This window comes from Merdibacter massiliensis, from assembly GCF_900155395.1.
GTDB classification, from domain to species: Bacteria; Bacillota_I; Bacilli_A; order Erysipelotrichales; family Erysipelotrichaceae; genus Merdibacter; species Merdibacter massiliensis.
In genome coordinates this window covers 1-115,343 of record NZ_LT699709.1, presented here as the reverse complement: position 1 = coordinate 115,343, position 115,343 = coordinate 1, and the positions used below count along the sequence as shown (strand labels likewise).

Below are 115,343 nucleotides of genomic sequence, written 5' to 3'. Positions count from 1 at the left end.
ACGGTGAAAACAAAGATCAAGTAAAATATACAGCTGCTCATCATCAGTTGATTGCCAGTGCATGGGCAACAAAGATTGCACATGAGATCGATCCAGAGAACAAAGTGGGCTGCATGTTAGCTGCCGGTGTCACTTATCCTTATACTTGCCATCCGAAAGATGTTTGGAAAGCAATGCAGGAAGATGATAAAAACTACTTCTTCATTGATGTACAAGTACGCGGAGAATATCCTGGATATGCGAAAAAGAAGTTAGAACGTTTAGGAATCCAGTTAGAAACGACTGAAGAAGAAAAGAAGATCTTGAAAGAAAATACGGTTGATTATGTATCCTTTAGTTACTATGCGTCCCGTTGTGCCAGCGGAACTGAGGAAAATGCAGAAATTACAGACGGAAATGCATTTGCGTCACTCAAGAATCCATATTTGGAAGCTAGCCAATGGGGATGGCAGATCGATCCATTAGGTCTTCGTATTACACTGAATGATTTATATGATCGATATCAAAAACCGTTATTTATTGTTGAAAATGGATTAGGCGCAAAAGATGTGTTGGAAGATGGAAAGATCCATGATGAGTATCGTATTGCATATTTAAGAGAGCATATTCAGGCAATGAAGGCGGCTGTTGAAGAAGATGGTGTTGATCTGATTGGTTATACATCCTGGGGCTGCATTGATTTGATCAGTGCATCAACGGGAGAGATGAGCAAGCGTTATGGATATATCTATGTGGATCGTGATGATGCAGGCAATGGAAGTTTAAAACGAATCAAGAAAGATTCTTTTGACTGGTATCAAAAAGTAATTGCATCGAATGGAGAACAATTATGATCATCCATATAGCAATGTACCAACTCAAGGACAAGACAAAAAAGCAGGACATGATCAAAGCTTTGGAAGCATTAGAAACTTGTCCGTTTATTCAAAATAATATGGTACAGGAAACCTGTTTTCCACAGCTGCCAACTTTGCCGTCTCCATTATTTGGCGATGTGGCGCATATTGCCGCTTTCAAAGATATGGAAGATGCAACAAACTATCCGGAAAGCGAAGCACATCAACAATTGATGAAACAGACAAATGCGTATATTCAACAAGTGATGACCATGGACTTCGTTGACGAAACAAATAAATTGATTTAAAATTTTCAGTAATAATATTACTGGAGATGGAGAATGATGAGAGAAACAAAACTAGGATTTAAAATTTATTATCTATCAAAATTGATACGTAATAATATTGATAGAAACCGTTCAGAAAAAGATTTTACCGGCATGCAGGGACGTGCTTTGCATTTCCTTTTAGGTCAAGAGGATGAATGCGAAGTATTTCAAAAAGATATTGAATTTGAGTTTCAGATCAAACGTTCCACTGCAACAGAATTATTGCAGGCATTGGAAGAGAAAGAATATATCAAAAGAATTCCAACAAGTTATGATGCGCGTTTAAAAAGGATCTATTTGTTGCCGAAAGCGAAAGAACTGGCACCAAAAGTAGAACGACAAGTCAATGTGATTGACGAAATTATAAAAGAAGATATTACTGAAGAAGAATTAAGGACCTTCACAGAAGTTTTGGACAAAATGATTGAAAATATGAAGAAAGTCGAATAAATCGACTTTCTCTTTTACCTAATTAGTTCGTAAAACGAACTAATAAAAGGAGGAAATATGGAAGAAATTGCAGCTTTTTTTAAGAAAACCGGATTATTTTATATTGCGACCATCGAAGATGGAAAACCGCGTGTTCGACCTTTTGGAAATTTAATGATCCTGCAGGGTGCTTTCTTTATCAATACAGGAAGAAAAAAACGTTTCTATGCGCAGATCCAACAAAATCCTTATGTGGAAATCTGCGCCTTTGATAAAGGGACTTGGTATCGTGTAGAAGCAAAGGTAACAGAAGTTGATGATGAGAAGATCAAAGAGCAGATCATGGAGGGAGATCCTTTTGTGAAAAAGAATTATGCGCAGCAAATGGAGAACCTGGTTGCTTTGCGATTAGATGAAGTGAAAGCGTATCGTTGTCAGTTTAACAACGCACAGTGTGTATATGAACAAAAAGACTAAAATTATCATTTGTATTCTTCTCATTTCTTTTGTGCAGATGTCTACCAATGGTATTTCTGCAATCTTGGTCAATATTCAGAATCATTTTCCAACTGTGCCGACTTCGCTGGTTCAGTTGTTGATGACATTTCCTAGTTTGTTCATCATTATATTTACGATGATATCCGCATATTTATTGCGTTATTTCAGCAAAAAGAAATTGATTGAAGCGGGTTTGTTTCTCGTTTGCTGTGCCGGGGTCCTTTCTTATTTCTGTTATAATTCATTGCTTTTATTATTTGTAGGAGCTGGTTTATTGGGAAGTGGAACCGGGTTATGCGCTTCGTTCGCAATATCCTTGATTTCCGATTATTTTGCAGCAAATGAACGTCAAAAGATCATGGGCTGACAAACTGCCGCTTCCAATTTAGGAAGCATGATCATGACGTTTGTCGGCGGATTGCTTGCTTTGATCAGCTGGCAAAGCAATTATATTGTTTATTTTATTGCACTGCCTGGCTTGCTTGCAACGCATTTTTGGCTAGATGATAGAAAGGTCGATCAGCAACAAGGCGGTTCGATCAAAGACTGCGGTTATAGTCTGCACTTATGTCTTTTGATCATCTTGTTCATGGTGTTTTTCTATATTGGACCAACCAGCATTGCGCTTTCATTGGCAGAAAAAGGATTTTCTGATCCAAGTTTAGCGGGAACCGGTTCAACATTATTCCTGTTAGGCGGTACACTGTGTGCAATGTGCTTTGGCAAATTACATCAGTATCTGCAAACGTATTGTATTGCGATCGGTTTTCTTCTGCTGGCAATTGGTTTATTCGGTATGGCAATTGCAACAGCATTGTCTGTTTTTTACCTGTTCTGCTTCATTGCAGGCAGCAGTATCAGTTTGGTCATGCCAAAATGCATGCTGCTGATTTCCTTAAATGAAAAGAAAGAATCGGTATCATTGGCAACAGCCCTTGCCATGTCGGCCAGTAATGTAGGAACATTGATTGCTCCAGGATTTACAGTCATTTGCGGTGCATTGAATCAAACACTTACGACACAGAGATTGTACCTTGCTTGTTTGCTTTGCATTTTGATCTTTGTGATCATGATCGTTTTAAATATAGTAGGAGGACGAAGTGTGAATAAAACTGTAAAAAAAAAGCCGACTTAAAAATAAGTAGTAAAAATATCGAAAAAATTTATAAGTTGATTTGAATAGAAGATATATCAATGCCGGATTGTTTCAAAAAGTTTAATGCTTCTTCAACTGTTAGTGATTGTTTGGTATCGGATCGTGGATTCATGAAGGATTCATAATCCGTTGGTTGAAATACTTCGCCTGTTAGGATCATGTGATAGATACTGACCAACATCATGCGTGCGATCGCAATGATGGCTTTCTTGTGACCACGTCGTTTCTTGATATTGGAATACTTTCTTCCAAAATAAGATGTCTTATCTTTGATGGTCGATAAAGCACATTGGACAAGCAGTGGTTTGAGATATTGTCCAGCTTTGGAGATACGAACTGACTTTTTCTTGCCGGCACTTTCGTTGTTGGCAGGAGAAAGTCCAGCCCAACTGACAAGTTGTTTGTCGGATTCAAACTGAGACATATCGATTCCTATTTCAGAGATGATCAGAATGGCCGATAAGGAACTAATTCCTTTTATTTGTGTGATATGCTGGAAAGATTCGCGTAAAGGATAAGCCCGCTTGACCAATTCTGCTTCACATGAATTGATGAGTTGATCCAAGTACTCCATATGATTCAATGATTTTTCCATCTTGAATCGTTGATCCGCTTCGATGTGATAGCCGTGAAGGGAGTCTAGTATCTTATCTTTGTTCTTACAATTTTTGTGAATGAGTTTTAAGATCTTGTCATCATCAATCACGTTTGGCTTCATGACTTCTTTCATGATATTGGAAGCTGTCTTGCCAAAAGGATCGGAGACAACAGAAGCTAATCCGATATTGGAAACGGTCATACAGTTCTGATAACGATTCCGTTCTGAAGAACGCATGCAGACCAGCTTGTATCGGTAACGGGCGATCTCACGCAGTTCTCGGATTTCTTTTGGAGGGATAAACGAGAATTTGATCAGATCATGTTTGAAGAGATCACAGATCCATTTGGAATCTTTCTTATCAGTTTTTTTGCCTTTGATGGCTTTGACATACTTGGGATGAGTTAAATGGACATTGATCTCACCTTCAAGAATGTTGAAGATAGGGATCCAGTATTTACCGGTAGATTCCATGCAGACATCACAACAGTGATAAGAATTCAGCCAATCCTTTAAACGATATAGGTCCGAGTTTAAAGTGGAAAAAGATTGTTGGAAATATTCTGTGATGTTCGACTGTCTATCGGTGATACCAATAGTAGCGACGACCAGATCTTTGTGAACATCCATGCCACAGCAGTTGAAACGAACGATTTTCATTGCCATATAAAAAAGCTCCTTTCATACAAAAGGAGAGGTGGCATTGACTGTCATCAAAGCGAATCGACAACAGTTGATTGAACAATCATAAGTGTCCAGGCTCAAAGTCCTACTTATTTGTGCTTGATATGATGACGGCAACTTATAAAAATACAGGATATTCAATTGAGTAGAATTCCTACTCACCTCCACGTGCTCTGTAGTGTACCACCTCTCTTATATGGTAACACGAAAAAATGAGACGTGTGAGATTTATTGATGAAATATTTGTGTCCGCGCGACCTTAGGCGCGGGGAAATGGAGGAAAAAATGAAAGATAAAATTGTAGTGATCAGCGGCGGTGCTGGAGGTATTGGCTATACTTGTGCAGAGACATTTAAAAAAAGAGGGGCAAAGGTCATCATCTTGGATCTTGCCAGCGAACGTTTAAAAGAAATTGGAAATACGACAGATTACGCAACATATGCTTGTAATTTGACAAATATTGAAGAAATTCAAGCGACAACAAAAAAAATTATTGCCGATTATGGAAAAGTAGATGCCTTGATTCAAGTTGCTGGTTTGATGCGTAATGAAGACAGCTTCCATATTACACCGGATTCTTGGGATCTGATGTTCAACATCAATGCAAGAGGTACTTTCTTCTTAGCAAAAGCAATGGTAGAAGGATGCATGAAAGAAAACGGCGGGGCAATCGTGAACTTTGCCAGTGCGGCAGCGATCCGCGGTTTCATGGGTTCTATGGCATCTCCGCATTACGGTGCAAGCAAAGCAGCTATCATTTCATTAACGCAGCAGTTAGCTTGTGAATGGGGGAAATATAAAGTACGTGTCAATGCAGTCGTACCTGGCGGTGTGTTGACAGAAGCGATGAAGAAAATGAACTTTGATCAATCTTCATTTGATAATATTCCATTGCGTTCTTTGTCTGAGCCCCAAGACATTGTAAATGCAGTTTATTTCTTGGCAAGCGATGAGGCAAGAATGATCACCGGACAGGCACTGGTAATCGATGGAGGGGCTAACAGCGTCGGTCAATAAAAAAAAAACAATACAGACATCATTCTGTATTGTTTTTTATAGAAATAAATTTTATGCTGTCCATTTTCTTTCAGTAACGATGCGAATCGTCTGTATGATCACCATCAAAGATAGAAAACTAAAGATGGAAATAAAGATACTGTTGGTGATGATCCCGGAAGCGATGACAACGGAGCCGTCGAGTACAAATAAAATCACGCTAAGTTTCAGAAATTGGAAAACATGCTGGATCAATAAAGCAATGACATCGGTTCCACCGGTTGCACAATCATGATTTAAGGCAATACCGATTGCACCGCCAACCAATATACCGCCAATGGCCCCTGCCACGATCAGTTCAACTATCGGATGGATTTGCTGCAAAGGAGCAGTGACGGCGATCGTCGGTATGATCTTCATGAATAAAGGCGATGTTAAAGTAATATAGAGTGTCTTGATTCCGAAACTTTTTCCTAATACGATAGTGGATAAGATCAACAAAGGAATGGAAATACATAAAGACATCGTACTGACTTCAACATGCAAGATAGACGAACAGACGATGGATAAGCCTGTGATGCCTCCAGGTGCTAATCCTGTGGAAGAAAAGAAAAAGTTTACAGCAACAGCAGTCATGATCGCAGCGACCGTGATCCAAAAATAATCTTTTATGATTGTTTTCATACAAAAAACCTTTATAAAAAGAACTCAATGAGTTCTTTTTTATTCAAGATTGAATTTTGCGGCTGCTTCATCAATTGCTTTGCGGCAACGACGAACGCCAGCAGCAGGTCCATCTGGATCTTTGAAGATAGCGGAGGATAATACGATGACATCCGGATTGCATTCAATTAATTTTTCCATATTATCTGCTCGTAAACCGCCATCGATTGCCAGTTCGCATTTTGGATTTTTTTCATCGATCATTTTTCGTGCGCGCTGTACCAGATCGATTGCGCTCTTTCTCCAGCCCCAGTTATCTTTTCCATCTGTTTCATCTACACCATGTGTCACTATGTGCAGACGATCGATATCGTAGATGCTTTCATCTACAAAGCAAAGCGGTGTGTAACATCCAAGAGTCAAGCCGACTTTTAACTTACGCTCACGGCACCAGTTGATGATATATGCTAATTGTGCGCCGATGAAATGTTCAGCAGGAATGATCAGCATGTTTGCTCCAGCTTCATAAATCTGTTGAATAAACATTTCATCCATGCTTACTGTATAAATATGACATTCAATTGGTTTGTCTGTTTCCGGACGAATACCGGCGATGATCTGATGACCGCCCATTAATTTCATATTTTGCAAGTCATGCATATCAGCAGCATCTGAATGTATGTAATCTGCACCCGCATCACTTACTTCTTTGACTAAATCAGCGATTCTTCCATAATTTACGTGAGCCAGACCAGCGGCAATTTTAATATGTTTCATTATCTGTTTCCTCCTTCTTTACGTCTTCATTGTACGCTTTGCGAATCAGCCTGTGCAATAGCCAGCGAAAGAAACACATTACCTAATGATAAGGCAATTTATCAACATTAATAGAAGAATTGCCATAAGATAATGGCAATGAAGTAAAATATTATCATACGCTTACATAAGATAAGTGATATATAATAGGATTGTAAAAGTTAATAAAGGAGGCAGTATCATGTTTGGCTTTAAGAAAAAATCGGCACCTAAAGAACTGGTTGCAGTTGTTGACGGGACATTGATTCCAATCGAAGAAGTAAAAGATCCAGTTTTTTCTCAAAAGATGATGGGAGATGGATATGCGATCGTTTCAACTGGAGATACGATCTGTGCATGTGCAGACGGAGAAGTAACGATGGTATTTCCAAGCGGACATGCCGTTGGCTTGACGCTTGCGGATGGAATGGAAATATTGATCCATATCGGAATCGATACGGTAAATGAGAATGGACAAGGGTTTACCTGCCTTTGTAAAAAAGGACAAAAAGTACATGCCGGCGATGATCTGGTAAAGATCGACCGCGCATATTTGGAAGGAAAAGGTTATGATCTTTCAGTGATCGTTATCTTTACAAAAGCTGATGCCTATAAGTCATTTGAATTGGCGCAGGATAAGACAATGAAAGCAGGCAGCACTATTTCCGCAACTTATACCCATTAAATGAAGGCACTATTGCTGAGATAGTGCCGTTTTCCGTCTTATTGGATCATTTTTCTGATTATAGTACTCTTTCACTGCATCTTTCAGACGAAGAATATCATAGTTGTGTAAGAGCGGGTTGATCAATAAAATAGGAATATCTGTTTTTAAGGAGATCTCAATGGTAGATATGATCAGATCGATATCTGTCATATCACAATGATGGATGGACAGGAAACTTTCCTGATCCACAATGTCGATTTCATTGATCTGATGGATCAGTTTTTGTTTTAAGATTGCAGCTGCAGCTGTTCCTTCATGAGTGACCAGGATGGTGCGCAACGGTTTTTTCAGTCTTTCCAATGAAGCTGCAAGATGCAAGGCAAGATAGCTGATCTCATCGTCACTGACGGTGCAGTGGAAGCGCTCTTCAATACAGTGGATACTGTTTTTTACAACAGCCAGCGTATGTTTATAGAGGTCGTGGATCTCGGGCATCAAGGGATTTTCATTTGGAATGTTATGACGAAAACGAGTGATGGAAGGACAAAGATGTGCATAAATAGACTTCTTTAATTCTTCATCTTTCATGAATGGAACACCCAATTGTTCGCTCCAGGAGGTCAATAACTGGTCACATAATTCCCGAGCCTCTTTTTGATCTTTCTCATTGGTCAATTGTGGACCTTGCATCGATAGAAAATACAGTTGTAAATAATGTGTTTCCACCGTTGGGATCTGTATGCGGTAATGATTCGCCAAGCGGTCTGTAATTTCCTGCGCTTCTTTAAAAAATGGTTCACTGTTTAATTCCTGGATAAATTCATCAGACAAAGTGATGATATGATGCTCTTGTATTCTTAAGTAAGCAGCATAAATTCGCAGCAAGATAATGATGATGGAATGAAAATCCAATGCTTTGATATAAGAGTTGTGTGCGCGCAGGATGCAATGAACAAAATCTTTTATTTCATCATCGGTTGCTTCTAATCCGGCAAAGACCAAAGCACCGGTGCAGTGATAAGAGGCATTCTGTACGATGTCGATGAAAAGTTGGTAACCATTATCTTCCAACATCAGTTTTAATAAAAAATTGCGTATATTCTTCTCTTTTCCTTCGATACTGATCCCGTTGTTGTTTTTGCGGTGCAACTGGATACCGAATAATTCCATGTTTTTAGAAAGAGATAATAAATCCTTATGGATGGTTGCTCGGCTGACATAGAGCTGTTCACTTAATTCATAGATGCGACAGTTGTCATAAGATGCCAGTTGCATGCCGATAAAAGTCTGTCGGGCGGCAGGAGAATGTTCGACCACAGAGGTATTCTTTTTACGAACATTTTCAAGAATGCGGAGTTTTTGACTGTGAGAACCTTCGATACATACGCCAATACCCGTTTTCTTTATTAAGTGCAGCTGATTATCTGTTAACCATTCATCTACTAACAAGAGATCATTACGGATGGTCTTATTGGAGACAGACAGCTGTTCACTTATTTTATCGATCGTAATGTATGACTCTTGTTCCAGCAAGACTTCTACAATTTTTAGTACGCGTTTGTTGATCACACACATCCCCCCTTTATATATGCATTATGCGTTTCAAAAGAAAATCTGTCAAGTTTCGTCAGGATGAAAAAGCCGGGCGGTCCATCAAAATATAGTATATTGGAAAGGAAGTAGATACGATGAATATACAAGAAGAAATCATACAAATGAAAGAAGAGCTTTTATCTGATCTTGCAGCGCTGGTCGCTGTTCCCAGTGTGATGGATGAAACTAGTAAAAGTGAAAATGCTCCTTTTGGGAAAGAAGTACGGAAAGCATTCGATATCTTTTTGTCCATAGCAGAAAGATTAGGATTTACTGTACATGATGATGAAGGGTATGCAGTTGATGCCCAAATCGGTGAAGGAGAGGAGTATGTCGGTGTTTTAGGACATCTTGATGTGGTGGAAGCCAGAGGACAGAGTGGGTGGAAAAGTGATCCGTTCACAATGAAAAGAGAAGGAAACATGTTGTATGGAAGAGGCGTAAATGATGATAAAGGACCTTTATTAGCTGCTTTGTATGCGGCTTATTTAATAAAAAAACAAGGGCTTTCCTTAAAATATCCGATACGGATCATTGCTGGGGGAGCAGAAGAGACCACTTGGGAGTGCATGCAGCATTATTTTAAAAAGAATCAGCAGCCAATCTGCGGCTTTTCTCCAGATGGAAATTTTCCGATCGTCAATGGAGAGAAAGGAATCTTGCAGTTTCGTTTTATTTTTCCTGCAGTTGAAGGGGTCCGTTTTCATTGTTCGCAACGTACCAATTATGTGTGTGACGATCTGCAAGTCATATTACCTGCCTCCTGCGGCAATTATCCAAATGCAAAACAAAAAGAGGAAAGAAAACAAGGTTTCTATTTGCATTATCAAGGCAAGAAAGCATTGTCTAGAAATCCCCAGCGCGGGGAGAATGCTGTTTTTTCTTTCCTAAAAGATATAGATGATAGCAAACAACTGCCAAAAGGACTGGAATCGATGATCTGGATGCTGAAGGAGTGTTTCGAAGATGATTTTTATGGTGAAAAGAGTCATCTGGCATCCGAAGATGCCGCAATGGGAAGAAATTCAGTCTGTGTAATGTCGATCAATGATTGCTTTGAAGGAATCGAAGTCTGTGTCGATGTTCGTTATGTCAAAAGCACGACAAAGGAACAATTGTGGCAGCAGATCACGGCTTTGGCTAAACGATATCATGCGCAGGCAGAGATCATCCGTGAGAAAAGACTGCTGTATGTGGAGGAAGACAGTCCACTGATCCAGGCATTGCAGAAAGCGTATCAAAAAGTCATGCATGAAAAGGCAGAGGTATTTACAAAAGGAGGAGCATCGTATGCCCGCATGTTAGATCATGGAGTGGCTTTTGGAGCTACTTTTGATGGAGAAGATACGCATGTACATATGGAAAATGAGTGCCAGAAGATTGATTCTTTGCTGAAAGCTTTCGAAATCTATTATGAGAGTTTATACGAATTAGCAGTCGAAAAATAAAGAAAAATTTACAAGCTCAATGAAATCGTTAACAATTTGTCAAAAATTACCACAATAATAGAGAAATGATTTAACTTATTATCACATTTTCTTTTGACATTGTCTGATAAACTGAAAGTAGAAAAAAGGAGGAACAAGCAATGAAAAACATTCAGGCAAAACTTCAAACATTTGCCGGGGCAATGATGGTTCCGATCATTCTGCTTGTCTTGGTAGGTTTCTTCGTAGGTATTGGTAGTGCATTTACGAATTATATCCTGCCACAAGGAAATATTCTGTATAATTTGTTCACGATGATCTCAAATTTAGGATTCTTCTTTATGAACAACTTACAGCTGTTCTTTGCAGTGGCGATCGCATTCACATTAGCTAAGAAAGAAAAAGGCTGGGCCGCTTTCGCCGGTATGATCATGTATTTCTGTTTTATGAGAGGAATTGAAGGCTGGGCAGCATTGGAAGGCTGGACAGCTGAAACGACAACAGTGGAGGCATTGATGGCAAATGGCTACACTGAGCAAGCTGCGATGAACTTCAATGCATTGTGGTCAAGCTGCTTAGGCATCTACGCATATAATATGGGTATCTTCTCAGGTATCATTGCCGGATTAGTCACAGCAGCACTGCATAATCGTTTTGTGGATACAAAACTGCCGGCGATGTTCGCGTTCTTTGCAGGTACAAAATTTGTTATTATGATGGTAACGTTGGTTTCCGTTCCGTTGGCAATCGTGGTATACTATGTATGGCCGTACATAGGAGCTGTATTGCAAGGCATTACGGCATTTATCAACACGAGCGGTTTAGTGGGAACATTCGTGTTCGGTACATTAGACAAGATGTTGCTGCCATTTGGTATTCACCACTTGATTGCTTTCCCAATTGAATATACTTCGGTTGGTGGAACGATGACGATTGATGGCGTTGTTTATGAAGGTGTTAAGAATATCATCAATGGACAAGCAGCTAGTGCAGATGCAACTGGTTATATCACAAGAAACTTTACGACTGGACGTGTATTATTCCAGCTGACAGGTCTTCCAGGTGCTGCATTTGCCATGTATCGCTGTGCAAAACCGGAAAATCGCAAGAAAGTTGCTGCATTGTTGATCCCAGCTGTATTCACTTTGGCAATGGTTGGAATTTCAGAACCAATTGAGTATACATTCTTGTTCGTAGCTCCAGCACTTTACTGGTTGGTATATGCTCCTCTTTGTGGTTTGTGCTATGTGGTTGCTGAAATTACACAGATTTCAATCAATGGAAATGCTTTGCTGTTTATGATTCCAAACTTATTCCAGCCGCATAAAGTACATGCAATGAGCTTGATCTATTTATTACCATTGACATTTGTTGTTTATTACTTCGTATTTAAATTCTGCATCATCAAATTTGATCTGAAGACACCTGGCCGTGGTGACGATAATGATGAGATCAAATTGATGAGCAAGAAAGAATACAATGCAATCAAAGATGCAGAAGCAAACGGTACACCAGCAGATTCATTGGAAGTTCGCATCATTGAAGCATTAGGTGGTGCAGATAACATTGAAACTGTCACTTGTTGTGCCAGCCGCTTGCGTGTAACAGTAAAAGATGATGCATTGGTTGCTCCAGACGAAGCATGGAAGAATTTCTTGGAAGCTCTTGGAGTTGTCAGAGGAAAGAATTCAATTCAGGTCATCTATGGTGTACGTGTCGTTAACATTACTACTGCAGTTAAGGATATTCTACACATTGACTAAAGATACAGGCAGAGTGTAGAGCTCTGCCTTTTTATTACAGGAGGATCGATATGAAGAAAAAAGAGATGATTCGGCGAAAGAATAAATTGAAGCAGGTAAAGAATTATCGCTATCTAAAGTATGCACAATATGCTTGTATCTTGATCATCGTATTATTTTTGATTTATGTAGTCGGCATGTCAAGCGCATATAGCCAAACATATGAGGAATTGATCAGCGGAAATCCTGTGGTGATCACGGGCTTTATGATCTGTACCGCAAATCTGTATGCATGGTGGATCTTAAAGCATTTCAATGAAGATATTCAGTCATTTGAGCATATTGAAAGTATTCGTATCAATCTGATCGTATTAGCTGTTTGTCAATTCTTATTATTTAATTTTGTATCTACGATCTTAATGATCATGTCTTTAGTAAAATATTTCCGTTGGAAGCCGTTCTCTTTAAAAGGGTCTCTTCAGGAAATCAAAAAAGATGGGCAACTGTCGGTTTTAATTACTACAGTGGTCGTAATGGTGTTGTTTGTGGCTCTCGTCTTTGCTTTATTCTTTGCGATTCGAGGTTGAGAGAGTAGCTTTGTATAATTGCAGATCTGGCAAGAAAAGTGCCATGACAAAAGAAAACCGAAGGTAATCAGCCTTCGGTTTTTTTAGATTCCACATTGCTGGATCGCACGTGCAACACCTGCACCATCTTGGTTATCTACGACAGCGTCACACATTTCTTGTATAGCGGAAGAAGCATTGCTCATGGCGACTCGCCAGCCAGCACAGGCAAACATCGCTTGATCATTATTGGCATCCCCGCAAGCAATCACTTGATCTTTGCTGAGATGAAGCATTTGGCAGATGGTTTGCAAGGTGCTTCCTTTATCTACACCTTTGGCAGTGATGTCAAAGCTGATCGGACGATAATCCGTCACTGTGACAAGATCGGCATTTTCGATGAGCCGGCGGTATTTCTGCATGACAGCACCGTCTTCATGAAAGGTCAATATTTTTAATATATCATGCGCTTGTTCTATTAACTGCTGAGCAGAAAGATCTGGAAAGGAGCGAACCTGCAGGTCTTTGCGAAAGAATGGATTCAGATCATCGTACAGAAAACGAGGATCATACGGAACATTTGCATAATAATCATGCTTTCCTTTTAGAAATAGAGATACACCGCAGTTCTCTGCCCGCGTAACAAGAAATGCTATCGCTGAAGGATCGATTGGCTGTTCGATGCAGGTACCATTGCATTCATAAATACCCCCATTTGCAGCCACTACTTGTACATCCGGATGGATGCGGTCGGCAATCATCCGCGCAAAGCTATAAGGGCGTCCCGTCACTAAATAGACGAAGACGCCCTTTTTTAGACAGCGCCGGATAGCTTCTATATTGGCAGCAGCGATCGAACCATCCGCCTGCATCAAAGTACCATCGATGTCTGTTGCAAGAAGATGAATGTTATTCATAAGCATCCTGTAAGATGGCTTCTAATTCTTCACGGGTGCCAAAAGGTAAATGATCGAGGATCGGACTTGCTTTGATTTCTGCAAATTGTTCTGGTGTAATACCAAAGTCTTTCAATTTCTTATTCAAAGAGATGCTTTCCATAAAAGATGTAAAAGGCTGGAGCAGATCTTCACTATGGAAGATAGCGTTTGCTATTTCAGTAAATACCGCCTTCTTTTTCTCCAAATTGTGTTGGATAAACGGTGGAAATACAACTGCCAGAGCTTCTCCGTGCGTCATATGTACGATACCGCCGATGATCTCTGATAACGGGTGTGGTGCATCCGCGCCAGAATTTGCTAAAGCACGTCCGGCAAGTGTATCGGCTAAGCTCATTGCTTCACGGTAATGCAGCTCTTTTGGATCTTCCATCACCTTTGGCAAATTTTCTACGACCAGACGCATTGCTTCCAATGCATCCATTTTGCTGTAATGGGATGCACGTGGATTGATATAGGCTTCAAATGCATGGGTAAAAGCATCAAATCCGGTAGCTGCGCTCATTCGCTTTGGTAATGTCAGCATCAGCTCGGGATCTAAGATGCATTCCTTTGAAAAGTTATCTGTATGATAGAATGTAATTTTTTCTTTTCCGCGCGTAATGACAGCGGCCTGTGTGACTTGTGATCCGGTGCCGGAAGTTGTAGGCACACTGATGATCGGCAGGTGCTGTCTGCTGTAAGAGGGATATACCTCAAAAGGGGAACCATAGGCAGAAAAGATATGGTCCCAGTCAATTTGTTCTAGACCATTGCAAAATGCAATCGATTTTGCTGTATCGATGGAACTGCCGCCGCCAACCGCTAAAACAAAATCACACGGGTCTTTTTGCAAACGGGCAAAACCGCGTTCTACCATCTGCGCATCGGGATTTGGCATTACTTCATCAAAATGAATGACTGAAATGCCTGCATTTGTCAAACTTTCTTTGATACGCGTATATAAAGGCTGCAATGGCTCATCCGGGGTGGTGACCATAAAACAGCGATTGCCGTATCGTTTGCAGATTTCTGGTAATTGATCTAAAGAACCTGCTCCAAAATGTATGCGTGTAGGTTGATAATATTGAAACATAAGAGAATCCTCCTTTACTATTATTCATTATAAACATAGAAAGTGGATAAAAAGGTACGGACTGTACGTATTTTCTACCGCAATGTTAAGGAAAAAAATCGATGTTGCCGGACATTTGCAAAAGGATGCTTTTGTTATACTAAAAGAAAGGAGGTTCATTTATGCAATATTTTATTGATAGTGCAAATAAACAAGAAATCCAGGAAGTGCTGCAATATGGCATCAAGGGCATTACAGCCAATACGACAATGTATCGAAAGGAACACATCGGCGTACAAGACTTTGTAAGAGAATGGAGCCAGAAGAAACCTGCTTTTTTAAGCGGAGAAGTGATCGGAACGTATGAAGAGATGCTGGAACAAGCTGAGCAGTTATTAAAGATCTATCCGCAAACTGTCATCAAGATCAATTTTTCAAAAGATGGATTGCGTTTGGCTTCCTATTTGCATGAAAAAGGTGTGCAGACGGCAATGACTTTGTTATTTACAGTAACACAGGGGATCGCTGCCATCCAGGCTGGTTGTGACTATTTATTTTTCTTCATCGGAAGAAATGAAGAACAGGGATGGGATGGCATGGAGGCGATTGCTGCTTTACAGGAGATCATCGATCATAGAAAGTATCATGCAAAAGTAGTAGCTGCTTCAATCAAAAATCTGTATCAATTAGAAAAATTAGCACGTTGTCCTATCGCTTATGCAGCAGTTCCATATGCACTCTATATGCGTTCACTGCAGCATCCGCTGACAGAAAGCGGTGCTTTTACGTTTCAAAAAGATTATCAGGAAAATGAGATGAATCACAAATAATATCTTATTTTACCAAAAGAGAAGGATCTTTTTTCTTAAGCAGGAAATTAGGTTCTTTTTTCTTATGAAGATACCAGAGAAGCAAACTGGTCCCTTTTGCAAAAGAGGTGATTGTTAATGCCCACCATACACCATTGAGGCCAAGAAACATTGACAGGACATAGGCAAGGGGAATACGGGAAGCAGTCAGGGTAATGCTGACGATGGAAGGCGGCAGGGTATGGCCTAGGCCATTGAAAGAACTGGCCGCAACATATTCCAGACACATAAAGGCCTGCGATAATCCCAAGATGCGGAGGTAATCTATCCCAAGGGGCAGCAAGTCTTTTTCACTGATGAAGATCTGAAAGATCATTCCCGGGAAAACCAACAGTAATAAGGAAGTAAATGCACCCCATAGCAGCATTACTTTTAAAGAAACATAAAACCCTTGTTCAATTCGTTTCGGATTATTGGCACCATAGTTTTGAGCAATAAAGGAATTCAAAGCTGCGCCATATCCTTCTGCACTCATCCAGGAGATCGATTCGATCTGAGATCCGACTTTTTGTACTGCAATTGCCCCGTCGCCCCAGGAAGTGATCATGCGGGCAATGACCATGGAAATACAGGAAAATAACATACTTTGCAGTGCAGTCGGTAAACCTAAACGCAGAATATCTTTGATTGCGTCAGATTCCGGCTTTGAAAATAAATGGATGAAAGGAAATAATACGCTGTCTTTTTTAGCTGCGTATAAGAATAGCAATGTAACAATTGCCTGTGCAAGAATAGTGGCGATCGCAGCTCCGGTCACTCCTAGAGCGGGAAGGGGGCCAAATCCGAAGATAAACAATGGATCTAAAACAATATTGAGTACCAAACCGATAGCAGTGGCCGTAAAGGTGGTCCTGCTGTTGCCCATGGCAGTGAAGATACCAGTAAAGATCTGATTGAGAAAAGAAAAAATCACCAGACCACAGGTGATGAGCAGGTAATTATGCGCATCTTGGATCACTTGCGGCGAATGCAGTTGAAAGAAACTGATCATTGCAGAAGAAAAGAACAGACAAAACAAGGAAAAACAACAAGCAAATAAAATGGCAAGGATCATTGCGCCGTGTGCATATTGACTAGCTGTTGCTGTATCATGATCACCTAATGCATGCGCCACTTTAATTTGCGATCCCATTTTGGCCAAAGTAGCTAATCCGTTAGAAAACCACATGAACATGCCGGCAGCTCCTACAGCAGCAACAGCATCTGCGCCAATGCGTCCGATCCAGATCATATCTGTGAGATTATATGCCATTTGAATCAGACTGGCAGCCATGATCGGGATTGCCAATGCTCCTAAGGATGGCAGGATCGGCCCCTCTAACAAATTGATATACTTGCTCATTGCATCTCCCCCTTTATCCGCGATGAAAAAACTGTATCATGTGTTCAGTTTAGAATCAAGAGATACCGGTTATCTTTTCTGATCAGTTGTTTTCTGCATTTTTTTCAATGTATCCTGCAAACTGTAACGAATATGTCCATCTCTGCCTATGGTTGTCTGTGCCTGTAACAAGGAGGAGTAGATAGCTTCTTCACAGGCTTCGATACCGGCACGAAAGACGAGATCGATGTAAGACTCATTTAAGATCGTTCGCTCTTGAAAAGGAGCAGCATCAAAATGCGGTATATCCACACCGGTAGAAAAAGCAATAACGATATCCCCGCTGCCGTTTCCCATCCAGGAACCGGTTTTTGCCAACGCAATCGGCATGCGTTTACAAAGCCTTTTTAATTGTCTGGAAGAGAGAGGAATATCCGTGGCCAAAAGGATGATGATCGATCCTTGTTCGACTGATGAATCCGTAAAAGTGGAAAAATCATAAGATGAGAAGGAAAAATCTTGCTTTCTGCCGAAGTTTGTCAAAACCAATGCACCAATCGTATAGTTTTGTCTGCCAATGGAAACAATACGTGAGGAAGAGCCGATACCGCCTTTCATTTCAAAGCAGCTCATTCCTCTTCCGGCTCCTGCGCTGCCAAGTGCAAAATCTGCAGATGCATTCTGTATGGCATCATAGACATCCTGTTCGCATACAGCACAAGCACGAATATCATTTAAGTAACTATCGTTGCATTCGCCTACAACAACATTGATCGTCCCGGCAGAAAGTCCGATTTCTTTATTTTGTTTCAACATGTATTTTACCAAGGCTTGCTGCACGATTCCTACACTGAGCGTATTGGTCAGTGCAATCGGACTTTCTAATGTACCAAGTTCTTCGATTTGCAGCAAACCTGTTGTTTTGCCATATCCATTGATCACATGCACGGCTGCGGGACATTTGTGCATAAAGATATCCTCCCTGGGTATGAGGATGCTGACACCGGTCTGGATGTTTTCGTGACTGCAGGTCTTATGCCCTACACGGATCCCTGCAATATCACAAATTGTATTCTGTTTTCCTTTTTTCATTTGTATGCTCCATTTCTTTTCTTTCAGCATAGCAGAAAAGTGCATATCTGAAAATAAGCAAAAAAATAGAAGGGTAAAAACAGGCATGCTATAATCTGCATAGAGGTGATACAGTGGATCAGGAACAATATGTACAACAGGCCATTGTGCTTTGCAAACAATTAGAAAAACAGCGTTTATGTTATACAGGGGAAGATCTGTATTATCATGGCATCATAGGAACGATAGAAATCTTATATGATCAGAATTGTTGTTCGCCGACCCAAGATGTTTTATTTGCATTTGAAGGAGAAGAACGCCGTCGGATCATGGATGCCAAAGAGTGCATTCATTTTTTAGGAAACTGCAGACCGGTATAAAACGTTCTTGCATTTTAACAGCTCCTTGCGTATGATTAGAAGAAAGAAAATTTGGAAGGGAGCATGTATATGGCAGAAAAGACAACCGCATTAATTTTAGAAGGCGGAGCTTTAAGAGGCGTTTATACGAGCGGAGTACTGGATGTGATGATGTTGCATCATTTGAAGATCGATCATGTGGTCGGGATCTCTGCAGGCTCTTTAAATGGATTGTACTATGTATCCAATCAAATTGGAAAAGCCGCCGAACTTAATCTGAATTATGTACGCGATTCCCGTTATATGGGAATGTCCCATCTGGCAAAAGAAAAAAGCTTTTTTAACTTTGATTTTGTTTTTCAAGACATCTTTAATGAATTGATCCCGTTTGATTTTGATGCCTTTCAACGCTCAGATATTCAATTCTGGGCAGGCGTCACAAACTGTGCAACAGGAAAGATCGAATTTATCGAAAAGCGGCAGCAGGATGATTTTTTAAATGTATGCCGTGCTAGCAGCAGTATCCCCATCTTATGTTCTCCAGTAGAAATTGATGGTCAATATTATGTAGACGGCGGCGTGGCATGTGCGATTCCTTTGTTTGAAGATCTGCCATTTCATGCAGACCGCTTGGTATTGGTATTGACACGGCATAAAGGCTATCGTAAAAGCAGCGTTCCGGAACCTTTGCAAAAATTTTATCGTCATCATTTTAAAAATGCACCGGGAATGATCGATCGTTTGGTGACTGCACCGCTTCGCTATAACGAAAAATTAGATGAGATCGAGCAGCTAGAAAAGGAAGGAAAAGTATTTGTGATCCAGCCAAAAAAACCGGTCAGTGTTTCACGGATTGAAAAGGATGTAGAAAAACTGACTGCACTTTATCAAGATGGCAGAGAAGATATGGAATTTGCTTATCGCTCTTTGCATTCATTTCTTGCACAGTAGGAAAAACACCTCTATAAACGAATCTGGTTTATAGAGGTGTTTTATAACGTAATGGAATATTTTGGCATCTTTTTTGTTCATTTGGCGAATATAATAAAGAGAGGTGATCCGATGAAAAAGCTTGTTTTCTTACTTTTGCTTTTTCTTTGCGGCTGCATGCCTGTACAGCAGCAGGAACAACAAGCAGAACAAAAAACAGAATTTGTTCCTAAAGAATGGAATTTTCACTATGCACAATTAGATGAAGAAATGAAATCGCTTTATGAAACGATGTATACAGGAATTTGTTCTTTTGAATCAAAAATCGTGCTGTCGGATGCAACAGAAGAACAATTATTAACGACCTTTCGGTGTATATTAGAAGATCATCCAGAGCTGTTCTATGTCAATACACAATATCATTATGAACTATATGCAGATCACTCAGTTGCATTTTATCCTACATATGATTACGATGAAAAAACATATAAGGAACGACTGGCAACAATCGATGAACAATGTACAGATATACTTGATCAAATTTCATCGCAGGCAGATGAAGAGGAGGTTGCTGCCTACATATACCGATATCTCATCGAACATACGGCATATCAGAAAAATGAACATGATCAGCAGATGGACAGCGTCTTCTTACAAGGAGAAAGCGTTTGTGCGGGGTATGCGAAAGCCTATCAGTATTTGATGCAGAAGGCAGGTATTCCTTGTACAACAATCAGCGGAGAATGGATCGACGAAGGTGAAACCAGTCTTGATACCAGCGAAGGACATGCGTGGAATTTGATCTCTTTACAGGATGATTGGTTTTATGTGGATGTGACAAGCGGAGATATCGTTGATTATGGTCCTCACACCTGTTATCAGTTTTTTAAATTATCCACGCAAGAAGCCAGTATGATGTATGCTCCTACCGATCTTGTCCCACAAACCAAAGATCCGACGCAAAGCTATTTTCAAAGCCGTCATCTTTATCTGGAAAGCTACGATGAACAAGTGCTGCAGCTAGCAATCGATGAAATGAAACGACAGGGAGACGGTGTTTTGGAGCTTCGTACAGAAGCATACGGCAGTGAAAGATTAAAAGCGGAATTATTAAAAGATAACCGTATTTTTCAGCTGCTTGCACAAAATGGAATCTATGTCGATACATTGGGCTATGCTGCTATAGAGGCATTGGGATCTTTGGAATTTTATTATGAACCTATATCATAAGAAGGTTTCATTTGTGAATCAAACCTTCTTATGATATCATCTTTAAGAATGGAGGGGAAATGATGAAACAGGTGGAATTATTAGCGCCTGCTGGTGGTATGGATTCTTTGCAAGCTGCCATACAGGCCGGCTGCGATGCGGTGTATCTGGGCGGCGAAATGTTCGGTGCACGTGCGTTTGCCTCAAATTTTGACCGTCAGCAGATACAGGAAGCTATTCGATATGCACATCGTTATGGCGTGAAAGTCTATGTGACGATGAATACATTGATTTATGATGATGAGATGGAAGAAGCTGTACAATATGCCCGGTTTCTTTATACACATGATGTGGATGCATTGCTGATCCAGGATATCGGTCTCTGTGATCGAATACATCAAGAAATGCCGGATCTCGAATTGCATGCTTCTACACAAATGCATATCCACAACGCACAAGGCGTGGAAACAGCAAAAAAACTGGGTATTTCCCGTGTCGTCGTTCCCCGTGAAAGTACGATAGAAGAAATTGCAGCGATGACAAAATACGATGTGGATATTGAAGCCTTTGTACATGGGGCTCTTTGTCTTTGTTATTCGGGACAGTGTTTGATGAGCTCTACGCTTTTGGGTAGATCCGGTAATCGCGGAGAATGTGCACAACCTTGCCGAATGCGCTATTCGCTGTGGGAGAAAGGACAAAATGGAGATCGGCGTATCGAAACAAAAGGAAATTATTTGTTAAGTCCAAAAGATCTGTTTACACTGCAGGAACTGCCAAGTTTGTTAGATAGCGGTATTCGATCATTGAAGATTGAAGGAAGGATGAAAAAACCGGAATATGTGGCTCAGGTCGTCTCTATGTATCGCAAGGCAATCGATGCATGGGCATCCCATCATCATTTCTCGATAAGCAAGCAAGAAACAGATGATTTGCGGCAGTTGTTCAGCCGCGGCTTTACAGATGGATATGCTTTTCATGCACCTGGAACAGCGATGATGAACCCGTTTCGGCCGAATCATCAGGGAATCCTGCTGGGAAAAGTAGTATCGGTCAGTAAACAGCGGATCAAGATCCAGTTAACAGAGAATTTGCATCAAGGCGACGGCATCCGCATCATAGGCAAAGCGGAAGATGAAGGATGCATCGTTAATCGTTTATATCATAATGGAAAACTGGTTGCGGCTGCCCACGCAGGAGAAACTGTTGAGATCGATCATAAGATCGAAGCTTGCAAAGGGGCACAAGTGAGAAAGACGACAAATGCAGAATTGCAAAATCGGATCCGTCAAACATATGCGGATGCGCGTCATGTGAAAGTGACGGTGCAAGTGCAGGTGGAAGCAGGAAAACCGTTATCTTGTCAAATAACAGATGAAGAAGGATTCCATGTAGAAGTACAAAGTGAACAAGCAGTACAGCAAGCCAAAAATGCCCCGATGAAAGAAGAAGCTTTTCAAACAGCATTTGCACAATTAGGAGATACGCCATTTCAGCTGGATACGTTTCAGTGTACGATCAGCGGGCAATGCTTTATGAGCGTTGGACAAATCAAGCAAGTACGCCGAACAGCAGTCGCACAGCTGTTGTCGAAAAGGGAACACCGGCATCCAGAGCGCCGTTTTGCTCACTATGAACGTAGTTGGCATCCTGCAACCGATCCTTTAAAGCTGTTTGCCTGTGTACAGTCGCTGGAACAGTATCAGGCATGTAAAGAAGCGGGCATTGCCAACGTGTTGACAACAAGCAGACAATTGTATAATGCTCTATATGAAAAAGGAGAAACAATTGCTTTTCATGAAGGAAATATCGTAAAAGGAAAGCAGGAAGCCTGTATGGGCGGAGAGAATGGAGCATTGTCCATGGGGCGGCAGATCGTGGATGCAACATTGAACATTACAAATAAAGCTGCAGCTGCCTTTGCCAGTGCACAAGGCGTCCAGACGATCGTTTTATCTTTAGAACATGACATGGAAAGCATTCAACAATTATGTGCTTCTTTTGCAAAAGAAGGAAAATGCCTTCCGGATTTGGCGCTCATGATTTATGGCTATCGTGACTTGATGACTTCTAGGACTTGTTTGATCAATACCTATTGCAAAGATGGCCGCAAACAAGGATGTTCTTTATGCAGGAAACATACCTATTACCTTAAAGATGAAAAGGGAAGGATCTTTCCTTTCCATAACGATGAATGTTGCAATATGCGTATCCTGCATACTTGTCCTGATGATCATATTGAGCAAATGAAACAATATCAGGCACTTGGAATCTCTTCTTTCTATCTTCGCTTTACGATCGAATCGAAAGAAGAGACAAAAAAGATCCTGCAAAGAACGCAGGAACAGATGGATCAATGAAAGAAAAAGACGGATTGTACAATGACAATCCGTTTTCTTTCACGAATTCTTTCCTTTTTGATATCCATTCCCATCTTTCTTTCCGTTTCCATTTCCATTCATGCCGGGAATGCTTGACAATGCATCGGAATCTGAATGAGAAGCAGCGATGATCTGTTCTCTTATTTCACGCATGGTCATATTTTTCACATCGTCTATTTGAATAGATGGATCCACCTCTTTCAGATCCAGATAGGCTTTGTATTTGCCATAGGAGAGACCGGAAGCGTGTGCATCCTGCAACTCTTCTGCATCTCCGCGGTAGCAGTATGTGTGTTGTGAATTGGTACAGGATCGAATCTGTTTGAGAATAGTTTCTGTTTGTGTGTCATTGCTTCCCAGTACTGCAATGCTCATGATTTCATCTTGTTCAAGCAGAGAAGCGATCATTTCATTGTTCATGATCGTATCCACTGCCTGTTCATAATCCATATAAAGAACATCCAGGGATTCTAATAGTTTTTCCCCGTCATCATTGTAGCTTTGAACACCTATCACTTGATTGAAGCGGTTAACGTTTAATTCGATGGAAGGGTTGATATCCATGCTGATGGTAGCGGTCGGTGTAAAAAATAACCATCTTCCACCAAAGAAGAGCAGAAACAAACAAGCGATGGCTGGAATCAGTGCACGTTTAGTAGACGAACCATGTTTGGAATGGTGCTGGATCTGCTGCATCACATATTCTTTGGTCTGTGTTTTGGTTTGTGTATCTGCATGTATTTGATCAAAAGTTCTCTTGATTCTTTTATTCATCATCATCACCTCCAAGCTGTTTTTTTAGCAGTTGCTTGGAACGCGTCAATAAGGTATAGATCGTATTGACATTCTTGTGTAAGATCTTGCTGAGTTCTGGTGCCGTATATCCTTCATAATAATGCAGATAGACTACATCGCGGTATTTTTGCGGAAGGGATAAAACTGCCTCTAAAACACCTTTATCGTCATTTTGCAAGGCTGAAGCTTGTTCCATGACCTCTTCCAAGGAGATCGTACGGTTGCGAAAGAAGCTTTTTAATAGATCTTTACAAGCATTGATCGTAACGCGGATCAGCCAGGCTTTTTCATGCTGTTCATTTTCAAAAGTTCCTTTGTATAAAGCGTACTTTAAAAAGACAGTTTGAAATATGTCATCTGTATCCGCATGATTCTTTAAATGCAGCATACAAATGCGCCAGACCATGTCAGAATAGCGTTCGATTGCCTGATTGATTTCTGCTTCACTTCGCATACCTCTCACCTACATTCTAATTTCTGCCTCTTCGATATTGGTTTCCAGAACCATCTAATGGTCTGGATGCATAATGATCACAAATGCCGTCTTGATCTTCATCTGTATATTGATAACTTTGTCCTCTTCCTACCCCTGGACTGCCTGCTTGCCCACGGGCACTGTTTTGTTGAAAGTGATCACAGATACCGTCCTGATCTTCATCTACGTAATTGTTGCCTGTGCCATAGTTGTCACAGATTCCGTCTTGATCATTGTCTACATATCCGTTGGATGGCTGGTTACAATTGGAAATGGCAGACTGCATGACAGCAGAAGTATCTTGTAAATAATCACAGATACCATCCTGGTTCACATCAACATAATTGTTTCCCCCGCTGGTCTCGGCAGCAAATAATACGGAAGTTCCAATAGAGAGTGTCGTTGCGCCAACGATCATTCCAAAAACAACTTTTTTCATTTTTTTATTCATTGTATTTCCTCCTTTGCGGTTTTCTTTTTTACCCGCCTTCACTTATACTACGAATGAAAGGGAATAAACCATTCAAAAAAAGAAAAAAATAGGAAATTCAACTTCATTATAGCATATGGGACAGATTTCTTTTGGAAAGATAAGAGAAGGGAAGTCATGATTTACAAAACAGGGTTTCAATTATATAATAGGCAATAGAAATGAGGTTCCATTTTCGTTACAGGAACATGAGAAGTGATGACTTCTGTATGCATGCACAGAGGCCATTTTTAAAAATACATGTATATGTCAATTTGCTTCCGCTATAATAAGAAATTAAGAGGTGCCCATTTCTGCATGTTATTAAGATCACAGTCAGGTATAAGATAAATGAAAAATAAAACAGTCACTAAATTTACTTCCCGTATGGTAGTGGGATGCATCGTTTCAATATTGTTAGGAAAATGGCTCGATGAGCAATTTTCAACGACTCCTTGGATCATGTTTGCACTTTTGATCTACTCCATAGGTGGAAGTTTTTATTTATTGATCAAAGAAACGGGGGAAGATCCCGATGGAAGATAAGTTATACCGCTTGATTATTCGTGTTGCAGTTGGTATTTTATTTGTGATGTCGGCCATTGTATTTCTGCTTGGAAAAGATATCCTGTATATTTGTTCCATATGGTTAGGCGGTATCCTGAGCATCTTGGGATTTGTGCTGATTTTGTTTTCGACGGCCCATATCGAACGTTATGGCAATGTAAAAAGAAAAATGCTGAATGCATACATATTTCGTTATTTGATCTATTTTGTCTGCATGTTTTTAGGGGCAAAAGCTGGATTGAATATATTGTTGATGTTGTTAGGCTTTCTTTGTATCAGCCTGAGCATCAAAGGAATCACACTGTTAAATAGAAAGGAGGATTCTTAAGTTTGACCAATGAGATGATTATTCACATTGGCGGGTTATCGATTGAGCTTCACATGAGCATTCTCTTGTGGATGATCATTGGCCTTTTTGTCATGATTTTGCTTTGCTGGGCAGGGACAAAATTCAAAAAGGCAGATCCAACCAAAGCTCCTACAGGGGTCGTTCTTGTATTCGAACAGCTCGTAAATATCTGTATGGGTGTGTTAAAAGCAAATTTGACCAACAAGACGTGGAAATATCTCCCTTTTATGGGAACTGTCATGATCATGATGGTTATCTCCAATTTGTTGGGACTGCTTGGCTTGCAGTCTCCTACGTCCAATCTAACCTTGGATCTGGTTTTGGTCATGATGATGTTCTTGCTGATTCATGGGACAGATATTCGTTTACACGGCGTGATTGGAAAATTGAAAGGTTGGTGTGAACCGATTGCATTTCTGTTTCCGCTGAATGTGATTGGTGATTTGGCTTTCCCGGTATCGTTGACACTGCGTTTATTCGGCAATATGCTGGGCGGCACGATCATCGTTACACTTCTTTACATGCTGGTAAAAGCATTTATGCCCTTTACCGCATTGTTGTATGTAGTGACACCATTTTTACATATGTATTTTGATATCTTTACTGCATTTATGCAAACATATATTTTCTTTACGTTAGCATCGTATTTCCTTGGGGAATTTTGCGATCGGGAAGAAATATAAATGAAAATAGGAGGAATAAAAAATGTTTAATGAAGAATTTGTAGCTGGTATGGCATGTTTAGGTGCTGGTATTGCAATGATCGCTGGTCTTGGTCCTGGTATTGGACAAGGTATTGCAGCAAGCAAAGGTGCAGAAGCAACTGGACGTAATCCAGAAGCAGCAAGCAAGATCCGTTCCATCATGGTATTGGGTATTGCGTTGGCAGAAACAACAGGTATCTATGCCCTGGTAGTTGCTCTTCTGCTGATTTTCTTAAAGGCTTAACAACAAGATTGAGGAGGGTAATGGCCCAATGGATATTATTAATATTGACGACTATCTCAGAATCAATCTATACGATGCTGTATTGGTTTTGATCTCTACCCTCTTGATCGTTTTCATCGTAAAAAAGTTTTTTTGGAAATATGTGCACGAATATCTGGATCAGCGCCAAGCATTCATTCAGTCGCAACTGGATGAATCAAAAGCAAATTTAGAGCAAAGCGAACAGTTGAAAGCGCAATATGAAGAAAAGATGGCAAATGTGAAAGCGGAAGCTTCACAATTGATGGCCAATGCCAAAAGTGCTGCAAGTAAAGAGGCAAATGCGATCGTTTCAAAGGCACAGGAAAGTGCAAATGCGATCAAAGAAAAGGCAGCGCTGGATATTGAAAACGAGAAAGTAAAGGTCAGAGAACAGCTGAAAGAAGAAATCAGTGAAGTAGCATTTCTTGCGGCGAAGAAGATCGTGGAGAAAGAACTGGATGAAACGACGCATAAGAAATATGTGGAAGATTTTATCGAAGAAGCTGGTGAAGAAAAATGGCAGGCTTAGTTGCACAAAATTATGCAGAAGCACTGTTTGAATTGGCAAATGAGTGTGGGAAAGCGGACCATTTTAAGGAAGCTTTATGCGCATTGGATGAGACAGTCAATAACAATGAAGAATTAAAACAGTTCTTAAAACATCCAAAAATAGAGAAAAAAGAAAAAAAGGCAGTCTTGTGCCAGATCATGGGACAAGAAGATCCGTATCTTCTTCATTTTATTTCATTGTTGATCGATAAGAGCCGATTTGCTCATTTTTCTGAAATCGTAAAAGTATTTATCAAAAAATACAATGCATTACATGATATTGAAGTTGCTTACGTACAAAGCGCCAGAGCGTTAAGCGATGAAGAAAAAGATGCATTGCAGAAGATGTTAGAAAAACACACAGGCAAAACGATTGAAATGAAGACCAGCATACATAAAGAGTTGATTGCGGGCGTACGTATCAAGATCAATGATGAGGTGCTGGATAACAGCGCCGCAAAACGGCTGGAAAAAATGAAAGAAAGCGTAATCAATACAACGTTATAGAAATGTGAGGTGGCAAAAGGTGAATTTAAGACCGGAAGAAATCAGCAAGATCATCAAAGAGCAGATCAAACGCTATGATGATACACTCGAAGTCAGTGAAACCGGTACGATCATCACAGTTGGTGATGGAATTGCCTTGATCTATGGACTAGAAAATGCCATGGCCGGAGAGCTGCTGCTTTTCCCTGGCAATGTATATGGAATGGCGTTGAACTTAGAAGAAGAGCACGTTGGTGCTGTTATCATGGGTTCTGACGCCAATATCAAAGAAGGCGATGAAGTAAAACGAACAGGACGCATTGTGGAGGTTCCTGTTGGAGATTGTATGCTTGGACGTGTCGTGAATGCATTAGGACAAGCCATTGATGGAGGCGATCCGATCCAATCAGACAAGTACCGTCCAGTAGAGCGCGTGGCACCTGGTGTCATGACAAGAAAATCGGTACATCAACCGTTGCAGACGGGGCTGAAGTGTATCGATTCGATGATTCCGATCGGCAAAGGACAGCGTGAGCTGATCATTGGCGACCGACAGACAGGAAAGACGGCAATTGCTGTTGACACGATCCTGAATCAAAAAGGAAAAAATGTAAAATGTATTTATGTGGCAATCGGACAGAAAGCAAGTACGGTTGCTCAGATCGTTGAAAAGCTTCGTGCAAATGGCGCATTGGAATACACAACGATCGTTTCTTCTACAGCCAGCGAGGCTGCCCCGTTACAATACATCGCGCCTTATGCAGGTTGTGCGATCGGTGAAGAATGGATGGAAAACGGGGAAGATGTGCTGATCGTATATGATGATCTCAGCAAGCATGCAGTGGCATATCGTACAATGTCTTTATTGCTGCGTCGTCCTCCTGGACGAGAAGCGTATCCAGGCGATGTCTTCTATTTGCATTCCAGATTATTGGAAAGAGCAGCAAAATTAAATGACGAACTGGGTGCAGGTTCGTTGACTGCATTGCCAATCATCGAAACGCAGGCGGGGGATATCGCTGCCTATATTCCGACAAATGTCATTTCCATTACGGATGGACAGATCTTCTTGCAGACTGAATTATTCAACTCTGGTGTCCGTCCTGCCGTAGACAGCGGTCTATCAGTATCCCGTGTTGGCAGCAGTGCACAAGTAAAAGCAATGAAACAGGTGTCAGGAAGTTTGAAACTGGAGCTGGCACAGTATCGCGAATTACAGGCATTTGCACAATTTGGAAGTGATCTGGATCCGGCAACAAAAGCAACTTTAGATCATGGTGAGCGTTTGGTCGAATTATTGAAACAGGCGCAGTATTCACCGTTGACCGTAAGTGAGCAAGTGCTCTCATTGTTTGCAGCAAAATATAAATTCTTGCGTGATATCGAAGTGAAAGATATTGCAGATTATGAAAAGAAGATGCATGCATACATGCATGAACAACATGCGGACATCATCGCCGAATTAGATGAAAAAGAAGCAATTTCTCCAGAATTGGAGGAGAAGATCAAAACTGCGTTGGAAGCATTCAAAGACGTATTCGTTTCTTTGAAGGGTTAGTCTTATGGCTAGTAAGTTAGAGATCAAGAGTCGGATCCGTTCGGTAGATTCGACGATGAAGATCACGCGTGCCATGCAGCTGGTTGCTGCCAGCAAATTAAAAAAGTGCAAATCCCGCATGGAAGAAAATAGAGAATATGCCAAGTATCTGAAAGAAAGCATTGATGATATATTGGCAAATCTTTTTGACAGTACACATCCTTATTTGGTCCATGATGCACAAAAACCGGCATTGACCATTGTATATACCAGCGATATGGGGCTATGCGGCGGTTATAATGCCAATACATTTCGCATTCTGGAAGAGAATGTGAAAAAAGAAGATCCGATCATCATCGTAGGCAGCCGGGGCAATGCTTGGGTAAGACGGCATGGGTATCATGTGATACGATCACTGCAAGGGATCAATGAAGAAGGATATGAAGAAATTGCGGCTATAGCCCAGGAAGCTTTGCAGCTGTATGTGAACAAAGAGATTGGAAGCATTCAGGTGTTATATACGAACTTTGTCAATTCTATGACATTTGAACCACGTTTGGAAAGACTGCTTCCTGTAGATAAAAAAGAAGAGATGACTTCTAACCGGCAGTCCATGATTTTCGAACCCGCAGGGGATGCAATCTTGGATACTTTGATTCCGATGTTTCTAAAGTCGATGTTGTATAGTTATTGGCTGGAAACAAAAGCCAGTGAACAAGGTTCCAGACAAAATGCGATGGAAAATGCAACGGACAATGCACAGGATCTAAAAGAGCAGTTAGAGTTATCGTTTAATCAGGCTCGTCAAGCTGCGATCACACAAGAAATCACAGAGATCGTAGGCGGAGCGAATGCTTTGTAGCAAAGGAGACCAGCTATGAATCTGTCAAGTAAAAAAAGATAAGAATTGTCAAAATTCAATAAAGTATATTTAGGGTATACGAAAGCTCAGTTATATAAGTAGTCTTAAATAACGAATAGCTATAAATGATATATTTATATAAAAAAGTTTGTTTTATGAAAATATTGTTTGAAATTATTGGTATTCAAAGTTTGAATCAGGATGATTAAGTATCCAGAAAATGTAACGACAAAGTTTTGTTGCACAGTGTCCTAAGGCGTTGTAGTGAGACTTTCCTTGAGACTTCTTTAGCGCAAAATAGTTTTTCATAGGTCCAGGTCTTCTGGTCATATTGAAAGCTGTCCATATCAAAGCATATCTTAATAGTTTGTTTCCTCTTTTGGACATTCTAGTCGTATTTGCCTTCCATGTACCGGATTGTCTAACCTTTGGATCTAAACCTGCATAAGCTACTATCTTTTCTGGAGAGCTAAAACGAGTTATACTAATAATGGCAGACATGATATAACCGATTTCTATATCGTTAATCCCAATTAACTGATGTAAAGGAGAATCAAGCACAGTAGGATGTTCTTTGATTTCTTTTTCGATTCTATCAATCTGCCTTTCTTTTAGTTCTAAAGTTTCAATACATTGAATGATATTCAAACCAATGCTTAAAGAGTGAATTCCGATTGAAGTCTTAGCTGCTTCTTTAACAGCTTCAACTTTTGATAGAGAATATTTACCTTTAGAAGCCTTTTTAGCTAGATTCTTTAGTTTATCTATTCTAGCTTCAGATATAGAATTAGCGGTTGGATACTCCTTTAAAATAGCTCGAATAGCAGCTGTGTTGATATCAACAATGGATTCAAGTTCAGGAAATGTTCTATCGAGATATGATTTTAGCTTGATTTTCATTTTTGAAGACTCGATTATTAAGAAATGTCTTTGATTAACCAGCTCTTTCAATTCGCTGCTTAAGAATTCTTGTTCAATCAAAGATTTATATTCAAACGATAAGAACTTTGCGATGGCTCTGGAATCGATATCGTCATTCTTGGCATCACGCAAAGAAATAGATCTAAACTTACTGGTCATATAAGGGTTGATTAAAAAACACTTATATTTCTTGGAAGTTAGAAAATTGAATAAGACCTGATGATAGTGACCGGTTGATTCAAAACCAATCAGTATTTCGCAACGTTTGTTCAATTTAGAAAGAGAAGATAATAATGTTTTAAAACCTTTATCGTTATTATCAAAATGAAGTGAATCAAGAATCATTTCACCAGTAGAAGGATCATAGATACTTGCGACGTGTTCAAATTTAGCAACGTCGATACCACAAAACAGTTTAGACATAAAAAGACCACCTTTCTAGAACCTTGTCATTCTATAGTGGTCTTACTAGTGTAAACTTGCGTGACATGAAGATATCAAAACCTATCCAGCTATAAACAGATGTAATAAGATCCTATAGATTCACTCTCCTTTGAGTAGATAAACCACATAAATATATAAGAGTACTAAGGTTCTATCTACATTATATAAAAGGTTGGAAAGGAAAAGTGATATGAATGCTACGACAAGGTACATTTGTATCATACAAGAGGACATATGAGTATAAATAAAGGTAAAATTGTACAGGTCATTGGACCAGTTGTCGATATCCTGTTTGAAAGCGGGGAGCTTCCAAAGCTGTTGAATGCCATTGAGATCCCGTTAAAAGGAGAAAAACCGCTGATCGTGGAGGTAGCGCAGCATATCGGTGATGAACGCGTGCGTTGTATCGCCATGGATTCGACCGACGGCTTGGTGCGCGGTATGGAAGCCGTTGACCAGGGAGCACCGATTTCCGTACCGGTAGGTGAAGAAGTGCTGGGCCGCATGTTCAATGTGCTTGGCCGTGAGATCGATGAAAAAGAACCGCTGCCATCAACTGTCAAACGGATGCCGATTCATCGAAGTGCTCCATCATTTGCAGAACAGCAGACCAGTGCAGAAATGCTGGAAACAGGAATTAAAGTCATTGACTTGCTTTGCCCTTATGCAAAAGGTGGAAAAATTGGTCTTTTTGGCGGCGCCGGTGTAGGAAAAACGGTATTGATCCAGGAGCTGATCCATAATATTGCGACAGAACATGGCGGACGAAGCGTCGTTACCGGTGTAGGAGAACGTACGCGTGAAGGAAATGATATGTATCATGAGATGAAGGACTCCGGTGTTCTAGATAAAACCGTATTGGTTTACGGGCAGATGAACGAGTCTCCCGGTGCCAGAATGCGTGTTGGTCTAACTGGTTTGACAATGGCGGAATATTTCCGTGATGTCGAACATCAGGATGTATTGTTCTTTGTGGATAACATCTTCCGTTTTACACAGGCAGGCAGTGAAGTAAGTGCTTTGCTGGGCCGTATGCCGAGTGCTGTAGGGTATCAGCCAACGTTAGCAACAGAAATGGGCGCATTGCAAGAACGCATCACTTCGACAAAAGATGGTTCCATCACCTCTGTGCAGGCAATCTATGTACCTGCCGATGACTTGACCGATCCGGCTCCGGCAACTGCGTTTACACACTTGGATGCAAAAACGGTTTTGGATCGTGGAATCGCTTCTTTAGGTATTTATCCGGCAGTAGATCCTTTAGAGTCCAGTTCAAGGATCTTGGATCCGCTTGTAGTAGGAGAGGAACATTATGCCGTTGCCCGTGGAGTGCAGACCTTGCTGCAAAGATATAAAGAATTACAGGATATCATTGCTATCTTGGGTATGGATGAATTAAGTGAAGAAGACAAGATCACGGTCAATCGTGCCCGCCGTGTACGTAACTTCTTGTCACAGCCGTTCAATGTAGCAGAAGTGTTCTCCGGTATACCGGGTAAATATGTATCGAAAGAAGACACGATCCGCAGCTTTAAAGAAATATTGGCCGGAAAATATGATGATCTTCCGGAACAGGCATTCATGTTTGCGGGAACTGTGGAAGAAGTTGTTGAAAAAGCAAAAGAAATGGGTGCATAACGATGATCAATGTAAAAATCATCACACCGAAAGGTTTATATTTCACTGGAGAAGCAGCGCAAGTAAATGCACGCAGCGTGGAAGGTGAATTTGGCTTATTGTCGAATCACATGCCGATGGTAGCGATGCTAGCAATCAGTAAATTAGAACTTGTGAAAGAAAATGAACGCAACCGTTATGCAATAGCTGGCGGTATGCTCTATTTTCAAAACAATGAATTGCGTATCTTGACAGATTCCATTGAAAGTGAGGATGAAATCGATCTGGAACGTGCAAAAAAAGCGAAAGAGCGTGCTGAAAGACGTTTGGCTTCACAAGAAAGTGATATGAATATGAAACGGGCAGAGATTGCGTTGCAGAAAGCAATCAATCGAATTCATATCAAAGAAAATATGCCTATGTAAAAAAGTGGTCTCAAGCAGTATAAATGACTGAAGAGACCACTTTTCTGATTGCTGATTTGACAAAATAAAAAAACCCGAACCACGTTCGAGTTAGAAACTAAATGGTGGAGCGTAGGAGGATCGAACTCCTGACCCCCTGCGTGCAAAGCAGGTGCTCTCCCAGCTGAGCTAACACCCCATCTGTATATAAAAATTCAATGGTGGGCCTGAATGGACTTGAACCAACGACCTCACCCTTATCAGGGGTGCGCTCTAACCACCTGAGCTACAGGCCCGTTTCCATCGAATTGCTCATTTATAATATCACTGTGTTTGTGTTATGTCAATAAAAAAATGCATTTTTTATATTTAATATTTTCTGATGCCAGTAAAATCCAGAATAGGAGGAAATTAGTAAATCTGTAGTAGATAAATTTGGATATTCGACATTATTCGACAAAATATGCAAAATCGTTCTGTTATAGTAGCCGCGGGAGGCGATAGTATGAAAAAAGGGGAAGCATTGATCTACTATGTGTGCTATCAAGGTGATCAAGAAAAGGAGGACTATTGCATAAAACAAATGCCACTAAATGGTGCTTATTTGCAAGAATGGATACAACAGCTGCAAGAAGAAACAAATTGTCAGCGAATCGTGATCCGTAATATCATCTATTTAGAATGATGAAGGAAAAAGCAGAAGATCTCTGCTTTTTTCCTTTGCAAACGAATCTTCAAAATAAGGGAATCGTGGTATAATAAGCACTGGAATCAATCAGGAAAGGACGATGGTTAAGGTGACAAAAGTAAATATCATTTCTGGTTTTTTAGGAGCTGGAAAAACAACGCTGATCAAAAAACTGATCAAAGAAGTATATGATCAGGAACAGGTCGTATTGATCGAAAATGAATTTGGGGAGATTGGAATTGACGGCGGTTTCCTAAAAGATGCGGGCGTGGAAATCACGGAGATGAACAGCGGCTGTATCTGTTGTTCTTTATCTGGAGATTTTACGAAAGCATTGCATAAAGTAATCGAACAGTTTCATCCAGATCGTATCATCATCGAACCAAGCGGAGTCGGTAAATTATCGGATGTAAAACGTGCCGTATTGAATGTGTCCGATGTTTTGCAACTGGGAAGCAGCGCGACAGTTGTGGATGTGTTGAAATGTCAGATGTATCAGAAAAATTTTGGTGAATTCTTTAATAATCAGATCGAATATGCAGATGCATTGTTATTGAGCCGCACACAAAATGCAGATGCTCAACAGATTGAGGAGAGCGTTGCCTTGTTGCGTACATTGAATGCAAATGCGCCTATCGTGACAACGCCTTGGGAAGAACTCAGCGGAGCAGCGATTGCACAGGCATTGGAAAACAGCCAAGATCTTGGCAAGGAATTGATGGAGGAAGAAGATGTTTGTGAAGTATGCGGTCACATACATGACCATAACCATGAACATGACCATGATCATGCGCAGGAAGAAGAATGCTGCTGTCATCATGATCATGAACATCATCATCACCACCATCATGATCACGATGCAGATGAGGTCTTTACCAGCTGGGGTAAAGAAACCGTGCAGAAATATACAAAAGAACAGTTGGAAACTATCGTAAAAGAACTAGCAAAAGATGATCGTTATGGAGTCGTATTGCGTGCAAAAGGAATCGTACAGGGAGAGAATACGTGGTATTACTTTGATGTAACGCCGCAGGAATATGAAATTCGTGAAGGGGAAGCAACCTATGCGGGACGTTATTGTGTCATCGGTTCTAAATTGAAGGAAGATGCATTGCTGACTTTGTTTGAAGGCGAAAAGAAAGCAGATCGTGAAGATGCAGATGCATCCTTTACCGTTGAGGTAGACTGAAATGGCAGAATGTTTGGTATATCTGTTCACTGGGTTTCTGGAAAGTGGAAAGACGACCCTGATCCAGGAAACATTAAAAGATCCCGGATTTAATACGGGAGATGAAAAGACGCTGGTCTTATTGTGTGAAGAGGGGAGCGAACGCTATACCAAAGCATTGGCTGAGCAAGTACACGCAACAATTGTTTCTGTCAATGCATTGGAAAAACTGAATGCACCTTTTTTAGCAAAATGCGAACAGCTGTTTCATCCGGATCGTGTGATGATCGAATTTAACGGAATGTGGAGCGTAGATCAATTCCTGGATGTTGAAATGCCGCTGCGCTGGATACTGGTTCAGATCTTGTCCACTGTGGATGCCTCCACTTTTCAATTGTATTTAAACAATATGCGCAGTATCCTCTATGAACAATTACGTCATAGTGAAACGATCATATTTAATCGTTGTGATGCTTCTACGAGAACTCTGTATTTGCGTAATAATATCAAAGCGATGAACAAACGCGCACAGCTGATCTATGAAAATGCGGATGGAACGATTCGTGCAAAAGCTGAAGAGGAATTGCCTTTTGATGCCAGTGCAGATACGATCATATTGGAAGATTATGACTATGGTATCTGGTATATGGATGCTTTGGAACATCCGCGAAAATATGAGGGAAAAACGATCACTTATAATGCGAAAGTTTATCCTGTAGATGAAAATAAAGCAAATGCTTATGTATTAGGCAGAGAAGCGATGGTATGCTGCAGTGATGATACTTCTTTGATCGGACTGTGGGTATATACAAAACAGTGGAAGCCCAAACCGCTCACCTGGCAAAGGATCACCGGAAAGATCCGTGTAGAGTTTGATGAAGGTTATGGCGGGGACGTATGCGCTTTAGATGAAATCAAAAGAGAAGAATTGAAAGACCATGCAGATGAATATGTCTATTTCACTTGATCATATGCATACGTTGATCATAGGATCCATGACTTTGGATGTTTTGCTGTATATGCAAAAACTGCCTGCGACGATGGCGGATGTCAATGTGGAAGAACAGCATTTTCAAATCGGCGGCTGTGCTTATAACGTATTTCAAAGCATGCGTTATTGCGGACAATCGGCACTTCTGCTTTCTTCAATGGGAACAGGTATCTATTCACAGCAGCTAAAAGAACTGGTCCAAGAAGACCCAAATATCATTTTTGAAGAAAAAGATGCAGAAAATGGCTGCTGTTATTGTTTGATCGAAGAAGGCGGAGAGCGAACATTTTTATCGGTGCATGGTGCAGAATATCACTATCCCTTAAAAAAATTGCAGCAGGTGAGAGAAAAATCATTTGCCTATGTTTATCTATGCGGTATCGATCTTGAACAAGCAGAAAATACAGCAATCTTGTCTTGGCTGGATGGTGTGAGTGCAACTTTATTTTTCGCGCCTGGGCCTCGTGGTATTCTTCTGCAGGCTGCTGTCTGGAATTCGCTTTATGCGCTGCATCCTATCTTGCATATAAATGAAAAGGAAGCGTTTGAGCTCAGCGGTTGTCGGCAAAGGGAAGAAGCTATTCAAAAGATCTTTGCTCTGACTCAGCAATTAGTAATTGTTACACTGGGGGCGGATGGCAGTATGGCATATGATGGCAAACAGCTGGTGTATGTTCCAGCATCTCCATGCAAGGTCGTAGACTGTGTGGGTGCGGGAGATGCCCATGCAGGTGCCTGTCTTGCTATGTTAAATAAAGGAACAAGTATAAAAGAGATGTTGTTTTTTGCCAATTCGATTGCAGCGCTAGCTTTAGGTCGACATGGTTCTCTTCATCAGTAGTAAAAAGATGCGGTGCATCTTTTTTTTGTGATATTCATAGAATGAATGCAGATGCAATACATTGAAAAAACTCACAATTGATATTATAATGATGATAACGCTTACATATTATTGAAAGAAGGGGAATATCATATGGAAATGAATCAAAGCAGTTTGATTATTTTTCTTTTCGTTGTCATTGTGATTTCAATGATCGCGTTGTTGTATGCCTGTATGCTGTACCATCATGTAAAAAAAGAAGATGCAGGAAGTGCAAAGTTGAAAGAGCTGTCTTCCTTTATTTACGAAGGTGCAATGGCTTTTTTAAAACGTGAATATAAGATCATTATCTTTTTTATCGTCGCTGTTGCTATCCTGCTAGGGTCATTAGGAATGATTCCTTCTTTGCATGGGATCGACGGTGTAGGAATCAACGGAGCACTTTGTTTTGTGGTTGGTACAGTTTGCAGCGGTGCAGCAGGGTTTATCGGTATGAAAGCAGCAACAGCTGCCAATGCACGTGTTGCACAGGGAGCCAATACAAGTGGTATGGGGAAAGCACTGCATATTGCATTTAATGGCGGTTCTGTATTGGGACTTTGTGTCGTCGGCTTCGGCTTGCTGGGTCTTGCGTTAATGTTCTTGTTATTTATTGTTGTATTAAAAGATGTGCATGCAGCCATTCCTGTCGTAGCAGGATATAGTTTAGGATGTTCCTTTATTGCTTTGTTTGCCCGTGTCGGCGGCGGCATTTACACAAAAGCAGCTGATGTCGGTGCAGATCTGGTAGGAAAAGTAGAAGCGGGCATTCCCGAAGATGATCCGAGAAATCCCGCCGTTATCGCTGATAATGTAGGAGACAATGTAGGCGATATCGCTGGTATGGGATCGGATCTATGTGAATCTTATGTCGGAGCTTTAGTATCTGCAGTTTCTCTTGGCCTGGTTGTCAGCATTGGCGGAAAAGATGCGAGTCTGCAGGCTGCTATTTTTCCATTTATCATAGCTGCCGTTGGTATCATAGCAGCGATTATCGGACAGTCATTTATCCGCGTCCGTAATTGGAACAATCCGCAGAAGGCATTGAGCATTGCTACTTATGTTGCAACTGCAATCGTATTGATTGGTGCATTTGCAAGTTCTTCGATCATTTTTCATACATTGTCTCCTTTCCTTGCCGTTGTATCCGGTTTGATCGTTGGTGTGCTGATCGGTCAAATCGCTGAATATTATACCAGTGATGCACATCATCACGTAAAGGAGATTGCCCAGCAAAGTCTGACAGGCCATGCGACCAATATCATTTCCGGTTTCAGTATCGGTATGAAGTCGACCATGTTGACTGTGTTGTTATTGGCAGCCGGTATCGTATTCAGCTATCTGTTCTTCGGTATGTACGGTATTGCTTTAGGAGCGGTAGGCATGCTGTCGACGACAGGCATTACTGTATCGGTCGATGCGTACGGCCCCATTGCGGATAATGCAGGCGGAATTGCGGAAATGGCCGATCTAGATGAGCGTGTACGCGGCATCACAGACCGATTGGATTCAGTTGGTAACACAACAGCGGCAGTAGGCAAAGGATTTTGCATCGGCAGTGCTGCATTTACCGCATTGGCCATGATCGTTGCTTATGCACAAGCAGCCGGTCTGGATTCTATTTCATTGTTGGAACCAGGGGTCATCATCGGATTGATGATCGGGGCAATGCTGCCTTATCTATTTACTGCGTTGACCATTCGTTCGGTAGGAACTGCAGCGAATCATATGATAGATGAGGTTCGCCGTCAATTTAAAGCCGATCCGGGAATCATGGAAGGAAAGAGCAAACCGGATTATGCACAGTGTGTGGATATTTCAACACAGGCAGCTCTGCATGAAATGATCATTCCGGGATTGATTGCCGTCTGTTCACCAATCCTGATTGGTTTGTTGTTAGGAACAAAGGGGTTAGGAGGCATGTTGTTAGGGGCTTTGTTGTCTGCCATCATGTTGGCGGTGTTTATGGCGAATGCAGGCGGTGCATGGGATAATGCAAAGAAATATATTGAAAGCGGCAATTGCGGAGGAAAAGGTAGTGAAGCACACAAAGCAGCTGTGACGGGTGATACCGTAGGAGATCCGTTTAAAGATACTGCAGGTCCGGCAATGGATATCTTGATCAAACTGATGTCGGTCATCTCATTGATCCTGGCTCCTGTATTGCTGCAACTAACACCGATCTTAAGTTTTCTGTTCTATTAAAAATGGGTACAGCGTTAACGGCTATACCCATTTCCATAAAGTTCCATACGATCTTGTTGCAATTCTTCCTGCAGTTCTTTACTGTTTTCAATCATTTGTAATAAGGCGTCATAAGCATTTTCCAGATCTGCATAAATACCGTTTTTGTTCAATAAGTAAATATCCCGTTGGTCATCAAATGCCCAGTATTCCCTTCCATCTTCCATTTCCACTATATACACATCATAATCATCAAATTCTTCGTCATAAAGCGAGATGTCAGTAATGGAAAGAGAGGGAAAATATTGCTGTGCCAGTTCTTCTATTCTGGCTTGTACGCGAATCGGTATCATTTGAAAAACTCCTTTCGATAAACAGATAGACAATGGATGGTCCAGATTTGCGATACTGCGCTGTAAATCAACAGAAATCCAATGATACGGATCGCAAAGGAAGCTGCTTCAAATGGATAAAACAATAAAATGCAGGCAGCCAGGATCAGCACAAGCGCAAGCAATAGATTGACGCTCCATTTCGGATAGTCAGACTGTTTCAAAGCAAGGGCATAGCTGCATTCGCGTAATCCATAAAACAAGAAGACGACTCCCATCAAGAAGGGGATCGTTGAAATGATGATGTCATAACGAATGATGACAAAGATGCCTGCCAATAATAAGAGAATGGCAAGAAATAAAGTGATCGAAGAATGCAGTTCCGTAACAAAGTATTGATGCAATAATTGAAATGCATAAAACAGCAAAATGATGCCAAGCGCATAACAAGCAATCATGGATACTTTTTCAGGAAATAACAATAAAACGAATCCTATTAAGAGAAATAAAATTGCATTCAAGATCATATCTCTTTTAATATTTGAAAAGAAAATATGCATGATTCCACCAGCTTTCTGCATTCATTATATCGACACGAGCATCGAAATGCAATGCAGCTGCAGGAGAAGATTTGTTAACATACATAAAAATGAATTTTTGTAATATAATCGTTTGTATCATTGCTTGTTAAATGATCATGGATGCAAAATTCATAAGAATCGGAAAGAATCTGCAACCCCTGATTATGGCAGAATGAAAAAATCTTTTCATAAGTAGTCCCAATATCCTCATATCGTCCATGATGGATGCCAATGACACATTTCCCGCGAGGAAGTAATTGATCATGCTGTGTCTTGGATGGATCATCCACTGGCAAGAAGACCATATCCGCCTGTTCATATTCTTTTTTCTTTAATTTTTGTAAAGGAACCCGGACACCAATCTGAAAATAAATCGTGATGGCATTTTGGAAGGCACGCGTAAAGCATTTTTTAGTTGCAATGCTGATATCAGCAGTTTGATAAGGAGAAAGAACCGGTTCGCAAAGCAAAGGACATTCTTCAATAGTTGTAACATAGATCTGTTCTTTGCACAGCTCTTTTGTTAAATTTTGCAATGTGTTTCTTTTTTGTTGAATTTGTTTACGCAGTGAAGTAAGTTCCTCTATTTTTTTTGTAAGCAGGTTCTGCTGCTGCAAAAGAAGATCACAGCTGTTTTGCAGATTGCGTTCTTTCAATTGCTGCTGGATTTCTTTTAATGACAATCCGCATCTTTTTAAAATCAGGATGGTATCTAATAAATCTAATTGGTTTGCTGCATAATAACGATAGCCGTTCTGCGGATCCACATAGGCGGGTCGAAATAATCCGATCTGATCATAATAAATGAGTGTCTGCTTGGATATATGCTGAAAATGAGCAACCTCGCCAATAGAAAATAATTCTTTCATACATTTCTCCTTGTATCTTCTGAATCTGCTTTTTTTCGTATATAGCATCCACTTAGATAACCAACACTGGACAGGATGCCATATAATAAAGTGAAATTGATTATACCTGCAGAGAAAAATAGAGTGGCAGATAAGAAGAACAGCAGCATGGATATAAGCAGAATGAGCGGAGTGGAATGCCGTGTGCATCCATAAATAAAACAAGTGAGAATAGTTAATAAGGGCATTAAAAATAAAAAGATGACCATTCCTGAATCGCTGTCGGAAACCGAAAACGGCATCAAAAAATCATTGATCAGTAAGATAAAGGAAAATAAGAAAAACTTTTGATATGAAAATGTATGCTTATTATTCATGTTAAGACCCCTTTGGATTGAATAGATAATATCAGTTTAGCATATTTTCAAAGGAATGAGGAATGGGCATGACAGAAAGAGATGATAATTGCAAAATAAAATGCAGTGCGTTATACTGAGGACGAGGTGAATAAGATGAGTATATTATGTATCATGGATAATGGTTTCGAAGAATTGGAAGCTGTTGGAACGATTGCTCTTTTACGTAGAGCAGGAATTACGATCGATGTAGCGGCAGTACATGGACATGAAGCAACAGGTCGTTTCGAATTAACTTTCTCAAATTTAAAATCATTGGATGAAGTGGATGTAGACGCTTATGAAGGGGTTTTCCTACCAGGTGGTCCGCATTATCAAAAAATTGAGCAAAATGATAAAGTAAAAGGTATTTTAAAATCATTTTTTGAAAAAGGAAAACTAACTGCAGCCATTTGTGCAGGACCAACAGTGCTGGGACATCTTGGCATATTGAAAGGGAAGAACTATACATGCTTCACAAGCATGAATGAAGATTTCGGCGGTACATATGTAGACCAATATGTTGTTGTAGATGGAAACTTGATTACTGGCCGTTCTGCTGCAGCAAGCATTGATATGGCATTTGCCATCATTGCTTATGTCAATGGAAAAGATGCTTGTGAACAAGTTAAAAACTCAGTGTACTATTATTAAAAACATCCATTGTAATGCCTGTTTTCAGGTATCACAATGGATATTTTTATATGCTTTCACGACGAATGGTATCAATGATGTTTTGTTTTGCTGTAAGAAGGAAATGATAGAGCAACATTACTGCAGACAACAGAAACAAAGCAAAAGCTGCTATAAATATGACTTCAATTGGCATGTAGAAAGCAAATTGAAATTTCATTCCTAAGATTTGATAGAAAATGTAACAAAGAGGGATGGAAATCAATAAGCCATATAAAATGCTTTTACATGCGTATAACATGGTTTCAAAGAAAAGCATCTTATAAAACTGTCGTTTTTCCATGCCAATCGAAAAGTAAACAGCATTTTCTTGTGAGCGTAATGCAAAACTGTTTACAAGTGTGTTGCATACGTTGGTAATGGCGATGGCGCAAATCAAAAATAGAAAGATATATAACAGGAAGTGAAGCAGCGCTAATAATGAGGCAGTCTTTGATAATTCTGCCGTTGTGTCCTGAATAGAAGCATAATTTATCATATTGTCATGTGAATCAAGATATGTATTTATTTCTTGAATGAGTTGTGTGTGATCATCACAGCTGTAATAAATTTCGACTGTTGGTATTGTTTCCAGTTGCCTCTGTATTTTTGCGAAATAATCTTCATTCACATAGAGTGTAAGAGAAAAATCTTTTCCTGCTGCAGCATCAAGGGGATGACTTTTTTTGATTTTGTTTGCAATAGGAATCGAAATAGAAGAATCTTCCCCAGTTTCCAATGTAATTTCCTGCACATTGTCTTTTAAATAAGAGAATTGTGCATATGTGTGTTGATTGCTGTCAACTTGCATATGAGCGGTATTGACTGCAATGGCGGTATCTGTATCCAGTATTCCTAATGAGCTTCCATTTTGTTTGTAGATACTTTCGAGTGCCTGTTTATCGAGTGAAACGATAGAAACGGAGATACCAGCTTGACCGCTTGCTTTGAGATATGCAAGTAACTGTGGAGTATAATTTGTTGTTTCTGTATAGGAAACATGGATCGTTTGCGTCCGGACAGCTTGTTTTGCATATTGCATGAATAAGAGATCATCTGTATCTTTGATCTGGTCTGGGACTCTTTTATCGTATTGTATTGCGACATCGTAGGGGATCTGGTCATTGACCATTTCCGCACTTTTTGTGAAATAAGAGGATAGTGAAAAGACGGAGACAAACAGAACAAAGGATAATGTTAAAGACGTGAGTACAGACAAATAGCGCGAACAAAACCGCTTTTGATTTTTAATGCCTAAACTTGCACAGATACCAAAGATTTTATAAACCAGTTGGGATGTTTTCACTGAATGCTGTTTGATCTGAATATCTTTGTTTTGATGGATCGCATCGATGATGGAGATCTTGCCTGCATGTCTGGCCGCCATCCATGCACTGATCCATACTGTAAAAAAAGAAATGCAAATACTGGTACATAAAAGGAGCGGATCAACAGCAAATAGAAAAGACAGGTTATCTAGTAATTGTGCAAATGAAACTTCAATATAATGAAGTGCGCCAGCAGTTGCAATCAAGCTGATGAGCGTTGCGACTGCAATGGTGGGTACTGAAAGAAAGAAAGCTTCTAAAAATACACTTAATTCTTTTTGTTTTCTGGTTGCGCCGATGCTTGCCATCATGCCTAAATAACGGCTGCGCTGACTAAGAGAGATGGAAAAAGAGTTGTGTATGACAATAATGGAAGAGAGGGCAACGATCAAACAGACAACAATGGTCAGCATGCGAATCATGAAGACAAGTTGTGTATCACCGGCAACTCCTTCATATAAGAGAAGATATTTGTTGTAGCTTAGTGAAGGGCACTTTATCTTCGCATATAGCTGTTGTGCATGCGTATAGATGCTCTGATTGATCTCTGTGTCTTGTACATAGACATCATAAGCCGCATTCGGGGCCAAATGATCCAAGGCACTGATGATTGCATAACCGGCAGTTGTGTAGTGGGCAGTATACGAATCATCGTAGATGCCGACAATTTGAAAACTTTCTTCCTGCAACGGTTGAAAATATTCTTTTGTTGGATCATAGGAAGTGTTTTGATAAAGGGATTCATCGGACTCATTGCTCAAACGATGACCATAGGTTGCGCTGATCCTGTCATTGATCTGCTGATGAAACTGCTTGTTTTTTGTAAGGGACAAAGGAATCAAGATTTCATTGCTGTTTTTTGGATAGCGACCTTCCGTCAGCTTATATGGAAGAATATCAAATCCCTCTTTATTCACTGCGCTAAGATAGAAATAAGGCTGCCGTGTATTGTACACTGTACCTTGCAAATAACCAATGGACTGCGTAATGGCTGTCGTTTTGCTTCGTGTATCATTTTGGATGGCTGAAATGGAGTTCCCGTTTACTCCCTGATAAAGAACATGCCAATTGCCGCTGGAGCGAATTTCCCGTTCTTTTAAAGTAATGAGGGTGCTGCTGGCCAGTGTAGTGACGCTGACCAGTATAACGGTTGACAAAAAGATGGCCAGTATGCTGGCAATGGTACGCCACCGGTTCATTTTTAAGGAGCGTAAAGTGATTTTGGCAATTAGTTTCATCTGCGGATCACCTCGTCTTTGACGATGCTTCCATCCTGCATGGACAAAATACGGTCTGCTTGTAATGCAATGTTGTGGTCATGTGTGATCAAGATCAATGTCTGATGATATTCTCTGTGAAAATGATGGAACAGCGATAATATTTCTGCACTGTTTTTCGAATCCAGATTTCCGGTCGGTTCATCCGCAAGGATGATGGAAGGTTTGTTAATGAATGCGCGAGCAATGGATACCCGCTGTTGTTGCCCTCCTGAAAGTTGATTTGGCAGATGCTGCAATCGATCTTGCAGACCGAGGGTATCAACCAAAGATCGGAAATAGGAAGAATTACCTTGCCGTCCGTCTAATAATAAAGGGAGCATGATGTTTTCTTTGACATTTAAAATAGGAATAAGGTTATAAAACTGATAAATTAAGCCTATCTGCCGTCTGCGAAATATAGCTAACTGCGATTCTTTCATTTTAGAAAGATCCTGTCCATCAACAATGATTCTTCCTGCACTAGGTACATCCACACCGCCCAGCAAATGAAGCAGTGTGCTTTTGCCTGAACCGCTGGGTCCGACGATTGCGATGAACTCCCCCTGTGTAACGGAAAAGCTGACATCATTTAAAGCAATCACGCGATTCTCTTGTTGTCCGTAATATTTTGATACATGTTCGACTCTTAATGTTTCCATCGTATCCTGCCTCCTGTTTTTTTTCAGTATGTCAGATCAGGATGACAATCAGATGACACAGAAATGACACATCTGTCATCTGACGATTATGCTGAAACGGGGAATAAGATCGTAAAGCAAGTTCCTTCCTTTATCTGGCTAGCAACTTGAATATCCGTTTGCTGAGCATTGAGTATTGCTTTTGCCATCGCCATGCCTATTCCTGCAGAATCGGAGGATGCATTTTTTCCGCGGTAAAAACGTTCGAAAATGTGTGCCTGATCTTCCAGATCCATGCCTTCGCCATCATCTTTGATCGTAAGAGAGGTAAACAGCGGAGATGTTGTCGCACTGATATGGATATGTCCGTTCATGCCTGTATGTTCCGCAGCATTTTTGATTATATTCAAGATGGCTTCTTTGCTCCATTTAGGATCCGTAGTGATGTAACAATCAGGAATTTTGATTGTGATCTGCAAATTTTTTTGCTGAATGATCTGTCTGATCGGTTCTATGGAGGATCGGATCAACTGCTCAAGAGCGATTCGTTCTTTATGAAAGACAATTGCACAGACATCCAATTGGGAAAGCTTTAATAACGAGGATACTAACCATTGAAGCCGCTCGATTTGCTTTTGCAAAAGCGTTCCAAACTGGATCCTTTTTTCGCCAGGAAGCTCGCTGGTAAGCAATTCGCTCATCATTTGCATAGACGTGATCGGTGTTTTTAATTGATGAGAAATATCATTGAGCATTTGAACTAAAAACAGACGATCTTTTGCGGATCGTTCATTTTGTTCGCGATAGGTGCGTATCAATTTATACATATCGTTTTCTAATATGCTGAGGACTCCTTCTTCTTCGCTGGTGATGGGTATTTCTTTATTTCCCGTATATAAGTGCAGCAATTGTCTGCTTAAGCGAACGATCGTATGGTGAATAAAATAGAGCATGCAGCCGAATAACAGATTCCAAAAGAGGGAAAGAAAAAGTGTAAAATAAAGATATTGCGGATATTTCCACATGCAAAAAAGAACAAGAAAGAGAAAAATCGAAGAAACGATCATGCCCCAATAGAATAAATGTTTATGATTCATGAAATCCCTCCATGCGGTAGCCTAATCCGCGTATTGTTTTTAACAGCTGCGGGTCTTTATCGTCTTTTTCAATTTTTTCTCGTAAACGGCGAATGGTGACCGACAGTGTATTATCTTCTACATATTGTCCTTTTTGATCCCATAATGCGTCTAATAATTGCATGCGTGTCATGATTTGATTCGGATGGTGGATAAAGATGAGCAGCAATTGGTATTCCAAAGCGGAAAGATAAATTTCCTGTTGTCCGCGAAATACTTTTCCTTGTTTCTGATTAATGATCAGATCGCCGACCAAAATATCTTCTTGCCGGGATGTCTGGTAACGGCGAAGGATGCTGCGGATACGGCTGAGCAGCTCTTGTAATCGAAAAGGTTTGGTGACATAGTCATCGCCGCCCAGATCCAATCCTTTTACAATGGTCGCTTCTTCGTCTTGAGCGCTTAAAAATAATACAGGCAAGTGCCGTTTTTTTGCTTCTAGGCAAACTTGAAATCCATTTCCGTCAGGAAGGCCGATGTCTATGATCACAAAATGAAAAGAATGCGATTGCAGGAGCTGCAATGCTTCGTTTACATTTTTGGCTATTAGGACATCATATCCTTCTCTTTCCAGAGAATATTGTAAGCCGATCGTGATCGCAGTATCATCTTCCACCAGCAATATGCGCATGAAATCACCTCATTATGTTCAGTATAACATAGTTCGCTTTTTGAAAAGTGATAGAACTGTAAGAAAAAAAGATTGGAAATCCAATCTTTTTAAATGCATTCACTGATAAAACGTCTCTCTTCCATCTCTGGTGCATGTTTCATCATCAATAAAGGAATACGGGCTGCCTTGCCTTTCAGCGGAGCATCTAAACAGGTGGTAACAGTCAGCTGTACATTGTCTTTTTGTAAAAGAGAGAGCATGTCCAGCAAAACTTCTTCATTCTGATAGAAAATTTCCTCTATCTGGATCTGCGCTTCTTCTTTGTGAAAACTTACATATCCACATGCATCGCCATCTTTTTCATATTGCCATGTCTGATTTTGACAGCAGTGCTGATAAGGCAGCCAGAATGTTTCGTAGTATTGCTCGTCACGGATGCGCCAGCCATCCATCGTTTGCATATAAGATTGATAGATCTTTGCACAGGATGGTGCGGCAGCTTGCGTGAAACATCCTTTTGCCTGTCGATCTAAGATGGGGTCGAGAGTCCATTGTTTCCCATAGTGTGTAACGGTATAACCAAACGGTTTATATAGATCCCAGTTATAAGCTTGCAACATGATAGGTTCATCTGGAAATTCTTGATCCAAGTGTTCCATCAATAATCGCAGATAACCACAGGTGCGAAAACCAGGATCGACCGCTACTCCTTCTAAGAAACGAATCTGCTGGGCCTTTCCCTGAATGGACATATTCCATTTGGGAACCATGCACATAGCGATCAAATTTTCTTTGGATGCGATGATATAACAGTCTGCAGGGTCAAAGAGATGGGAGAAGTAAAAGTCGGCAGTTTCTTTTGATTCATCCTGGAAACTGTTGAGCCATAAGGAGTGAACGGCTTCCATATCCTCTGTATGGGGATGACGGATTTCCCACTCTTCAAAACGTGCGCTGTATTTTAATGGAACACGAATGGGGCGCATGTCATGTTTCGCTTTGGCAAGTGCTTCTAGCCCCATGTCATCTTCACGGTTTAACAATGTATATTTGGGATCTGCATGTTCCAGATAAAGCTTTAAGATAGCCACATATAGGCCTCGTATTGATCTGTTTGCTTTTTCAACATGAATGTCCAGCATATAGTCTGTGATCGGAGAAACGATGGAAAAAGCTTCTATTTTACCGTCGATCGTGATGACACCGCCGCTCAATCCCAGCTCTTCGAAATGATCAAATAAGAAACGAATGCCTTGTTCTTCTTCTTCAATGCCAAAGATGGCTTCATGGCTTGTTTGCCAGCGTTTCAGACATTCAAACACTTCGGAAAAATCAGCTCTTGATAAGGCATGATAAGCATAACGGTCGCCATATTCTTTTATGAAAGCATTGAAATGATTACGGCGTTTCTGCATCTTTTTTCCAACCAGTGTTTCCTGTTGTTTCCGGTCATAGATATAGTCTTTTCCATCCCATTCTTTATGAAATAAGATCTTTCCATGGTACTCTTTTTGCAGCCAATTTCGCCAGTCTTTGGATACGCTGGTCATACGCGGCAAAATGTTATGTTCTTTACTGTAAGCCAGCATTGCTTCTATTGCTTCTTTTCGATATTCCAAGGTACAGAAAGGCATATACCAATAAATGTCGCCTGTTTTTTCAATCTTGAAATAAGCCAATGCAAAATGGTCATATATTTGAAAGAAAAAAGGATAAGGGTATTGCCACATCAGCATCGTGACGATATTCGCATTGCAGTCTTCATATCCAGCTGACTGGATCCATGGTTGTAATTCCTGATAATTTTCGATCGATAATTTTTTCATATTGATTTCCTCGCAACCTTATTATAAACACAGGTTGCCAGATTACAAGCGCACTGCTCAATTACTTTGCGAAAAAGGAGCACCTCCGGCAATGAACCCTTTGACAATGAGTGCTAGTTCTTCGACTGGTACTTTCATTCCTTCTTTGAGCCACTGTTCCAATATAGCGATACAGCCGGAGCTGATAAAGGTGTAAAAATAGTCCATGACTTTCGGATCGCAATCCGGATATAAAGAAGCATATGCCCGCATCCCGGCTTCTTTTCCGATAGCAACTAAGCGAAATAGAAAACTTTTATCTCCATAGGGACTGAGGGTGACCAAACATAGTTCCGCATTATTTTGAATCAAAGAAAAAATTTCGGTGATCATATCGACCAAATCGATATTTTTATTTCCTGATAATAACGGGGTCATCTTTTTTTGGAATTCCTCTGTCAGTTCTTCTTCGATCTGTTCCATCAGATCATAGATATCTCGATAATGGGTATAAAAAGTACCTCGATTGATGCCGGCAGCCTGGCATAGTTCACGAACGGTGATGTTTTGAAGCGGCTTCTCTTTTAATAATGTCAGTAAAGCCTGACGTATAAACATTTTTGTTACCCGTACACGGTTGTCAATTTCTTTCATAGGATGCCTCTTTTCTTGTAAATGAACACTTTTTGAGTTTCTGTTGATTTTATGACAAACCACACAGATGTGATGATTGAAAACGGTTTCCACCCTTATTATAATACAAGTAGATAATAATAGACAACGTGTTGATTATTATGACGGCGAGGTGAAAATGATGAGTGCATACATTGAATTTCAGGATGTCAAAAAAGTATATCAGATGGGAGAGGTTTCCATTGAAGCATTGGCTGGCGTGAATTTTACCATTGACCAGGGCGAATTTGTAGTGATCGCCGGAGCGAGCGGCGCAGGCAAAAGTACGATCTTGAATATTTTAGGCGGCATGGACAGTGCTACAAGCGGCACGATCATCGTCGATGGAAATCGTGTCAGTGATTATACACCAAAGCAGTTAACGACGTATCGGCGTTATGATATTGGCTTTGTTTTTCAATTTTATAATTTGGTGCAGAATTTGACCGTAAAGGAAAACGTGGAATTAGCGACACAGATCTGCAAACATCCATTGGATATTGATGAAACGATTGCGGCTGTTGGATTGAGCGATCGTGCACGCAATTTTCCGGCACAGTTGTCTGGAGGGGAGCAGCAGCGTGTTGCCATAGCGCGTGCATTGGCAAAAAATCCTAAACTGCTGCTTTGCGATGAGCCGACAGGAGCATTGGATTATCAAACAGGAAAACAGATCTTAAAATTGCTGCAGGATACTTGCAGAGAGCGGGGAGTCTGTGTGATCGTCATTACGCATAATCTGGCTTTGACAGCAATGGGGGATAAGGTCATCAAAGTGCGTAACGGCCGTATTGAAAGCATTGAGATCAATGCCGATCCTTTGCCGGTAGAAAGGATCGAGTATTGATGAGAAGTGCATTGTTAAAAGATATCTTGCGTGAGATACGCAAGAGTCTAGGACGCTTCTTATCCATCTTATTGATCGTCGCACTGGGGGTTGCTTTCTTTGCCGGCGTTAAAGCAAGTGTCCCAGACATGAAGTACACGGCGGATGCCTATTTTGATGAATATAATATGCAGGATATCCAGCTGATCTCTACGGTCGGCTTTACCGATGAAGATGTAGATGCCATTCGGCAGATAGAAGGAGTCAAAGGTGTGCATGCTACGTATTCGATGGATGCCTTGACAACAAAAGGATCCAAGCAGATTACGTTGAAAGTATTGGCAATGCCGTCTTTAGATCCGGATCGTGACGATCCAAATTATATCAATCAGGTACGTCTGGTGGATGGCAGAATGCCAGAAAACAGCGGAGAATGTTTAGTTGAAAATTCACACCTGATCGAAAGTGATCTGGAAATTGGAGATACCATTACGTTAACCAGCGGTACACAAGATCCTATCAGCGATTCATTGAATCGGGATACGTATACGATCGTGGGAACGATGTATACACCGATCTATCTTTCTTATGAAAAAGGCAGCACGACCATTGGCAGCGGATCGATCGACAGCTTTATCATGATCCTGGATGAAGATTTTGCAATGGATTATTACACGGAAGTGGATGTGGTGATAGACGGTGCAAAAGCGCTGAATTCCTATGAAGATGCCTATTTTGATGTGATTGATCCTGTAAAAAGTTCTTTGGAAAGCTTAGGGCTGGAAAGAGCTGACCTCCGCTTGGAAGAAATACGGGATGCGGCTATGGAAGAGTATGAAAAAGGGTTAGCGGAGTATGAACAGGGAGTAGAAGAATTAAACACACAATTGGAGGCGGCACAGCAAAAACTGGATGATGGAGAAAATGAACTGATCATTTCGCAAGCCACGTTAAATTCTTCACAATTGTATGCACAGCAGGAAGTGACCAGCGGGGAAACACAGATCAACACACTGGAAAATTTGTTAGAAGAAGCAAAGCAGAAACAAATAGAAGTGAAAAGCCAGCTGCAGGCACAAATCGATTCGGTGAATGCACAGTTGGATTCTTTGCAAGATCAGCAAGATGAATATGCTGCATTGCTGGCAGAAAATGATGAGCGTCTGGCGCAGCTGAAAGAGAAGCTGGCTAATGAGAGCGATTTGCAGGAACAAGAAAAGATCCAAACGGAAATTGCTTGGAGGGAGTCTTTAAAGGAAAATACAGAGTTGACTAGTCAATATTTGGAAACGACGGTCACGACCTTGCAAACACAGCTTGCTGATTTGCAGACACAGCTGGATCAAAGCGACAGTTATATCATACAGTTGGAAAATATGCTTGCACAGCAAAGAGAACAGCTAGTGCAGGCCAAGGCAGCGGCAGACCAGCAGATGGAGGAAGGACAGCAGCAGATCGATGACGGCTGGGAACAATTAGCACAAGGGAAAGCAGAATTGGCTCGTCAGAAAGCGTTAGGAGAAGCCCAATTAGAACTTGCAAAAGAACGTTTGGATAAAGCAAAGGAACAAATTGATGCCATCAGTGATCCGCAATGGTATGTGTTGGATCGGGAATCACAGTATGCTTATATGGATTATGGAAGCGTGGCCGATCGAATGGAAGGAATCGCCAGCGTGTTCCCGGTATTCTTCTTTTTGGTGGCAGCCCTGGTTTGTTTGACGACCATGACGCGCATGGTCGATGAACAGCGCAGCAATATCGGTACGATGAAAGCGTTAGGATACGGCAAAGGCTCTATTGCGCTGAAATATTTATTATATGCATTTATTGCCGGGGTGATCGGTTCGATCGTAGGTTGTGCACTGGGCATGTGGATCTTCCCTACTGTGATCTTCAATGCTTGGAATTTAATGTACAATTTACCTTCTCTGCAGTTTGTATTCCAGCCGGGTCTGATGTTGTTGGCCAGCGGCCTGGTCATTGGCGTAACGATGCTGGCAGCACTAGGAGCAGTTTATAAGGAATTGATGGAAGTGCCAAGCCAATTGATGCGTCCGAAAGCACCAAAAGTAGGCAAAAAGATTTTGCTGGAACGCATTCCGTTTATCTGGTCTCGTTTCTCCTTTACTTGGAAAGTAACTGCACGCAATATTTTCCGTTATAAAAAACGTTTCTTGATGACTGTTATTGGCATTGCCGGCTGCAGTGCGTTATTGGTAGCTGGTTTTGGCATTCAAGACAGTATTTCCGATATCGTGTCCAAGCAATATGATGAAATATTTAATTATGATGCGACGATCACGCTGGATAATAATGCGACCATGCTGGAAAAAGATGACTATCTGCAGGAATTGAAACAGGACGAGCGCATAAAAGAAATCATCGGAGTAGAACAATTAGCAGTCACTGTTTCTGATGATGGAGAAGACAGTTCAGTTACCATCGTCGTACCAAATGATGTGAACGCATTTGCAGACTTCACTACTTTGCGTCATCGCGGCACTACAGAAACGATTCCTTTGCGTGATGACGGGGCGTTGATTACGGAAAAGCTGGCCATGAATTTAGGATTAAAAGCAGGGGACAGCATTACGATCAAAGATGGAGACGGGGTGGAAAGAGAAATCAAGATCACTGCAATCGTAGAAAATTATGTAGGACATTATCTATATTTATCACCAACTTATTTCCGCCAGGTGTTTGAAGAACGTCAAAATGATACGACTTTCTTGATCAAAACGACATCGACAGATGCCGATTTTGAAACAAAGTTGGGAGAAGATCTGATGAGTGATTCCATTGTTTCTTCTGTCTCTTTCTATTCTGGATTGGCAGAGTCCTTTGAGGATACGATTTCTTCACTAAGCTTTATCGTTGTCGTGCTTGTCGTAGCAGCAGGTATGTTAGCATTTGTTGTTTTGTATAATCTGACAAATGTAAATATATCAGAGAGGATCCGTGAGATTGCGACTATCAAAGTGTTAGGCTTCTATGATAATGAAGTTAGTTCGTATGTTTTCAGAGAAACGATTTTCTTAACGATCATTGGAGCACTTGCCGGATTGTTGCTCGGTATCGGTCTGCATCAATTGATCATGAGTTTAGCCGAAATGGAAAGTGTGATGTTTGGCCGCAATATTGATTGGATCTCTTATGTCATTTCTTTTGGTATTACTTTGTTGTTTGCCGGTATTGTCAATCTGGTCATGTATCAAAAACTCAAACGTGTGCAAATGGTAGAATCGTTGAAGTCCGTTGAATAAAAAGAAGAAATGGCCTTAAATGACTATTTCTTCTTTTGCTTGTCTTATTGTATTCATAAAAGGGTTGTGCTATAATCGTCAGCGAACTGGTTTCGAAACCTCCCAGTATAATCATAGGCAAAAAAGTGAATAAAAAATGTATCAGAGATTTTTTTATTTTGCTTTGTCTATGGAAAAATAGACAAAGCTTTTTTTATGAAAGGAGGGGAAGGATGGAAAAACAAAAAGTCATTATTGATTGTGATCCGGGAATTGATGACAGCCTGGCACTGATGTTGGCATTGCAAAGCGATGCGATCGAAGTGTTGGGGATTACGATCGTATGCGGAAATGCGCCGGTAAAGATGGGATTTGAAAATGCAAAGAAAGTATTGCGTCATCTTGGACGTTTGGATGTTCCTGTTTATCTGGGAGCACAGCAGCCTCTTGTCAAGACTTATGTAGATGCCTTGGATACCCATGGAAGCGATGGTTTGGGGGAAAGCTTTCTGGAAGAGGTCGCAGGTCATGAAACAAAAGAAAGTGCGGTTGCTTTTCTTTCGCGCACGCTGCATGAACAGGATTGTTCGATCATTGCCCTAGGCCCTTTGACAAACTTTGCACATCTGATCCAGCAAGACCCGCAAGCATTTGCTGCAATCAAACGTTTTGTTTCTATGGGTGGTAGCTATCGTTCGCATGGTAATTGTTCTCCTGTAGCGGAATATAATTATTGGGAAGATCCAGATGCAGCCGATATGGTGTTTTCTCAAATGGAAAAGATTGGAAAGCACATAGAAATGGTAGGACTGGATGTAACAAGAAAAATCGTTTTAACACCAGACCTATTGTCTTATATCGAACGTTTAGATGCCAAACAAGGCGCTTTTATCCGCCAGATCACCAAGTTTTATTTTGATTTTCATTGGAAACAGGAACACTTGATCGGTTGTGTGATCAATGATCCGCTGGCAGTTTCTTATTTTTTGGATCCTGCATCGTGCACAGGCTTTTTCTCGCATGTAGAGATCGTAACAGAAGGAATTGCCAGAGGACAAAGCATCGTCGATGCGTATGATTTTTATCATCGTCCACATAATGCCTATGTGTTGACGGAATGTGATGTTTATGCATTTTTTAAGAGGTTTCTTTCTTCGATCTTATCGATTGAAGCAGATCAGTTGGATCTTTTGAAAAAAATGATCAGATCGGAAAGGGGAATAGAAACATATGAAAAATAAAGTAACAGCTTACCATCTTTGTGTAATTGCATTTTGTGTCGTGATCAATATCGTTGGAGGGCAGATTGCCTTGTTTGCGCGTCTTCCTATTTATTTGGACAGCATCGGTACGGTGCTGGCTGCAGCAATGTTTGGTCCGGTATACGGCATGCTGCCGAGTTTGTTAAGCGGGTTGATCATGGGGATGATCAATGATATTTATTCTTTGTATTATGCACCGGTAGGGATCTTGTTTGGCTGCTTGTGCGGCTTTGTTTGGAAGAAACAAGTACCTAAGATCTGGTGGCCGTTTGTAGCAGCATTGATCGTAACGATTCCCAGCTCCTTTGTCAGTGCTTGCATTACAGCTTATTTATTTGGCGGAATCACATCTTCTGGTTCCAGCGCACTGGTGCAGCTATTAGCGCATACACCGCTTGGATTAACCGTAAGCTGTTTTATCGTACAAGTCATTACAGATTATTTTGATCGAATCGTTGCCTTTTTAGTCGTTTTGGTATTGAAAAAGCGTTTGCCCAATAGAAAAGGCATGTATGAAAGGAAAAATTGAATAAAGAAAAATCGGTACAGTTCTTAAATAAAATATAGTATAATGAGAGCAAAAGGAGGGATGTGAATGAATGATCGTACTTGTCCGTTTTGTGGAGGTGTACAAAGTGAAAGCCGCTGTGAGATCTGCAACCGGCCGACCGTAAAAATCAGTCCGTCTGCGGCAAACAAACCAGAAAGAAGATATCCACATCCTTATAAAGAAGTTAGTGATGAGACCATGGATCAAAGCAGTATGGAAAAGAAACGTACATACAGCAAACAACAGCGTGAAAGTCAAGTGATCCAAAAGCTGAATACGCAGCAAAGACAACGCCGCGTACAGGAAAATAATGCGATGCGCTTTGCCAATATCATCTCGTTCATCGTTTTCTTTTTTATTTTTTTCATGATATTATTCATTGCCTTCTGATATGTATAAAGTATTATTATTCGATGCAGACGATACATTGTTTGATTTTCAGGCTTGTGAAAAACAGGCATTGCATTCGACATTTGCAAAGTATCACATCGCTTTAACAAGCCGTTTATTGCAAGCGTTTCATACGCTGAACAAAACGTTATGGGATGGTTATGAACAAGGAAGGCTTACACGTGAAGAAGTGGTCTTTACACGCTTTGTCCAGCTTTTTCAACAATTTCATTTATCTGCGGACGGCATCCAGTTTGAAAAAGATTATCAGGATGCACTGGCAAAAGGACATCAATTGATGGAAGGTGCGTATGCCCTTTTGGAAGAGCTCAAGCATGAGTATCGTTTGTTTGTCGTCAGCAACGGTGTGGTTGCCACACAATACCAGCGGTTGCAGGATGCCGGTTTGTTGCATTTTTTTGAACACATCTTTTTATCAGAAGAAGTAGGTTCCAGAAAACCGCAGATTTCCTTTTTTGAACCGGTGCTGCAGGCAGCAAAACCAAGCGCGAAAAAAGAAATATTGTTGATTGGCGATTCTTTGTCGTCGGATATTGCAGGGGCAAACCGTATAGGCATTGACTGTGTGTGGATGAATCCAAATAAGAAAGCGGCACCAAACAACTATGCGATTACCTATGAGATTCAACATTTGCATCAGTTAAAAATGATTTTAGATTCTTTAAAAACAGAAAAAGATGGATAAAAAACAGTGCTGGCACTGTTTTTTCTTAGAAGGAGATACTTATGAAATACCATGATTTGCAAAAGACACCGATTCCAAGATTATACTTGTCTTTTTTGTTGCCGACAGTGATTGCAAGTGTCTCTAATTCATTGTACTGTTTGGCAGATATTTACTTTATATCGATCGGTTCAGGAATGATGGGCCTGGCAGCAGTCAATATCGTGATGCCGATGTATACGATTTATTCCGCTGTCGGTTTGTTATTTGGTGTCGGAGCTTCCACGATCATTTCGATCGAAAGAGGTGCCGGACATGACAAAGGAGCTGATGCGGCCTTTACGTTAGGCATGATCGGTATGCTGGTCTGCGGGTGTATCCTTACCATATTGTCTTTGTTGTTTTTAAAACCATTGGCGTATGCGCTGGGAGCAAGTGAAGAGTTATTGCCGTATGTCATTGAATATTTACGCCCTATTGTGATAGGTACCATAGCGTTTATCTTTATGTACGCATGCGGGATACTGCTGCGCAGTGACAATGCACCTAAATTAGCAATGGGGAGCATGCTCATCGGAAATATTTGCAATATTTTCTTAGATTACATTTGTGTGATCGTTTTCGGATGGGGCTTAGGCGGTGCAGCAATTGCAACTGCATTTGCACCGATGATCACATTGTTCATTGCTTCTTTTCATTTTTCACTGCATCAAAATCAGCTCCATTTTTGCAAGATTCATCGGACTCGTTCTTTATGGAAGAGGATGCTCATCAATGGTGCGGGCAGCGGGATACTGGAATTAACTTCTGGATTGATCATTTTCTTGTTGAATGCCATGATCTTGATGGTGAGCGATGCGGCTTTTTTGGCTGCATATGCCATCGTAGCCAATATTGCCTATGTGTTGAAAGGGCTGTTTGCGGCATTTGGGCAGGCAGCACAGCCGATCATGTCATATAATATCGGGGCTGGGCAAATTAAGCGTACAAAGCAGATCTTATCTTTGGCCTTGCGCATGACGATCACTGTCTCATTGATCTTATATGGCACATTCGTTTTGTTTGATGAAGAATTGGCTGCTGTCTTTGCCAATGGTGATTTGTTTGTTTGTGCATTGGGGGCTCACGGTATCGTTTTATATTTCCTTTCCATGCCGTTTACCGGCTTTAATACCATTTTGATGTATTATTTTCAATCCGTGGAGCAGGGAAGACTGTCGACTGTATTAGCACTAGCCAAAGGGGTCATCTTTGTTGTGCTCGGAATGATCTTGCTGTATATTTTATTTAAAGAGAATGGTATCTGGCTGATCATTCCTTTTGCAGAAGCTTGTGCCTGTTTATTAGGCATTTGCTTGTATCGGCGTTGGCAAAGGAGCAATTCATATGAAGGAAACACAGCAGCTGATTGATTATGTACGCTTATATGATATGCAGGACCCGAAGATTCAGTTAAAACTGGCACATAGTCTGCAGGTAGGAAAACTATGTGAAGAATTGGCAAAGCGTTTAGGTCTGGAAGCGGAAGACATTGCATTGGCAAAACGGATCGGTTTGCTGCATGACATTGGCCGTTTTCCACAGGTAACACGCTATCACACATTTGAAGATGCAAAAAGTGAAGCACATGCACAACTGGGCCTGAAAGTGTTGTTTGAAGAAGGATGGATCCAAAAATTTCATTGTGATCATACACAAGAACATTTGATCCGGCAAGCGATCTGTTATCACAGTGATCGTACTCTTCCTAAGACATTGGATCCAAGGGAAACAATGTTTTGTCATATTGTAAGAGATTGTGATAAGATCGATATCCTTCGTGTGCATCAGCAGCATCCATTTACTGATTATTTAAATTGTACAAAGGAAGAATTATCCGCTTCACTGATCAGCGATGCAGTTGTCGATGCTTTTTTGCAGCGTACGACTGTTGACTTCACCAAACGCAAAACACCGTTGGATATCTTATTGTCTCATGATGCCATCCTGTTTGGTCTGCACTATCCGCAAAGCAAGGAAATGTTTATTGAGAGACGATATTGCTTGTTTACGGCATTGCAAGGCATATCGTTTCTTGAAAAGGATACCAGAAGAAAGCTTTCAATCATTATGCGAAGCTGCAAAGAAGAGGGCTTTTTAGTAAAGGAGATCTTATGATTAAAGTTACGTTTATTCATCACAGTGCATTCATGGTAGAACTGCAGGAACACGTTTTGTTATTTGATTATACACAGGGAGAAATTCCTGCATATGATAGAAATAAAGATCTGTATGTCTTTGCAAGTCATGCGCATGGCGATCATTACAGCCCTTCTATCCTGCAGTTGAATGCAAAAGCAGTGATCTTGGGGTTTGAGATGGAACAAAAGAATGATAATATGTATTGTCTGCTTCCGCATAGCAGCAAAACATTGCATGATATAAAGATTCATACCTTTTTTTCAACAGATGAAGGTGTTGCCTTTTTGATTGAATGTGAAGGCAGACGCATTTATCATGCCGGCGATCTGCATAATTGGCACTGGCCGGGCGATACATTGCAAGAAGAAAACTGGATGAAACAGCATTATGAAGAAGAAATGCGTTACTTGGCGCCATTTCATCCGCATATCGCTTTTGTCGTCTTAGATCCCCGCTTGCAAATGTATGCAGAAGAGGGAATGGATACTTTCTTTTCGATGGTAGAAGCGGACATTGTCTTTCCCATGCATCTGTGGGGCGATTTTCATTTTGCCAAACAGTATCAAAAGACACATCAAAAAAGCAACTTGTATCTATATGAACATGACGGCAGCACGTTCTTGTTCGAATGAAAATGTAAAGAATAGGTAGAGGTTTTGTTATAATTGTGTTATATTTAAGACAATAGGGGAGGGCTTACAATGGATGTGAAAGATGCAATTCTTAAAGCCATGCAGGAATATCATCAGATTACTGGATTGCGTAGTTATTTGATCCAAGATGTAGATGACATCAATAGTGCTGCAGAACGTAATTATTTTTGTAAATGTCTCAAGACAAGTGCACGGGCATTAAAACACTGTGAGGAATGCACGATGGAAAATTACCGGAATGCATTAACAGAAGAAAAAGTCAGCATGTATTCTTGCCATGCGGGCTTGGTAAAATGGTCTATGCCGATTCGCTACAAAGATTTTCATGGCGTGATCATCAGTGAAGGTGTCATAACGAAGCAGCAGGTAAAAGATAGTGAACAATGGGTGCTCTATTTGAGCGAGCGTTACAATGTTCGAAAAGATGTCCTGCTGGACAACTATAAGGTCATTAAAGAGATGACAGAGGAAGAGGTAAACATTTCTATTAAATTATTAAAAGACCTGGTTGATTATCACTTGGCGATGAACACACGTAATAATGAAGAGTAAGAGGATCTTGAAATAAGCTCTATGATTGGCATGTCCAAACCATGGGGCTTATTTTCTTTCTCTTATTCAGAGTAATTGAGTTGTCGCTTGCATGCTAACGTGCTATACTTTCAAAAAAGGAGCGCTGTATGTGAAGAAAAAAGTGGAAAAGTTTTGTCGCATCAACGATGAAAAACTGGAGAAAGATATTCAGGAATTAGAAGAATATGTCCAAATTCTGGAACAACATCTAAAAACCGTAAAAGATCCAAACAAATTTAAAAAGATGAAACAGCTGGATCGTGATGCACGTTTGATGATCCATGATCTAAAACAGATGAAGTTATTGAATAAAGACTAAAACAGGAAACAGCAGCTGCTGTTTTTTTGATTGCTGCTTGATTTGACAGACAGGTAAAAAAATAAGGATTTGCTTTTCTTTCTTTTACATTTGTGCTATCATATGAAATATGAAAACGCTTTGATTTTAAAAAGTTTAGACAGGAGTGTGAGAAATGGAACGTTGTGCAGGAGTGCTCGCTGCGGTATCTTCGCTGCCGGGAAATCAAGGAATTGGAGATTTTGGCCGTAAAACAAAGATGTTTATCGATCAGATTGCCGATGCTGGCTTTCGTATTTGGCAAGTATTGCCCATGCAGCCGTTAGGTTATGGGAATTCACCTTATCAACCGTATTCTTCTTTTGCCGGAGAGCCGATTTTCATCAATATCGACCGGTTAAGCGAGATGGATCTACTGAAACAAAGCAGCATTAAGAATTTGAATAAGTTCAAAGAGAGTGTTAGCTATGAAGAAGTGCGCAAATTTAAAGAGCCGTATTTTCGAAAAGCGTTTTATGAATTTAAAAAACAGTTTGAAAGATTTGAAAAGGAATACCAAAAATTTTGTGCAGACAACGATTGGTTAGAGGAGTATGCCGTTTTCATTACTTTTAAAAAAGCCAATGATATGAAAGAGTGGCGGTTCTGGCCGGATGAGATGAAAAACTGGCCGTTTGATAAGAAACTGGATCTAACTTCTTATGAAAATGAATTGTTTTATGAAAAGTTTCTGCAGTTTATGTTCTTTCTGCAATGGAAAGAAATCCATGATCATGCGAAAGAAAAAGGCATTGAAATCATGGGGGATATTCCTTTTTATGTTGGTTTGGACAGTGCAGATGTCTGGGCTAATCGGAAACAGTTTTTATTAGAGGCAGATGGATCGCCTAGCTTTGTTGCTGGTGTACCGCCTGATTATTTTAGTGAGACTGGCCAACGCTGGGGCAATCCCATCTATGATTGGAAAGCGATGCGCAACAATGGTTATGCCTTCTGGATGCGGAGATTGGCATGGCAGAAAGCCTGCTATGATATCGTTCGTATTGACCATTTTCGTGCATTTGATACTTATTGGAAGATCAACGCGGATTGTGAAACAGCGATGGATGGAGAATGGGTCTTAGGTGAAGGCCGATCTTTCTTTGATACATTGTATCAAAAGATGCCGGATATCCATTTGGTAGCTGAAGATCTTGGCGATATCCGTCCGGAAGTCTTAAAATTGAGGGATGCATATCAATTGCCGGGAATGGATGTGTTGTTATTTCGGATGGAACCAAAGATGCTGAAACGGCCGGCAAAGAAAAACAGCATTGTTTATACTGGTACCCATGATAATGATACGGCAGAAGAAGCTTATGGCAAGTTTACGCATAATCGCCGGATCGCTCTTCGTCGTTTTTTCCATAACCGGGGATACAATGAACGAAATTTTCATGATCTGCTGGTACATTTTGCATTTGACAGCGATGCAGATTATGTCATCATTCCTCTGCAGGATATTTTAGGATTGAAAGAAGAAGGTCATATGAATCATCCGGGCACGATTGGATCTCCAAATTGGGAATGGAAATTAAAAGATTATAAAAAACTGACAAAAGAGATGAACAAGCTGAAAAAATGGCTTGTGAATGCACATCGGGAAAGAAAATAAAAAAAGCGGAGGGCCGCTTTTTTTATGCTTTCTTTTGTGCTTCTTTATAACGATCATAAATGATCTTTAAGCCTTTAAATGTTAAATCGCGATCATAGATGTCAATAAGAGGAGTATGGCGGTAAATGATCTTGCCTAATCCGCCAGTAGCAATGACCTTGATATCTTCTCTGCCGAGTTCCTTTTTGAATTGCTGGATGATATATTCGGTTTGTCCTAAGAAACCATAAAATAATCCGGCCTGCATGTTGGCAGAAGTGTTCTTTGTCAAGATAGTGCCTGGTGATTTGATTTCAACCTCCGGCAGCTGAGCCGTTTGTGACCATAAAGCATTAGCGCCGGATTCTACACCCAAGGCGATGACACCATAGCTGAAGACGCCTTTTTCATCGATATAATCAAATGTTGTTGCTGTTCCAAAATCGACAATTAAAGCGGGACCGCCATAGACATAATAAGCTCCTGCGCAATCAACGATTCGATCGGCGCCGACTGCTTTCGGATTTTCCATTTGTACGGAAATACCTGTTTTGATCCCGGGTCCGACAATGATGGGCTCTTTCTGCAAATATTTGCGAATGCTGTTGCGGAAAGAATGCATTACTTTAGGAACAACGCTGGCGATGATGACATCTTCGATATCATCGCTCGTAATATTGGCATCGTTTAAAAAACTGATGATCATGAATCCGTATTCATCACTTGTCCGCTTCATTTTTGTTGTAAGACGGTATGTGCGTTTCAGTTTATCACCCTGGTAGATCCCTACCGTGATATTTGTATTTCCTATATCAAAAACCAGTAACATGTTTATTGTTCCCCCTGTGTGCACAATGTCAGCATATGCTCTAAGATCGTGACTCCTAATTCATATTTGCTCATTTTTGGGCATGGAATTCGCTGGAAACGATCTAAAATCGTGGCGATGTTCGTATCGCTTTGGAAACCGGCACCTTCGGTATGCAGATCATTTGCAACGATCATATCGCAGTGCTTTTTTTCTAATTTTTCCTGGGCATTGGCCAGCAAGTTTTGTGTCTCCATTGCAAATCCGCAGATGATCTGACCAGGTTTTTTGTGCTCGCCTAAATAAGCCAGGATATCCGGATTTTTCACAAATTCGATTTGCAGATGATCTCCTTTTTTCTTGATTTTCTGCTCGCTGACATGCACGGGGCGGTAATCGCCGACTGCCGCAGCTTTGATGATAAAATCAGCTTGTGCACTACGTGTACGAACCGCTTCGAACATTTCCATTGCAGTCGTAACAGGGTAAAAATGCACGCCGGTTGGAGGAGTCAATTGGACAGGCCCGCTGATCAAAGTGACTTCTGCACCCATATCCAAAGCTGCCTGTGCCAGGGAATAGCCCATTTTTCCAGAGGAATGGTTTGTAAGATAACGGACAGGATCAAGCGCTTCCTGGGTAGGACCGGCGGTAATCAAAACATGTTTCCCCTTTAAACTGTCGTTTTGTTGAAAGTATGTATCGACATAGTGGAGGATATCGGTTAGATCGCATAATTTTCCTTTTCCATTGTCGCCGCATGCCAGATGACCCACTGCCGGTTCTAAGATCGTATACCCCAGTTTTTTGCAGCGCTGCAGATTTTCCTGGGTGATCGGATTTTCATACATCTGGGTATTCATTGCCGGACAGATGACCTTCTGTTTATTACATGCAAGGAAAGTCGTTGTCAGCATGTCATCTGCAATGCCATGTGCTACTTTGGCAATTACATTTGCACTTGCCGGTACCAAGATGAACAGATCCGCTTTTTTGGCAAGAGATATATGATGAATGCTTCGGTTTGCCACTTTCTCAAAAGTGTCTACCACTACATTATGGTTGATCAATGCTTCAAAGGTAAGAGGAGCGATAAACTCAGTTGCATTTTTTGTCATGATGACTTCTACATCATAATGTTTCTTTATCAGATCACTTGTTAATTGTGCTGCCTTGAAAGCAGCAATGCCCCCGCTTACTCCAAGTACGATGGTCTTTTGCATACTAGCCCACTTCCTTCATAGAAAACTGTTAAAACAGTGATTGATTTACAGAATATCCCTATTATAGCATATCTCATAAAAAAAGAATAAAATTGTTTCTTATTATCAACAATCGATGAAGAAAAAGCATAAGAATGAAATAGATTACGCTATAATAGATATAAGAGAGGAAGTGGAAACATGCTGGCAACTTGCGAAGAAATGAAACGGATGGATCAGCGGATGGTCAATGAGATGCATGTATCGATGGAACGATTGATGCAGCAGGCCGCACAAGCCTTATGGGATGCGATCCGGCAGCATTATGGGACGCAGCATCGCTTTGGCATCTTTTGCGGGAGCGGAAACAATGGCGGCGATGGATATGCCCTTGCTTTGTTGATGAAGAAGGAAAATGTAACCTGTACGGTATGCGCCGTTGCACCGGCAAGAAGCACTTGTGCACAGTTCTATGAAGAAAAAACAAAAGAACAACAGATCATGATCTGCCAGGCTGAGCAATGTGAAGAAGTCATCGATTCTTGTGACATTTTGATCGATGCCATCTTTGGAACGGGTCTTGCCCGATCACCGCAAGGAATTTACGCAAGCGTGATCCGGCAGTTGAATCAAAGCGGAAAAATAATTCTTTCTGTTGATGTGCCCAGCGGTTTAGGAGAGGACATCTTCGATTCGCAAACGACGATCCACGCTGAAGAAACGATCACATTTGCATGTATGAAGAAAATGATGCTGCCTCATTCTCGTCGCATATGCTGTGGGAAGATCCGTCTTGTCTCGATCGGAATTCCTAAACAACTGCAGATATGTGCAGATCCGACCCTTGTTTTGGACAGCAATCGTGTAAGCAGGATGTTGCCAAAACGAAAAGCACAGTCGCATAAGGGTACTTATGGAAGAGTGCTGGTCATTGGCGGCAGCCGTAATATGAGCGGGGCGCTGATCATGTGTACAAAAGCATTGTTAAGAAGCGGGGCCGGTCTGGTTACCTGCATGTTGCCTTCCTGTATCCATACGATCGTTGCCTCTTCATTGCAAGAAGCGATGTTTCGGGTAATGAAAGATGACGGAGAGCAGATGGTCGTTGATCCGCAAGAATGGAAAAAAGAACTAGGCAACTATGATTTGATCGTTGTTGGCAATGGCATGGGCAGAGGGAGCAGCACGAAACAAATCGTAGAACTGGTACTTGCCAGCGATGTCCCCTGTATCTTGGATGGAGATGCGATCTATGAAACGGGACAGCATCATTTGTTAGATTTAGTTGAACAAAAAGATGTTATCTTGACGCCGCATCTTAAAGAACTGTCTTATCTCAGCACGGAAACATGGGAAGAAGTCAGGGAACGGCCATGGGATGCGGCTCAGAAGTTAGTGAAACGCTATCCTTTTTTGTGCTTGTTGGCAAAAGATGATCTGACCTGGATCTTTCATAAAGATAAGCGTGCTTTGAACATCATCGGGAACAATGGCCTTGCCAAAGGGGGAAGCGGCGATGTGCTGTGCGGCATGATCGCTGGTTTGTATGCACAGAGCAAAGATGCGTTTCACAGTGCCTGTGCAGCGGTATATGCGCATGCTTATAGCGCAGATCATTTATTGAAAAGCATGGATCCGATGAGCATGCTGCCTGGTGATCTGCTTTCACAGCTGCCAAAAACTTATCAAGAATTAAGGGGAAAATAAATTGCTTTCGCATTAGAAAGCAGTATCTGTAATGAATAGAGGAGGACCCTGTCCATGATACGAATAAAAAAAATGCTGACGATCATTTGTTCCATTGCCTTGCTTTTCAGCATCGCTGCCTGTCAAAATAAAGATCCTGAAGAAGAACAGGCAGCTTTTGATGATTTTATGGAACAACAGTTCATCGACAGCATGCAGGCTGACTATACAAGTGCTCATACATATTTGCAAGATCCAGAAAAATATGGAATCGATGTAAACGCAATGGAAGTGAATTTGGGTCAGCGTTTTGACGAAGCATCCTTACAAGCAAGCAAAGAGGCATTTAAAGAGAGTTATGCGCAATTTCAACAGTTTGACCGCGCATTGTTGACTTCTAAGCAGCAAGACCTCTATGATACGTACGCTTATGAGGCAAAGATCAATGAGCAGCTGCTGGATGATAAATTTGACTATTATCCGCAGTTATTCGAAAGTATGAGCGGTCTGCAGTTTCAGCTGCCTTCATTCTTTTCAGATTGGGAAATTGAGGATGAAAAAGATGCACAAGACCTGATTCTTTTGTTAAAAGATGTCAAACCATATGTAGATAGTGCTCTTGCTTATAGTGAAACACAGAAAAGCAAGGGATTATTGATGGTGGATGCTGATTCGATCACAGAATACTGCAAAGGCATCTTGGATAAAGGAACGGAGTCATCGATTTTGACTTCGATGCAGGAAAAAGTGAGCAAATTAAACTTAAGTGAAGAAAAGAGCAGAAAGTATCAGCAGCAGCTGCAAGATGCATTTGAAAATTCATTCTTAACTGCTTATCAGGCAATTTATGATTTTATGAGCTCGTTATCAGCTGAAGAAAACAATGAGGAAGGACTGGCAGCATTTCCGAATGGGAAAGAATACTATGCTTTGCTGTTGCAGCAAAACATTGGATCTGAGAAAACGCCTGCAGATATTCAAAAGATGATGGAAGATGCTTTTGCGGATCACTTGGTGAATTTACAAACGATCATGATAGCGGATATGGAGGGCATCGAACCTTTGTTAAATAATGAAATACCGCAAACAGGATTGACCAGTTATGAGGCAATCTTAGAGATGATCAGTGAAAAGATGGGGGAAGATTTCCCAGAGGTTGGAAACCTTCAATACCATATAGAAGATATGAACAAAGAAATTGCCTCCAACGGGATCGGCGCGTATTTTAATATTCCTTCGATCGATGGAGATTCTATCCAACAGATGCGTGTCAATCCGAATAGTGCGGATGTAGGGTCATTATCAACCTATATCACTGTTTCGCATGAGGGCTTTCCGGGACATATGTACCAATATGCTTATCTATATGAAAACATGGACAGTGCCTATGCAAAAACATTAGCGAATGTAAGTGCCTATGTGGAGGGGTATGCGGTATATGCTTCTTATCAGAGTCTAAAATATTTGGAAGATCTAAATACCAATTTATTGCATGCTTATCAAGAAAATGAATTGGCTTCATACTGCCTGTATATTCAAGCGGATATTGGGATCCATTATGAAGGATGGTCACAAGAACAAATGAAAGATTTTTTTAGTGATACCGGTATTGCGATGAGCGAGGAAGAGGCTGCACTGGTCTATGATCAGCTGCAAGCAAATCCGGCAGCTTTTGAACCTTATTATGTCGGCTATGAAGAATTCAATGCCCTGCAGCAAAAGGCACAGGACGAACTGGGAGAAGCATTTGAAACAAAAGCCTTTCATGAAGCGATATTGGAAGCAGGAATCGTTCCGTTTTCTGTCGTTGAACGCCATGTAGACGCATATATTACTGAGCATAAAGCATGATTTTTCGTTTTTTAAAAGGTCGCAAGCAAACAGCGATCTTTTTTTCATATGCTGTGATAGGTGATATCTTGAATAAGATCGAATGGATCATCCATACATGCAATCAATGGGTATGGGGATGGGGAACAATTGTTGTATTGATCGTCAGCGGACTTTGGTCTTGGTTTCAAAACAGATGTGTTCTGTTTCATCCTTTCTTGATCTTAAGAGGCATGCGGAAAACGCTGAGCGGTCCAAAAGGAAGACAGGCAAGGCATGATTTTTATACAGCATTGGCAGGTACGCTAGGTGTCGGCAGCATTGCAGGCGCAGCTTCTGCCATGGCATTGGGAGGGACAGGTGCATTATTTTGGCTGTTGCTCAGCTCGTTGCTGGGGATGGGCTTAAAGTATGCAGAAACGATCTTAGCCTGCGCTTATCAGAAAAGAAAAGATGACAGATGGATCGGCGGGGCAATGATCCTTTTGGGCGAGGTCCGCAATCATCCGTTTTTATCGGTTTGTTTTTCATTATCTTGTCTGCTTGCGGCTTTTGGCGTCGGCAGCATGGCTCCCAGCGGAGCGATCTGTACATCGCTGCAGACTATTTTTCCGATCCAACGCTGGTTTGCTGCTTTGCTTGTTGTGGTTTTTGCCTCTCTTGTCCTGTCGGGAAAAGGAGGGCGCATCCAGATGGTGAATGCAAAGATCATTCCTCTTATTTCTGCTATGTATATCCTTTTTTGTTTTTATATCCTTATTGCTTACCATGAACGGCTGCCTTTGGCTGCTGCACAAGTCATGCAAGATGCATTTTGTTTCTCTTCCTTCGGCGGCGGAGTCGGCGGTCATATGGTCAATCGTGCGGTCCATTATGGATTGACAAGAGGTCTGTTTTCCCATGAAGCCGGGATGGGCAGTGCACCGCTGGCTTATGCTTCTCATTCTTGCAAGGAACCGGCAGAACAAGGTTTTTTAGGCATGGTGGAAGTCTTTTTTGATTCTTTTGGTATAACTTTGCTGAGTGCGCTGGTCTTGCTTTGCGTAAGTATGGGGAATGCCTATGTTGCCAGTGACGGCACGGTGTGGATGCAGCAATGTTTTCGTGTTGTATTTGGAAATACCGGCGGTATTCTTTTCTCGGTGATGATGATCTGTTTTGCTTTTCCAACGATCTTAGGCTGGTATTATTATGCCGGTCAGTGTTTGCAGTATTTATTTTCTTATAAATGGATTCATTATTTTTATCTGCTGCTGTATTTGTGCAGCTTGTATGCAGGCGGTGTATTGCATACAGCTGTGATCTGGGAGCTGAGCGATACATTAAACGGCTGCATGCTGATACTGAATTTGTGTGCTTTATGGCTGTTTCGAAAGGAAATGGCGTCTCTTTCTGCTCTTTATCGGCAAAAAGAAAGATGAAAGCCTGCTGATAAGAGCAGATGTTGCATACAGTAAAAGAGAGAAGGAGGGAGAAAATGGCATTATTGAATGGAATAGATATCTCGGATTATCAGCGAGGGCTGCAGATTGATCAGATAGCAGCAGATTTTGTGATCGTAAAAGCAAGTGAAGGCATTGGTTATGAAGATCCCAGCTGTCAAACGTTTGCCAGAGAAACACTGGCGGCCAATCGAAAATTAGGATTATATCACTTTGCCCGCCCGGGCAAAGAAAATGCTGCCAGACAGGAGGCGGAATGGTTCTTGCGCATATTTCAGAAATACAGAGGAAAAGCCATTCCTGTATTGGATTGGGAAGCAGAAGAAATCAGCAATGTGACTTGGGCAAAAGAGTGGCTGGATACAGTATATGAACAAAGCGGTGTCCGTCCATGGATCTACATGAGCGAATCAGTTGTCAATGCCTATGACTGGAGCACAGTTGCTAAAGAATATCCGCTTTGGATGGCTCTGTATCATAGTGATGCAACTTTTTATAATTATGATATGCGTCATGCAGGAACGCTTGTACAAGTGCATCATTGGCATCGGATCATTTGCTGGCAATGGACAAGCCGGGGACGGCTGAGCGGCTGGCCAAATGATTTGGACCTGGATCGTTTTTATGGCGATCGTGCACTTTGGGAACGATACGAAAAAGCTGCGGATGTGCCAGTAAAGAAAAGCAATGAGCGTATTGCGCAAGAAGTCATCGATGGAAAATGGGGCGAGGGCGAAGAGAAAGAACGCCGTCTTCGTGCTGCCGGCTATGACCCGGCAATCATTGATTCGATCGTATCCGAAAAAACCAAAAGCAAAAGTGTGGAGGAATTAGCGAAAGAAGTGTTGGAAGGAAAATGGGGATCAGGAGAAGAGCGGAAACGGCGTTTAGAAGCAGCCGGTTATGATGCGGCCGCGGTACAAAAAGAAGTGGATCGTATGCTAGAGGAGATGGAACAACAGTACTACACTGTAAAAAAAGGAGATACGCTGACCTCGATCGCACGCCGTTTTGGCACAAGTGTAGAAAAGTTGATATCCCTAAACAGGATCCAAGATCCCGATCAAATCGAAGCAGGGGAGCGCCTGCGTGTTCGTTAAGATATAACTGCAGCTGTTTTGTAATAAAATAAGGGAAACAGTGACTAGAAGTGCATAACAGATTATGATACTATCTAATAAAAGAATGGAGAGGAGGCGGCAACATTGAAAATCTTGATCGCATGTGATTCCTATAAAGGCTGCATGACATCAAAAGAAGTAGCGGATCATATGAAAAATGCCATTTATCGGGTAGATCCTGCCATTCAGGTTTATACCTACACGATGGCAGATGGAGGAGAAGGAACAGCGGCGGCTTTTTGCGATGCATGCAACGGAGAGATGGTAACTTGTGAAACAAGTGACGCCTATGGGAAAAAAATGCAAGCGAGCTATGCTTTGATCGATGATGGAAAGACAGCCGTTATCGAAGTCGCTGCTTCGGTTGGTTTGACCATGACGCCAAGAGAAAAGCGCAATCCGATGGCTGCCAGCAGCTTTGGCGTAGGAACGATGTTGCTGGATGCGCAAAAACGCGGGTGCAAGCGGATCATTGTCGGTTTGGGCGGCAGCTGTACCAATGACGGCGGTATGGGACTGTTACAAAGTTTGGGAGCGCGTTTTTATGATAGCTCTCATAAATATCTTTCTCCGCAGGCGATGAATTTGGGGAAGATCCGTTATATAGATTTTCATCGGCTGAATACTTTGGACGATATTGAACTGATCGTTGCTTGTGATGTAACAAACCATCTGTTGGGAGAACAGGGTGCTACGTATACTTTTGGGCGGCAGAAAGGATTGTATCCAAATCAATTGGAACGAGTCGACCAGTCGATGCATAATTATCGTGATCAGATCAAACGATATCGCAAAGTAGATCTGGATGCATTTGAAGGAGGCGGTGCTGCAGGGGGAATCGGTGCCGTGCTGATCGGATTGCTGCATGCAAAGATGTATCCGGGCATTGAGCTTTTATTAGCCAATTGCACATTGGCCAAGGAAGCAAAAAACTGTGATCTGATCATTACTGGAGAAGGGCAAAGCGATGCACAGACCATGTTTGGTAAAGTGCCTGCAGGAGTTGCAAAAATTGCCAAAGAGGAAGGAAAACCGATCATATGTATCAGCGGAGCATTGGGATTAGGACATGAGCAGTTGTATGATCTGGGATTTGTTGGCATATTCAGTATTGCGGATCGGGCAATGACCTTCCAGCAGGCATTGGCAAGTGCGCCGCAGAAGTTAGAGGCTGCCACCTTCTCCATTGTCCATATGTTTCACTACCTGTCCCGTTAAAAAAAGAAGCAATGTATTTTACATTGCGTAAAGAGAGGACTATAATAAGAAAAAGAAAGAGGAGGAATCACATATGGCATATGAAGTTACAGTAGATGGTATTCAGATTTCGTCAAATGAAGAGTTGAGTGAAAAAGAATGTCGTGCTTACATTCACTATATTCAATCAAAAAATCATAATCGCAGCATTGAACGTATCAACTTGGATTTTGATGGTGACGATGTAAATATGGGTTATTATTTGGAACCACAGGGATTTGAAAAGATCCGCCGAATTACAGGTTATTTGGTAGGTACGGTCGATCGTTTCAATGATGCCAAACGTGCCGAAGAACGTGATCGTGTAAAACATATGTAAGAAAAGCCGCAGCAGCGGTTTTTTCTTTCCTTGTTTAAAATGAATGATTTTGCAATAAATAATGAAAATGATTTGAAAGTGATTGCGAAATACTTTCATAACCGATATAATAAAGAAGTACCTGATAGAATATGGGAAGTAGGGTTGCAAATGAAATCATGGAATGAAGTATATGATTCTGCTCGTCAGAAGTGTAAAATTTGCCGCTGTTGTCCATTGTGCAATGGACTAGCATGCCGCGGGGAGACACCGGGTCCGGGTGGAAAGGGAAGCGGATCTTCATTTGTCCGTAATGTAGAGATGTTAGAAAAAGTAAGGATCGTTATGGATACGATCACGGACAATGAAGAGGTCAGTACAGCTTCCGATTTTTTTGGCCTTCCAGTATCTTTGCCGGTCTATGCAGCACCAATTAGCGGTATCTTGCAAAATTATGGTGCAGAGATGAATGATCGGGATTATACGGAAGCAGTTGTTTCCGGATGTGTAGAAGCGGGCACTTTTGCATTTACTGGTGACGGCAAGGTGGATGCTATGTTCAAAGAGCCTTGCGAGATCGTAAAACAACATGGCGGGAAAGGCATTCCTACGATCAAACCATGGGCACAAGGGCATATGGATTGGCGTATTGCGTTAGCAAATGAAAGTGGATGCCCGGCAATTGCATCGGATATCGATGCAAGCGGATTAAGCAACCTGCGAAATAGCGAGGTACCGGTAGGCTTTAAAACTGTAGAAGATCTGCGCTCTATCATTGCACAAACGAAAGTTCCTTTTATTCTGAAGGGAATCATGAGCGTGCGCGGAGCTAAAAAAGCGATGGAAGCCGGTGCACAGGGTATCATCGTATCCAATCATGGCGAACGTGTATTGGATGGTGCACAATCGGGTATCGAAGTCTTAGAAGAAATTGTTTCTGCTGTACAAGGAAAGATGAAAGTATTCGTTGATGGCGGTTTTCGCAGCGGAAATGATGTATTTAAAGCATTGGCTCTTGGAGCTGATGGGGTGTTGATCGGACGTCCGATCTCACAGGCGGCAATTGGTGATGGCGCGCAGGGCGTGCTCACTTATTTACAAAAAATTCAATTGGAATTAAAAGAAACGATGGCGCTTGCTGGCTGCAAGAACATCCAAGATATTACACGAGACATGGTTGTCTGTGAGTTTTAGGAGGAATATGATGAATACTTTAGAGAATAATGCATTTTTTTGGCAGAAACTGGATACACTGTACTTATCTTCAAAATTGGTCATTGATCGCCCAAAAGGGACTTGTCATTACAAATACAGCAATTTGATCTATCCGGTAGATTATGGTTATTTGAATGATACGACCGGATCCGATCAGGCACCGATCGATGTATTCCGCGGTTCGCTAAAGACCAATCTGATTCAGTCTGTGGTTGTCAGTGCGGATATCTTGAAAAAAGACTGTGAAGTAAAATTGTTGGTTGGCTGCAGCGAAGAAGAAGAAAGAAAGATCTTGGAATTCTTGAATCAGACAGAGTTTCAAAAAGCAATTTTGGTTCGCCGTGGAAAAGAAGTACCAGATTGGGCAGTAAACGATTAAGACGCATCGCGTCTTTTTTTTTGCCAAGGGCATATACTGGGACTGGAGGAGACGATTTGAAAAAAAAGATCGTATGTATCGTATTTCTTTTGCTGTTATGCGGGTGTGGAAGAGGTTCAATGAAACAAGGAAATCTGGATATGGAGCGAACATTGATCGAAATGGCGGAGACGATGCGCAAAGAACAGATTGGCGCCATCATGAATGAATATTCTCTAGAAGCGGATACACTAAAAGAAGTATACGGACTTGCTTTGACGAAAGCAGATTTTGCCTGTATACAGAGCATTCGGCAGGATGTTTGGCAGGAAGCGGCGATTTTTCACTGTAAGAAAGAAAACTGGAGTATAATAAAAGAGAAAGCGGAGGCACGCTATGAACAAGCCAGGCAACAAGGAATACCGGCTTATTTGGGATCCTGCGGCGATTATTTGTATTTAGTGATCGGAAATGATGCCCAATGGATGCGAGCATATTTAGAAAGGTCATGATCATGGAATTTATCAAGAAAGTGTATCAACTCTTTGATTCATTTGACGGGCGCTTATTTCGTTATGCGCTCTCTTTTGGCTTGTTGTTGGCTCTTGCCCCTATTTTGATTGCGGTGATCTTGGTTTTTAAATATATCATTATCATCAATGAAGATGTGTATCAGGTCTTCGTACAAGTATTGATTCAATATTTGCCCAGTGACATCATCCTTCCATTTGTAGATTGGTTTGCAAAAGAAGGAGAACCGATCGGTTTTGTAGCGACGATCTCCACTTTGCTTTTATCCTTTTATCTGGCAAGCCGCAGCATCTATTCATTCTTGTTGATTTCGGCACAAGTGGAACATGTCAAGGCCAGTCCGCTGTATATTCGTTTCAGAGCCATTGTGTTAACGATCTATTTTGCTTTATATATCGGTTTTGCTTATATCGTTTTGATGTATTTTCAACACTTTTGGTTAATAGCAACCACTTTATTGGCTATCCTGCTGTTTTTATGCATGTTTCATGCTTTATCTTTTTATCATCGGCCACTTTTATATGGATTGGCTGGTTCTCTGTTTAGTGTCAGTGCTTTTGTTTTGTTAGGTATGCTATTGACCAAGATCTTGGAGACCTTCACTTCTTATCCAACGGTCTATGGTCCATTGGCATCCTTTATGACTTTATTGTTGTCAATCTACATAATTGCCTGTATTATATATCTTAGCTTTTGTATCAATGTTGTGATCGAAAATACAGAAAATGTACAAGGCTGTTTACCAAAATACGGAAAGATCCGTCGATGGATCACAAAGCTTCGTGCAGGAAGGAAAAGGGAATAGTATGAAAGTAATGATTAAAAAAATGGGCATCAATGGAGAAGGAATCGGCTATCTGGATCGTCTGCCGGTGTTTATCCCGGGTGCGCTTTGTGGAGAAGAAGTAGATATCAAGTTAACTGAGAAGAATGGCCGTTATGCAAAAGGAAAAATCGTGCATATCCTAAAGAAAAGCAAAAAAAGAGTACGGCCGATCTGTGAGATCCAGCGCCGCTGCGGAGCTTGTCCGTATATGGTGGCCGACTATGAAGAACAGTTGCGCTTCAAGCAGGAAGATCTGCGTCAGTCTCTGATCAAATATGCACATGTCGATCCGCGCTTGATCAAGAAGATCCAGCCATCTGAAAAGACGCTGTTTTATCGCAATCAATGCAAACTTCCTTGTGCGATGGACAATGGTGAATTAGTGAATGGAATGTATATGCCAAATTCGAATATCTTCATTCCCATGACTACTTGTTATGTACATGAAAAAGAATTGGAGATCATGCGAAAACGCATTCTCAAAGTTTTGAACCGCTATCATGTGCGTTCATATGACTGGCATCAAAAAAGAGGCCTCCGGTATTTGATCCTGCGCGGTTTTGAGGGAAAGTTTCAATGTACGCTGGTCAGCGGTGAGGAAAATTTTGATCCGGCAATGATCGAAGAATTATTGTCTTTGGAAGGCTTGACTTCTTTATGGCAAAGTTATCAGACACAAAAGAAAACAGCAGAGCTGTTTGGGCCAAAGATGATCTTATTAGGCGGTGAAAAGTATTTGTATCTAAGCTTAGGATCCTTCACTTTGCCTGTTTCGCCAAGAAGTTTCTTCCAGTTAAATACGCAGCAGGCAAAGAAGATGTATGCCTGTATTGCGGAAATGGTAGGAAAAGGGCATACGCGCATCGTGGAAGCTTACAGCGGTATCGGCGGGATCTCCATGCTGTTAAAAGATCATGCACAAGAAGTGATCGGAATCGAGATCATCAAAGATGCGGTATTAAATGCCAGACAAAGTGCAAGAGACAATCATATTGATAACGTACAGTTTATTTGTGCGGATGCGGCAGATAAATTATTATATCTTTCTAAAAAGAGCAGCATCGATGTACTGGTCGTGGATCCTCCGCGCAGCGGGCTGGATGAAGCTATGCTCGCAGTGATCATGCGCAGCAAGATCAAAAAGATCATCTATGTATCTTGTAATCCATCTACATTAGCTAAAAACTTAGCTGTCTTGAAAGATCGCTATGATGTGGAACAAATCGTACCATTCGATATGTTTCCAAACACCGCAAAGGTAGAAACGATTGTAGCGTTGAAACGCCGTTAAAAAAATGCAGTTTGATCAAACTGCATTTTTTATTGATTCATGCTTTTCATTAATTTCTTGAAACTGATCGTAAACAGCGTGACCGTAGTTGCAACTGCGATCGTATCGGCAATCGGTTCCGCCAAGAAGATGGCAAACACTTCATCTTCAAAGAAATGCGGCAAGATGTAGATCAGCGGGATCAGCACGATGATCTTACGATAAATTGCCAAGAACGCAGATATCTTGGAGTTGCCAAAAGCAATGAATGTCTGCTGACAGGAAGTTTGCAATCCCATTAATAAGATGCCTGCCATATAGATACGCAATGCCCATATGCTCATTTGGGTCAAAGCCGGATCGTTTGTAAAGATGGCAACGAATAGCTGTGGAACAAAAAGGACTGCTAACCACATGATCGTCGTGTAGCTGAAGCAGACAGCAGTTTGCAGGAAAAAAGCTTTTTTGATACGTGCAGGCTGATTGGCACCGTAATTATAACTGATGATCGGCTGCCCGCCTTGTGTCAATCCCTGCAATGGCAGCATGGCAAATTGCATGATGCTGGATAAAATGGTCATGGCACCCACTGCCAAGTCTCCGCCGTGATAGAGCAAAGATGAATTGAAACAGAGCACCAGAATGCTTTCTGTCGATTGCATGGCAAAGGGAGAAACACCTAAAGCGATACAAGGCATCAATACTTTCTTTTGAATGCGCAAATTTTCCTTTTTCAAACGAAGGATCGTCTGTTTGCCGCATAAGAATCTTACAGCCCATAAGGCGCTGATTGCTTGCGAGAGGATCGTTGCTAAGGCAGCACCTTGAACCCCCATATGGAAAACGAAGATCAAGATCGGATCCAAGATAATATTGGTAATGGCGCCAATAACGACTGTCAGCATGCTGATGGTGGAAAATCCTTGTGCAGATATAAAAGAATTCATGCCTAATGTCACTTGAACAAAGATCGTACCAATGGCATAGATCTCAATATATTGCACAGCATAGGGCAGTGTCTGTTCGCTTGCCCCAAATAAATATAATAATGGTTCTTTGCATAACAGGACGATGATCGTTAAAATGATCGCAACGATGATCAATGAGGAGAAACAATTGCCTAGTATTTTTTCAGCCTCGTGATTCTTTCTTTTTCCCATGTAGATGCTCGCCCTGGGAGCGCCGCCCATGCCGAGCAAGTAAGCAAAGGCAGATATGATCATAATGATCGGAAAACAAACGCCGACCCCTGTTAACGCAAGCGAACCGATCGTTTCAATGTGACCGATATACATTCGATCGACCATGTTGTACAACGCGTTGACGACCTGCGAGGTGATTGCCGGCAGGGCTAAGATCAATAAGAGCTTGCCTACAGGTTCTCTGCCCAGATCGACTTCGCGCGACATCTTGAATTTCATCTAGATCCCTTCCTTTTTTTATTCTTCCTTATTTGAAACTTGTATGTTTGATTATAGTCTGCAACAATGGAAAAAGCAATAAAAGAAGCGCCTCAGCACTTCTTTTCATCTTTCCATTTTTGGATCATTGCTTTTCCGCTAAGATCATAGATCAGTTGCTGCGCTGCACGGCCGCTCATTCCTCCATGGCTGAGTTCCCATTTACGAGCTTCGGCAATCAGCTCTTCTTCGCTTAATGTGATCTCTGGATAACGTTTTGCCAATGCCAATACGATCTCAAAATAATTCTTTTGGTTTGGTCTTTCATAACAGATTGACAAGCCGAAACGCGCTGCTAAGCTCAGTTTCTCTTGGATCGTGTCGCTGTGGTGCAGTTCATCTTCGCTCATATCGCTGCGATCTCCCCAAGTCTCTTTGATCAAATGCCGGCGGTTGCTGGTGGCATAGATCAAAATATTATCCGGGCGTGTTTCCACTCCGCCTTCAATAACTGCTTTTAAAAATTTATATTCCGTTTCAAAGTCTTCAAAAGAAAGATCATCCATATAAATGATAAAACGATAATTTCTTTTCTTCAGACGGGCAATCAGATCGGAAAGATCACGAAATTGATGCTTATAGATTTCAATCATACGTAACCCTTGATCATAATAGGCATTGACGATGGCTTTGATGCTGGTGGATTTTCCTGTACCGCTGTCTCCATATAATAAGACATTATTGGCATTTCTGCCTTCAACAAAAGCTTTTGTATTTTCTACCAGCAGTTTTTTCTGTAGCTGATAGCCTACCAGATCATCTAATGTGACACGATCCATATTGCGGATCGGTAAAAAACGCAGCTCTCCGTCCTGTTTGCGGTCAAATCGGAAAGCACGGTTCATGGCAAACATGCCGATGCCGTATTGCTGATAAAATGCCGTTAATACATCATACATCGCCTGTGCATCCGATGCCTGCTCAAGCTGGCGGCAAATCTGACGTATGACAGAAGAAGTATGTAAGTCGCACATACGGGAAGGTTTTTCAATTGCCTGATAGGCAGAGATGATATCGAAACAATTGATATGCAAAACTTTTTGCAAGTGATGGAAATCATAATCAAATAGTTCTTTATAGATAGCTAGATCATGAAGGACAAATTGCTTGATCGAACCTTCCTGTACTTCTCTTTTTTCATTCGTCAATGTAAATGAGTTTTCATTGGTCAATAATAACCAGGTTAAGTAGCAATGCCAGAGATTGCCGTCAAAGCCAAGGGAAGTAGAAAGATCCAGCAGTGCTTTGATCTGTGCATGGATACGGTCAATCAAAGCAGTATGACTGCAACGTTTTTCATCAAAGTCATAATAGATTTCACAAAGTTCACGTAAAATGCTGTTTTTTGGATATTGTCGATAAACGATCAATTGGGAGTATTCTTGATACATGTATTTCATCCCTTTCATGAATGTAATTATATAAAAAAGAATGTGATTTGGAAAGAGATACAACAGATAAAATATAGCGGTTACAATAAAATTGAAAATATAAGAAACATTTTCTGAAAATTTCAATGAAATATATTGACATGTCTTTTAAAAAGATTTAAACTAAGGACAACACCAAAAACCACGGTAGAATGAAAGGAAGTGGACCCTCTATGATGATCAATGTAGCAGTCATTATTATTATTCTAGTCCTTAAAAAGTCTGTTTTTCTTTCAAGAAACCGTTTGGTTTTCCGATAACAGATTCTTTTGCCGTTGTGGTGAAGATGTTAAGGATTGAAAGAAAAGCAGCTACCGATTGGAGAGCTGCTTTTTTGATTAATGCAGGAGGAATGTCATGGAAAGCAAAGATGTTGAAGCAGCGGCGAAGCGGCTGCAAGGGAAGATTCACAATATTCATGTAAGCAGTTCAAATACTTTTTCACAAATGAGCGGTTGTGAACTGTATCTCAAATGTGAGAATCGCCAGAAGACAGGATCATTCAAAGTACGAGGTGCTTATAATAAACTGGCAAAATTAAAAGAAACGGGATCGTGCATGAATGTCATTGCCAGCAGTGCCGGCAATCATGCGCAAGGCGTGAGTTATGCAAGCGCACAGTTAGGGATGCATGCAACGATCGTTATGCCAAAAAGCACGCCGATCGCAAAAGTGAGTGCTACGCAGGGCTATGGTGCAGAAGTCATCCTTGCCGGGGATAATTATGATGCTTGTTATGAAGAAGCAAAAAGAATTCAAAAGGAAAGAGGCGCTACTTTTATTCATCCTTTTGATGATGAGGATGTCATTGCCGGGCAGGGAACGATCGCTTATGAAATATTGCAGGATCTTCCGGATGCAGATATAATCGTCGTACCTGCCGGAGGGGGAGGATTGTTGTCTGGAATCAGTTTGTATGCCAAACAGATCAATCCGCACATCAAGATCGTTGGTGTACAAGCAGAAGGAGCAGATGCAATCGTTCGTTCATTTAAAGCAGGAAAGCATTGTTCTACACCAAGTGTAAATACCATTGCGGATGGCATCGCCGTCATGAATCCGGGCGAATTGACCGTAAAAATCATTCAAGAGAATGTAGATGAAATGGTGAGGGTGAGCGATGATGAAATTGCCTCTACCATCTTATTGCTGCTGGAACGGGAAAAACAGGTCGTAGAACCTTCTGGAGCAAGCTCCCTGGCAGCGGTGTTAAATCACAAGATCGATGTGGCAGGCAAAAAAGTCGTATGTGTATTATCCGGCGGAAATATAGATGTTTCCTTTATCCATAAAGTGGTGGAAAAAGGTCTTGTTACACGTGGACGCAACATGAAGTTTAAGACACCGATGCTGGATGTGCCTGGTTCATTGGAAAAGATGGCAAGGATCCTGCATGAGGTGAATGCAAATATCATCGAAGTTCGTTATGATCGCATTCAGGCAGACCTAGGCTTGAATGAAACGATCATCCATATTGGCGTGGAGGTCAGCAGTAAAGAACATGGGGCAAAGATGCTCGAAAAGTTAAAAGAAAATGGATATGACATTACAGTAGAATAGGGGAGGAAGGATAGTATGAAGATGAATGGTTCACAGATACTGATTCAGGCACTGATCGACCAGGGCGTAGATACGATCTTTGGTTATCCAGGCGGTTCTGTATTGAATATCTATGATGCACTCTATGAACGGCAAAATGACATTCGTCATATATTGACGTCACATGAACAGGGAGCCGCTCATGCAGCCGATGGATATGCCAGAAGCACAGGTAAAACAGGTGTCTGTTTAGCAACCAGCGGACCAGGAGCTACAAATTTGGTAACGGGGATCGCTACAGCCTATATGGACAGCGTACCAGTTGTAGCAATCACAGGAAATGTCTCAAATGATCTGTTAGGTAGAGATTCTTTCCAGGAAGTAAATATCGCAGGCATTACGATGCCGATCACGAAGCATAATTTTATCGTGCAGCATGTAGATGATCTTGCTGCTACCGTGCGCAAAGCATTCATCATTGCCAATTCAGGCAGAAAGGGTCCTGTGTTGATCGATATACCAAAAGATGTCACGGCAGCAGTGACAGAATATGTACCTCTGCCGAAATATCGGATCCGCAAGCTGCCTAAAGTGGATGAAACGGAATTTGCAAATGCGATGGATGTGATCAAACAGGCGAAACGGCCGTTGATCTATGCCGGCGGCGGTATCATCAGTGCACATGCAGAAAGGGAATTATTGAAATTCTCGAAACTGATGGATATTCCAATCTGTACTTCTGTCATGGGATTGTCTTCTGTACCATATGATTATGATCTGTATTTAGGAATGGTTGGCATGCACGGGACACCGGTATCGAATTATGCGACATTAAATGCGGATCTGATCATTGCCATTGGTGCCCGCTTTTCTGACCGTGTAGCCGGAAATCGTGAAGAATTCGGTAAAAATGCAAAGATCATTCATTTTGATATCGATGCATCCGAGATCTCAAAAAATGTTCACTCCGACATTTCCATCGTTGGCGATGCACGCTACATATTGAAGCATATGCTGGCCGTCATGCCGGAAGTGAAACATGAGGAATGGACGAAGACATTAAAAGATTTTAAAACGAAGTTAGGTCTTCCGAAACCAAAACCAGGCGATGCTGTCGATCCAAGAGATCTGGCATTATCACTGCATAAGATCGTTGGAGAAGATGCATTCATCGTAACAGATGTAGGACAGCACCAAATGATCATGGCACAGTATTATCAGTTTTCACGTCCACGCAGTTTCATCAGTTCCTGCGGGCTGGGAACGATGGGATTTGGTATGGGAGCCGCTATTGGAACAAAGATTGCCAATCCCAATCGACCGGTCATCCTGGTTACCGGTGACGGCAGTTTCCATATGAACATGAATGAAATGGCAACAGCTGTTTCACAGAAGCTGCCGATCATTGTACTGATATTCAATAATCATGTGCTGGGCATGGTTCGTCAATGGCAGACGTTATTTTATGAACATCGCTATTCACAGACTTCGATCGACCGCAAGACCGATTATGTAAAATTGGCGGAAGCGTTTGGCGGCAAAGGTTTCCAGATCAAGACCAGACAGGATATCGAACCAGTCATGAGAGAAGCGCTTGCTTGTAAAGTGCCTTGCATCATTGACTGCTGGATCGATAAAGATGACTGCGTATATCCGATCATTCCACCAGGAAAGAGCGCAAAGGATATCATTTTTGGAAATTAAGGGGGTGCACACATGGAACGAAAGGTATTGTCATTATTAGTTGCCAATCAGTTTGGTGTGTTGACCCGTGTCAGCAACTTGTTTGGTCAACGGGGTTTCAATATTGATTCATTGGCCGTAGGGGAGACAGAGAATCCGCGTTTTTCGCGCATTACGATCACCACAAGAGGAAATGAGGCAATCATCAACCAGATCAAGCTGCAGTTGGCAAAATTGGAAGATGTAAAAAATGTCATGGAAATTCCTGAGGAACAATTGTTCATTCGTGAAGTCGTTTTGATCAAATGCGAACCGAAAGCAAAACAAATCGGTAATTTCATGCACACGGTAGAGGATTTCGGCGGCCGCTGTCAGATCATTGAGGGAAGCATTTATATCGTAGAGCTGACCGATACGCCGGACAGCATCAATTATTTTATTGAAGAACTGCGTGATTATCACATCCAGGAGATCAGTCGAACGGGAGGCGTAGCGCTTCAATTATCAAAAGAAACTGTATATTAACGCCTATCAGCGTTTCTATAAAACTGCATTACCAGAAAGAGGAGGAGATTAAAATGGTAAAAGTATACTATGACGCAGATTGTAATTTGGATTTATTGAAAGGGAAAACAGTTGCTATCATCGGTTATGGCAGCCAGGGACATGCACATGCACAAAATTTGCATGATAGCGGTATCGATGTAGTTGTTGGACTTCGTCCAGGTTCTAAGAGCCGTGCAAAAGCAGAAGCTGCCGGATTAAAAGTAATGGATACAGCGGATGCTGCAAAAGCGGGCGATGTCGTTATGATCCTGGCACCGGATCAAAATCAGCCGGATATCTATAAACAAGATATCGAACCAAATTTGGAACCTGGAAACATGCTGATGTTTGCACATGGTTTCTCTATTCACTTCAATCAGATCGTTGCACCAGAAGGGGTCGATGTAACGATGTGTGCGCCAAAAGGTCCGGGACATACTGTCCGCAGCCAGTATTTGGAAGGAAAAGGCGTTCCATCTTTGATTGCAGTGCATCAAGATGCATCTGGCAAAGCTCGTGAATATGCGTTGGCTTATGCAAGCGGAATTGGTGCAGGACGTGCAGGTATCATTGAAACAACGTTCAAAGAAGAAACAGAAACTGATTTGTTTGGAGAACAAGCAGTACTTTGCGGCGGTGTCTGCGAATTGATGCAGGCAGGTTTCGATACATTGGTAGAAGCAGGTTATGAACCAGAAATGGCATATTTTGAATGTATCCATGAAATGAAACTGATCGTTGATCTGATCAATAGCGGCGGATTTGCAATGATGCGTTATTCTATTTCAGATACAGCAGAATATGGTGATTACATCACAGGAAAACGTTTGATCACAGAAGAAACAAGAAAAGAAATGAAGAAAGTACTGCAAGAGATCCAGGATGGAACATTTGCAGGCAACTGGATCACAGAAAACAAATCTGCAGGACGTGCACACTTCTTGGCAATGCGCCGTGTACATGCAGAACATCCAAGTGAAAAAGTCGGCAAAAAATTGCGTAATATGATGAGCTGGCTGAAGAAATAGTGGTGAATGTATGAGTAGACCAAGTGATAGAGTACTCAAAGGCGATGCCTGTGCACCGCAGCGCTCTTTGTTTTATGCATTGGGATTAACGGAAGAAGAACTATCACGGCCATTGATCGGTGTTGTTTCTGCTTATAGTGAGATCGTTCCTGGACATTTGCATCTGGATAAAATTACCGAGGCTGTTAAAGCAGGCATCCGCATGGCAGGCGGTACGCCGATCATGGTACCGTCGATCGGTGTCTGTGATGGTATTGCCATGGGGCATATCGGCATGAAATATTCGCTTGCATCCCGTGAGCTGATTGCGGACAGTGTAGAGACAATGGCCAATGCCCATGGGTTTGACGGCTTGGTACTGGTTCCAAACTGTGATAAGATCGTTCCTGGTATGTTGATGGGTGCCTTGCGTGTTAATTTACCTGCCGTTGTCATGAGCGGCGGTGCCATGCTGCCGGGAAATGACAAAGGGAAAGATATGAGCTTATCTACGATGTTTGAGGCAGTCGGTGCTAAAAAAGCTGGTTTGATCGATCAGGAAGAACTGACGTACATTGAGCAAAATGCATGTCCGGGATGCGGTTCATGTTCCGGCATGTTTACAGCAAATTCCATGAACTGTTTGTGTGAGGTGCTGGGAATTGCACTTCCGGGAAATGGAACGATCCCAGCGGTTTATTCCGGCCGCATGCAGTTAGCCAAAAAAGCGGGAATGGCTGTCATGGAAATGGTCGAAAAGAATATTCGTCCTCGTGATATCGTCAATGCAAAGTCTTTGCGCAATGGATTGGCTTGTGATATGGCATTAGGCTGTTCATCCAATACGGTATTGCATCTGTTGGCAATTGCGAAGGAAGCCCAGGTGGAATTAGATCTGCATATGATCAATGAAGTTTCGCAGTCTACGCCAAACCTCTGTAAATTAGCGCCGGCAGGACCGGATCATATCGTTGATCTGTATCGTGCAGGCGGTGTGCAGGCGGTGATGAAAGAACTGCAAAAGAAAGGCTTGATCGATGATTCCTTGATGACCGTTACCGGAAAGACGATCAAGGAGAATTTGGAAAAAGCACAAAATCTGGATCACAAGATCATCAAAGATATCGAAACACCAAATTCACCAACAGGCGGTATCGCCGTGTTGTTTGGCAACATCGCACCAAAAGGCTGCGTAGTCAAACGCAGTGCAGTAGATCCGTCGATGTTGAAACATACTGGACCGGCACGTGTGTTTGACAGCGAAGAAGATGCAATCGATGCGATCTATAATGGAAAGATCGTCAAAGGTGACGTTGTTGTCATTCGTTATGAAGGACCTAAGGGCGGACCAGGCATGCGCGAAATGTTGAACCCGACCAGTGCATTGGCGGGCATGAAGCTGGATAAAGATGTGGCATTGATCACGGACGGCCGTTTCTCTGGAGCGACACGTGGAGCTGCCATCGGTCATGTTTCACCGGAAGCAGCAAGTCAAGGACCGATTGCCGTCATCAAAGAAGGTGAATTGATCGATATCGATATCGATGCAGGTACGATCAACCTGCAAATTTCACCTGAAGAATTGCAAAAACGATTGGATGCATGGGTAAGACCGGAACCGAAAGTAAAAGGCGGCTGGTTAGAACGTTATGCACGGTTAGTATCTTCCGCTGATGAAGGTGCTGTGTTAAAATAAAACATAAGGGGCAGCAAAACTGCCCTTTTCTTAAGCGAGGTTATATTATGAATAGTATTTATGAACGAACAAGTGTACGTGCCTATCAACCTTGTGCGCTCCAAAAAGAAGAAATCAAACAAATTTTAAAAGCGGCATTTTGTGCGCCAAGCGCCCGTAATGCACAGCCCTGGTATTTTATCGTGGTGGAAGATAAAGCAAAATTGGAACAGCTGAGTCATTTTTCGCCATATGCATCCTTTTTAAAGGATGCTGGTATGGGGATAGTGGTTTGTGCAGATCTTTCCAGAAATCCAAGTTTTGATTATTGCCAGCAAGACTGTGCGGCAGCAACACAAAATATGCTGTTAGAAGCAAAGGAACTAGGAATCGGCACATGCTGGCTGGGCGGTCACCCAAATGAGGATCGAGTAGAATTTTTAAAGAATACACTACAGATCAAAGAACCGTTGTTCCCTTTATGGATGATTTCTTTTGGCTATCCGGCACAGCCTGAAGTGATCAAAGATAAATGGGATCCTGCAAAGATTCGCTTTGAATAATTTTTTCACGTATTGTTCCCTTGCTATTCAAATGATTTGTAGTTTTGTCTAGTATACTGTCTCTTATAAGATAACAATAAGAGGGGTCGTATCATGAAAGGAAGTAGTGTCTGTCTTGCATTGTCTATGGTATTGCTTGCTGGCTGTTCTACGGCAAGTACGAATACGAAAACAAATGATGCAGCAACATATGAAGCATACAAAGCAACAGTAGAACAGTTGGATCAGGTAAAAAGCTATCACGTTTCTACTGTTTCCTATGATCATGATTATGCAAGTGATTATGAGTATATGGAACAAAATGAAGCGGATGTCATGGTAGGGAAATCCAGCGATACTGCAACAGAAACGATACAGATGTATTTTGTCTATGAAGATGGAAAGAAAGAAAATGTGACATGCAGTTCTTCTGAACTGGAAGGGACAGCAGAAAATGAGAGCGGCTGTCAGCTGGTGCATCGATACGAAGATTCTACGCTGATCTATAGTGATGGCTATGAAACACAGGCTGCAGCCCATATGTCGCAGCAATACTTTCTGATCATGGAAAATTTAGAAGATGCTTCTTATTCAAAAGAAGGAGATACATGGACGATTTCTGGCAGTTCACAGGCGGGAAATGATTATGTGGTCACACTTACGGTAGATGAAGAAGGTTATCCTGAAAAATTTACTTATGCTTATGATGGATTAGGCATTTCCATGACGCGAAGTATTTCGGATATTCAAAAATAAAGAAACAGCACAAGGAAGTGCTGTTCTTTGCTTTGTGCGGAGTGTAAAAAATGAAATGTGAAATAATCTGTACATTCTGCTTGTTTATACTCTTTTTTTTGTTTACTTATGATATAATTCAAAAAGATATCTCATTATCTTTGTTGATGAAAAAGAATAAAACAGCTTGTTTTGCATATGCATAAAAAATGGGAAATAAGTATAGCAAAATAGTATAAGGATGATGTGCATGTCAATGATCGAAAGGAGGATATGATGAATGAGCAGTAAAAGACAATCGTTGCTCATAGGCGGTCTGATCAGCAGTGCAGGTATGTTTTTTGCGAAAGCAATTGGTGTCCTTTATGCGATCCCGTTTAATTCGATCATGGGAACGACCACCAACATCAATTTATATGGATTTGCTTATCAGATATATAATTATCTGCTGAATATCGCATTAGCCGGCTTTCCGTTTGCAGTTTCCGCATTGGTCGCCAAATACTCTACCTTGCATCATTATAATACCGTATTGCTGGTACGAAAACTTTCACATTCGATGATGATGATGGCAGGATTTATCATGATGATATTGCTGATTGCTTTTTCTGGTGTCTTGGCACCGCTGATGACCAAGATCGGCGTAGAAGATATGCAGAAAGTCTTGATCATCTTGTCGTTAGCCTTGTTCTTCGTGCCTATCTTGTCAAGTATTCGAGGCTTTTATCAAGGACTGAAAGATATGGAGGTCTATGCTGCATCACAAGTTTTAGAGCAGGTAGGACGGGTTGCCTTTCTGCTGGGGGCAAGTGCCATTTCTATTTATGTGCTGAATATGGACCGCTTGTGGGCAGTCTATTTTGGTGTGCTTTCTACCAGTGTGGCGGCTGTTTTGGCAATCATGCATTTAAAACTGTATGATCGTAAAGTAATGCCGGATATCCGCAAGAAAGCAAAAACAAGTGATGATCATATAGAAAAGCGTGCTATCATAAAGGAATTGAGCATTGTTGCCATGCCGTATTTATTGGTAGCAATCTTAGGTTACAGCGATAATCTGATCAACTCTTTATTCGTGACGAATGGTTTTATAGCCAATGGTATGGATGCGGCACAGGCGGAGATCTATACTCAGTCCATCAATTATGGAACATTAAAATTAACGGCCATTCCTTTGATCCTGGCACCGGGATTCAGTGCTGCCATCTTGCCGATGATCACAAGTTACATGACAAAAAAGGATTATAAAAAGGTATCCAGATCGATCTGCGAATGTGTGGAAACGGTCATGTATATCGGAACACCGATTTGTTTATGTCTGTTTCTGTATGCAGGTCCATTATATGAAACACTATTTCCGCCGGAAAAGGGCCTGGAAATCTGTACTTATGTCTTGAAATGGTATTCTGTACAAGTCTTCTTCGCAATTTTCGGTCCTATCTTTACTTCGATCGTCATGTCGGTCGGCATGCGGAATCTGAAAATGAAATTTGAAATATTGATCACGATCATTAAATTCATCATTACTTATCCTATGATCTGTATCTGGGGGTTTGAAGGATTGGTCATTGCGAGCATCTTGATTTATTTATTGTCGATCGTAATTGATTATTATTTGTTGACGAAACATGTGCATGTAAAATGGAAGTATACCTGGCGAAGATTTTTATTGATCCTGCTTTCGCTCATTCCTATGGTATTGGTATTTTATTTGTTCCAATGGGTCGGCATCGATGCAATGGGACATGGAAAACTATTGAACTTTTTGCAAATGGCATTCAGCGGCATCTTTGTTGTTCTTGCCTATTTTGGTGTAACATATTTCTTTGGTTTGCCGCAATTGATCTTCCATATCGATTTAAATGGATTAAAAGCAAAAATAAAGAATAAACGATAACAACAAATATAAAGAAGAAAGGGGATAGCTTAAATATGAATATACGCAGAGCAGAAAAGAAAGATATGCAGCGGATCCACGCTTTGTTGAAACAGGTGGAGGCCATTCATCATGAAGGGCGGCCGGATCTATTCAAAGCGGGAACACAGAAATATAGCGATGATGAATTATCAGCGATCATTGCTGATGATGCACGTCCGATTTTGGTTGCCTGTGATGAAGAAGATCGGGTATTGGGCTATGCCTTCTGCATCTTTCAGCAGCATCTCAACAACAATATCCTAACGGATATAAAAACTTTATATATTGACGATTTATGTGTGGATGAGGTCACTAGAGGGCAGCATATCGGAAAAGCGCTTTATCAGGCAGTGTTGCAGTATGCGAAAGAACATGAATGTTATAATGTAACATTAAATGTTTGGGCTTGCAACAAAGCGGCGATGCGTTTTTATGAATCCTGCGGTCTGCAGCAGCAAAAGATTGGCATGGAAGTTATATTAGATAAATAAACCGCATTTTGCGGTTTTCTTTTTGTGCTCTTTTCAAGACGGTAAAGGCATGTTAAAATCTGTAAAGATAAGGAGGGATCGTATGTCTTTTTTACCGACCACACGCGAAGAAATGCTGGAACAAGGCTATGAACAAGTAGATTTCGTCTATGTCTTAGGTGATGCGTATGTTGACCATCCATCCTTTGGCTGTGCGATCATTACCCGTACGCTGCAAGCCTTTGGTTATAGCTGTGCCATCCTTTCTCAACCGGATTGGCATGATGACAGTGAATTTATGCAATTTGGCACCCCTCGACTAGGCTTTTTGGTATCTGCAGGAAATATTGACTCTATGGTGAATCATTATTCAGTGAATAAACGAAGACGGGACAAAGATTCTTATACCGATAATGGTGTCATGGGAAAGAGGCCGGATCGTGCAACCATTGTCTATACTCAGATATTAAAGCGTTTGTTTCCGCATGTCCCTATTTTGATCGGCGGTATTGAGGCAAGTCTGCGGCGTCTGGCACATTATGATTATTGGGATGATCGTGTGCGGCGTTCGATCTTGATGGATTCGCAAGCTGATTTGTTGATGTTCGGCATGGGTGAAAATACGATCATTGAGGTTGCGGATGCATTGAACAGCGGTCTGCCAATTGAAAATATTTGTTATATCCGGGGAACGGTCTGGAAAAGCAAAACCATTGACTGGATCGTAGATGACTATATTTTATTGCCGGATTATGAAACGGTAAAAAAAGATAAACGAGCCTATGCCAAAAGCTTTATGATCCAATATGAGAATCAAGATGCGATTCATTCAAAGATCCTGATCGAGCCTTATGACGGTTGGTATGTGATCTGCAATCAGCCGCCGTTGCCATTGACCCAGGAACAGATGGATTTTACCTATTCGTTGCCCTATGAGCGTACATTCCATCCAAAATACACCTATGTTCCCGCCATTGAAGAAGTTCAGTTTTCCATTACGGCAAATCGAGGCTGTTTTGGAAGCTGTGCATTTTGCGCGATCACTTCTCATCAAGGGAGGGTCATCTCTGCAAGAAGTACGCAAAGCGTGGTAGAAGAGGCGAAGAAAATAACAGAAATGCCGAATTTTAAAGGATATATTCACGATATAGGAGGACCGAGCGCAAACTTTACACGCCCTGCCTGTGATAAACAGACAACGCATGGCGCATGTCCAAAGCGACAATGTCTGTGGCCGAAACCATGCCCAAACTTGAAGGTAGATCATCGTCCGTATGTGGAGATGTTAGATGCCGTCCGCGCATTGCCAAAAGTGAAAAAGGTATTTATTCGTTCCGGTATTCGCTATGACTATCTGATGTATGATAAAGATGAAACGTTCTTTGATCGTCTGATCCAGTACCATATCAGCGGGCAGTTAAAAGTTGCCCCGGAACATGTCAGCGCAAAAGTATTGGACAAGATGGGGAAACCGAGAAAAGAACTGTATCTTAAATTTGTTGATAAATATCATGAAAAGAATGAAGAATTTGGAATGAAACAGTTCTTGGTGCCATATTTGATGAGCTCTCATCCAGGATGTGAACTGTCGGATGCTATTGAACTCGCTTGTTATTTGAAAAAGATCCATCATACACCGAAACAGGTACAAGACTTTTATCCGACACCGGGCACTTTGGCAACTTGCATGTATCATACAGGATTGGATCCGCGTACGATGAAACCGGTGTATGTGGCAAAAACATATGAAGAAAAATTAGAGCAGCGTGCGCTCATGCAGTTTTCTTATCCAAAAAATTACGATATCGTATATCGTGCTTTAAAAAAGGCACACCGGGAAGATCTGATAGGATCAGGGCCAAAATGTCTGATTCCTGCAAAAAGACCAGTGATGGATAAACAGGGGAACTACTATCGCGGTAAACGTCATGGTCAGATAAGAAATGTTAAAGGTGAAAAGAAATATTCATGACGACACGGGAATTAACACAAGTTGCTTTGATGGGAACTTTGTTGTATATCGTATTCCATGCATTTTCAGATATACTTTACTTGGAATTGATTACATTTACGATCCTGTCATTTTCACAAGTGTTTTCTAGAAGAGACATCGTGTTGGCTTGTATTTTATTTGCTTCTTTACATATGCTGTTACATGGCATCATGATCTGGAATATCAGCTATCTGTTGATCTTTCCAACCTATGGATTTATTTTTGCCTCAATGAAGCGGATATTACAGGGGCATTTGACACGGATGGCTATCATTGCTGGTATCTTTTCCTTTTTGATCGGGCAATTGGTCGATCTTCCATTCATCTTGTTCAGTAAAACGATTACTGTATTGTATTTGCTGATTGGAATAAAAACATCGTTGATACAGGGGATACTGACTTTTTTAGTGACATTGTTTCTATATGAGCCGATACATGCCGTCTTATGTAGAGTAAAAAAATTACATTAATATTAGTTATAATGGAGAATATATATGAAGAAAAAATGGTTGTATGCAGGTATTGCCATCGTCTTATTGGCAATTGTGTGCGGTGCTGGAGTATTGTTAAAACAGAGTATGTCTGCCGGGGATAAAAAGATTACGATCGTCGTAGTTGATCGTACACAAAATCCGGAAACAGAAGTTTTGAATAAAAGCTATCAAAGCAATGCAGAGACATTGACGCAATTCTTGGAAGAAACAGATGAATTAGATGCAGTGATCGAAGAGAGCACATATGGTTCATTATTGACCAGCATTGCAGGATTAGATCAAGATATGGATAATGGTCCTTGGCTGGTGTTTGAATCCAGTAATAATGCATCCTGTAAGGAATATGGCGGCATGTGCCCGGCTATGGATGATGTTGCATTAGAAGATGGCGACAACTTTACTTTTGCGTTGATTTCTAGTTTTTCGTAAAGTGGAATAAGTATTTTCGCAAGTTTTGTAATTTTATAAACAAATATCTTTTTAGAATGGATTGAAATTATTGACTGCTATAAACTTGAATATTCATAGATAAAAAGGAATAATTCCTGTTTTCATATAGGGATTATTCCTTTTTTGTTATTATAACAACCCTTCCTTATATGACGTATATTTCATCTAAGGAATAACGCCATGCAGTCCCGTTTGTTTCATTTTCTTATGAATATTTTTTATATTATGTTGTTTTGACAATTAAGTAATAGTTATTTCATCTTATCCCTTTTTATCAATTTCTAGTTCCTATTTTTTTAGTTTTGTCAAAAAAATGCACCTCTATAATTAGTCTTTAAATTATAGGGATGCATTATATATGGTATTTCTTTTATTGTAAAGGCTTATGATAGCCTAAGATAGTTACGAATACGCGTTTAAAAGTTTTGATGAGATCATAAGAACCTTGATCGAAAGCCCACGTAATCGATACGCTGCGCAGACCGTGATAAAGTGTATAGGCGATATCATCACTGCTTGATGTATTGTCAATCTCCTTGGCACTGATAGCATTTTTGATAAGTTGTAAAGCAATCGGATATAGATACATCTCTTCTGGAAATTTAGCATCATCATCAAGCAAAGACTGAATATAGAGTTGTTTGACAAGACGAAAGCCCATCGATTGACTATTTATACAATAATAACTCATTAATGTCCACAGCGTTTCAACATTATTATTTTGTGAAGCCATAGTAGATAATAAAGTCTCGGCGCGCATGCCTAAATAATCATTCAATCCCGTAAGAACGGCACTTTTGGATGCAAAATGATAATAAAAAGTACGTTTGGTGATATGGCATGTTTTACATATTTGCTGCACCGTTACTTTTTCATAGCCGTATTCTTTAAATAATTGAATCGCAGTTTCACGAATATTTTCTTTTGTTGATGATGTTTGCATAAAATACTTCCTTTTTAATAACAGAATACTACACTTTTTCATTTTTTTCTATAATAACTTTAATTAGGCATTGACAGTAACCGTTTTCATTGTTACTATGTATATGTTACCATGGTATAATAAATATGTATCTAAAGTATAAAGGAGGAACCATGAAATTATTCGAACCATTTCAAATTGGATCGTTGCGGTTAAAAAATCGTATTGTATTGGCTCCGATGGGGACCACGAGCGATCAAAGCTGTGCATTCAATGCATATGATGTGGCGTATTATGAAGAACGTGCCAAAGGGGGAGCCGGATTGATCATGACGGGTGCAGTCACGGTCAGTGACGCTTTTGAACCACCGGCATGTCAATTGCTCAACAGCAACAAACATGTGTATATGTTGTCGAGAATTGCTGAAAGTGTGCATGCATACGGTGCTAAATTTGCAGTTCAGCTTTCTCCTGGCATTGGCCGCATGAACTGGATCGATCCGCATACCCCGACTTATTCAGCTTCCCCATGCCCCAACTATTATCATCCGGAGCTGATATGTAAAGAACTGCCGATCGAAGGAGTACGGCAATTGGTGAACGCAATGGGCGAATCGGCAAAACTAGCGAAAGATGCCGGTGTAGATCTCATTGAGATTCATGGTTATGGAGGCTATCTCATCGACCAATTTATTTCAGCAAAATGGAATCACCGCAATGATGAATACGGGGGATCTTTTGAGAATAGACAGCGTTTCCTGTTTGAAATCATTGATGCGATTCGCAAGACATGCGGCAAAGATTATCCTATTGCGGTCAAGATGACGCTTGACAGTGTTGATGATGATGAAAAGCCGTTGGAAGAAGGTTTAGCGATTGCAAAGCGTTTAGCTGAAAGTGGTGTCGATCTGATTCATTTTGGACGTGGTTCGTATGCATCTCGCTGGCGTATGGTATCCAGTGTATATCAAAAACCTGGTTTTGATCTGGAAGCAGCACGCTTGATTCGCAGTGTGAGCAAGGATGTACCGATCATGGCACATGGCAAGCTGAATCATCCGGATGTTGCAGAGACGGCTTTACAAGATGGACTTGTCGATTTGATTGCGATTGGACATGGCCTTATTGCTGATCCGCATTGGCCTAATAAGGTGAAAAAACATCAGTTGGAAGAGATCAATGCATGTATTGGCTGTGGCGAATGTCATTTCAACGCAATGCTGGGTCGTCCGCGTCCTTGTGCTGTCAACCCGCTTTGTCTGCGCGAAAAGGAGTATGTGCTCACCCCGGCTAAAGTGAAGAAGAAAATCTTGGTATTAGGCGGTGGGCCGGCTGGCTTAAAAGCAGCAGCTACAGCAGCGCAACGCGGCTTTGATGTAACGCTGTGGGAGAAAAATGATCACTTTGGCGGCGCATTGGCAGCTGCGGCGGCGATGTCTTTTAAGCAAGATGTCAAGGATCAATTGAATTACTTGGTGCATCAAGTAAAAAAATGGGATGTTCATGTTGAGATGAATAAAACGGCTGTGATTGATGATATCGTTGCTTTTGCACCAGATTTGGTCATCGATGCGATTGGTGCCGATCCTGTTGTTATTCCGATCGAAGGTTATCAACAAGATCATGTGATGACCGCTGTACCAGCTTTATTGAAAGAAAAACAGATTGGTAATAAAATTGTCATCATTGGCGGTGGCGAAGTTGGCTGTGAGATGGGTGTTGAATTTGCATCACAAGGTAAACAAGTTACAATTGTAGAAATTGCGGATGATATATTGACGGCACCTTCATTTGTAGCAAACAAACAAAATATTCGTTATTTACTCGATCATAGCGGTGTAAAAGTTTATACTGCTACAGCGACCAAACAAATCCGTAAGGATGATGTCCTATTAGAAAAAGATGGACAATCCATCACTGTTGCGGCGGACACGGTTATTTTCTCAACTGGTTTCCGCAGCGATCATACTTTATATGAACAAATGATGGCAAAAGGCATTGAAGTTGTAGAAGTCGGCGATGCACGAAAGCCGGGCAAGGTGCTCAATGCGATTCATCAAGCTTATCATTGTATACGTGTATATGAATAATAAAAGGAGAAAGACATGGGCAAATATACAAAATTAGCAAGTGCAATTCTGCAAGAAGTCGGCGGTAAAGAAAATGTAAATACAGTAACACATTGTATTACACGTTTGCGCTTTAAATTAAAAGATGAAAGCAAAGCCAATGAAGCGGCTTTAAAGGACATGGATGGAGTGATCACTGTTGTTAAATCAGGTGGACAATTTCAAGTTGTGATCGGCAATCAGGTTTCTCTTGTCTATGCTGATTTGTGCGATATCATGGGAATTGATATGAGCAGTAATGCAGGCAGTGAGGAGACAGAAGAAAAACCAAAGGGCATTATCAATAAATTTATTGATATCATATCGGCATGTTTCGCACCGATTTTGGGTCCGATGGTTGCATGTGGTTTGTTTAAGGGTATTAATGCGATCTTAGTATGGATCTTAGGCGCAGCATATCAGTCAAGTGGCGTTTATCTGGTGTTCAATGCCATTGGTGATTCCATTTTCTATTTCATGCCGATTATCTTAGGTTATTCAGCAGCCAAGAAGTTTAATGTAAATGTAGTTGTCGGTATGTTGCTTGGTGCTACGATGTGTTATCCTTCTATCCAAAAAACAGCATTGTCAGCTGGTGAAGCGCTTGGCACCATTGGCATCTTGGGTGATTATTATACGACATTTGCCAATATTCCAATGATCGCGGCAGATTATACAACAACGGTTATTCCGGTCGTAGTAGTTGTTGCATTTGCTGCATGGATCCAAAAACTAGCAAAGAAAGTCGTTCCTGATTTGATTCAAAGCTATTTTGTACCATTCATGGTTTTATTGATTGCACTGCCGGTTGGGTTGTTGATCATTGGTCCAATCGTTCAATTGTTCACAAACTTGTTGTCAAACGGTTTCTCAGCTTTATTTAACTTCTCACCGCTGGTTACGGGTATTGTTATGGGCTTCTTCTGGCAGGTGTTGATCATCTTTGGTCTGCATTGGTCAGCAGTGCCGGTAGCCATGATCAACTTACAATTGATGGGTTATGATACTTTGATGCTTGTCACGCATCCGGCAGCCTTTGCACAAACGGCGGCATTGATCGCAATGTGCGTCAAATTGAAAAACAAGAAAAAGAAAATGATGGCAGTTCCAGCAATCATCAGCGGTTTGATGGGTGTTACGGAACCGTCGATCTATGGTTATACTTTGCCTGCGAAATGGCCTTTCATCGCCTCAATGATCGGTGCGGCAGTCGGCAACGGCTTGATGAGCATGTTTGGCGTTAAGCGTTATATCATGGGTGCTGGAGGTATTCCGGGCATGGTAAACTATATTTCACCAGATGGAGATGTCAGCGGCGTAGTCATGGCAGCGGTTTGTATTTTGATTGCGATGGCTATTGCATTCGCATTAACTTTGATCATGTGGAAAGATAAAGAAGAAGCTGTTCAAGAAACGACATCATCAGTTCAAAAGGGTGATGATGATATGATTGCAGCGCCGATGAAAGGCAATGTCATTGCTTTAAACGAAGTAAAAGATGAAGTATTCTCTAGCGGTGCTATGGGGGATGGTGTTGCAATCGAACCAAGTGAAGGAAGCGTATACGCGCCTGTAAACGGCACTGTTTCAACCTTGTTTCCAACTTATCATGCAATCGGTATCACGAGTGATCAAGGTATTGAAGTGTTGATTCATGTTGGTATGGACACGGTCAGCTTGCAGGGCAAAGGTTTCACACCTAAGATTGCACAAGGTGATCATGTCGAAAAAGGTCAGTTATTGATGGATGTTGATCTGGATGTTCTTAAACAGGCAGGTTTATCAACCATAACTCCGATCATCATTACAAATACGAATGATTGTGCATCAATTGAAAAAGTGGAAGCAACAACGGTTGCAAGCGGCGACCCATTGATGAAAGTTATTAAATAAAAATAAGATGGGGATCATTTGATCCCCTTTGATATAATGAGGATGAGGTGAATAAGATGAGTTTTCGTAAAGATTTCTTGTGGGGCGGCGCTTTAGCTGCCAATCAATGTGAAGGTGCCTATTTAGAAGATGGAAAAGGTTTATCTATTGCGGATATGATGCTGGGCGGCAATGTCGATACGCCGCGCATGTTTTGCCCTCAATTACAAAAGGATGCTTTTTATCCTTCTCATGAAGGCATCGATTTTTATCATCGTTATAAAGAAGATATTGCCCTGTTTGCTGAAATGGGATTTAAGAGCTTGCGTATTTCCATTAACTGGGCACGTATTTATCCCAATGGTGATGACGAAGAGCCAAGTGAAGCAGGTTTAGCTTTTTATGATCATGTGTTTGATGAATGTTTGCACTATGGAATTGAACCGGTCGTTACATTGTGTCACTATGAGATTCCATGGGAAATTGCGAAACGCTATTCGGGATTTTATGAACGCAAAACGATTGACTTGTTTGTCCGTTATGCCAAGACCTGCTTTGAACGATATCAGCATAAAGTACGCTATTGGATCACATTCAATGAAATCAATGGCGCAACATTGCCGGTTGGCCGTTATAATGGGGTGGGTTTAATTGAAAAAGAAGATTTGGAAAGTACGCATCCCATTCCTAAAAATCAACTCAAAGATGTACCGCAAAAACGTTGGCAAGCATTGCATCATGAGTTTGTAGCCAGTGCTTTAGCTGTGATGGAAGCACATAAAATTGATCCAGCGATAAAAGTCGGATGTATGATCTGTCATATTCCTTGGTATCCGTTAACGCCATCACCCCAAGATGAATTGATTGCGCAAGAAAAAAATCTCATGTTTAATGATCTGTGCGGTGATGTGCAAGTAAAAGGTATTTATAATCCATTAGCCTTGGCAAAATTGAAAAATGATGGAATCGATATCAGTTTCATCACAAAAGAAGATGAAGCAATCTTAAAACAAGGGCGTGTGGACATGTATACATTCTCTTATTATATGAGCAATTGTATTTCATCTGATCCGCATGCAGCAAAGATCAAAGGCAATTTATCAGGCGGAACCAAAAATCCATATTTAGAAGCGACGGATTGGGGATGGCAAACCGATCCATTAGGCTTGAAATGGACATTGAAAAAATTGACATCACGTTATCCGGGCGTTCCGCTCATGGTAGTAGAAAATGGTTTAGGTGCTAAGGATGTTGTGGAAAGTGATGGCAGTATTCATGATCCATATCGAATCGATTATTTGCGTCAACATATTATGGCGATGAAAGAAGCAATCGATGAAGGAGTCGATTTGATCGGTTATTTGCCATGGGGACCGATCGATATCGTTTCCATGGGAACTGGTGAATTTTATAAACGATATGGTTTTATCTATGTCGATCGTCACGATGATGGTACAGGAGATTTTAGCCGCCGTAAAAAAGATTCATTTGACTGGTATAAAAAAGTGATTGCGACAAATGGTGAAGATCTCGATTAAAAAGTATCCTAATAACTGATCTTGCAATTGAATATAGCTGGCTTGCATCCTTCTGGTCCAGAGGAATATAAGTCAGTTTTTTATTGCATTTATGTTCGTTTCATAACTATTTCATAGAAAAATACCCTCTTTGCTGGTTGTCCAGCAAAGAGGGTCATACACATATGGCTGTTTGATCATCAAATGGCAGAATTGATGATTGCACGAGATAATAATGGAACGATTTGATTTTTTCGAGACAGGATATCTTCCTGGAAACTGTGTGCTCCATTCGTGTTTGGAAATGCTTCCGTTACGATTTCCTTAAGCGTACCGCTGGAATAGAAGCTGGAGCCGTTTTCTAATATGCTGGTAAAAGCGATGACGAATAAATCTAAACTGTTTTCTTTTACCATTTTTTCCATTTCTTCTTGCAATTGAGATTCAATGCTGTGCACTTCATCAACGGCAGAAATGATCACCTGTGCGATCATTACTTTCTTATTATCGATCTGGAACGTTTTTACATCCTGCGTAACTAGATCACGGACGCTTTTTTGTGAAATATTTGAGCTGACCCTGAACATTTCAGCCGCAAAAGCATCGATATCTAAATCTGCGATCTTTGCTAATGCTTTTGCTAGTCCAATATCTTTTGCAGTTGTTGTTGGAGAACGGAACTTGAGCGTATCGGATAAGATTGCTCCCAGCAATAAACCTGCTAAATTCTTGGAAATATCCATCTGGTTTTCCATGTAGATGGAAGTGATGATGGAGGCCGTGCTGCCGATGATCTCATTACGGAAAGAAATTGGTCGGCTTGTTGCAATATCACAGATGCGATGGTGATCAATGATCTCTAAAAGGTCTGCATTTTCTACGCCTTTGACTGATTGAGCATATTCATTATGATCTACCAGAATTACTTTCTTATTATGATAGTCTAGAATGTGATAACGAGATAAATATCCTTTTAGATAGTTGTTATTATCGACGACAGGATAACTGCGGAATCTGCTTTTCAGCATTTTCTTTCCAACATCTTCTGCGAATTCATCAATATTAAAGCTGATCAAAGAACGGACCATGATCAATTTGACCGGCGGTGCAAAATATAAATAACGGGATGTATTCATTGTTCCATGTCCGGACAAGATGATCGGACAGTGATGCTGTTTGGCCAATGTCAGAACTTCATCACTGATCGTATCCGCCCAGACAACGACCAATACGCCGGCACCTTTTTTGATTGCTTGTTCCTGTGCCGTTTTATCATTGCCTAATAAGACGAGACGGTCTTTTATGTCATAGTTTGCCAGACCGGTTTCTGTCATTGCGATGATGCTGACTTTACCGTTAAAGTGATAGTCTTCGTCCATATATACTAATTTTCCATTAATGGTCTTGGCTATATTTTCTAATGGTGTTTCTTTTAGTAATTGAATACCGGCAGCTGTATCTCCCAAACCGATCGTAGCTAAATCACTGCGGGTAACCATGCCGAGCAATTGCCCTTTTTCATTGACCACTCCATAAGACTGTTTGCTTTGTTTCTGCATCAGCTGCAATGTCTCGTAAATGGTCGTATCCGGTGTTATGGTCAAAGGAGGATCCATGTCAATTTCATGGATCGTTGCACGAGCATCTTCAAACAGCATGGGCTCTGCAAAACCAAACCGGTCTAACAGCCACTTTGTTTCTGCATTGATCTTGCCTAAGCGGCAAGGGACTGCATTGATTCCTTTTCGTTGTTGCAATAAAGAATATGCAATTGCTGAAACGATTGAATCTGTATCAGGATGACGGTGTCCAGTAACATATACGATATTTTGATGTGCCATCGTTGCCTCCTTAAAAGAGATGATGTATGATACCTCTTACAATAATTTAAATCTATCATGAATCGTACATCTTTTCAAGGGCAGCGCCTCTTCCTTCATGAAAATGCAGATGTAAAAAAAGTGGCAATGTGCTATATTGAATAATAGGTAAACAGGAGGTTCTACATGAAAGAAATCAATATTGGATTTATTGGATTTGGCAATATGGGCAGTGCGATGGCAAAAGGGCTGCTGAAGACCAATAGTATTGCAAAAGATAAAATCTGGGCTTGTGCAAGAAATTTTGAAAAGCTGAAAAATACATGTGCCGATTTAGGTATACACGCGTGTATGGATGCATATGAGGTCGCAGAAAAGAGCGACATGATCATATTAGCAGTAAAACCGTATCAGTTAGAGGATGTGATTGCACCTGTCAAGGAACAGCTGAAAGACAAGATCGTCATTTCTATCGCAGCCGGAAAGTCGTTTGCTGCTTTGGAATCATTGCTTGCAGCAGGGACAGCACACCTTTCTACGATACCCAACACCCCGATCTCTACCGGAAATGGAGTCATTGTCTGTGAACAAACCCATTCTTTGAATGCTGCACAATTATCTTTGTTTCAAGCACTCTTTTCCCCATGTGCACAATTGATATTTGTAGATACAGCGTTATTGTCGGTAGCAGGGACATTGAGCGGATGCGGACCGGCTTTTGTCTTTGTCATGATCGAAGCTTTGGCAGATGCAGGTGTTAAGTACGGCCTGGATCGTACGACAGCATATGCATTGATCAGCGCGATGGTAAAAGGAAGCGGTGCTTTGCAGTTGGAAAGCGGCCAGCATCCAGGTGTCTTAAAAGATGCAGTATGTTCACCAAAAGGAACAACGATCAAAGGAATCGGCGCTCTGGAAGAACATGGCTTTCGCACAGCTTTGATACAGGCGATCGATGCAATCGAAGGAAAATAAGTACAAGATGCCGCAAGGCATTTTTTTATGCCGTTGTCACTTGTCGTTTATGTTAAAATGAAGGTGGTTAGGGGTGAGCAAGATGTCCACAGTTGTCATCATTCGTCAAAAACAAGATCGTGTACAAACAATTGATCTGAATCTGTTAAAGGATTGGGTCATCAAAGAGAAACTGTATTTTGGAATGATGAATCAGGCTCTTGCATATCAGCCATATCAGAGCGAGGAACCGGATATTCATGAAAAGTATTTTGTGATCATCGATAGAAAACTGTTTGGCAGAGGTTTTGAATTCTATGTCAGTGAAGATGATCATATAGAATTGACGCTGCATGCTTTTTCTACACCAACAGATATCTTTATTTTCTATAAGTTCATTCGAGATGTTTGTGCTGCTTACCAAATAGATGAATTTGAGCAGGATGGAGAACGATGTTTTACAGATGAATTGAATGATCTTTATAAAAAAGCAATTGCTTTTCATCGTTATTTGGTAAAAGAAAAATTGAATCCCCATGTAACGATTTTTGGCGGGATCTTTCCGATTGCTGTGGAAGATAAGCTCATCAATAATATAAAATTATTAGAGCCCTCTGCTGCACATAAATTGTATGAACGCTACCTTGATGAAAAACAGAAGATGGATTGTTATTATGGGGTTCCCTTATTGTTGGAAGAGTCATCACTGCATGCTCGTTATGCATTGATAAAAGATGTACCGACCATCCTTCCGCAGAAAGCACAGCTTCCTGCTGCTTTGCAGTTAAAGATAAAAAAACCTGTACAATGCTGGTCAGTTTTGTTGTTGAAGAAAGAGGGAGACGATTTGAAAGAAGAGGCAGAGCTGGGTTATGAAGAATTTTTTAAATGGATCCATTCTGTCAAATGTCCGCCTTTTGATCAAGATCATTGGATCGTCACCTATGATGAGAAAATAGATTCGATCATACAACGATGGAAAAAGGAACAGGGAAAACAGAAATTGATCGAATGGCTGTGCAGCAGTGAACTAGGTGTTTCCCCTAAAAAAATAGAATATGTCAAACAGTTTTCTGTAGATGATACCTTATGCCGTATATATCGATATAAAAAAAGCTGGATGGGCAAATGGCTGTTGGCAATCGAATGGGAAACAGGGGCATTCAGTGCATTTCAGGAGTATAAACCGGAAAGCGCCGAAGAGGATGCAAAAGCAATTTTGAAAAAATGCAGACAGTGCAGTGTAGAAGAAAGAGGGTAATGAGATATGATCAAAATGGTATTAGTAGATATGGATGAAACATTGCTGGTGGATTTTCGCGTTCCTGATGTAAATAAACAAGCAATTGCAAAAGCAAGGGAAAAAGGAGCGCATGTCATACCGGCAACAGGAAGATCTTTTGATATGATCCAGGATATCTTAAAGGATATGGGTACACAATATCAAAAGAATGAATACAGTATTTGTTTCAATGGAGGAGCTGTTTATGAAAATGATCAGGAAGAACCGATCCATTATCAAGCTCTAAGTTATGAACAGGTAACTTCATTGTATGCGATCTGCAAGCAATATGGACTTTGTTTTTTAGCGTTTGCATTGGATAAAATCTATATTTACGATCCTTCTGAAAGTGAAGTTGCACGCAAGACAAAACAGAAAGCCAATTTCTCCGTTGAAAGCGATCTTGCTTTACTGGAGGATAAAAAGGTGATCAAAGTAGCATTGCAAGCGGATGAAGAGGAACTGTTATATCAGATCGGAGAAGAACAAGCTGAGGTCTTGAAAAAGATGCAAGTAGAAGTCAGTTATTCATCAGGACGTTTTTTGGAATGTACGGCTGTTGGAGTCAGCAAAGGAACCGCACTGATCTGGTTAAGAGAGCATTTACAGATCATGAGAGATGAAACGATGGCAATCGGAGATAATTTTAATGATCTGACTATGATCCAGGAAGCTGGCGTTGGCGTATGTGTGGGCGATGGACGAAAAGAAGTACAGGATGTATCTGATTTTGTAACGAAACGCGGTTTCAAAGAAGGAGCAGTTGCAGAAGCATTGCAAAAATACTTAGGATGATGGAAGGCACTGTAAAAAAATGCGACTGTCTTATTCTGAAAATAATGCTATAATGACCATGGTGATTTAGTAATGGAGAATAGCTTTCAAAAAGGAATTCAAGACGGCATTCCAATAGCACTGGGATATCTTTCGGTTTCATTTGCTTTTGGAATGATGGCAGCCAATCAAGGAATACCGCTTTGGGCAAGCGTAATGATCTCATTTACGAATTTGACAAGTGCCGGACAATTTGCGGCCTTGAGCATCATTGCGACAGGGGGTTCTTTGATTGAAATGATATTATCGCAGTTCGTGATCAATTTGCGTTACTTTTTGATGTCGCTTTCATTGACGCAAAAGATCGATCCGCGTTTGGGGACAGCCAAACGGGCATTGATTTCCTATGCTGTAACCGATGAGATATTTGCAGTATCGACCAGCCGGTATGCCGGGGTAGGTTTTCATTATATGGCCGGTTTGATGCTTTTGCCGATATTTGGCTGGACCATGGGCACTTTTCTGGGCGGCGCAATTAGTTCCTTGCTTCCTTTAGCGCTTCGCGATGCATTGGGGATCATGATCTATGGAATGTTTTTAGCGATCATCCTGCCTCCTTGTCGGCGTTCAAGAGAAATTTTTATCGTTGTGATCATTGCCTCTTTGATGAGCTGTGTATTCCAGCTGTTATCTGCTGTCATAGCGATCGGCAGCGGCTTCGTCATCATCCTGTGCACGATCGTCGGCGCAGGCATCGGTGCCTGGCTGTATCCCGTAGGAGGGGAGGAAGAGCATCATGGATAGTTTGCTCGGATATATATGTGTAATGGCTGTTACGACATATTTGATTCGCTGTACTCCATTATTGTTCTTTCGCAAGCGTATCAAAAATCGTTATGTGCAGTCTTTCCTGTATTATGTGCCATACGCTGTTTTAGGTTCGATGACTTTTCCTGCTATTTTTACCGCGACCGGCAGCATCGCTTCTTCATGTGTGGGATGCGGAGTGGCAGTGGTGTTGGCCTATCGCGAAAAAAGTCTGTTGACAGTGGCACTAGCAGCTTCGATTGCCGCGTATCTGATGATCGTTATTCTTGGCTGATCAAAACAAGAGCATCTATAGGATACTTTTTCTATACATTTTCATAGGGGCGTGCTATATTGAAGTTAAAGATCGCATCTCTAAGAAACTAAAAAAATCTATTTTACATAGATTTAACATTGGATTGAATATTTCTTTACGAGGTGCATGGCATAATACGAATGTAAAGGATGTGTAAAATCATGGGAATGGGTGATATAAAGGCACTATTCTCATTCATCAGTGGCTTGGGACTATTCTTATATGGAATGCATCTGATGGCTTCCGGCTTGCAAAAAGCATTTGGACAGAAAACGAGAAGGTTTGTCAGTTATATAACAGAAAACCGTCTGTTGGGAGTGTTTGTGGGAGCGTTGATCACAGCCATCATTCAAAGTTCCTCTGCTACCACTGTTATGATCGTTGGCTTTGTCAATGCGGGATTATTGTCATTGACACAAGCAGCAGGAGTGATCATGGGAGCCAATATTGGAACGACGATCACTGCTTGGCTCGTATCGATCAATGAATGGGGAAGTTTTTTTCAACCTGATATAGTTGCTTCTCTATGTATAGGAATAGGTGCCTTGTTGTTTTATGGAAAAAATCAGCGAAAGCAAGTAATTGGCAGTATTCTGATTGGTTTCGGTATCTTGTTTTTTGGAATTGAAATAATGAATGCGGCGATCATCCCGTATCGTACGTATCCTTTCTTTGTAGAAGGTTTCGCATTGATCGCACAAAATCCGATTCTAGGGATCATCATAGGAATTCTCATTACTGCGCTGATTCAAAGTTCAGCTGCATCATTGGGAATTTTGCAGATATTAGCCATGAATGGGCTTGTCAGCTGGAATAGCGGATTATTTATTATCTTAGGTCAAAATATCGGTACTTGTATCAGTGCGATGATTTCTTCTATATCGGCAAATAAGAATGCGAAACAGGCCGCTATGCTTCATTTATTGTTCAATACGTTTGGAGCTTTGCTCTTTGGAGCGGGGTTTATGATTTTCTTTCAGCTTTATCCTTCTATGGGAAAAACGAATATCGACAGTGTAGAGCTTGCTATGATCCATACATTTTTTAACTTGTTGACAACAGTGATCTTGTATCCGTTTGCTCCTGTTTTGGTAAAACTGACACAGAAGCTGATCAAAGAAGAAGAAACAGGCTCTTTGCAAGTGCATCCTTTGATCGGATTAGATCCTCGTATTTTGCAGGCACCGGGAATCGCAATTGAACAGGCACAGAAAGAAACAGGGAACATGGCGGATCTGGTCATTCAAAATGTAGCTGCCTGTCAAAAAGCGTTTATGGATTTCAATGCACATAAAATTGAAGAAGTATATGCCAATGAACAACAGATCAATCAATATGAAAAGGAACTGACCCGTTTTCTGATTCATATCGAGAGTGCAAGACTCAGCGATCATCAAAAACAGCAGCAGCGGTATTTGCTGTATGTGATCAGTGATCTGGAACGCATCGGTGATCGATGCAAGAACATCGCTGAGCTCAGTGAGCAGATGATGAAGGATGGCAATACCTTCTCCATCGGTGCATATGAAGATTTAGAGATCATAGGAAAGCAAAGCATGCAGACAGTACGCTTTGCGATTCAGTACTGGAAGGACCAAAAACAAAGTATTTATTATAAAGAAACAGAAAAAAGTGAACAGATGGTCGATCAGATGGAAACGCAGTTGCGGGACAAGCATATACGGCGTTTATCCATGCGAAAATGTAAAGTAGAAGCTGGTGTGATCTTTTTGGATGCGATCAGCTATTTAGAACGAATCAGCGATTATGCGATGAATATAGCACAATATACGAAAGAAGAAGCAAACTTATCTACAGAAAAAGGGGGAGCTTAACATGGCAAAGGTTTTAGTAGTAGAAGATGATGAAAGTATCCGCAGTTTGATCAAACTGACTTTGCAGCAGTTTCAATATGAAACTGAAGCATTTGAAGATGCTGAAAGTGCATGGGAGTACCTGCAGAAGGAATCGGCAGATATTGGCATCTTTGATCTGATGTTGCCGGGAATGAGCGGATTGGAATTGATTGAGAAAATAAGGAAAGATGAACAACTGCGGGATTTTCCGGTCATCATCTTAACAGCAAAAGATAGTGAAATCGATAAAGTGATCGGTTTGGATCAAGGTGCCGATGATTATATGACAAAGCCTTTTTCTGTATTAGAGCTTACTGCGCGTATTCGTTCGCTTTTAAGAAGAAGCGTTTCACATACAGAGGAAAATCACGTTTTTATCGAAGGCGGCTTGAATATTGATTTTGACGGCCGTACCGTCCATGTGCTGGAAAAACAGATCGAGTTGACATTCAAAGAGTTTGAATTATTAAAATATTTAATTACACATAAAGGAAAAGCGGTCAGCCGTCAAGAATTATTGAATCAGATCTGGGGGTATGATTTTGTTGGTGAAAGTCGTACTTTGGATGTGCATATCAACTCTTTGCGCCGTAAATTAGGGGCTCCTTACGATGGATGGATCCAGGTGATCCGCGGTGTGGGGTATCGGTTTGTAGCGGAGGAATGACATGAGAAGACGGATATTACGAGACTATGTCCTGGTTGTTACAGCAGCGTTATTGTGCGGTTTCTTTATCTTTTATATGGTCGTATCAAACATTATGATGGAATCGACCAAGAGTGATCTGCATTATACATTAAAAACGTTAGAAGCATTTCCAAAAGAAGAATTATTAGATCGGAAAGCGGAATTGAGCGGCGCACTAAAAGATGAAAATTCACGCATTACGATCATTGACGAAGACGGAACGGTTTTATTGGACAGCGATGTGCAGGGCAAGCTTGAAAATCATTTGCAGAGGGAAGAAGTCCAGATGGCGTTGACACAAGGAGAAGGGTATGCGGTCCGCTATTCTACGACATTGGATATGCCGATGCTGTATGTTGCTTTGTATTCGCCGCAGCAGGCCTGTATCTATCGCATAGCTATTCCATATAATGGTTTAGAAGCGTATGGGGTCTCTTTGCTGCCTGCCGCCGTCGTTTCCTTCCTGGTTGCTTCCTTGATTGCTTTGATTTTGGCAAGAAAGTCCACTGCATCTTTGACTAGACCGCTGCAGGAAATTGGAAATGAGATCCGCCGCTCGCAAGATGATGATACGCCGCTTGCTTTTCATACTTATCATTATGAGGAATTGAATGAAATCGCAGATACGATCAAACAGATGCAGGAAGAGATCCAGCATTATGTAAAACGTCTAAAACGTGAGAAGAATATACGGCAGGAATTTTTCGATAATGCTTCTCATGAATTGAAGACACCGCTGACGAGCATCCGCGGTTATGGAGAATTGTTGAAAAGCGGCGTAGTGGATGATCCGAAACAGGCACAGGAATGTGTGGAGCGCATCTTAAAAGAAACCAGACATATGACGGCATTGATCGCTGATATTTTGATGATTTCTCGTTTAGAGGGAAATGATGTGGTCGAAGCAAAAGAAAATCTGCCTTTACGCATGTGTGTGGAGGAAGTAAAAAAATCATTAGAGCCGCTGGCACAAGAGAATCAGGTTGTATTGGATGTACAAGTTGAAGACTGTATGGTCCACATGTCTAGAAAGCATTTTGAACAGTTGCTGAGCAATCTGATGAGCAATGCAATCAAATACAATAAGGAAAATGGAACAGTCGATGTATTCTTGAAAAGTGAACGCAACCGTTTCGTACTGAGCGTGGAAGACAGCGGAATCGGCATTTCCAAGGAAGATCAGAAACATATTTTTGAAAGATTCTACCGCGTTGATAAAGGACGCAGCCGCAAAGTGGGCGGCACAGGGCTGGGATTATCTATCGTTAAGCATATCGTTCGTTATTACAATGGGACGATAGATGTGTTTTCAAGAGAAAATATCGGAACCAAGATCACGGTCTCACTGCCGAATGTGGTCGTGAAAGAAGAAAAGTAACATGCCGGTCATGTTGCTTTTTTTTCGGTAATTGTAAAAAGTATGTAAAATATAAGTTAAGAAAAAATAAAATATTTCTATAAATCTAGGTTTAAGTATGCTATCATAACGATGACTATCAAGAAGCGGAGGGACTTGGATGGGCGCAATTCTTGAAATTATCGTTTCGATGCTGGGCGGTTTGGCGTTGTTCTTATACGGTATGCGAATGATGTCAAACGGCCTCGAACTCACTGCTGGAAATTCAATGAAATCCATATTGGAAAAGTTGACCTCCAATAAACTGATCAGCATCATTGTAGGAGCGGCGGTAACGGCATTGGTACAGAGCTCGTCTGCAACGACTGTTATGGTGGTCTCCTTTGTGGATTCTTCCATTATGTCATTGGAACAAGCAGTTTGGATCATCATCGGTGCCAATGTGGGTGCGACCATGACCAATATGCTGACTGCGTTAAATGTTTCAATGGTGGCAAGTTTGCTGGCCATTATTGGTGTCATAGCCATTTTATTCGTGAAACGGCCAAAATTGAATCATATCGGGCTGATCCTGGCCGGCTTGGGAATCTTATTCATCGGCATGGAACTTATGTCCATGGCCGTTGTTCCATTAAGAGAAGTAGATGCATTTCGTGATATCATGGCAACTTTTACAAATCCGCTGATCAGTATCGTTTTTGGTGCTTTATTTACAGCGATCATCCAGAGTTCAAGTGCTTCTATCGGCATCCTGCAATCGCTTTCGACTACTGGTGCTATTTCGATGAACAGTTCCTTATATTTGATCTTTGGGATGAACATCGGAACCTGCATCACTGCAGCGATTGCTTCGTTAGGCGGCAGCAGCGATGCCAAGCGGACAGCGATGATCCATTTTTTGTTCAATGTCATTTCTACGCTGATCTTTGTGGTGATCATATCATTTCTTCCTTTTTCGCAATGGATCACGATGACCAGTTTAGATCCAAAAATACAGATTGGCAATGCCAATGTCGTCTTCAAGATCGTATCCGCAATTCTATTGTTTCCATTTGGCAGTCAGCTGGTGAAATTAAGCCGCTGGCTGATCAAAGAAAATGATGAAAAACAGCCGCTGCTGCGTGAATTCGGCATCGATCATGCGGGAGGGGTAGGATCATCTGCTGTCATTGTCACTTCTTTTGAGCGGGCAATCGACTATATGACAAGACTGGTCATTGAAAATTTGAATGTGTCGTTAGATGCCTTGATTCGTGACAGCGAAAAACAGAGCGAAGAATTATTTGAAAGAGAGAAGCAGATCAATGCGTGCCGTCATGAAATCAACGAATATGTCAATCGTACTTCTTCATTGGAATTAACGGAATCAGATGCAGAAACGGTCATGTCTTATTTTAAGATCACGACAGATCTTGAACGATTAGGGGATCACGCTAAAAACTTGATGAGTTATGTGACAGAAGGGGCACTGAATGAAGAATCTGTTGCAGAACTGACGCATTTACGTTCCTTGTTAAAAGAGGCAATACATACATTTGATCAACCTGCTGAGGAAATAGAAGAACAATATACTCATATGACACATATTGAACAAGAGGTAGACGCACTGACCCGGATGTATCAGGATGATCAGCTGCAGCGTTTAAAAGAACATCGATGTACGGCTTCGCAATGCGTAATGTATGTAAATGTATTGGTAGATATAGAACGTATATTTGACCATTTGATGAATATCGTAGAGGAATGCAAAGAACATCGCTATCAGCTGTGCAAAAAACCAAGCCGATATGCGTAAAATTAAAAGGAGCTATTGTTTATAGCTCCTTAAGATCGAACGAATTGCTTGAAATAAATAAGGCTTGAATGCTTTGATCTCCAATGGCTGGTGATAAAGGATCGAATTATAACAGCTGCTGCCGGCAGCCTCGATGATGATATAGAGAATCACTTCCGGTTTGTCAAAATGATAATGGTTCTTTTCCGCTAGCGTGATAAAATTGCTTACTAGATCTAATGTGTCGCTTTCGATGGAATTTTGCAAATGTTCATGGAATATCCCCCAAGATAAGTTGCGTTCGATAAATTTTAAGATGATCGGCTGCTGTTCCAGCTGAAGAAGAACTTGGTTGATCACAAAGACAACAGCATCTTCAAAATCATGAATGTCATTTTGCTGTAAAAGCTGATGGGCATTTGTAAAAAGACGCCTGGCTTCATTTTGGATCAAAACATCGCGAACCTCATATTTGTCTTTGAAATATAAATAAAAAGTACCCTTTGCAACCCCGGCTTTTTCTACGATATCTTGTACTGTGACCGAATGGATATCGGTTTGTGTAAACAATTCAAATGCACTGCGTAAAAGTGCATTTTTTTTATTTTTCTTATTCTCCAATACCTTGGATCTCATAAAATCACCCACTATAGTATACAATAAAATGACTAAATGTACAATATTAAAAACGTTATTTTAGCTTGTTTAAATAAATTATAAAAAATAATTGACTAATAGTCATTTTGTGATATACTCCTTTGTATCAGAAAGGAAGGTAAGCTTTATGGATGGATTATCCAAGTGGATCGTAAAAAACCGAAATAAGATATTAGTACTTGCAATCTTATTGTTGATTCCAAGTATATTTGGTTATCTCCACACAAGGATCAATTATGATATTTTATCCTATCTGCCGAAAGAATGTGAATCGATGAAAGGACAGCAGATCCTGGATGAGCAATATCAATTAGCCAGTGTGGGCATGATGGTCACCAATGATCTATCTGATCAGGAAATTGTAAAATTAGAAAAAAAGATCGAAAAAATCGATGGAGTCAAACAAGTGTTATGGCGGGATGATGTGGTTGATATCACATTTCCAAAAGAGATGCTGCCGGATGCAGTGGAACAACAGCTGTATGCAGATGATGCGTCGGTGATGATCGTTACTTTTGATGAAGATACGGCATCGACCAAGACGATGAATGCAATTGAACAGATCAAGGATGTATCTGACAAAGATTGTTACTTAGGCGGGATGAGTGCTATTGCACAGGATACAAAAGAATTGGCAAATGCAGAAATGCAGCGTTATATCCTTATTGCAGTGATCTTAAGCTTGATTGTTTTATATCTTGGATTGGAATCGACGATCGCCCCATTGATCTTCATGGCCGGTATTGTTTTCCCAATCATCTACAATTTCGGCACTAATTTTTTCTTGAAAGAAATTTCTTATATCACGCAGGCATTAGCTGCGATCCTGCAGTTGGCGGTGACGATGGATTACTCTATCTTTCTATTGCATCGTTATCAGGAAGAAAAAAAGCAGGAAGCAAATAAAACCAATGAAGAAGCGATGAGCAAAGCCATCAGTGCAACGTTCACTTCGATCACTTCCAGCTCAGTTACGACAATTGCGGGTTTTTTGACGCTGTGTTTTATGCAGCTGCGTTTAGGCGGCGATATCGGTTTGGTCATGGCAAAAGGTGTTGTGCTTGGTGTTATCTGTACGATCTTTGTTCTTCCAAGTTTGTTGATGCTGTTTGATAAGCAAATTGAAAAATATACGCATCGTACGCTGATTCATGAATTGAAGAGAATACCTGCTTTTGTCGTCAAGCATGCAAAAGCGATCTTGATCATAGCGGCTTGTTTGATTGTGCCGATGACTGTTGCACAGATGCATGTACATCAGTATTATGATCTGACATCTTCTTTACCTTCTGATTTATCCAGCATGAAAGGCACGAATGAACTCAAGGAAAAGTTTGATATGAATACGACGCATTTTATACTGGTAAAAGATTCTTTAAGCAACAAAGAAATAAAAGAAATCTGTCAACAAATGGAATCCTTGGACGGCATCACTTCTGTGATTTCTTATGAAAAATATATAGGCGGCCTTATCCCGAAGAGTTTTGTACCAAAGGAAGTTTCGGATCTATTTGAAAACGGCGGTTATCAAATGATCATAGCCAACAGTGATTATCATGCGGCAAGCGATGAAGAAAATAGGCAGATCGATCAGATACATGCTCTGATCCAGCCTTATGATGCGCATGCATTGGTCACTGGGGAAGGTGCGTTGAGCAAAGATCTGATCACGACGACAGATCGGGATTTTCAAGTAGTAAACGTATTGTCCATACTTGCTATTTTTGTGATCATTCTTCTCACGTTTCGTTCTGTTTCATTGCCTTTCATCCTGGTGGCTGCTATTGAATTAGCTATTGTCGTGAACATGGCAATTCCATTTTTTTCGAATGCTACGTTGCCCTTTATTGCCGGAATCGTGATTGGAACGATCCAGCTGGGAGCCTGTGTCGACTATGCGATCTTAATGACGACCCGTGTAAGGGAAGAATTAGGCAAACATGCAGATCGAAAAGAAGCAGTACGCATTGCAATTGAAAAAAGCGGGCCTTCGATCATCACTAGCGGATGTTCCTTCTTTGCAGCATGTATCGGTGTTGCATTGATTTCCAGGATGGATATGATTTCCAGTTTATGTGAGCTGTTGGCGAGAGGCGCCATCATATCTGTTATCAGTATCTTGTTTGTTTTACCAAGCATGTTGTTGATCGGAAATCGCTGGATCGAGCAGACGACAAAAAGATGGCCAAAAAGGGAAGGGAGAAATCAAGATGAATAAAATAATGAAATGCAGCAGTATCGTATTGGCAACTGCGATGGGAATAAGCATTGCGCCGGTTTCTTTATATGCAAAAGAAGATCTTCATCCAACAGAGAAAGTGGAAACGGTGTATACCGTGTTGCATCCGGATGGCAGCGTTTCTGATATCCAGGTGTCTGACTGGTTACATGATGAAGACGGGATCCATAATATCAAAGAAACATTGGATCTGCAGGATGTGGAAAATGTCAAAGGAGAAGAAAAACCGGATATTGACGGAAAAAACTATACGTGGAATGCAGAAGGAAATGATCTGTATTACAGCGGCAAAGCGAGCAAAGAATTACCGATCGAGATCCATATCGAATATCAGATCGACGGCCAAAAAATGGATGCTGAAGAAGCTGAGGGAAAAAGCGGGCATTTGCAAATGGTGATTCAGATGCACAATCAGATATCAAGAGAAATTACGGTCAATCAACAAAAGGTAACGGTACATCCAAGTTATCTTGGAGGTGGTATGTTAGCATTTGACAGCGATCACTATAAAAATGTTCATTGCACGAGCGGCAAGATTTTGAATGATGGCAGCAATGAAATATTAGGGTTTGTGAGCGTTCCTGGACTAAGTGAAACGCTGCAGCAAATGGGTTTGGATTCGATCAACAAACGGATGCATTTGACGGATGATGTCGTGATCGAAGCAGATGTCAAAGATTTTCAGCCGGGATCGATCATGTTGGGTTTTACCAATGAAATGAGCATCGATGAGCTGACACAGTATTTACAAATGGGTGATCTGAGTGCTGGATTAGCTACATTATTTTCTGCCTCAGATGCATTGGAGAGCGGAAGCAAACAGCTGCAAGAAGGAATCACGACATTTTGTACACGTGTGCAGCCGCTGGTGAATGCTTATCCGCAAGTAGAGCAGCTAGCTGCAGCAAGTGAACAGCTGTATGATGGAGCGCAGCAAGAATTACAGGGACTGAGTCTTTATGCGCAAGGTGTGACGCTGTTGAATAAAGGCAACCAAAAATTGTATGGAATCAGCAGCGGAGTACAGTTAGCAAAAGCAAATATGACATCGTTAACAGCGGGAGCCAATCAGCTGCAGGCGGGTATTGAGCAAATCAATAGTCAGCTGCAAAAGATGGACACGATCGATATGGATGCATTAGATCAGATGCTGGTTCAATCTAAACAACAGTTATCCATGATGGAACAGATGCTCACTCAAGATCGTCATATTGTAGATGGCATGCAAATGCAGTTACAGCAGCTGCAGGGATCGATCCAGACTTTACAAGAAGCAAAACAAGCATATCTCTCTGCCGCAGAGGAGTATAATGCGGCAGTAAGGCAAAACAATTTGGTGATAAGTAAAGACAATCAGGTAATCAAAGAGTACCAAGATGAGATGAACACAGCGAACAAAGAGTTGACAAACATACAAAATAAAACAAATGCAGCGATCAACGCAGCTTTGAATGATATGCAAGAGACATATGACCTGCTGACAGATCCGCAGAGCAAAGCAAAATTACAGGAACAGATCAATGCATTAAAGACGTATCAGCTGCAGCTGCAGCAGGTATCGTATACTCAAGGACAGTTACAATTGCTTGAAGAAATCGATGCAAGCAAAGTGAGCGGCTGTTTGGATCAAATGACAGATGGATTAACAAGCATATTTGCTTCTTTGGCACAGGCACAGAAGAATCTGGATACGTTGTCTGCAGATGCAGCTAATGCGCAAAAAGCATTGACCGCAATGCAGGAAGCATTAGAACAAATGCAAATATCCTCTCCTGCATCGATATCGTCTCAATTCATGCAACTGAAAGGCGCAATGGAACAGCTTGCGCAAGGAAGCGTACAGTTGACACAAGGATGTGCTGCTTATGAACAAGGTATGCAGTCTTTATATGAACAGTCTTTGGTTGGTATCCAACAAGTCAATGAAGCCAGCCAGCAACTAGATGATCGTCAATCTGCTTTGCTGAATGGGATGCAGCAGTTAGATCTGGGACTTTCCCAATTAGCAGAGCAGAAGGAAAGTTTTCTGCAAATGAGCCAGGGATTGAAAGAGCTGAAAGGTTCTTTGCAAATGTTGCTGCAGGGGACTACACAGTTATCTTCGGGAATGCAGCAATTTAATGAAGAAGGCATGCAGCAGTTAAAGGATATCTATCATATGGGAACAGAGCAATGGAATGCTTTCCAGCAAGTGCTGCAGACGATGCAGGAGCTAAATGAAGAAAACAACACATATGCTGGTGCGCCGAAGGGTGCTGACACAACAGTACGTTATATGTTTAAAGTAAGCGAAGAATAGCAATGATGAAGATATGAAAAAAGAGGCTGTAACGAATAAGGAATAGCCAAAAATAAAAAATGCATCTAATCTCGAAAGAGAAAGGATGCATTTTTTGGTATAATTTAGCTATGAAAAACATCGAAGTGTTAGAGCTAAATCATTCCTATTTGAGCAATAGGAATTATACCGCATTTCAGATGATTTTACCACTGGATTGTGAAAAAAAGATCGATTCTTCTGATCCGGTGTACAGTTTTCTTGAAGTGATGGAAGGAGTCAACTGGAACAAATATCT

General features: G+C 41.1%; 110 protein-coding genes and 2 tRNA genes (1 of these 112 running past the window's edge). 81 read left to right on the top strand and 31 right to left on the bottom strand.

Going from position 1 to position 115,343, the window contains the following annotated elements:
* The 6 genes in view from BQ9859_RS01715 to BQ9859_RS01690 are tightly spaced (at most 57 nt apart) and all read left to right on the top strand, a layout consistent with a single transcriptional unit that may run on beyond the window.
* Nucleotides 1-833, top strand: the 3' portion of a protein-coding gene (locus BQ9859_RS01715; RefSeq protein ID WP_075876497.1) for a 6-phospho-beta-glucosidase. It extends 589 nt beyond the left edge of the window; the window shows 833 of its 1,422 coding nt (coding positions 590-1,422); the start codon falls outside the window, past its left edge; its stop codon occupies nucleotides 831-833.
* Nucleotides 830-1,144: a Dabb family protein gene (locus BQ9859_RS01710; protein ID WP_075876495.1), complete on the top strand. Its 315-nt coding sequence runs from the start codon at nucleotides 830-832 to the stop codon at nucleotides 1,142-1,144. Before BQ9859_RS01715 ends, BQ9859_RS01710 begins: the two co-directional genes overlap by 4 nt.
* A gap of 33 nt (nucleotides 1,145-1,177) precedes the next feature.
* A complete protein-coding gene (locus BQ9859_RS01705; protein ID WP_075876493.1) occupies nucleotides 1,178-1,615 on the top strand; it encodes a MarR family winged helix-turn-helix transcriptional regulator in 438 nt (145 codons plus the stop codon).
* A 57-nt stretch (nucleotides 1,616-1,672) separates the two neighbouring features.
* The gene (locus BQ9859_RS01700; protein ID WP_075876491.1) at nucleotides 1,673-2,071 is read left to right on the top strand and encodes a pyridoxamine 5'-phosphate oxidase family protein; all 399 of its coding nucleotides are present in this window, start codon (nucleotides 1,673-1,675) and stop codon (nucleotides 2,069-2,071) included.
* Nucleotides 2,055-2,459, top strand: a complete 405-nt coding sequence (locus BQ9859_RS01695) for an MFS transporter (protein ID WP_075876490.1) — start codon at nucleotides 2,055-2,057, stop codon at nucleotides 2,457-2,459. The genes BQ9859_RS01700 and BQ9859_RS01695 overlap by 17 nt, the downstream gene beginning before the upstream one ends.
* A 27-nt stretch (nucleotides 2,460-2,486) precedes the next feature.
* Nucleotides 2,487-3,227, top strand: a complete 741-nt coding sequence (locus tag BQ9859_RS01690; protein WP_083662599.1) for an MFS transporter — start codon at nucleotides 2,487-2,489, stop codon at nucleotides 3,225-3,227.
* Nucleotides 3,228-3,255: 28 nt separating this feature from the next.
* Here BQ9859_RS01690 and BQ9859_RS01685 read toward each other — a convergent pair whose 3' ends face one another.
* Nucleotides 3,256-4,512: an IS110 family RNA-guided transposase gene (locus BQ9859_RS01685; RefSeq protein ID WP_075876486.1), complete on the bottom strand. Its 1,257-nt coding sequence runs from the start codon at nucleotides 4,510-4,512 to the stop codon at nucleotides 3,256-3,258.
* A gap of 252 nt (nucleotides 4,513-4,764) precedes the next feature.
* Between BQ9859_RS01685 and BQ9859_RS01680 the strand changes: the two genes are divergently transcribed.
* Nucleotides 4,765-5,547 (top strand): SDR family NAD(P)-dependent oxidoreductase, encoded by a 783-nt coding sequence (locus tag BQ9859_RS01680; RefSeq protein WP_083662598.1) that lies wholly within the window; start codon nucleotides 4,765-4,767, stop codon nucleotides 5,545-5,547.
* A 51-nt stretch (nucleotides 5,548-5,598) separates the two neighbouring features.
* Here BQ9859_RS01680 and BQ9859_RS01675 read toward each other — a convergent pair whose 3' ends face one another.
* Both BQ9859_RS01675 and BQ9859_RS01670 read right to left on the bottom strand, forming a co-directional pair.
* Nucleotides 5,599-6,210 (bottom strand): YitT family protein, encoded by a 612-nt coding sequence (locus BQ9859_RS01675; protein ID WP_075876482.1) that lies wholly within the window; start codon nucleotides 6,208-6,210, stop codon nucleotides 5,599-5,601.
* A 39-nt stretch (nucleotides 6,211-6,249) separates the two neighbouring features.
* Nucleotides 6,250-6,966, bottom strand: coding sequence for a ribulose-phosphate 3-epimerase (locus tag BQ9859_RS01670; protein WP_075876480.1), 717 nt, complete (start codon nucleotides 6,964-6,966; stop codon nucleotides 6,250-6,252).
* Between the two features lie 220 nt (nucleotides 6,967-7,186).
* Here BQ9859_RS01670 and BQ9859_RS01665 point away from each other — a divergent pair, with 220 nt between their 5' ends.
* Nucleotides 7,187-7,669: a PTS sugar transporter subunit IIA gene (locus BQ9859_RS01665; protein ID WP_075876479.1), complete on the top strand. Its 483-nt coding sequence runs from the start codon at nucleotides 7,187-7,189 to the stop codon at nucleotides 7,667-7,669.
* 9 nt (nucleotides 7,670-7,678) lie between these two features.
* Here BQ9859_RS01665 and BQ9859_RS01660 read toward each other — a convergent pair whose 3' ends face one another.
* Nucleotides 7,679-9,220 carry a BglG family transcription antiterminator gene (locus BQ9859_RS01660; RefSeq protein ID WP_235846368.1) on the bottom strand — a complete coding sequence of 514 codons (1,542 nt, stop codon included), beginning with the start codon at nucleotides 9,218-9,220 and terminating at the stop codon, nucleotides 7,679-7,681.
* A gap of 119 nt (nucleotides 9,221-9,339) precedes the next feature.
* Here BQ9859_RS01660 and BQ9859_RS01655 point away from each other — a divergent pair, with 119 nt between their 5' ends.
* The 3 genes from BQ9859_RS01655 (at nucleotide 9,340) to BQ9859_RS01645 (ending at nucleotide 13,000) form a co-directional block, all read left to right on the top strand.
* Complete coding sequence (locus tag BQ9859_RS01655) at nucleotides 9,340-10,692, top strand: Sapep family Mn(2+)-dependent dipeptidase (protein ID WP_075876477.1); 1,353 nt, start codon at nucleotides 9,340-9,342, stop codon at nucleotides 10,690-10,692.
* 140 nt (nucleotides 10,693-10,832) lie between these two features.
* Nucleotides 10,833-12,434, top strand: a complete 1,602-nt coding sequence (locus BQ9859_RS01650; RefSeq protein WP_075876475.1) for a PTS transporter subunit EIIC — start codon at nucleotides 10,833-10,835, stop codon at nucleotides 12,432-12,434.
* A 50-nt stretch (nucleotides 12,435-12,484) separates the two neighbouring features.
* The gene (locus tag BQ9859_RS01645) at nucleotides 12,485-13,000 is read left to right on the top strand and encodes a hypothetical protein (RefSeq protein WP_075876473.1); all 516 of its coding nucleotides are present in this window, start codon (nucleotides 12,485-12,487) and stop codon (nucleotides 12,998-13,000) included.
* A gap of 83 nt (nucleotides 13,001-13,083) precedes the next feature.
* Here the strand turns inward: BQ9859_RS01645 and BQ9859_RS01640 are convergent, their stop codons facing one another.
* Both BQ9859_RS01640 and BQ9859_RS01635 read right to left on the bottom strand, forming a co-directional pair.
* Complete coding sequence (locus tag BQ9859_RS01640; RefSeq protein WP_075876471.1) at nucleotides 13,084-13,896, bottom strand: Cof-type HAD-IIB family hydrolase; 813 nt, start codon at nucleotides 13,894-13,896, stop codon at nucleotides 13,084-13,086.
* Entirely contained in the window at nucleotides 13,889-15,010 is a 1,122-nt protein-coding gene (locus BQ9859_RS01635) for an iron-containing alcohol dehydrogenase (protein WP_075876469.1), read from the bottom strand. The genes BQ9859_RS01640 and BQ9859_RS01635 overlap by 8 nt, the downstream gene beginning before the upstream one ends.
* 161 nt (nucleotides 15,011-15,171) lie before the next feature.
* On the opposite strand from BQ9859_RS01635, the gene BQ9859_RS01630 reads away from it, so the two are divergent.
* Entirely contained in the window at nucleotides 15,172-15,819 is a 648-nt protein-coding gene (locus BQ9859_RS01630) for a transaldolase family protein (RefSeq protein WP_075876468.1), read from the top strand.
* Nucleotides 15,820-15,823: 4 nt separating this feature from the next.
* On the opposite strand, the gene BQ9859_RS01625 is transcribed toward BQ9859_RS01630, so the two are convergent.
* Nucleotides 15,824-17,200 carry an MATE family efflux transporter gene (locus tag BQ9859_RS01625; RefSeq protein ID WP_075876467.1) on the bottom strand — a complete coding sequence of 459 codons (1,377 nt, stop codon included), beginning with the start codon at nucleotides 17,198-17,200 and terminating at the stop codon, nucleotides 15,824-15,826.
* A gap of 69 nt (nucleotides 17,201-17,269) precedes the next feature.
* The gene (locus BQ9859_RS01620; protein WP_075876565.1) at nucleotides 17,270-18,271 is read right to left on the bottom strand and encodes a P1 family peptidase; all 1,002 of its coding nucleotides are present in this window, start codon (nucleotides 18,269-18,271) and stop codon (nucleotides 17,270-17,272) included.
* Between the two features lie 113 nt (nucleotides 18,272-18,384).
* Between BQ9859_RS01620 and BQ9859_RS01615 the strand changes: the two genes are divergently transcribed.
* The 4 genes from BQ9859_RS01615 to BQ9859_RS01600 all read left to right on the top strand — a co-directional run bounded on the left by BQ9859_RS01615 (nucleotide 18,385) and on the right by BQ9859_RS01600 (nucleotide 23,108).
* The gene (locus BQ9859_RS01615) at nucleotides 18,385-18,630 is read left to right on the top strand and encodes a hypothetical protein (RefSeq protein ID WP_075876465.1); all 246 of its coding nucleotides are present in this window, start codon (nucleotides 18,385-18,387) and stop codon (nucleotides 18,628-18,630) included.
* Between the two features lie 69 nt (nucleotides 18,631-18,699).
* Nucleotides 18,700-19,560, top strand: a complete 861-nt coding sequence (locus BQ9859_RS01610; RefSeq protein WP_075876563.1) for a patatin-like phospholipase family protein — start codon at nucleotides 18,700-18,702, stop codon at nucleotides 19,558-19,560.
* Between the two features lie 111 nt (nucleotides 19,561-19,671).
* Entirely contained in the window at nucleotides 19,672-20,769 is a 1,098-nt protein-coding gene (locus BQ9859_RS01605; RefSeq protein ID WP_161941272.1) for a transglutaminase domain-containing protein, read from the top strand.
* Between the two features lie 62 nt (nucleotides 20,770-20,831).
* Nucleotides 20,832-23,108 (top strand): U32 family peptidase, encoded by a 2,277-nt coding sequence (locus BQ9859_RS01600; protein WP_161941271.1) that lies wholly within the window; start codon nucleotides 20,832-20,834, stop codon nucleotides 23,106-23,108.
* 39 nt (nucleotides 23,109-23,147) lie between these two features.
* Here the strand turns inward: BQ9859_RS01600 and BQ9859_RS01595 are convergent, their stop codons facing one another.
* The 3 genes from BQ9859_RS01595 to BQ9859_RS01585 are packed head-to-tail and all read right to left on the bottom strand — an operon-like array spanning nucleotide 23,148 to nucleotide 24,850.
* Nucleotides 23,148-23,903 carry an anti-sigma-I factor RsgI family protein gene (locus tag BQ9859_RS01595; RefSeq protein WP_075876460.1) on the bottom strand — a complete coding sequence of 252 codons (756 nt, stop codon included), beginning with the start codon at nucleotides 23,901-23,903 and terminating at the stop codon, nucleotides 23,148-23,150.
* Complete coding sequence (locus BQ9859_RS01590; protein ID WP_075876458.1) at nucleotides 23,896-24,378, bottom strand: RNA polymerase sigma factor; 483 nt, start codon at nucleotides 24,376-24,378, stop codon at nucleotides 23,896-23,898. The genes BQ9859_RS01595 and BQ9859_RS01590 overlap by 8 nt, the downstream gene beginning before the upstream one ends.
* Nucleotides 24,379-24,394: 16 nt before the next feature.
* On the bottom strand, nucleotides 24,395-24,850 hold the full coding sequence (locus BQ9859_RS01585) for a hypothetical protein (RefSeq protein WP_075876456.1): 456 nt from the start codon (nucleotides 24,848-24,850) through the stop codon (nucleotides 24,395-24,397).
* A gap of 369 nt (nucleotides 24,851-25,219) precedes the next feature.
* Between BQ9859_RS01585 and BQ9859_RS01580 the strand changes: the two genes are divergently transcribed.
* Genes BQ9859_RS01580 through atpG form a run of 8 tightly spaced genes read left to right on the top strand, consistent with a single transcriptional unit; the run spans nucleotide 25,220 to nucleotide 30,187 of the window.
* Nucleotides 25,220-25,414 carry an AtpZ/AtpI family protein gene (locus tag BQ9859_RS01580; protein ID WP_075876455.1) on the top strand — a complete coding sequence of 65 codons (195 nt, stop codon included), beginning with the start codon at nucleotides 25,220-25,222 and terminating at the stop codon, nucleotides 25,412-25,414.
* Nucleotides 25,404-25,763 (top strand): hypothetical protein, encoded by a 360-nt coding sequence (locus BQ9859_RS01575; RefSeq protein ID WP_075876453.1) that lies wholly within the window; start codon nucleotides 25,404-25,406, stop codon nucleotides 25,761-25,763. The genes BQ9859_RS01580 and BQ9859_RS01575 overlap by 11 nt, the downstream gene beginning before the upstream one ends.
* A gap of 2 nt (nucleotides 25,764-25,765) precedes the next feature.
* Nucleotides 25,766-26,467: a F0F1 ATP synthase subunit A gene (gene atpB / locus BQ9859_RS01570; protein ID WP_235846367.1), complete on the top strand. Its 702-nt coding sequence runs from the start codon at nucleotides 25,766-25,768 to the stop codon at nucleotides 26,465-26,467.
* A 22-nt stretch (nucleotides 26,468-26,489) separates the two neighbouring features.
* Nucleotides 26,490-26,732, top strand: coding sequence for an ATP synthase F0 subunit C (gene atpE, locus BQ9859_RS01565; RefSeq protein ID WP_075876451.1), 243 nt, complete (start codon nucleotides 26,490-26,492; stop codon nucleotides 26,730-26,732).
* A gap of 28 nt (nucleotides 26,733-26,760) precedes the next feature.
* Nucleotides 26,761-27,282 carry a F0F1 ATP synthase subunit B gene (gene atpF / locus BQ9859_RS01560; RefSeq protein ID WP_075876449.1) on the top strand — a complete coding sequence of 174 codons (522 nt, stop codon included), beginning with the start codon at nucleotides 26,761-26,763 and terminating at the stop codon, nucleotides 27,280-27,282.
* Nucleotides 27,270-27,809, top strand: coding sequence for a F0F1 ATP synthase subunit delta (locus tag BQ9859_RS01555; protein ID WP_075876448.1), 540 nt, complete (start codon nucleotides 27,270-27,272; stop codon nucleotides 27,807-27,809). The genes atpF and BQ9859_RS01555 overlap by 13 nt, the downstream gene beginning before the upstream one ends.
* Nucleotides 27,810-27,828: 19 nt before the next feature.
* Nucleotides 27,829-29,346 (top strand): F0F1 ATP synthase subunit alpha, encoded by a 1,518-nt coding sequence (gene atpA / locus BQ9859_RS01550; RefSeq protein WP_075876446.1) that lies wholly within the window; start codon nucleotides 27,829-27,831, stop codon nucleotides 29,344-29,346.
* A gap of 4 nt (nucleotides 29,347-29,350) precedes the next feature.
* Complete coding sequence (gene atpG / locus BQ9859_RS01545) at nucleotides 29,351-30,187, top strand: ATP synthase F1 subunit gamma (RefSeq protein ID WP_075876444.1); 837 nt, start codon at nucleotides 29,351-29,353, stop codon at nucleotides 30,185-30,187.
* Between the two features lie 174 nt (nucleotides 30,188-30,361).
* Here the strand turns inward: atpG and BQ9859_RS01540 are convergent, their stop codons facing one another.
* Entirely contained in the window at nucleotides 30,362-31,531 is a 1,170-nt protein-coding gene (locus BQ9859_RS01540) for an IS110 family RNA-guided transposase (protein ID WP_075876442.1), read from the bottom strand.
* A gap of 255 nt (nucleotides 31,532-31,786) precedes the next feature.
* Between BQ9859_RS01540 and atpD the strand changes: the two genes are divergently transcribed.
* Together atpD and BQ9859_RS01530 are read left to right on the top strand one after the other, a co-directional pair.
* Nucleotides 31,787-33,190, top strand: coding sequence for a F0F1 ATP synthase subunit beta (atpD, locus tag BQ9859_RS01535; RefSeq protein WP_075876441.1), 1,404 nt, complete (start codon nucleotides 31,787-31,789; stop codon nucleotides 33,188-33,190).
* A 2-nt stretch (nucleotides 33,191-33,192) separates the two neighbouring features.
* A complete protein-coding gene (locus BQ9859_RS01530; protein WP_075876439.1) occupies nucleotides 33,193-33,594 on the top strand; it encodes a F0F1 ATP synthase subunit epsilon in 402 nt (133 codons plus the stop codon).
* Nucleotides 33,595-33,696: 102 nt separating this feature from the next.
* Here the strand turns inward: BQ9859_RS01530 and BQ9859_RS01525 are convergent.
* Together BQ9859_RS01525 and BQ9859_RS01520 are read right to left on the bottom strand one after the other, a co-directional pair.
* Nucleotides 33,697-33,772: transfer RNA gene (locus BQ9859_RS01525), tRNA-Ala, on the bottom strand.
* Nucleotides 33,773-33,792: 20 nt separating this feature from the next.
* Nucleotides 33,793-33,869, bottom strand: a tRNA-Ile gene (locus tag BQ9859_RS01520).
* A 209-nt stretch (nucleotides 33,870-34,078) separates the two neighbouring features.
* Between BQ9859_RS01520 and BQ9859_RS01515 the strand changes: the two genes are divergently transcribed.
* From BQ9859_RS01515 to BQ9859_RS01495, 5 genes are all read left to right on the top strand, one after another.
* Nucleotides 34,079-34,258: a hypothetical protein gene (locus BQ9859_RS01515; RefSeq protein ID WP_075876437.1), complete on the top strand. Its 180-nt coding sequence runs from the start codon at nucleotides 34,079-34,081 to the stop codon at nucleotides 34,256-34,258.
* A gap of 112 nt (nucleotides 34,259-34,370) precedes the next feature.
* Nucleotides 34,371-35,450, top strand: coding sequence for a CobW family GTP-binding protein (locus BQ9859_RS01510; protein WP_075876560.1), 1,080 nt, complete (start codon nucleotides 34,371-34,373; stop codon nucleotides 35,448-35,450).
* Between the two features lies 1 nt (nucleotide 35,451).
* Entirely contained in the window at nucleotides 35,452-36,396 is a 945-nt protein-coding gene (locus tag BQ9859_RS01505; protein WP_075876435.1) for a TIGR03943 family putative permease subunit, read from the top strand.
* Nucleotides 36,368-37,261 carry a carbohydrate kinase family protein gene (locus BQ9859_RS01500; protein ID WP_083662595.1) on the top strand — a complete coding sequence of 298 codons (894 nt, stop codon included), beginning with the start codon at nucleotides 36,368-36,370 and terminating at the stop codon, nucleotides 37,259-37,261. The genes BQ9859_RS01505 and BQ9859_RS01500 overlap by 29 nt, the downstream gene beginning before the upstream one ends.
* Before the next feature lie 132 nt (nucleotides 37,262-37,393).
* On the top strand, nucleotides 37,394-39,484 hold the full coding sequence (locus BQ9859_RS01495) for a sodium-translocating pyrophosphatase (RefSeq protein ID WP_235846366.1): 2,091 nt from the start codon (nucleotides 37,394-37,396) through the stop codon (nucleotides 39,482-39,484).
* A 14-nt stretch (nucleotides 39,485-39,498) separates the two neighbouring features.
* On the opposite strand, the gene BQ9859_RS01490 is transcribed toward BQ9859_RS01495, so the two are convergent.
* From BQ9859_RS01490 to BQ9859_RS12500, 4 genes are all read right to left on the bottom strand, one after another.
* Complete coding sequence (locus tag BQ9859_RS01490; protein ID WP_075876433.1) at nucleotides 39,499-39,816, bottom strand: hypothetical protein; 318 nt, start codon at nucleotides 39,814-39,816, stop codon at nucleotides 39,499-39,501.
* Nucleotides 39,813-40,316, bottom strand: a complete 504-nt coding sequence (locus BQ9859_RS01485) for a DUF308 domain-containing protein (RefSeq protein WP_235846365.1) — start codon at nucleotides 40,314-40,316, stop codon at nucleotides 39,813-39,815. The genes BQ9859_RS01490 and BQ9859_RS01485 overlap by 4 nt, the downstream gene beginning before the upstream one ends.
* Before the next feature lie 113 nt (nucleotides 40,317-40,429).
* A complete protein-coding gene (locus tag BQ9859_RS01480) occupies nucleotides 40,430-41,245 on the bottom strand; it encodes a MerR family transcriptional regulator (RefSeq protein WP_075876429.1) in 816 nt (271 codons plus the stop codon).
* Nucleotides 41,242-41,601, bottom strand: a complete 360-nt coding sequence (locus BQ9859_RS12500) for a hypothetical protein (RefSeq protein ID WP_075876427.1) — start codon at nucleotides 41,599-41,601, stop codon at nucleotides 41,242-41,244. The genes BQ9859_RS01480 and BQ9859_RS12500 overlap by 4 nt, the downstream gene beginning before the upstream one ends.
* Nucleotides 41,602-41,736: 135 nt before the next feature.
* On the opposite strand from BQ9859_RS12500, the gene BQ9859_RS01470 reads away from it, so the two are divergent.
* Nucleotides 41,737-42,273, top strand: coding sequence for a DJ-1/PfpI family protein (locus tag BQ9859_RS01470; protein WP_075876425.1), 537 nt, complete (start codon nucleotides 41,737-41,739; stop codon nucleotides 42,271-42,273).
* A 46-nt stretch (nucleotides 42,274-42,319) separates the two neighbouring features.
* Here the strand turns inward: BQ9859_RS01470 and BQ9859_RS01465 are convergent, their stop codons facing one another.
* The 6 genes from BQ9859_RS01465 to BQ9859_RS01440 form a co-directional block, all read right to left on the bottom strand.
* On the bottom strand, nucleotides 42,320-44,857 hold the full coding sequence (locus tag BQ9859_RS01465) for an ABC transporter permease (protein WP_075876423.1): 2,538 nt from the start codon (nucleotides 44,855-44,857) through the stop codon (nucleotides 42,320-42,322).
* Nucleotides 44,854-45,537 (bottom strand): ABC transporter ATP-binding protein, encoded by a 684-nt coding sequence (locus tag BQ9859_RS01460; RefSeq protein WP_075876422.1) that lies wholly within the window; start codon nucleotides 45,535-45,537, stop codon nucleotides 44,854-44,856. Before BQ9859_RS01460 ends, BQ9859_RS01465 begins: the two co-directional genes overlap by 4 nt.
* Nucleotides 45,538-45,623: 86 nt before the next feature.
* Nucleotides 45,624-46,613: a sensor histidine kinase gene (locus tag BQ9859_RS01455; protein WP_075876420.1), complete on the bottom strand. Its 990-nt coding sequence runs from the start codon at nucleotides 46,611-46,613 to the stop codon at nucleotides 45,624-45,626.
* Nucleotides 46,603-47,283 carry a response regulator transcription factor gene (locus BQ9859_RS01450; RefSeq protein ID WP_075876418.1) on the bottom strand — a complete coding sequence of 227 codons (681 nt, stop codon included), beginning with the start codon at nucleotides 47,281-47,283 and terminating at the stop codon, nucleotides 46,603-46,605. Before BQ9859_RS01450 ends, BQ9859_RS01455 begins: the two co-directional genes overlap by 11 nt.
* Before the next feature lie 89 nt (nucleotides 47,284-47,372).
* Nucleotides 47,373-49,091: a GNAT family N-acetyltransferase gene (locus BQ9859_RS01445; RefSeq protein ID WP_075876416.1), complete on the bottom strand. Its 1,719-nt coding sequence runs from the start codon at nucleotides 49,089-49,091 to the stop codon at nucleotides 47,373-47,375.
* Between the two features lie 57 nt (nucleotides 49,092-49,148).
* Nucleotides 49,149-49,724: a TetR/AcrR family transcriptional regulator gene (locus BQ9859_RS01440; RefSeq protein ID WP_075876414.1), complete on the bottom strand. Its 576-nt coding sequence runs from the start codon at nucleotides 49,722-49,724 to the stop codon at nucleotides 49,149-49,151.
* 160 nt (nucleotides 49,725-49,884) lie between these two features.
* Between BQ9859_RS01440 and BQ9859_RS01435 the strand changes: the two genes are divergently transcribed.
* The 12 genes from BQ9859_RS01435 to malQ all read left to right on the top strand — a co-directional run bounded on the left by BQ9859_RS01435 (nucleotide 49,885) and on the right by malQ (nucleotide 62,059).
* On the top strand, nucleotides 49,885-50,589 hold the full coding sequence (locus BQ9859_RS01435; RefSeq protein WP_075876412.1) for an ABC transporter ATP-binding protein: 705 nt from the start codon (nucleotides 49,885-49,887) through the stop codon (nucleotides 50,587-50,589).
* Nucleotides 50,589-53,834 (top strand): ABC transporter permease, encoded by a 3,246-nt coding sequence (locus BQ9859_RS01430; RefSeq protein WP_235846364.1) that lies wholly within the window; start codon nucleotides 50,589-50,591, stop codon nucleotides 53,832-53,834. Before BQ9859_RS01435 ends, BQ9859_RS01430 begins: the two co-directional genes overlap by 1 nt.
* Before the next feature lie 212 nt (nucleotides 53,835-54,046).
* A complete protein-coding gene (locus BQ9859_RS01425; protein WP_075876410.1) occupies nucleotides 54,047-55,054 on the top strand; it encodes a nucleoside hydrolase in 1,008 nt (335 codons plus the stop codon).
* Entirely contained in the window at nucleotides 55,044-55,604 is a 561-nt protein-coding gene (locus BQ9859_RS01420; RefSeq protein WP_075876409.1) for an ECF transporter S component, read from the top strand. The genes BQ9859_RS01425 and BQ9859_RS01420 overlap by 11 nt, the downstream gene beginning before the upstream one ends.
* Nucleotides 55,605-55,670: 66 nt before the next feature.
* On the top strand, nucleotides 55,671-56,015 hold the full coding sequence (locus BQ9859_RS01415) for a hypothetical protein (protein WP_075876408.1): 345 nt from the start codon (nucleotides 55,671-55,673) through the stop codon (nucleotides 56,013-56,015).
* A 1-nt stretch (nucleotide 56,016) separates the two neighbouring features.
* Nucleotides 56,017-56,721, top strand: coding sequence for a YjjG family noncanonical pyrimidine nucleotidase (locus tag BQ9859_RS01410; protein ID WP_075876555.1), 705 nt, complete (start codon nucleotides 56,017-56,019; stop codon nucleotides 56,719-56,721).
* Nucleotides 56,722-56,762: 41 nt separating this feature from the next.
* Nucleotides 56,763-58,112 carry an MATE family efflux transporter gene (locus BQ9859_RS01405; RefSeq protein ID WP_075876407.1) on the top strand — a complete coding sequence of 450 codons (1,350 nt, stop codon included), beginning with the start codon at nucleotides 56,763-56,765 and terminating at the stop codon, nucleotides 58,110-58,112.
* Nucleotides 58,087-58,857 carry an HD domain-containing protein gene (locus BQ9859_RS01400; protein ID WP_075876406.1) on the top strand — a complete coding sequence of 257 codons (771 nt, stop codon included), beginning with the start codon at nucleotides 58,087-58,089 and terminating at the stop codon, nucleotides 58,855-58,857. Before BQ9859_RS01405 ends, BQ9859_RS01400 begins: the two co-directional genes overlap by 26 nt.
* On the top strand, nucleotides 58,854-59,513 hold the full coding sequence (locus tag BQ9859_RS01395; protein ID WP_083662591.1) for an MBL fold metallo-hydrolase: 660 nt from the start codon (nucleotides 58,854-58,856) through the stop codon (nucleotides 59,511-59,513). The genes BQ9859_RS01400 and BQ9859_RS01395 overlap by 4 nt, the downstream gene beginning before the upstream one ends.
* A gap of 69 nt (nucleotides 59,514-59,582) precedes the next feature.
* The gene (locus BQ9859_RS01390; protein WP_075876405.1) at nucleotides 59,583-60,086 is read left to right on the top strand and encodes a PocR ligand-binding domain-containing protein; all 504 of its coding nucleotides are present in this window, start codon (nucleotides 59,583-59,585) and stop codon (nucleotides 60,084-60,086) included.
* A gap of 130 nt (nucleotides 60,087-60,216) precedes the next feature.
* Nucleotides 60,217-60,426, top strand: coding sequence for a hypothetical protein (locus BQ9859_RS01385; protein WP_075876404.1), 210 nt, complete (start codon nucleotides 60,217-60,219; stop codon nucleotides 60,424-60,426).
* A gap of 154 nt (nucleotides 60,427-60,580) precedes the next feature.
* Complete coding sequence (gene malQ, locus BQ9859_RS01380; RefSeq protein WP_075876403.1) at nucleotides 60,581-62,059, top strand: 4-alpha-glucanotransferase; 1,479 nt, start codon at nucleotides 60,581-60,583, stop codon at nucleotides 62,057-62,059.
* Between the two features lie 22 nt (nucleotides 62,060-62,081).
* On the opposite strand, the gene BQ9859_RS01375 is transcribed toward malQ, so the two are convergent.
* Complete coding sequence (locus BQ9859_RS01375; protein WP_075876402.1) at nucleotides 62,082-62,867, bottom strand: type III pantothenate kinase; 786 nt, start codon at nucleotides 62,865-62,867, stop codon at nucleotides 62,082-62,084.
* A 2-nt stretch (nucleotides 62,868-62,869) separates the two neighbouring features.
* Nucleotides 62,870-64,069: a bifunctional phosphopantothenoylcysteine decarboxylase/phosphopantothenate--cysteine ligase CoaBC gene (coaBC, locus tag BQ9859_RS01370; protein WP_075876401.1), complete on the bottom strand. Its 1,200-nt coding sequence runs from the start codon at nucleotides 64,067-64,069 to the stop codon at nucleotides 62,870-62,872.
* 180 nt (nucleotides 64,070-64,249) lie between these two features.
* Between coaBC and BQ9859_RS01365 the strand changes: the two genes are divergently transcribed.
* From BQ9859_RS01365 to rlmD, 11 genes are all read left to right on the top strand, one after another.
* Complete coding sequence (locus tag BQ9859_RS01365) at nucleotides 64,250-65,755, top strand: bifunctional ADP-dependent NAD(P)H-hydrate dehydratase/NAD(P)H-hydrate epimerase (protein WP_075876400.1); 1,506 nt, start codon at nucleotides 64,250-64,252, stop codon at nucleotides 65,753-65,755.
* Between the two features lie 54 nt (nucleotides 65,756-65,809).
* Nucleotides 65,810-67,585, top strand: coding sequence for a DUF885 domain-containing protein (locus BQ9859_RS01360; RefSeq protein WP_075876399.1), 1,776 nt, complete (start codon nucleotides 65,810-65,812; stop codon nucleotides 67,583-67,585).
* Nucleotides 67,586-67,653: 68 nt separating this feature from the next.
* A complete protein-coding gene (locus BQ9859_RS01355; protein WP_075876551.1) occupies nucleotides 67,654-68,985 on the top strand; it encodes an alanine/glycine:cation symporter family protein in 1,332 nt (443 codons plus the stop codon).
* Between the two features lie 56 nt (nucleotides 68,986-69,041).
* Nucleotides 69,042-70,106: a GH25 family lysozyme gene (locus BQ9859_RS01350; RefSeq protein WP_075876398.1), complete on the top strand. Its 1,065-nt coding sequence runs from the start codon at nucleotides 69,042-69,044 to the stop codon at nucleotides 70,104-70,106.
* A gap of 105 nt (nucleotides 70,107-70,211) precedes the next feature.
* Nucleotides 70,212-71,345 (top strand): glycerate kinase family protein, encoded by a 1,134-nt coding sequence (locus BQ9859_RS01345; RefSeq protein ID WP_075876397.1) that lies wholly within the window; start codon nucleotides 70,212-70,214, stop codon nucleotides 71,343-71,345.
* A 73-nt stretch (nucleotides 71,346-71,418) separates the two neighbouring features.
* Nucleotides 71,419-71,703, top strand: coding sequence for an anaerobic ribonucleoside-triphosphate reductase (gene nrdD / locus BQ9859_RS01340; protein ID WP_075876396.1), 285 nt, complete (start codon nucleotides 71,419-71,421; stop codon nucleotides 71,701-71,703).
* A 150-nt stretch (nucleotides 71,704-71,853) separates the two neighbouring features.
* Nucleotides 71,854-72,876, top strand: a complete 1,023-nt coding sequence (locus BQ9859_RS01335) for an alpha-hydroxy-acid oxidizing protein (protein ID WP_075876549.1) — start codon at nucleotides 71,854-71,856, stop codon at nucleotides 72,874-72,876.
* A gap of 10 nt (nucleotides 72,877-72,886) precedes the next feature.
* A complete protein-coding gene (locus BQ9859_RS01330; RefSeq protein WP_075876395.1) occupies nucleotides 72,887-73,276 on the top strand; it encodes an inorganic diphosphatase in 390 nt (129 codons plus the stop codon).
* Between the two features lie 56 nt (nucleotides 73,277-73,332).
* Nucleotides 73,333-73,767 carry a hypothetical protein gene (locus BQ9859_RS01325; protein ID WP_075876394.1) on the top strand — a complete coding sequence of 145 codons (435 nt, stop codon included), beginning with the start codon at nucleotides 73,333-73,335 and terminating at the stop codon, nucleotides 73,765-73,767.
* Nucleotides 73,768-73,769: 2 nt separating this feature from the next.
* The gene (locus BQ9859_RS01320; RefSeq protein ID WP_161941267.1) at nucleotides 73,770-74,591 is read left to right on the top strand and encodes a YhjD/YihY/BrkB family envelope integrity protein; all 822 of its coding nucleotides are present in this window, start codon (nucleotides 73,770-73,772) and stop codon (nucleotides 74,589-74,591) included.
* A gap of 1 nt (nucleotide 74,592) precedes the next feature.
* The gene (gene rlmD, locus BQ9859_RS01315) at nucleotides 74,593-75,903 is read left to right on the top strand and encodes a 23S rRNA (uracil(1939)-C(5))-methyltransferase RlmD (RefSeq protein WP_075876392.1); all 1,311 of its coding nucleotides are present in this window, start codon (nucleotides 74,593-74,595) and stop codon (nucleotides 75,901-75,903) included.
* A 29-nt stretch (nucleotides 75,904-75,932) separates the two neighbouring features.
* Here rlmD and BQ9859_RS01310 read toward each other — a convergent pair whose 3' ends face one another.
* Both BQ9859_RS01310 and BQ9859_RS01305 read right to left on the bottom strand, forming a co-directional pair.
* On the bottom strand, nucleotides 75,933-77,303 hold the full coding sequence (locus BQ9859_RS01310; protein WP_075876391.1) for an MATE family efflux transporter: 1,371 nt from the start codon (nucleotides 77,301-77,303) through the stop codon (nucleotides 75,933-75,935).
* Between the two features lie 92 nt (nucleotides 77,304-77,395).
* Nucleotides 77,396-78,733, bottom strand: coding sequence for an ATP-binding protein (locus tag BQ9859_RS01305; protein ID WP_075876390.1), 1,338 nt, complete (start codon nucleotides 78,731-78,733; stop codon nucleotides 77,396-77,398).
* A 396-nt stretch (nucleotides 78,734-79,129) separates the two neighbouring features.
* Here BQ9859_RS01305 and ilvA point away from each other — a divergent pair, with 396 nt between their 5' ends.
* The 12 genes from ilvA to BQ9859_RS01250 all read left to right on the top strand — a co-directional run bounded on the left by ilvA (nucleotide 79,130) and on the right by BQ9859_RS01250 (nucleotide 91,803).
* On the top strand, nucleotides 79,130-80,332 hold the full coding sequence (ilvA, locus tag BQ9859_RS12270) for a threonine ammonia-lyase (RefSeq protein WP_143404352.1): 1,203 nt from the start codon (nucleotides 79,130-79,132) through the stop codon (nucleotides 80,330-80,332).
* Nucleotides 80,333-80,347: 15 nt separating this feature from the next.
* Nucleotides 80,348-82,015 (top strand): biosynthetic-type acetolactate synthase large subunit, encoded by a 1,668-nt coding sequence (ilvB, locus tag BQ9859_RS12265; RefSeq protein WP_143404351.1) that lies wholly within the window; start codon nucleotides 80,348-80,350, stop codon nucleotides 82,013-82,015.
* Between the two features lie 12 nt (nucleotides 82,016-82,027).
* Entirely contained in the window at nucleotides 82,028-82,519 is a 492-nt protein-coding gene (ilvN, locus tag BQ9859_RS01295; RefSeq protein WP_075876389.1) for an acetolactate synthase small subunit, read from the top strand.
* A gap of 53 nt (nucleotides 82,520-82,572) precedes the next feature.
* A complete protein-coding gene (ilvC, locus tag BQ9859_RS01290) occupies nucleotides 82,573-83,568 on the top strand; it encodes a ketol-acid reductoisomerase (protein ID WP_075876388.1) in 996 nt (331 codons plus the stop codon).
* A 10-nt stretch (nucleotides 83,569-83,578) separates the two neighbouring features.
* On the top strand, nucleotides 83,579-85,243 hold the full coding sequence (gene ilvD, locus BQ9859_RS01285) for a dihydroxy-acid dehydratase (RefSeq protein ID WP_075876387.1): 1,665 nt from the start codon (nucleotides 83,579-83,581) through the stop codon (nucleotides 85,241-85,243).
* Between the two features lie 47 nt (nucleotides 85,244-85,290).
* Nucleotides 85,291-85,785 carry a nitroreductase family protein gene (locus BQ9859_RS01280; protein ID WP_075876386.1) on the top strand — a complete coding sequence of 165 codons (495 nt, stop codon included), beginning with the start codon at nucleotides 85,291-85,293 and terminating at the stop codon, nucleotides 85,783-85,785.
* A 93-nt stretch (nucleotides 85,786-85,878) separates the two neighbouring features.
* On the top strand, nucleotides 85,879-86,520 hold the full coding sequence (locus BQ9859_RS01275) for a hypothetical protein (protein ID WP_075876385.1): 642 nt from the start codon (nucleotides 85,879-85,881) through the stop codon (nucleotides 86,518-86,520).
* A gap of 259 nt (nucleotides 86,521-86,779) precedes the next feature.
* The gene (locus BQ9859_RS01270; RefSeq protein WP_075876384.1) at nucleotides 86,780-88,396 is read left to right on the top strand and encodes an oligosaccharide flippase family protein; all 1,617 of its coding nucleotides are present in this window, start codon (nucleotides 86,780-86,782) and stop codon (nucleotides 88,394-88,396) included.
* 35 nt (nucleotides 88,397-88,431) lie between these two features.
* Nucleotides 88,432-88,908 carry a GNAT family N-acetyltransferase gene (locus BQ9859_RS01265; RefSeq protein ID WP_075876383.1) on the top strand — a complete coding sequence of 159 codons (477 nt, stop codon included), beginning with the start codon at nucleotides 88,432-88,434 and terminating at the stop codon, nucleotides 88,906-88,908.
* Between the two features lie 82 nt (nucleotides 88,909-88,990).
* Nucleotides 88,991-90,859: a YgiQ family radical SAM protein gene (locus BQ9859_RS01260; RefSeq protein ID WP_075876382.1), complete on the top strand. Its 1,869-nt coding sequence runs from the start codon at nucleotides 88,991-88,993 to the stop codon at nucleotides 90,857-90,859.
* Entirely contained in the window at nucleotides 90,856-91,350 is a 495-nt protein-coding gene (locus BQ9859_RS01255) for a hypothetical protein (RefSeq protein WP_075876381.1), read from the top strand. The genes BQ9859_RS01260 and BQ9859_RS01255 overlap by 4 nt, the downstream gene beginning before the upstream one ends.
* Before the next feature lie 24 nt (nucleotides 91,351-91,374).
* A complete protein-coding gene (locus BQ9859_RS01250) occupies nucleotides 91,375-91,803 on the top strand; it encodes a DUF4430 domain-containing protein (RefSeq protein WP_075876380.1) in 429 nt (142 codons plus the stop codon).
* A 391-nt stretch (nucleotides 91,804-92,194) separates the two neighbouring features.
* Here the strand turns inward: BQ9859_RS01250 and BQ9859_RS01245 are convergent, their stop codons facing one another.
* Nucleotides 92,195-92,767, bottom strand: a complete 573-nt coding sequence (locus BQ9859_RS01245; RefSeq protein WP_075876379.1) for a TetR/AcrR family transcriptional regulator — start codon at nucleotides 92,765-92,767, stop codon at nucleotides 92,195-92,197.
* A gap of 152 nt (nucleotides 92,768-92,919) precedes the next feature.
* On the opposite strand from BQ9859_RS01245, the gene BQ9859_RS01240 reads away from it, so the two are divergent.
* The 3 genes from BQ9859_RS01240 to BQ9859_RS01230 are packed head-to-tail and all read left to right on the top strand — an operon-like array spanning nucleotide 92,920 to nucleotide 98,264.
* The gene (locus BQ9859_RS01240; protein ID WP_075876378.1) at nucleotides 92,920-94,836 is read left to right on the top strand and encodes an NAD(P)/FAD-dependent oxidoreductase; all 1,917 of its coding nucleotides are present in this window, start codon (nucleotides 92,920-92,922) and stop codon (nucleotides 94,834-94,836) included.
* A gap of 15 nt (nucleotides 94,837-94,851) precedes the next feature.
* On the top strand, nucleotides 94,852-96,747 hold the full coding sequence (locus BQ9859_RS01235) for a beta-glucoside-specific PTS transporter subunit IIABC (protein ID WP_075876377.1): 1,896 nt from the start codon (nucleotides 94,852-94,854) through the stop codon (nucleotides 96,745-96,747).
* Between the two features lie 56 nt (nucleotides 96,748-96,803).
* Complete coding sequence (locus tag BQ9859_RS01230; protein ID WP_075876376.1) at nucleotides 96,804-98,264, top strand: glycoside hydrolase family 1 protein; 1,461 nt, start codon at nucleotides 96,804-96,806, stop codon at nucleotides 98,262-98,264.
* Nucleotides 98,265-98,443: 179 nt separating this feature from the next.
* Here BQ9859_RS01230 and BQ9859_RS01225 read toward each other — a convergent pair whose 3' ends face one another.
* A complete protein-coding gene (locus BQ9859_RS01225; protein WP_075876375.1) occupies nucleotides 98,444-100,084 on the bottom strand; it encodes a putative manganese-dependent inorganic diphosphatase in 1,641 nt (546 codons plus the stop codon).
* Between the two features lie 165 nt (nucleotides 100,085-100,249).
* Here BQ9859_RS01225 and proC point away from each other — a divergent pair, with 165 nt between their 5' ends.
* From proC to BQ9859_RS01180, 9 genes are all read left to right on the top strand, one after another.
* A complete protein-coding gene (gene proC, locus BQ9859_RS01220; protein WP_075876374.1) occupies nucleotides 100,250-101,038 on the top strand; it encodes a pyrroline-5-carboxylate reductase in 789 nt (262 codons plus the stop codon).
* A gap of 82 nt (nucleotides 101,039-101,120) precedes the next feature.
* The gene (locus BQ9859_RS01215; protein WP_235846370.1) at nucleotides 101,121-102,278 is read left to right on the top strand and encodes a DUF4299 family protein; all 1,158 of its coding nucleotides are present in this window, start codon (nucleotides 101,121-101,123) and stop codon (nucleotides 102,276-102,278) included.
* A gap of 6 nt (nucleotides 102,279-102,284) precedes the next feature.
* The gene (locus BQ9859_RS01210; RefSeq protein WP_075876372.1) at nucleotides 102,285-103,094 is read left to right on the top strand and encodes a Cof-type HAD-IIB family hydrolase; all 810 of its coding nucleotides are present in this window, start codon (nucleotides 102,285-102,287) and stop codon (nucleotides 103,092-103,094) included.
* Between the two features lie 72 nt (nucleotides 103,095-103,166).
* A complete protein-coding gene (locus BQ9859_RS01205; RefSeq protein ID WP_075876371.1) occupies nucleotides 103,167-103,877 on the top strand; it encodes an AzlC family ABC transporter permease in 711 nt (236 codons plus the stop codon).
* Nucleotides 103,870-104,175, top strand: coding sequence for an AzlD domain-containing protein (locus BQ9859_RS01200; RefSeq protein WP_075876370.1), 306 nt, complete (start codon nucleotides 103,870-103,872; stop codon nucleotides 104,173-104,175). Before BQ9859_RS01205 ends, BQ9859_RS01200 begins: the two co-directional genes overlap by 8 nt.
* 182 nt (nucleotides 104,176-104,357) lie before the next feature.
* Nucleotides 104,358-106,031 (top strand): Na/Pi cotransporter family protein, encoded by a 1,674-nt coding sequence (locus tag BQ9859_RS01195; RefSeq protein WP_075876369.1) that lies wholly within the window; start codon nucleotides 104,358-104,360, stop codon nucleotides 106,029-106,031.
* 1 nt (nucleotide 106,032) lies between these two features.
* Nucleotides 106,033-106,719, top strand: a complete 687-nt coding sequence (locus BQ9859_RS01190) for a response regulator transcription factor (protein WP_075876368.1) — start codon at nucleotides 106,033-106,035, stop codon at nucleotides 106,717-106,719.
* Nucleotide 106,720: 1 nt separating this feature from the next.
* On the top strand, nucleotides 106,721-108,118 hold the full coding sequence (locus BQ9859_RS01185; protein ID WP_075876367.1) for a sensor histidine kinase: 1,398 nt from the start codon (nucleotides 106,721-106,723) through the stop codon (nucleotides 108,116-108,118).
* A gap of 139 nt (nucleotides 108,119-108,257) precedes the next feature.
* The gene (locus BQ9859_RS01180) at nucleotides 108,258-109,892 is read left to right on the top strand and encodes a Na/Pi cotransporter family protein (protein ID WP_075876366.1); all 1,635 of its coding nucleotides are present in this window, start codon (nucleotides 108,258-108,260) and stop codon (nucleotides 109,890-109,892) included.
* Between the two features lie 12 nt (nucleotides 109,893-109,904).
* Here BQ9859_RS01180 and BQ9859_RS01175 read toward each other — a convergent pair whose 3' ends face one another.
* A complete protein-coding gene (locus tag BQ9859_RS01175; protein ID WP_075876365.1) occupies nucleotides 109,905-110,507 on the bottom strand; it encodes a TetR/AcrR family transcriptional regulator in 603 nt (200 codons plus the stop codon).
* A 148-nt stretch (nucleotides 110,508-110,655) separates the two neighbouring features.
* Between BQ9859_RS01175 and BQ9859_RS01170 the strand changes: the two genes are divergently transcribed.
* Together BQ9859_RS01170 and BQ9859_RS01165 are read left to right on the top strand one after the other, a co-directional pair.
* The gene (locus BQ9859_RS01170; RefSeq protein ID WP_075876364.1) at nucleotides 110,656-112,746 is read left to right on the top strand and encodes an efflux RND transporter permease subunit; all 2,091 of its coding nucleotides are present in this window, start codon (nucleotides 110,656-110,658) and stop codon (nucleotides 112,744-112,746) included.
* Complete coding sequence (locus BQ9859_RS01165) at nucleotides 112,739-115,066, top strand: hypothetical protein (RefSeq protein ID WP_075876363.1); 2,328 nt, start codon at nucleotides 112,739-112,741, stop codon at nucleotides 115,064-115,066. Before BQ9859_RS01170 ends, BQ9859_RS01165 begins: the two co-directional genes overlap by 8 nt.
* Nucleotides 115,067-115,343: the final 277 nt, after the last annotated feature.

What these genes read in the sequence shown, in the direction of transcription:
- ilvA (WP_143404352.1), top strand. Translation starts at nt 79,130, where the DNA reads ATGGAAAGCAAAGATGTTGAAGCAGCGGCGAAGCGGCTGCAAGGGAAG.
- BQ9859_RS01445 (WP_075876416.1), bottom strand. Translation starts at nt 49,091, where the DNA reads ATGAAAAAATTATCGATCGAAAATTATCAGGAATTACAACCATGGATC.
- rlmD (WP_075876392.1), top strand. Translation starts at nt 74,593, where the DNA reads ATGAAAGTAATGATTAAAAAAATGGGCATCAATGGAGAAGGAATCGGC.
- BQ9859_RS01320 (WP_161941267.1), top strand. Translation starts at nt 73,770, where the DNA reads ATGGAATTTATCAAGAAAGTGTATCAACTCTTTGATTCATTTGACGGG.
- BQ9859_RS01490 (WP_075876433.1), bottom strand. Translation starts at nt 39,816, where the DNA reads ATGATACCGATTCGCGTACAAGCCAGAATAGAAGAACTGGCACAGCAA.
- BQ9859_RS01245 (WP_075876379.1), bottom strand. Translation starts at nt 92,767, where the DNA reads ATGCAAACATCATCAACAAAAGAAAATATTCGTGAAACTGCGATTCAA.
- BQ9859_RS01240 (WP_075876378.1), top strand. Translation starts at nt 92,920, where the DNA reads ATGAAATTATTCGAACCATTTCAAATTGGATCGTTGCGGTTAAAAAAT.
- BQ9859_RS01595 (WP_075876460.1), bottom strand. Translation starts at nt 23,903, where the DNA reads ATGAATAAAAGAATCAAGAGAACTTTTGATCAAATACATGCAGATACA.
- BQ9859_RS01465 (WP_075876423.1), bottom strand. Translation starts at nt 44,857, where the DNA reads ATGAAACTAATTGCCAAAATCACTTTACGCTCCTTAAAAATGAACCGG.
- BQ9859_RS12500 (WP_075876427.1), bottom strand. Translation starts at nt 41,601, where the DNA reads ATGAATAATAAGCATACATTTTCATATCAAAAGTTTTTCTTATTTTCC.
- BQ9859_RS01530 (WP_075876439.1), top strand. Translation starts at nt 33,193, where the DNA reads ATGATCAATGTAAAAATCATCACACCGAAAGGTTTATATTTCACTGGA.
- BQ9859_RS01255 (WP_075876381.1), top strand. Translation starts at nt 90,856, where the DNA reads ATGACGACACGGGAATTAACACAAGTTGCTTTGATGGGAACTTTGTTG.
- BQ9859_RS01310 (WP_075876391.1), bottom strand. Translation starts at nt 77,303, where the DNA reads ATGAAATTCAAGATGTCGCGCGAAGTCGATCTGGGCAGAGAACCTGTA.
- BQ9859_RS01225 (WP_075876375.1), bottom strand. Translation starts at nt 100,084, where the DNA reads ATGGCACATCAAAATATCGTATATGTTACTGGACACCGTCATCCTGAT.
- nrdD (WP_075876396.1), top strand. Translation starts at nt 71,419, where the DNA reads ATGGCATATGAAGTTACAGTAGATGGTATTCAGATTTCGTCAAATGAA.
- BQ9859_RS01205 (WP_075876371.1), top strand. Translation starts at nt 103,167, where the DNA reads ATGGAGAATAGCTTTCAAAAAGGAATTCAAGACGGCATTCCAATAGCA.
- BQ9859_RS01505 (WP_075876435.1), top strand. Translation starts at nt 35,452, where the DNA reads ATGGCAGAATGTTTGGTATATCTGTTCACTGGGTTTCTGGAAAGTGGA.
- BQ9859_RS01390 (WP_075876405.1), top strand. Translation starts at nt 59,583, where the DNA reads ATGGATGTGAAAGATGCAATTCTTAAAGCCATGCAGGAATATCATCAG.
- BQ9859_RS01330 (WP_075876395.1), top strand. Translation starts at nt 72,887, where the DNA reads ATGAATACTTTAGAGAATAATGCATTTTTTTGGCAGAAACTGGATACA.
- BQ9859_RS01350 (WP_075876398.1), top strand. Translation starts at nt 69,042, where the DNA reads ATGGCATTATTGAATGGAATAGATATCTCGGATTATCAGCGAGGGCTG.
- BQ9859_RS01280 (WP_075876386.1), top strand. Translation starts at nt 85,291, where the DNA reads ATGAATAGTATTTATGAACGAACAAGTGTACGTGCCTATCAACCTTGT.
- BQ9859_RS01175 (WP_075876365.1), bottom strand. Translation starts at nt 110,507, where the DNA reads ATGAGATCCAAGGTATTGGAGAATAAGAAAAATAAAAAAAATGCACTT.
- BQ9859_RS01670 (WP_075876480.1), bottom strand. Translation starts at nt 6,966, where the DNA reads ATGAAACATATTAAAATTGCCGCTGGTCTGGCTCACGTAAATTATGGA.
- BQ9859_RS01250 (WP_075876380.1), top strand. Translation starts at nt 91,375, where the DNA reads ATGAAGAAAAAATGGTTGTATGCAGGTATTGCCATCGTCTTATTGGCA.
- BQ9859_RS01655 (WP_075876477.1), top strand. Translation starts at nt 9,340, where the DNA reads ATGAATATACAAGAAGAAATCATACAAATGAAAGAAGAGCTTTTATCT.
- BQ9859_RS01460 (WP_075876422.1), bottom strand. Translation starts at nt 45,537, where the DNA reads ATGGAAACATTAAGAGTCGAACATGTATCAAAATATTACGGACAACAA.
- BQ9859_RS01440 (WP_075876414.1), bottom strand. Translation starts at nt 49,724, where the DNA reads ATGAAAGAAATTGACAACCGTGTACGGGTAACAAAAATGTTTATACGT.
- BQ9859_RS01375 (WP_075876402.1), bottom strand. Translation starts at nt 62,867, where the DNA reads ATGTTACTGGTTTTTGATATAGGAAATACAAATATCACGGTAGGGATC.
- BQ9859_RS01585 (WP_075876456.1), bottom strand. Translation starts at nt 24,850, where the DNA reads ATGAATAAAAAAATGAAAAAAGTTGTTTTTGGAATGATCGTTGGCGCA.
- BQ9859_RS01365 (WP_075876400.1), top strand. Translation starts at nt 64,250, where the DNA reads ATGCTGGCAACTTGCGAAGAAATGAAACGGATGGATCAGCGGATGGTC.
- atpE (WP_075876451.1), top strand. Translation starts at nt 26,490, where the DNA reads ATGTTTAATGAAGAATTTGTAGCTGGTATGGCATGTTTAGGTGCTGGT.
- BQ9859_RS01415 (WP_075876408.1), top strand. Translation starts at nt 55,671, where the DNA reads ATGAATGATCGTACTTGTCCGTTTTGTGGAGGTGTACAAAGTGAAAGC.
- BQ9859_RS01190 (WP_075876368.1), top strand. Translation starts at nt 106,033, where the DNA reads ATGGCAAAGGTTTTAGTAGTAGAAGATGATGAAAGTATCCGCAGTTTG.
- BQ9859_RS01275 (WP_075876385.1), top strand. Translation starts at nt 85,879, where the DNA reads ATGAAAGGAAGTAGTGTCTGTCTTGCATTGTCTATGGTATTGCTTGCT.
- BQ9859_RS01700 (WP_075876491.1), top strand. Translation starts at nt 1,673, where the DNA reads ATGGAAGAAATTGCAGCTTTTTTTAAGAAAACCGGATTATTTTATATT.
- BQ9859_RS01235 (WP_075876377.1), top strand. Translation starts at nt 94,852, where the DNA reads ATGGGCAAATATACAAAATTAGCAAGTGCAATTCTGCAAGAAGTCGGC.
- malQ (WP_075876403.1), top strand. Translation starts at nt 60,581, where the DNA reads ATGGAACGTTGTGCAGGAGTGCTCGCTGCGGTATCTTCGCTGCCGGGA.
- BQ9859_RS01675 (WP_075876482.1), bottom strand. Translation starts at nt 6,210, where the DNA reads ATGAAAACAATCATAAAAGATTATTTTTGGATCACGGTCGCTGCGATC.
- BQ9859_RS01425 (WP_075876410.1), top strand. Translation starts at nt 54,047, where the DNA reads ATGGAAAAACAAAAAGTCATTATTGATTGTGATCCGGGAATTGATGAC.
- BQ9859_RS01335 (WP_075876549.1), top strand. Translation starts at nt 71,854, where the DNA reads ATGAAATCATGGAATGAAGTATATGATTCTGCTCGTCAGAAGTGTAAA.
- BQ9859_RS01515 (WP_075876437.1), top strand. Translation starts at nt 34,079, where the DNA reads ATGAAAAAAGGGGAAGCATTGATCTACTATGTGTGCTATCAAGGTGAT.
- BQ9859_RS01170 (WP_075876364.1), top strand. Translation starts at nt 110,656, where the DNA reads ATGGATGGATTATCCAAGTGGATCGTAAAAAACCGAAATAAGATATTA.
- proC (WP_075876374.1), top strand. Translation starts at nt 100,250, where the DNA reads ATGAAAGAAATCAATATTGGATTTATTGGATTTGGCAATATGGGCAGT.
- coaBC (WP_075876401.1), bottom strand. Translation starts at nt 64,069, where the DNA reads ATGCAAAAGACCATCGTACTTGGAGTAAGCGGGGGCATTGCTGCTTTC.
- BQ9859_RS01580 (WP_075876455.1), top strand. Translation starts at nt 25,220, where the DNA reads ATGAAAAATAAAACAGTCACTAAATTTACTTCCCGTATGGTAGTGGGA.
- BQ9859_RS01195 (WP_075876369.1), top strand. Translation starts at nt 104,358, where the DNA reads ATGGGAATGGGTGATATAAAGGCACTATTCTCATTCATCAGTGGCTTG.
- BQ9859_RS01180 (WP_075876366.1), top strand. Translation starts at nt 108,258, where the DNA reads ATGGGCGCAATTCTTGAAATTATCGTTTCGATGCTGGGCGGTTTGGCG.
- BQ9859_RS01450 (WP_075876418.1), bottom strand. Translation starts at nt 47,283, where the DNA reads ATGCGCATATTGCTGGTGGAAGATGATACTGCGATCACGATCGGCTTA.
- BQ9859_RS01260 (WP_075876382.1), top strand. Translation starts at nt 88,991, where the DNA reads ATGTCTTTTTTACCGACCACACGCGAAGAAATGCTGGAACAAGGCTAT.
- BQ9859_RS01360 (WP_075876399.1), top strand. Translation starts at nt 65,810, where the DNA reads ATGATACGAATAAAAAAAATGCTGACGATCATTTGTTCCATTGCCTTG.
- BQ9859_RS01640 (WP_075876471.1), bottom strand. Translation starts at nt 13,896, where the DNA reads ATGAATAACATTCATCTTCTTGCAACAGACATCGATGGTACTTTGATG.
- BQ9859_RS01495 (WP_235846366.1), top strand. Translation starts at nt 37,394, where the DNA reads ATGGAAATGAATCAAAGCAGTTTGATTATTTTTCTTTTCGTTGTCATT.
- BQ9859_RS01645 (WP_075876473.1), top strand. Translation starts at nt 12,485, where the DNA reads ATGAAGAAAAAAGAGATGATTCGGCGAAAGAATAAATTGAAGCAGGTA.
- BQ9859_RS01600 (WP_161941271.1), top strand. Translation starts at nt 20,832, where the DNA reads ATGAAACAGGTGGAATTATTAGCGCCTGCTGGTGGTATGGATTCTTTG.
- BQ9859_RS01400 (WP_075876406.1), top strand. Translation starts at nt 58,087, where the DNA reads ATGAAGGAAACACAGCAGCTGATTGATTATGTACGCTTATATGATATG.
- BQ9859_RS01270 (WP_075876384.1), top strand. Translation starts at nt 86,780, where the DNA reads ATGAGCAGTAAAAGACAATCGTTGCTCATAGGCGGTCTGATCAGCAGT.
- ilvC (WP_075876388.1), top strand. Translation starts at nt 82,573, where the DNA reads ATGGTAAAAGTATACTATGACGCAGATTGTAATTTGGATTTATTGAAA.
- BQ9859_RS01185 (WP_075876367.1), top strand. Translation starts at nt 106,721, where the DNA reads ATGAGAAGACGGATATTACGAGACTATGTCCTGGTTGTTACAGCAGCG.
- BQ9859_RS01420 (WP_075876409.1), top strand. Translation starts at nt 55,044, where the DNA reads ATGAAAAATAAAGTAACAGCTTACCATCTTTGTGTAATTGCATTTTGT.
- BQ9859_RS01680 (WP_083662598.1), top strand. Translation starts at nt 4,765, where the DNA reads ATGAAATATTTGTGTCCGCGCGACCTTAGGCGCGGGGAAATGGAGGAA.
- BQ9859_RS01665 (WP_075876479.1), top strand. Translation starts at nt 7,187, where the DNA reads ATGTTTGGCTTTAAGAAAAAATCGGCACCTAAAGAACTGGTTGCAGTT.
- BQ9859_RS01265 (WP_075876383.1), top strand. Translation starts at nt 88,432, where the DNA reads ATGAATATACGCAGAGCAGAAAAGAAAGATATGCAGCGGATCCACGCT.
- BQ9859_RS01690 (WP_083662599.1), top strand. Translation starts at nt 2,487, where the DNA reads ATGATCATGACGTTTGTCGGCGGATTGCTTGCTTTGATCAGCTGGCAA.
- BQ9859_RS01590 (WP_075876458.1), bottom strand. Translation starts at nt 24,378, where the DNA reads ATGCGAAGTGAAGCAGAAATCAATCAGGCAATCGAACGCTATTCTGAC.
- BQ9859_RS01200 (WP_075876370.1), top strand. Translation starts at nt 103,870, where the DNA reads ATGGATAGTTTGCTCGGATATATATGTGTAATGGCTGTTACGACATAT.
- BQ9859_RS01710 (WP_075876495.1), top strand. Translation starts at nt 830, where the DNA reads ATGATCATCCATATAGCAATGTACCAACTCAAGGACAAGACAAAAAAG.
- BQ9859_RS01705 (WP_075876493.1), top strand. Translation starts at nt 1,178, where the DNA reads ATGATGAGAGAAACAAAACTAGGATTTAAAATTTATTATCTATCAAAA.
- BQ9859_RS01605 (WP_161941272.1), top strand. Translation starts at nt 19,672, where the DNA reads ATGAAAAAGCTTGTTTTCTTACTTTTGCTTTTTCTTTGCGGCTGCATG.
- atpG (WP_075876444.1), top strand. Translation starts at nt 29,351, where the DNA reads ATGGCTAGTAAGTTAGAGATCAAGAGTCGGATCCGTTCGGTAGATTCG.
- BQ9859_RS01575 (WP_075876453.1), top strand. Translation starts at nt 25,404, where the DNA reads ATGGAAGATAAGTTATACCGCTTGATTATTCGTGTTGCAGTTGGTATT.
- BQ9859_RS01630 (WP_075876468.1), top strand. Translation starts at nt 15,172, where the DNA reads ATGCAATATTTTATTGATAGTGCAAATAAACAAGAAATCCAGGAAGTG.
- BQ9859_RS01620 (WP_075876565.1), bottom strand. Translation starts at nt 18,271, where the DNA reads ATGAAAAAAGGAAAACAGAATACAATTTGTGATATTGCAGGGATCCGT.
- BQ9859_RS01635 (WP_075876469.1), bottom strand. Translation starts at nt 15,010, where the DNA reads ATGTTTCAATATTATCAACCTACACGCATACATTTTGGAGCAGGTTCT.
- BQ9859_RS01625 (WP_075876467.1), bottom strand. Translation starts at nt 17,200, where the DNA reads ATGAGCAAGTATATCAATTTGTTAGAGGGGCCGATCCTGCCATCCTTA.
- BQ9859_RS01405 (WP_075876407.1), top strand. Translation starts at nt 56,763, where the DNA reads ATGAAATACCATGATTTGCAAAAGACACCGATTCCAAGATTATACTTG.
- BQ9859_RS01555 (WP_075876448.1), top strand. Translation starts at nt 27,270, where the DNA reads ATGGCAGGCTTAGTTGCACAAAATTATGCAGAAGCACTGTTTGAATTG.
- BQ9859_RS01395 (WP_083662591.1), top strand. Translation starts at nt 58,854, where the DNA reads ATGATTAAAGTTACGTTTATTCATCACAGTGCATTCATGGTAGAACTG.
- BQ9859_RS01455 (WP_075876420.1), bottom strand. Translation starts at nt 46,613, where the DNA reads ATGAATCATAAACATTTATTCTATTGGGGCATGATCGTTTCTTCGATT.
- ilvN (WP_075876389.1), top strand. Translation starts at nt 82,028, where the DNA reads ATGGAACGAAAGGTATTGTCATTATTAGTTGCCAATCAGTTTGGTGTG.
- BQ9859_RS01230 (WP_075876376.1), top strand. Translation starts at nt 96,804, where the DNA reads ATGAGTTTTCGTAAAGATTTCTTGTGGGGCGGCGCTTTAGCTGCCAAT.
- BQ9859_RS01695 (WP_075876490.1), top strand. Translation starts at nt 2,055, where the DNA reads ATGAACAAAAAGACTAAAATTATCATTTGTATTCTTCTCATTTCTTTT.
- BQ9859_RS01215 (WP_235846370.1), top strand. Translation starts at nt 101,121, where the DNA reads ATGTCCACAGTTGTCATCATTCGTCAAAAACAAGATCGTGTACAAACA.
- BQ9859_RS01470 (WP_075876425.1), top strand. Translation starts at nt 41,737, where the DNA reads ATGAGTATATTATGTATCATGGATAATGGTTTCGAAGAATTGGAAGCT.
- ilvD (WP_075876387.1), top strand. Translation starts at nt 83,579, where the DNA reads ATGAGTAGACCAAGTGATAGAGTACTCAAAGGCGATGCCTGTGCACCG.
- BQ9859_RS01165 (WP_075876363.1), top strand. Translation starts at nt 112,739, where the DNA reads ATGAATAAAATAATGAAATGCAGCAGTATCGTATTGGCAACTGCGATG.
- BQ9859_RS01650 (WP_075876475.1), top strand. Translation starts at nt 10,833, where the DNA reads ATGAAAAACATTCAGGCAAAACTTCAAACATTTGCCGGGGCAATGATG.
- ilvB (WP_143404351.1), top strand. Translation starts at nt 80,348, where the DNA reads ATGAAGATGAATGGTTCACAGATACTGATTCAGGCACTGATCGACCAG.
- BQ9859_RS01480 (WP_075876429.1), bottom strand. Translation starts at nt 41,245, where the DNA reads ATGAAAGAATTATTTTCTATTGGCGAGGTTGCTCATTTTCAGCATATA.
- BQ9859_RS01435 (WP_075876412.1), top strand. Translation starts at nt 49,885, where the DNA reads ATGAGTGCATACATTGAATTTCAGGATGTCAAAAAAGTATATCAGATG.
- BQ9859_RS01610 (WP_075876563.1), top strand. Translation starts at nt 18,700, where the DNA reads ATGGCAGAAAAGACAACCGCATTAATTTTAGAAGGCGGAGCTTTAAGA.
- BQ9859_RS01540 (WP_075876442.1), bottom strand. Translation starts at nt 31,531, where the DNA reads ATGTCTAAACTGTTTTGTGGTATCGACGTTGCTAAATTTGAACACGTC.
- atpD (WP_075876441.1), top strand. Translation starts at nt 31,787, where the DNA reads ATGAGTATAAATAAAGGTAAAATTGTACAGGTCATTGGACCAGTTGTC.
- atpF (WP_075876449.1), top strand. Translation starts at nt 26,761, where the DNA reads ATGGATATTATTAATATTGACGACTATCTCAGAATCAATCTATACGAT.
- BQ9859_RS01500 (WP_083662595.1), top strand. Translation starts at nt 36,368, where the DNA reads ATGCAGATGAATATGTCTATTTCACTTGATCATATGCATACGTTGATC.
- BQ9859_RS01210 (WP_075876372.1), top strand. Translation starts at nt 102,285, where the DNA reads ATGATCAAAATGGTATTAGTAGATATGGATGAAACATTGCTGGTGGAT.
- BQ9859_RS01430 (WP_235846364.1), top strand. Translation starts at nt 50,589, where the DNA reads ATGAGAAGTGCATTGTTAAAAGATATCTTGCGTGAGATACGCAAGAGT.
- BQ9859_RS01305 (WP_075876390.1), bottom strand. Translation starts at nt 78,733, where the DNA reads ATGTATCAAGAATACTCCCAATTGATCGTTTATCGACAATATCCAAAA.
- BQ9859_RS01685 (WP_075876486.1), bottom strand. Translation starts at nt 4,512, where the DNA reads ATGGCAATGAAAATCGTTCGTTTCAACTGCTGTGGCATGGATGTTCAC.
- BQ9859_RS01410 (WP_075876555.1), top strand. Translation starts at nt 56,017, where the DNA reads ATGTATAAAGTATTATTATTCGATGCAGACGATACATTGTTTGATTTT.